Origin of the sequence: Paractinoplanes ferrugineus (assembly GCF_016862195.1) — a bacterium.
Lineage (GTDB): Bacteria > Actinomycetota > Actinomycetes > Mycobacteriales > Micromonosporaceae > Actinoplanes > Actinoplanes ferrugineus.
In genome coordinates this window covers 1-115,343 of sequence record NZ_BOMM01000008.1, presented here as the reverse complement: position 1 = coordinate 115,343, position 115,343 = coordinate 1, and the positions used below count along the sequence as shown (strand labels likewise).

At 70.7% G+C, this 115,343-nt stretch carries 96 protein-coding genes and 1 pseudogene (1 of these 97 running past the window's edge); 28 read left to right on the top strand and 69 right to left on the bottom strand.

Translation table 11 applies throughout. The features are described 5' to 3' along the window. Positions 1-172, bottom strand: partial view of a sensor histidine kinase gene (locus Afe05nite_RS05635; protein ID WP_203815889.1) — the 5' end (the start) only. 974 nt of this gene lie to the left of the window's left edge; only the first 172 of its 1,146 coding nucleotides appear in the window; its start codon is at positions 170-172; the stop codon falls past the left edge of the window. Between the two features lie 120 nt (positions 173-292). Here Afe05nite_RS05635 and Afe05nite_RS05630 point away from each other — a divergent pair, with 120 nt between their 5' ends. Together Afe05nite_RS05630 and Afe05nite_RS05625 are read left to right on the top strand one after the other, a co-directional pair. Then, positions 293-1,027 (top strand): ABC transporter ATP-binding protein, encoded by a 735-nt coding sequence (locus Afe05nite_RS05630; RefSeq protein WP_203815888.1) that lies wholly within the window; start codon positions 293-295, stop codon positions 1,025-1,027. Further along, the gene (locus Afe05nite_RS05625; RefSeq protein WP_203815887.1) at positions 1,021-3,351 is read left to right on the top strand and encodes an ABC transporter permease; all 2,331 of its coding nucleotides are present in this window, start codon (positions 1,021-1,023) and stop codon (positions 3,349-3,351) included. Before Afe05nite_RS05630 ends, Afe05nite_RS05625 begins: the two co-directional genes overlap by 7 nt. 13 nt (positions 3,352-3,364) lie before the next feature. Here the strand turns inward: Afe05nite_RS05625 and Afe05nite_RS05620 are convergent, their stop codons facing one another. Next, positions 3,365-4,015 carry an HAD family hydrolase gene (locus Afe05nite_RS05620; protein ID WP_203815886.1) on the bottom strand — a complete coding sequence of 217 codons (651 nt, stop codon included), beginning with the start codon at positions 4,013-4,015 and terminating at the stop codon, positions 3,365-3,367. A gap of 189 nt (positions 4,016-4,204) precedes the next feature. Between Afe05nite_RS05620 and Afe05nite_RS05615 the strand changes: the two genes are divergently transcribed. Then, positions 4,205-4,555 (top strand): hypothetical protein, encoded by a 351-nt coding sequence (locus Afe05nite_RS05615; protein ID WP_203815885.1) that lies wholly within the window; start codon positions 4,205-4,207, stop codon positions 4,553-4,555. A 22-nt stretch (positions 4,556-4,577) separates the two neighbouring features. Further along, a complete protein-coding gene (locus Afe05nite_RS05610) occupies positions 4,578-5,732 on the top strand; it encodes a DUF2568 domain-containing protein (protein ID WP_203815884.1) in 1,155 nt (384 codons plus the stop codon). Positions 5,733-6,089: 357 nt separating this feature from the next. Here Afe05nite_RS05610 and sigB read toward each other — a convergent pair whose 3' ends face one another. Beyond that, positions 6,090-7,067 carry an RNA polymerase sigma factor SigB gene (sigB, locus tag Afe05nite_RS05605; protein ID WP_275407445.1) on the bottom strand — a complete coding sequence of 326 codons (978 nt, stop codon included), beginning with the start codon at positions 7,065-7,067 and terminating at the stop codon, positions 6,090-6,092. 246 nt (positions 7,068-7,313) lie between these two features. On the opposite strand from sigB, the gene Afe05nite_RS05600 reads away from it, so the two are divergent. Next, positions 7,314-8,102: a sporulation protein gene (locus tag Afe05nite_RS05600; RefSeq protein ID WP_203815883.1), complete on the top strand. Its 789-nt coding sequence runs from the start codon at positions 7,314-7,316 to the stop codon at positions 8,100-8,102. Here Afe05nite_RS05600 and dtd read toward each other — a convergent pair. The 3 genes from dtd to Afe05nite_RS05585 form a co-directional block, all read right to left on the bottom strand. Continuing rightward, positions 8,099-8,521: a D-aminoacyl-tRNA deacylase gene (gene dtd, locus Afe05nite_RS05595; RefSeq protein WP_203815882.1), complete on the bottom strand. Its 423-nt coding sequence runs from the start codon at positions 8,519-8,521 to the stop codon at positions 8,099-8,101. The two genes, Afe05nite_RS05600 and dtd, sit on opposite strands and share 4 nt — an antisense overlap. 164 nt (positions 8,522-8,685) lie before the next feature. Beyond that, the gene (locus Afe05nite_RS05590) at positions 8,686-11,226 is read right to left on the bottom strand and encodes a bifunctional acetate--CoA ligase family protein/GNAT family N-acetyltransferase (RefSeq protein WP_203815881.1); all 2,541 of its coding nucleotides are present in this window, start codon (positions 11,224-11,226) and stop codon (positions 8,686-8,688) included. Positions 11,227-11,303: 77 nt separating this feature from the next. Beyond that, positions 11,304-12,488: an acetoin utilization protein AcuC gene (locus Afe05nite_RS05585; protein ID WP_203815880.1), complete on the bottom strand. Its 1,185-nt coding sequence runs from the start codon at positions 12,486-12,488 to the stop codon at positions 11,304-11,306. Between the two features lie 84 nt (positions 12,489-12,572). Here Afe05nite_RS05585 and Afe05nite_RS05580 point away from each other — a divergent pair, with 84 nt between their 5' ends. Then, entirely contained in the window at positions 12,573-13,259 is a 687-nt protein-coding gene (locus tag Afe05nite_RS05580) for an iron-dependent transcriptional repressor DtxR (RefSeq protein ID WP_203815879.1), read from the top strand. Between the two features lie 56 nt (positions 13,260-13,315). Here Afe05nite_RS05580 and Afe05nite_RS05575 read toward each other — a convergent pair whose 3' ends face one another. Next, complete coding sequence (locus Afe05nite_RS05575) at positions 13,316-13,870, bottom strand: hypothetical protein (RefSeq protein ID WP_203815878.1); 555 nt, start codon at positions 13,868-13,870, stop codon at positions 13,316-13,318. Positions 13,871-14,000: 130 nt separating this feature from the next. Between Afe05nite_RS05575 and Afe05nite_RS05570 the strand changes: the two genes are divergently transcribed. Both Afe05nite_RS05570 and Afe05nite_RS05565 read left to right on the top strand, forming a co-directional pair. Beyond that, on the top strand, positions 14,001-14,456 hold the full coding sequence (locus Afe05nite_RS05570; protein WP_203815877.1) for a hypothetical protein: 456 nt from the start codon (positions 14,001-14,003) through the stop codon (positions 14,454-14,456). After that, complete coding sequence (locus tag Afe05nite_RS05565; protein ID WP_203815876.1) at positions 14,453-15,355, top strand: alpha/beta fold hydrolase; 903 nt, start codon at positions 14,453-14,455, stop codon at positions 15,353-15,355. The genes Afe05nite_RS05570 and Afe05nite_RS05565 overlap by 4 nt, the downstream gene beginning before the upstream one ends. Positions 15,356-15,555: 200 nt before the next feature. Here the strand turns inward: Afe05nite_RS05565 and Afe05nite_RS05560 are convergent, their stop codons facing one another. After that, positions 15,556-16,746, bottom strand: a complete 1,191-nt coding sequence (locus Afe05nite_RS05560) for an MFS transporter (RefSeq protein ID WP_203815875.1) — start codon at positions 16,744-16,746, stop codon at positions 15,556-15,558. A 410-nt stretch (positions 16,747-17,156) separates the two neighbouring features. Between Afe05nite_RS05560 and Afe05nite_RS05555 the strand changes: the two genes are divergently transcribed. Further along, positions 17,157-19,931: a galactose oxidase family protein gene (locus Afe05nite_RS05555; protein ID WP_239117578.1), complete on the top strand. Its 2,775-nt coding sequence runs from the start codon at positions 17,157-17,159 to the stop codon at positions 19,929-19,931. A 24-nt stretch (positions 19,932-19,955) separates the two neighbouring features. On the opposite strand, the gene Afe05nite_RS05550 is transcribed toward Afe05nite_RS05555, so the two are convergent. After that, complete coding sequence (locus Afe05nite_RS05550; RefSeq protein WP_203815873.1) at positions 19,956-21,815, bottom strand: 5'-methylthioadenosine/S-adenosylhomocysteine nucleosidase family protein; 1,860 nt, start codon at positions 21,813-21,815, stop codon at positions 19,956-19,958. A 376-nt stretch (positions 21,816-22,191) separates the two neighbouring features. On the opposite strand from Afe05nite_RS05550, the pseudogene Afe05nite_RS05545 reads away from it, so the two are divergent. Continuing rightward, positions 22,192-22,831 (top strand): annotated as a pseudogene (locus Afe05nite_RS05545) (class I SAM-dependent methyltransferase). Positions 22,832-22,933: 102 nt separating this feature from the next. On the opposite strand, the gene Afe05nite_RS05540 reads toward Afe05nite_RS05545, so the two are convergent. From Afe05nite_RS05540 to Afe05nite_RS05530, 3 genes are all read right to left on the bottom strand, one after another. Beyond that, entirely contained in the window at positions 22,934-25,813 is a 2,880-nt protein-coding gene (locus Afe05nite_RS05540; RefSeq protein ID WP_203815872.1) for a vitamin B12-dependent ribonucleotide reductase, read from the bottom strand. A gap of 30 nt (positions 25,814-25,843) precedes the next feature. Beyond that, positions 25,844-26,299, bottom strand: coding sequence for a transcriptional regulator NrdR (nrdR, locus tag Afe05nite_RS05535; protein WP_203815871.1), 456 nt, complete (start codon positions 26,297-26,299; stop codon positions 25,844-25,846). A gap of 276 nt (positions 26,300-26,575) precedes the next feature. Then, a complete protein-coding gene (locus tag Afe05nite_RS05530) occupies positions 26,576-26,896 on the bottom strand; it encodes a LysM peptidoglycan-binding domain-containing protein (protein WP_239117577.1) in 321 nt (106 codons plus the stop codon). A gap of 262 nt (positions 26,897-27,158) precedes the next feature. On the opposite strand from Afe05nite_RS05530, the gene lexA reads away from it, so the two are divergent. Next, entirely contained in the window at positions 27,159-27,920 is a 762-nt protein-coding gene (gene lexA, locus Afe05nite_RS05525) for a transcriptional repressor LexA (protein WP_203815870.1), read from the top strand. Between the two features lie 675 nt (positions 27,921-28,595). On the opposite strand, the gene Afe05nite_RS05520 is transcribed toward lexA, so the two are convergent. Both Afe05nite_RS05520 and hflX read right to left on the bottom strand, forming a co-directional pair. Further along, positions 28,596-30,728, bottom strand: a complete 2,133-nt coding sequence (locus Afe05nite_RS05520) for a hypothetical protein (RefSeq protein ID WP_239117576.1) — start codon at positions 30,726-30,728, stop codon at positions 28,596-28,598. 116 nt (positions 30,729-30,844) lie between these two features. Beyond that, on the bottom strand, positions 30,845-32,260 hold the full coding sequence (gene hflX / locus Afe05nite_RS05515; RefSeq protein WP_203815868.1) for a GTPase HflX: 1,416 nt from the start codon (positions 32,258-32,260) through the stop codon (positions 30,845-30,847). Positions 32,261-32,433: 173 nt separating this feature from the next. On the opposite strand from hflX, the gene Afe05nite_RS05510 reads away from it, so the two are divergent. Beyond that, positions 32,434-33,894 (top strand): NAD-dependent malic enzyme, encoded by a 1,461-nt coding sequence (locus Afe05nite_RS05510; protein WP_203815867.1) that lies wholly within the window; start codon positions 32,434-32,436, stop codon positions 33,892-33,894. Between the two features lie 139 nt (positions 33,895-34,033). On the opposite strand, the gene Afe05nite_RS44465 is transcribed toward Afe05nite_RS05510, so the two are convergent. Genes Afe05nite_RS44465 through miaA form a run of 4 tightly spaced genes read right to left on the bottom strand, consistent with a single transcriptional unit; the run spans position 34,034 to position 36,525 of the window. Continuing rightward, positions 34,034-34,150, bottom strand: coding sequence for a hypothetical protein (locus Afe05nite_RS44465; RefSeq protein ID WP_275407444.1), 117 nt, complete (start codon positions 34,148-34,150; stop codon positions 34,034-34,036). Next, positions 34,147-34,758 (bottom strand): glycerophosphodiester phosphodiesterase, encoded by a 612-nt coding sequence (locus tag Afe05nite_RS05500; protein ID WP_203815866.1) that lies wholly within the window; start codon positions 34,756-34,758, stop codon positions 34,147-34,149. Before Afe05nite_RS05500 ends, Afe05nite_RS44465 begins: the two co-directional genes overlap by 4 nt. Next, the gene (dapF, locus tag Afe05nite_RS05495) at positions 34,758-35,591 is read right to left on the bottom strand and encodes a diaminopimelate epimerase (protein ID WP_203816029.1); all 834 of its coding nucleotides are present in this window, start codon (positions 35,589-35,591) and stop codon (positions 34,758-34,760) included. The genes Afe05nite_RS05500 and dapF overlap by 1 nt, the downstream gene beginning before the upstream one ends. Before the next feature lie 46 nt (positions 35,592-35,637). Beyond that, positions 35,638-36,525, bottom strand: a complete 888-nt coding sequence (miaA, locus tag Afe05nite_RS05490) for a tRNA (adenosine(37)-N6)-dimethylallyltransferase MiaA (RefSeq protein ID WP_239117575.1) — start codon at positions 36,523-36,525, stop codon at positions 35,638-35,640. Between the two features lie 205 nt (positions 36,526-36,730). Here miaA and Afe05nite_RS05485 point away from each other — a divergent pair, with 205 nt between their 5' ends. Further along, positions 36,731-37,939, top strand: coding sequence for a DUF349 domain-containing protein (locus Afe05nite_RS05485; RefSeq protein WP_203815864.1), 1,209 nt, complete (start codon positions 36,731-36,733; stop codon positions 37,937-37,939). Between the two features lie 31 nt (positions 37,940-37,970). Here Afe05nite_RS05485 and Afe05nite_RS05480 read toward each other — a convergent pair whose 3' ends face one another. Next, on the bottom strand, positions 37,971-38,912 hold the full coding sequence (locus tag Afe05nite_RS05480) for a threonine ammonia-lyase (RefSeq protein WP_203815863.1): 942 nt from the start codon (positions 38,910-38,912) through the stop codon (positions 37,971-37,973). 71 nt (positions 38,913-38,983) lie between these two features. Here Afe05nite_RS05480 and Afe05nite_RS05475 point away from each other — a divergent pair, with 71 nt between their 5' ends. Further along, positions 38,984-39,862 carry a LysR family transcriptional regulator gene (locus Afe05nite_RS05475; RefSeq protein ID WP_203815862.1) on the top strand — a complete coding sequence of 293 codons (879 nt, stop codon included), beginning with the start codon at positions 38,984-38,986 and terminating at the stop codon, positions 39,860-39,862. Here the strand turns inward: Afe05nite_RS05475 and Afe05nite_RS05470 are convergent. The 3 genes from Afe05nite_RS05470 to Afe05nite_RS05460 form a co-directional block, all read right to left on the bottom strand. After that, entirely contained in the window at positions 39,852-41,285 is a 1,434-nt protein-coding gene (locus Afe05nite_RS05470) for a GGDEF domain-containing protein (protein WP_203815861.1), read from the bottom strand. The genes Afe05nite_RS05475 and Afe05nite_RS05470 overlap by 11 nt on opposite strands. A 67-nt stretch (positions 41,286-41,352) precedes the next feature. Further along, positions 41,353-42,840, bottom strand: a complete 1,488-nt coding sequence (gene miaB, locus Afe05nite_RS05465) for a tRNA (N6-isopentenyl adenosine(37)-C2)-methylthiotransferase MiaB (protein ID WP_203815860.1) — start codon at positions 42,838-42,840, stop codon at positions 41,353-41,355. A 21-nt stretch (positions 42,841-42,861) separates the two neighbouring features. After that, positions 42,862-43,296, bottom strand: a complete 435-nt coding sequence (locus Afe05nite_RS05460) for a hypothetical protein (RefSeq protein ID WP_239117574.1) — start codon at positions 43,294-43,296, stop codon at positions 42,862-42,864. Positions 43,297-43,436: 140 nt separating this feature from the next. Between Afe05nite_RS05460 and Afe05nite_RS05455 the strand changes: the two genes are divergently transcribed. The 4 genes from Afe05nite_RS05455 to Afe05nite_RS05440 all read left to right on the top strand — a co-directional run bounded on the left by Afe05nite_RS05455 (position 43,437) and on the right by Afe05nite_RS05440 (position 46,779). Further along, positions 43,437-44,180, top strand: coding sequence for an amino acid ABC transporter ATP-binding protein (locus tag Afe05nite_RS05455; RefSeq protein WP_203815858.1), 744 nt, complete (start codon positions 43,437-43,439; stop codon positions 44,178-44,180). Between the two features lie 55 nt (positions 44,181-44,235). Then, entirely contained in the window at positions 44,236-45,102 is an 867-nt protein-coding gene (locus Afe05nite_RS05450; RefSeq protein ID WP_203815857.1) for a glutamate ABC transporter substrate-binding protein, read from the top strand. A 59-nt stretch (positions 45,103-45,161) separates the two neighbouring features. Further along, on the top strand, positions 45,162-45,836 hold the full coding sequence (locus Afe05nite_RS05445) for an amino acid ABC transporter permease (protein WP_203815856.1): 675 nt from the start codon (positions 45,162-45,164) through the stop codon (positions 45,834-45,836). Between the two features lie 73 nt (positions 45,837-45,909). Next, a complete protein-coding gene (locus Afe05nite_RS05440; RefSeq protein WP_203815855.1) occupies positions 45,910-46,779 on the top strand; it encodes an amino acid ABC transporter permease in 870 nt (289 codons plus the stop codon). Between the two features lie 16 nt (positions 46,780-46,795). Here Afe05nite_RS05440 and rny read toward each other — a convergent pair whose 3' ends face one another. From rny to Afe05nite_RS05400, 8 genes are all read right to left on the bottom strand, one after another. Then, positions 46,796-48,520, bottom strand: a complete 1,725-nt coding sequence (gene rny / locus Afe05nite_RS05435) for a ribonuclease Y (protein WP_203815854.1) — start codon at positions 48,518-48,520, stop codon at positions 46,796-46,798. A 380-nt stretch (positions 48,521-48,900) separates the two neighbouring features. After that, the gene (locus Afe05nite_RS05430) at positions 48,901-50,565 is read right to left on the bottom strand and encodes a hypothetical protein (protein WP_203815853.1); all 1,665 of its coding nucleotides are present in this window, start codon (positions 50,563-50,565) and stop codon (positions 48,901-48,903) included. A gap of 104 nt (positions 50,566-50,669) precedes the next feature. Continuing rightward, positions 50,670-51,443 carry an LPXTG cell wall anchor domain-containing protein gene (locus Afe05nite_RS43610; protein ID WP_239117573.1) on the bottom strand — a complete coding sequence of 258 codons (774 nt, stop codon included), beginning with the start codon at positions 51,441-51,443 and terminating at the stop codon, positions 50,670-50,672. Between the two features lie 206 nt (positions 51,444-51,649). Further along, the gene (locus Afe05nite_RS05420) at positions 51,650-52,459 is read right to left on the bottom strand and encodes a regulatory protein RecX (RefSeq protein ID WP_239117572.1); all 810 of its coding nucleotides are present in this window, start codon (positions 52,457-52,459) and stop codon (positions 51,650-51,652) included. 8 nt (positions 52,460-52,467) lie between these two features. Then, positions 52,468-53,514 (bottom strand): recombinase RecA, encoded by a 1,047-nt coding sequence (gene recA, locus Afe05nite_RS05415; protein ID WP_203815852.1) that lies wholly within the window; start codon positions 53,512-53,514, stop codon positions 52,468-52,470. Between the two features lie 192 nt (positions 53,515-53,706). Further along, the gene (locus Afe05nite_RS05410) at positions 53,707-53,907 is read right to left on the bottom strand and encodes a DUF3046 domain-containing protein (RefSeq protein ID WP_203815851.1); all 201 of its coding nucleotides are present in this window, start codon (positions 53,905-53,907) and stop codon (positions 53,707-53,709) included. A 13-nt stretch (positions 53,908-53,920) separates the two neighbouring features. Further along, the gene (locus tag Afe05nite_RS05405; RefSeq protein ID WP_203815850.1) at positions 53,921-54,583 is read right to left on the bottom strand and encodes a UdgX family uracil-DNA binding protein; all 663 of its coding nucleotides are present in this window, start codon (positions 54,581-54,583) and stop codon (positions 53,921-53,923) included. A 43-nt stretch (positions 54,584-54,626) separates the two neighbouring features. After that, positions 54,627-55,973 (bottom strand): aminotransferase class I/II-fold pyridoxal phosphate-dependent enzyme, encoded by a 1,347-nt coding sequence (locus Afe05nite_RS05400; protein ID WP_203815849.1) that lies wholly within the window; start codon positions 55,971-55,973, stop codon positions 54,627-54,629. Between the two features lie 100 nt (positions 55,974-56,073). Here Afe05nite_RS05400 and Afe05nite_RS05395 point away from each other — a divergent pair, with 100 nt between their 5' ends. After that, positions 56,074-57,255: a bifunctional pyridoxamine 5'-phosphate oxidase family protein/GNAT family N-acetyltransferase gene (locus Afe05nite_RS05395; RefSeq protein WP_203816026.1), complete on the top strand. Its 1,182-nt coding sequence runs from the start codon at positions 56,074-56,076 to the stop codon at positions 57,253-57,255. Positions 57,256-57,354: 99 nt separating this feature from the next. On the opposite strand, the gene Afe05nite_RS05390 is transcribed toward Afe05nite_RS05395, so the two are convergent. From Afe05nite_RS05390 to Afe05nite_RS05365, 6 genes are all read right to left on the bottom strand, one after another. Further along, positions 57,355-58,389, bottom strand: a complete 1,035-nt coding sequence (locus Afe05nite_RS05390) for a sporulation protein (RefSeq protein WP_203815848.1) — start codon at positions 58,387-58,389, stop codon at positions 57,355-57,357. 37 nt (positions 58,390-58,426) lie between these two features. Next, positions 58,427-59,455, bottom strand: a complete 1,029-nt coding sequence (locus tag Afe05nite_RS05385) for a hemolysin family protein (RefSeq protein ID WP_203815847.1) — start codon at positions 59,453-59,455, stop codon at positions 58,427-58,429. Beyond that, positions 59,452-60,741 (bottom strand): hemolysin family protein, encoded by a 1,290-nt coding sequence (locus Afe05nite_RS05380; RefSeq protein ID WP_203815846.1) that lies wholly within the window; start codon positions 60,739-60,741, stop codon positions 59,452-59,454. The genes Afe05nite_RS05385 and Afe05nite_RS05380 overlap by 4 nt, the downstream gene beginning before the upstream one ends. 103 nt (positions 60,742-60,844) lie before the next feature. After that, complete coding sequence (locus Afe05nite_RS05375) at positions 60,845-62,482, bottom strand: protein kinase domain-containing protein (protein WP_203815845.1); 1,638 nt, start codon at positions 62,480-62,482, stop codon at positions 60,845-60,847. 63 nt (positions 62,483-62,545) lie between these two features. Continuing rightward, positions 62,546-63,532: a sortase domain-containing protein gene (locus Afe05nite_RS05370; protein ID WP_203815844.1), complete on the bottom strand. Its 987-nt coding sequence runs from the start codon at positions 63,530-63,532 to the stop codon at positions 62,546-62,548. A 12-nt stretch (positions 63,533-63,544) separates the two neighbouring features. Then, positions 63,545-64,390 carry a DUF4397 domain-containing protein gene (locus Afe05nite_RS05365; protein ID WP_203815843.1) on the bottom strand — a complete coding sequence of 282 codons (846 nt, stop codon included), beginning with the start codon at positions 64,388-64,390 and terminating at the stop codon, positions 63,545-63,547. A 172-nt stretch (positions 64,391-64,562) separates the two neighbouring features. Here Afe05nite_RS05365 and Afe05nite_RS05360 point away from each other — a divergent pair, with 172 nt between their 5' ends. After that, positions 64,563-69,143 carry an ATP-dependent helicase gene (locus Afe05nite_RS05360; protein ID WP_239117571.1) on the top strand — a complete coding sequence of 1,527 codons (4,581 nt, stop codon included), beginning with the start codon at positions 64,563-64,565 and terminating at the stop codon, positions 69,141-69,143. On the opposite strand, the gene Afe05nite_RS05355 is transcribed toward Afe05nite_RS05360, so the two are convergent. Together Afe05nite_RS05355 and Afe05nite_RS05350 are read right to left on the bottom strand one after the other, a co-directional pair. Continuing rightward, positions 69,126-69,989 (bottom strand): hypothetical protein, encoded by an 864-nt coding sequence (locus Afe05nite_RS05355; RefSeq protein ID WP_203815842.1) that lies wholly within the window; start codon positions 69,987-69,989, stop codon positions 69,126-69,128. The genes Afe05nite_RS05360 and Afe05nite_RS05355 overlap by 18 nt on opposite strands. Before the next feature lie 24 nt (positions 69,990-70,013). Next, complete coding sequence (locus tag Afe05nite_RS05350; protein WP_203815841.1) at positions 70,014-70,922, bottom strand: LLM class F420-dependent oxidoreductase; 909 nt, start codon at positions 70,920-70,922, stop codon at positions 70,014-70,016. A gap of 62 nt (positions 70,923-70,984) precedes the next feature. Here Afe05nite_RS05350 and Afe05nite_RS05345 point away from each other — a divergent pair, with 62 nt between their 5' ends. After that, positions 70,985-71,770, top strand: coding sequence for an SAM hydrolase/SAM-dependent halogenase family protein (locus tag Afe05nite_RS05345; protein WP_203815840.1), 786 nt, complete (start codon positions 70,985-70,987; stop codon positions 71,768-71,770). A gap of 4 nt (positions 71,771-71,774) precedes the next feature. Continuing rightward, complete coding sequence (locus Afe05nite_RS05340) at positions 71,775-72,575, top strand: DNA-formamidopyrimidine glycosylase family protein (protein ID WP_203815839.1); 801 nt, start codon at positions 71,775-71,777, stop codon at positions 72,573-72,575. On the opposite strand, the gene pspM is transcribed toward Afe05nite_RS05340, so the two are convergent. The 9 genes from pspM to Afe05nite_RS05295 all read right to left on the bottom strand — a co-directional run bounded on the left by pspM (position 72,526) and on the right by Afe05nite_RS05295 (position 83,351). Beyond that, positions 72,526-73,356, bottom strand: a complete 831-nt coding sequence (pspM, locus tag Afe05nite_RS05335) for a phage shock envelope stress response protein PspM (RefSeq protein ID WP_203815838.1) — start codon at positions 73,354-73,356, stop codon at positions 72,526-72,528. The two genes, Afe05nite_RS05340 and pspM, sit on opposite strands and share 50 nt — an antisense overlap. 29 nt (positions 73,357-73,385) lie before the next feature. After that, positions 73,386-74,240, bottom strand: a complete 855-nt coding sequence (locus tag Afe05nite_RS05330) for a PspA/IM30 family protein (protein ID WP_203815837.1) — start codon at positions 74,238-74,240, stop codon at positions 73,386-73,388. 246 nt (positions 74,241-74,486) lie between these two features. Further along, positions 74,487-74,858, bottom strand: coding sequence for a helix-turn-helix domain-containing protein (locus Afe05nite_RS05325; RefSeq protein ID WP_203815836.1), 372 nt, complete (start codon positions 74,856-74,858; stop codon positions 74,487-74,489). A gap of 156 nt (positions 74,859-75,014) precedes the next feature. Then, the gene (locus Afe05nite_RS05320; RefSeq protein ID WP_203815835.1) at positions 75,015-75,506 is read right to left on the bottom strand and encodes a CinA family protein; all 492 of its coding nucleotides are present in this window, start codon (positions 75,504-75,506) and stop codon (positions 75,015-75,017) included. A gap of 9 nt (positions 75,507-75,515) precedes the next feature. Continuing rightward, positions 75,516-76,088 (bottom strand): CDP-diacylglycerol--glycerol-3-phosphate 3-phosphatidyltransferase, encoded by a 573-nt coding sequence (pgsA, locus tag Afe05nite_RS05315; protein WP_203815834.1) that lies wholly within the window; start codon positions 76,086-76,088, stop codon positions 75,516-75,518. Further along, on the bottom strand, positions 76,081-77,565 hold the full coding sequence (gene rimO, locus Afe05nite_RS05310) for a 30S ribosomal protein S12 methylthiotransferase RimO (RefSeq protein ID WP_203815833.1): 1,485 nt from the start codon (positions 77,563-77,565) through the stop codon (positions 76,081-76,083). The genes pgsA and rimO overlap by 8 nt, the downstream gene beginning before the upstream one ends. Before the next feature lie 73 nt (positions 77,566-77,638). Next, positions 77,639-77,947, bottom strand: coding sequence for a hypothetical protein (locus Afe05nite_RS05305; protein ID WP_203815832.1), 309 nt, complete (start codon positions 77,945-77,947; stop codon positions 77,639-77,641). Beyond that, positions 77,947-82,266 (bottom strand): polymorphic toxin-type HINT domain-containing protein, encoded by a 4,320-nt coding sequence (locus Afe05nite_RS05300; RefSeq protein WP_203815831.1) that lies wholly within the window; start codon positions 82,264-82,266, stop codon positions 77,947-77,949. Before Afe05nite_RS05300 ends, Afe05nite_RS05305 begins: the two co-directional genes overlap by 1 nt. A gap of 11 nt (positions 82,267-82,277) precedes the next feature. Continuing rightward, positions 82,278-83,351, bottom strand: coding sequence for an ALF repeat-containing protein (locus tag Afe05nite_RS05295; RefSeq protein ID WP_203815830.1), 1,074 nt, complete (start codon positions 83,349-83,351; stop codon positions 82,278-82,280). A gap of 285 nt (positions 83,352-83,636) precedes the next feature. Between Afe05nite_RS05295 and Afe05nite_RS05290 the strand changes: the two genes are divergently transcribed. Further along, positions 83,637-85,529: a VCBS repeat-containing protein gene (locus Afe05nite_RS05290; RefSeq protein WP_203815829.1), complete on the top strand. Its 1,893-nt coding sequence runs from the start codon at positions 83,637-83,639 to the stop codon at positions 85,527-85,529. On the opposite strand, the gene Afe05nite_RS05285 is transcribed toward Afe05nite_RS05290, so the two are convergent. Further along, complete coding sequence (locus Afe05nite_RS05285; RefSeq protein ID WP_203815828.1) at positions 85,530-88,046, bottom strand: FtsK/SpoIIIE family DNA translocase; 2,517 nt, start codon at positions 88,044-88,046, stop codon at positions 85,530-85,532. It abuts the gene before it with no gap. 86 nt (positions 88,047-88,132) lie between these two features. Between Afe05nite_RS05285 and Afe05nite_RS05280 the strand changes: the two genes are divergently transcribed. Continuing rightward, positions 88,133-88,555, top strand: a complete 423-nt coding sequence (locus Afe05nite_RS05280) for a YbjN domain-containing protein (protein WP_307835626.1) — start codon at positions 88,133-88,135, stop codon at positions 88,553-88,555. Here the strand turns inward: Afe05nite_RS05280 and Afe05nite_RS05275 are convergent. The 6 genes from Afe05nite_RS05275 to Afe05nite_RS05250 all read right to left on the bottom strand — a co-directional run bounded on the left by Afe05nite_RS05275 (position 88,452) and on the right by Afe05nite_RS05250 (position 94,919). Beyond that, on the bottom strand, positions 88,452-88,865 hold the full coding sequence (locus Afe05nite_RS05275; RefSeq protein ID WP_239117597.1) for a DUF2784 domain-containing protein: 414 nt from the start codon (positions 88,863-88,865) through the stop codon (positions 88,452-88,454). The genes Afe05nite_RS05280 and Afe05nite_RS05275 overlap by 104 nt on opposite strands. A gap of 61 nt (positions 88,866-88,926) precedes the next feature. After that, the gene (locus Afe05nite_RS05270; protein WP_203815826.1) at positions 88,927-90,450 is read right to left on the bottom strand and encodes a S1 family peptidase; all 1,524 of its coding nucleotides are present in this window, start codon (positions 90,448-90,450) and stop codon (positions 88,927-88,929) included. A gap of 95 nt (positions 90,451-90,545) precedes the next feature. After that, positions 90,546-92,234 carry a ribonuclease J gene (locus Afe05nite_RS05265; RefSeq protein ID WP_203815825.1) on the bottom strand — a complete coding sequence of 563 codons (1,689 nt, stop codon included), beginning with the start codon at positions 92,232-92,234 and terminating at the stop codon, positions 90,546-90,548. Between the two features lie 14 nt (positions 92,235-92,248). Next, positions 92,249-93,142 (bottom strand): 4-hydroxy-tetrahydrodipicolinate synthase, encoded by an 894-nt coding sequence (gene dapA / locus Afe05nite_RS05260; RefSeq protein WP_203815824.1) that lies wholly within the window; start codon positions 93,140-93,142, stop codon positions 92,249-92,251. Positions 93,143-93,168: 26 nt separating this feature from the next. Beyond that, the gene (locus Afe05nite_RS05255) at positions 93,169-93,696 is read right to left on the bottom strand and encodes a DUF2752 domain-containing protein (protein WP_203815823.1); all 528 of its coding nucleotides are present in this window, start codon (positions 93,694-93,696) and stop codon (positions 93,169-93,171) included. Positions 93,697-93,701: 5 nt separating this feature from the next. Beyond that, on the bottom strand, positions 93,702-94,919 hold the full coding sequence (locus Afe05nite_RS05250) for a winged helix-turn-helix domain-containing protein (protein WP_203815822.1): 1,218 nt from the start codon (positions 94,917-94,919) through the stop codon (positions 93,702-93,704). Positions 94,920-95,067: 148 nt separating this feature from the next. Here Afe05nite_RS05250 and Afe05nite_RS05245 point away from each other — a divergent pair, with 148 nt between their 5' ends. Both Afe05nite_RS05245 and Afe05nite_RS05240 read left to right on the top strand, forming a co-directional pair. After that, positions 95,068-95,631: a GNAT family N-acetyltransferase gene (locus tag Afe05nite_RS05245; protein WP_203815821.1), complete on the top strand. Its 564-nt coding sequence runs from the start codon at positions 95,068-95,070 to the stop codon at positions 95,629-95,631. A 4-nt stretch (positions 95,632-95,635) separates the two neighbouring features. After that, on the top strand, positions 95,636-96,019 hold the full coding sequence (locus Afe05nite_RS05240) for a thiol-disulfide oxidoreductase DCC family protein (RefSeq protein ID WP_203815820.1): 384 nt from the start codon (positions 95,636-95,638) through the stop codon (positions 96,017-96,019). Positions 96,020-96,841: 822 nt separating this feature from the next. On the opposite strand, the gene Afe05nite_RS05235 is transcribed toward Afe05nite_RS05240, so the two are convergent. From Afe05nite_RS05235 to Afe05nite_RS05200, 8 genes are all read right to left on the bottom strand, one after another. Further along, positions 96,842-97,705: an MFS transporter permease gene (locus Afe05nite_RS05235; protein WP_239117569.1), complete on the bottom strand. Its 864-nt coding sequence runs from the start codon at positions 97,703-97,705 to the stop codon at positions 96,842-96,844. Then, positions 97,702-98,139, bottom strand: a complete 438-nt coding sequence (locus tag Afe05nite_RS05230) for a hypothetical protein (RefSeq protein ID WP_203815818.1) — start codon at positions 98,137-98,139, stop codon at positions 97,702-97,704. The genes Afe05nite_RS05235 and Afe05nite_RS05230 overlap by 4 nt, the downstream gene beginning before the upstream one ends. A gap of 59 nt (positions 98,140-98,198) precedes the next feature. Next, positions 98,199-98,948 carry a 4-hydroxy-tetrahydrodipicolinate reductase gene (gene dapB, locus Afe05nite_RS05225; RefSeq protein WP_203815817.1) on the bottom strand — a complete coding sequence of 250 codons (750 nt, stop codon included), beginning with the start codon at positions 98,946-98,948 and terminating at the stop codon, positions 98,199-98,201. Next, entirely contained in the window at positions 98,945-99,823 is an 879-nt protein-coding gene (locus tag Afe05nite_RS05220) for a phosphatase PAP2 family protein (RefSeq protein ID WP_239117595.1), read from the bottom strand. The genes dapB and Afe05nite_RS05220 overlap by 4 nt, the downstream gene beginning before the upstream one ends. 101 nt (positions 99,824-99,924) lie before the next feature. Next, the gene (locus tag Afe05nite_RS05215; protein WP_203815815.1) at positions 99,925-101,199 is read right to left on the bottom strand and encodes a M16 family metallopeptidase; all 1,275 of its coding nucleotides are present in this window, start codon (positions 101,197-101,199) and stop codon (positions 99,925-99,927) included. A gap of 63 nt (positions 101,200-101,262) precedes the next feature. Next, positions 101,263-103,623: a polyribonucleotide nucleotidyltransferase gene (locus Afe05nite_RS05210; protein WP_203815814.1), complete on the bottom strand. Its 2,361-nt coding sequence runs from the start codon at positions 103,621-103,623 to the stop codon at positions 101,263-101,265. Between the two features lie 199 nt (positions 103,624-103,822). Next, complete coding sequence (gene rpsO / locus Afe05nite_RS05205) at positions 103,823-104,092, bottom strand: 30S ribosomal protein S15 (protein ID WP_203724260.1); 270 nt, start codon at positions 104,090-104,092, stop codon at positions 103,823-103,825. A 113-nt stretch (positions 104,093-104,205) separates the two neighbouring features. Continuing rightward, positions 104,206-105,138, bottom strand: coding sequence for a bifunctional riboflavin kinase/FAD synthetase (locus Afe05nite_RS05200; protein WP_203815813.1), 933 nt, complete (start codon positions 105,136-105,138; stop codon positions 104,206-104,208). A gap of 78 nt (positions 105,139-105,216) precedes the next feature. On the opposite strand from Afe05nite_RS05200, the gene Afe05nite_RS05195 reads away from it, so the two are divergent. Next, positions 105,217-107,118 (top strand): sensor histidine kinase, encoded by a 1,902-nt coding sequence (locus Afe05nite_RS05195; protein ID WP_203815812.1) that lies wholly within the window; start codon positions 105,217-105,219, stop codon positions 107,116-107,118. After that, entirely contained in the window at positions 107,115-107,501 is a 387-nt protein-coding gene (locus Afe05nite_RS05190) for a response regulator (RefSeq protein WP_203815811.1), read from the top strand. Before Afe05nite_RS05195 ends, Afe05nite_RS05190 begins: the two co-directional genes overlap by 4 nt. A gap of 33 nt (positions 107,502-107,534) precedes the next feature. On the opposite strand, the gene truB is transcribed toward Afe05nite_RS05190, so the two are convergent. The 7 genes from truB to infB form a co-directional block, all read right to left on the bottom strand. Next, a complete protein-coding gene (truB, locus tag Afe05nite_RS05185) occupies positions 107,535-108,416 on the bottom strand; it encodes a tRNA pseudouridine(55) synthase TruB (protein WP_203815810.1) in 882 nt (293 codons plus the stop codon). Between the two features lie 18 nt (positions 108,417-108,434). Next, positions 108,435-109,757, bottom strand: a complete 1,323-nt coding sequence (locus tag Afe05nite_RS05180) for an MATE family efflux transporter (protein ID WP_203815809.1) — start codon at positions 109,755-109,757, stop codon at positions 108,435-108,437. Between the two features lie 463 nt (positions 109,758-110,220). Continuing rightward, complete coding sequence (locus Afe05nite_RS05175; protein WP_239117568.1) at positions 110,221-111,255, bottom strand: DHH family phosphoesterase; 1,035 nt, start codon at positions 111,253-111,255, stop codon at positions 110,221-110,223. Then, the gene (gene rbfA / locus Afe05nite_RS05170; protein WP_203815808.1) at positions 111,252-111,728 is read right to left on the bottom strand and encodes a 30S ribosome-binding factor RbfA; all 477 of its coding nucleotides are present in this window, start codon (positions 111,726-111,728) and stop codon (positions 111,252-111,254) included. The genes Afe05nite_RS05175 and rbfA overlap by 4 nt, the downstream gene beginning before the upstream one ends. A gap of 91 nt (positions 111,729-111,819) precedes the next feature. Further along, positions 111,820-112,116, bottom strand: coding sequence for a DUF503 domain-containing protein (locus Afe05nite_RS05165; RefSeq protein ID WP_203815807.1), 297 nt, complete (start codon positions 112,114-112,116; stop codon positions 111,820-111,822). Between the two features lie 21 nt (positions 112,117-112,137). Further along, entirely contained in the window at positions 112,138-113,160 is a 1,023-nt protein-coding gene (locus tag Afe05nite_RS05160; RefSeq protein ID WP_203815806.1) for a TRM11 family SAM-dependent methyltransferase, read from the bottom strand. A gap of 69 nt (positions 113,161-113,229) precedes the next feature. Continuing rightward, positions 113,230-115,343 (bottom strand): translation initiation factor IF-2 (infB, locus tag Afe05nite_RS05155; protein WP_203815805.1); only part of this gene is annotated, 2,114 nt, incomplete at its 5' end.

The window sequence follows — 115,343 nt, the reverse complement described above, 5'->3', positions numbered from 1 at the left end:
AGAGCACCGACACCGAGGGCGGCTCGTGCCAGCCGGGATGCGTCGGCACCGGACCCTCGATAGCGGCGAGGAATCCGAGCAGCGCGGCCCCCACGGCCAGCGCCGCGTCCAACGCGATCAACTGGCCACGGCTGAGCCCCCGGAGGAGCGGGGAAGGCACGGCTGCGGTCATGCCCGAGACAGTAATGACGGATGACGAGGAGCGCGTCAGACCACGGTCTGAAGTTCGGTCTCTCAACTCTGGACCACGGTCTGACTACACCGGCCCGTCCGAGCGGAATCGTCAACAGCCATGACGACACCGATGGTCTCGCTGAACGAACTGCGCATGGAGTTCCGCGCCGGTCCCGACCCGGTGACCGCCCTCGACGGCGTCACCGTCGACCTTCCCGCGGGCACGTTCACCGCCGTGATGGGGCCCTCCGGTTCGGGCAAGTCCACATTGCTGCATTGCGCCGCCGGCCTGGAACGGCCGACTTCCGGCGAGGTGGTGCTCGACGGCGTGCGGCTGGGCGAGCACGACGAGACCGAACTGACCGTGCTGCGTCGTGAGCGCGTGGGCTTCGTCTTCCAGGCGTTCAACCTGATCTCATCGCTCACCGCCGCGCAGAATGTCGCTCTTCCCGCTCGCTTGGCGGGCCGCCGGGTCGACGAGGCCGAGCTGACCGCCGCGCTGGCCCGGGTCGGCCTGACCGAGCGTGCCCGGCACCGTCCGGCCCAGCTCTCGGGCGGTCAGCAGCAGCGGGTTGCGATCGCCCGCGCCCTGCTCACCCGGCCGGCTGTGCTCTTCGCCGACGAGCCGACCGGTGCTCTTGACGGGCGGACCTCACGCCAGGTCCTCGCCCTGCTCCGTGAGTTGGTCGACGAGCGCGGCCAGACGGTCGTGATGGTCACCCATGATCCGGTCACTGCCGCGGTCGCCGATCACGTGTTGCTGTTGGCCGACGGCCGTCTCATCGACCGGCTCGAGGCCGACTCGGCCGAGTCGATCGCCGCCCGCATGGCGGCGGTGGAGGCGACATGCTGACGCGAGACCGGCTGGGTGCCTTCGTCGCGGTCCTTTTCGGTACGGCGGTGCTCGCACTCACGCTGACCCTGCTCGCCTCGGCGAAACCGCGAGTCCCCGACCGGTTCGCGGCAGTGACGGTGGCCGTCCGAAGTCCGGGCGTGGTAACCCCGGTCGATCCGTTTCCGGAATCCCGTCCGTGGTCTTCAGCCGCGGCGGCCCAGATCGTCGCCTGGCTCACCGCCCTCTCCGGGGTGACCGCCGCGGTTGCCGACAGGTCGTTCTACGCACAGCCGACACTCGACGGCAGACCCGCTGAGACCGTCCAGCAAGCGCACGGCTGGGCGAGTGCCGCACTCGCGTCCGATTCGCTCATAGCCGGCCGGCCGCCACGGTCCGGCCACGAGATCGCGATCCCCGGCGACTGGGGTGTCCCGGTCGGCGGCACAATCACTGTCCTCACCTCGGTCGGCCCAGCACAGTGGACCGTCAGCGGCTTGCTCACCGCGGATCGTCTTTACGTCTCCGACGCTGTGGCCGCCGTGCTGGGGCCGGGGGTCCGCCTTGTCGGCTTGACCGGACACCCCGACCCGGACCAGGTCCGACGGGTTGTCCCCGGGGCCACCGTGTTGCACGGTGCCGGTCTCGGCGACCTGGAGGCGCGCACCGACGCCCGCATCCGGTGGATCGGCATGCAGGTGTTGTCGGCCATGGCCGCGCTGTCGGCGTTCGCCTGCGTGTTCGTGATCGCATCGACGTCCGCCCTCACCGTTCATCAGCGACGCCGGGAGTTCGGTCTGCTGCGGGCCACCGGCGCCACGCCGCGACAGGTTCGCCTGCTAGTCATCCGCGAGGCGACAGTCGTCGGCACCGTCGCCGGAACAGCCGGCACGGCCCTCGGCGTGGTCCTCGCACCGGCGATCGGCCGGGTGCTGATCGACGCCGGCTTCGAGCCGGAATCGTTCGCGGTCGGCCTACATTTCTGGCCGTCGTTGGCGGGTCTGCTGGCCGGCCCGGTCATCGCCGTCGCCGGTTCGTCGATCGCCGCGCGCCGCGCATCCCGAATCGGGCCGCTCGAGGCGCTCCGGCAGGCCGCCGTCGAGGACCGCCCGATGAGCGGGACACGTTGGACAGTCGGCTTGTTCCTCGCCGCGTCCGGGTTGACGGCAGGTGTTGCCACGCTGGCCACAGACAGTCTCAGCGACCTGGCATCGCTCGCGCTTCTGGGTGTGATGGCACTGATCGTCGCCGCGACCGTGCTGGCACCAGCGGCGGTCCCGCTCATGGTGTGGGTGATCCTGCGGCCGGCCCGCGGCCCGCTCGGCACCGTCATGCGGGAGAGCGCGCTGACCGGCGCCCGCCGCACTGCCTCGACGGCCGCGCCCGTGCTCCTGACCGTCGCGTTCGCGGTCTTCATCGCGGGCAATGTGCAGACGTCAACGGCGGCCTACGCGAATCATCGTGTGGACCAGGCCGCAGCCGGTACGGTCCTGGTGCCCGACGGCACGCCGGGGCTGACCGACGCCGTCGCCGGGACAGCGCCGCTACCGACGAGTCTCTACCTGAGCCGCACCGTGGTCGCAGCAGTCGGCCTCGACCCGGCTGCCGTCGAGGCCAGGGCGCTCAACGCCCCGGACGCGATGGTCCTCAACGAGTCGCGAGCGGCGCAGATGAAGGTCGCACGCGGCGATTCGATAGAGGTGACGTTCGCCGACGGGACCGAGCACCGGTTGAGAATCGTCGAGATCGCCGCGAACAGCACGGCGCCGGCGGAGATCCTGTTGAGCCGCGCGGTGGTTCGCGAGCACGATCCGTCGGCATTGGCCGCAGCCCTGCCGCTGCGCTCCGGCGGATGGCCGACCGCGACCACGGCCAGGAAGACAGGCGCGCGAGTGGTCGACGTCGCCACCTATGCGCGACAAGCCGACGCCGAGGAAGACCGGCTGGTCTGGATCTTCACCCTGCTGCTGATCGGGGTGTCCGTTGGCTACGGCGCCTTGGCGGTGGCCAGCACACTTTTCATGGCCACCTCCCGCCGCGCCCCCGACTATCGCCTGCTGCGGCTGGCCGGGGCCACACCACGCCAGGTCCTGCTGGCGGTTGCCGGGGAGTCGGCACTGGTCGTCACGATCGGCGCGGCCCTCGGCGGTGGCGCCGCTATGGTCGCGCTGTGGGGCTCCACGGCCGGATTGCGTTCGCAGACCGGCAGCGAGGTAGCACTGGCGGTGCCCTGGCCGACAGCACTCCTCGCGATCGGGACCTGCTTGATCCTGGCACTGGCGGGCAGCGTCCTCCCCGCCCGTTCCGGTCTGCACCGGGTGGGACTGCCTCGGGAGGCGTCGTGACGTTCTGGGCGGCTCAGGCGTCGAGGAAGTCACGCAGCCGACGGTCGGCCAGCGAGCCCAGCACCACGTTCGCGCCGGGCAGGGCGAGGCCGACGGTCATCGGGTTGGGGACCGCGACGCAGAAGACATCGGCTGCGTTGGCCGCCGCCACACCGTTGGGGGAATCCTCCACCGCCAGCGCCTCGGCGGGTTGCGCCCCCAGCTCGCTCAGCGCCAGTTCGTACAGGTCAGGGGCCGGCTTGCTGTGGTTGACCCGGTCGCGGGTGGCCAGCACCTCGAAGCGATCGCGCAGCTCGAGCGCCTCCAGGAAACGGGTCACCCAGGCGAGACCGGAACTGGAGGCCAGACCGATTCGAAGCCCGAGATCGCGGGCCTCGTCCAGCCAGGGGACGATGCCGTCTCGTGGCTCGGCGGCCGCCATCAGTTCGTCGAAGCGGGCCCGGCGGGTGGCCCTGACCGACGGCCGGTCCACGGGCTCGCCGGTCAGATTCTCGAGGTGGGCGTACGGGTCGAAACCGGAGTCGGTGGTGCCGATCGCCTGCGCCCACAGCGATTGGTCGAGGGTCGCACCGCGGGCGGCATACACCTCCTGCCACGAGACGAACTCGGGTGTCTCCGTGTCGAGGATCGTTCCGTCCAGGTCAAAAATGATCGCCTTGCGCACTGTGGCATCATGCCGCCGCCGGCCGGTGGGAGACACCCGATGGGGGTTACGGCACAAAGATGAGCGACACGAATCACTGTACGGATCAACCGGCGAATGCCAGGGTCGTCCGAGAATGGGTAACCGCCTCGAGGGCCCGGAAGGCCGGGCTCCGCCGGCCGACGGCCGGATGTTCGGAGGGAGACCAGGATGAGCGACTCGGACGAAAGCATCGAGCGGGAGATCGCCGGGAGCGCCTATGGGCCCGGGATCTTCGACGAGCCGAGCACCTACCGGCCGGAGAAGGGCGACGACGAGGACGGCCTGTCGAGCACGCTCGCCGCCGGCACCGATGTCGACCAGCTCCAGGACGGCGGCCCGCACCCTGAGCACGGGATCATGACCACTACCGGTGGCACGGCCGGCCCTAACAGCTTCCGCACGCGTCCACGGTCGGGTCCGGGCGTGGCCAACACGACCACCGGCGACGCGACCACGGGCGCGATGGAGACTCCGGTCGACGGCTACACGAGCGACGCCAGCAGCAACGCGGTCGACTGACAAAAGGGCACAGGTCGGCTACGTGGAACTTGGGGAGCCGTTCGCTGCGGGACGTGAGGCGGACGTCTACGCGCTCGACGTGAGTCGGGTGCTGCGGCGCTATCGCACCGGGACTGACGTGCAGCGGGAAGCCGAAGTCATGGCCTACGTCGGCGGACTCGGCTACCCGGTGCCGGAGGTTTTCGAGGCCGGCGGCACCGACATGGTCATGGAGCGGCTCGACGGTCCGACGCTTGCCCAGGCGGCGCATTCCGGCGAGCTGTCCATCCCGGACGCCACCGCGATCCTGGCCGACCTGCTGCGCCGACTGCACGAGCTGCCACCACGCGGCAACAGCCGGGGCGGAGGCGGCACTAGCGGAGGCGGCACTAGCGGAGGCGGCACCAGCAGCGGCGGCGGAGGCGGCACCAGCGGCGGCGGCAACAACAGCGAGGGCGGCAGCGGCGAGGGCGGGAACAGCGGGAGCGGGAACGGCGAGACGATCGTTCACCTCGACTTGCATCCGGAGAATGTGCTGCTCAGCCGGCGCGGGCCGGTGGTCATCGACTGGTGCAACGCGGGAGACGGGCCGGGCGATCTCGACACGGCGCTCAGTGCGCTCATTCTGGCTCAGGTGGCCACCGGGGCGATCGAACATCCGCTGAACGCGGGAGCCGGGGCGATGATGGAGCTCTTTCTGCAGTTGGCGCCCGGGGATCCGCTGCGGTTGCTGGACGAGGCGGCGGCATTTCGGCGGCGGCAGCTCACCATGTTGCCGGACGAGATCGCTAAGGTCGGCACGGCGGTCGGTCGGTTACGCGCAACCGGCCGAACGGAAGGAGGCGCTGTGCGGTGGTTCAACCTCACGCTTCGGTTCGGGCTGGAACTCTGTGCGTTTGCCGCGCTCGCCTACGGCGGGTGGCACGTGCCGGGGGCCGTCTGGGTGCGGATTCTGGCGGCCGTGGCGCTGCCCGTCGTCGCGGCGGTCGTGTGGGGCCGGTGGGTCGCGCCCAAGGCTTCTCATCCGATCCCGGATCCGCTGCGGCTGGTACCGGAGTGGGTGGTGTTCGGTGGGGCTACGGCTGCGCTGCTCGCCACCGGGCACTTAGTCCTCGCGGCGATGCTCGCTGTGCTCGCGGCCGGAAACCGGTGGGCCCTGCACGCCTCCCGAACCGGCACGGACGGCGAGCCCGCCTGAACTAGGGAACGGACGGCGAGCCCGCCTGAACTAAAGAACGAACGGCGAGCCCGCCTGAACTAAAGAACGAACGGCGAGCCGGCCCGAACCAGGGAATCGAACGGCGAGCCCGCCTGAACGACGGAACGGACCGCGAGACAGCCTGATCACGGAACAGACAGGGTCACTGGAAACGCGCCACGGCACCGGCGAGCCCAAAAAGCGCCGGCCAGCCGACGAGAAGAAGCGGCCGACGAGAAGAAGCGGCCGGCGAAACGAAGCGCCGGCGACAAGGGAGCGCTGATAAGAACCCGTGAACAGGCTGAACGCCCGGCGAAAGGGGAGGATTCGCCAGGCGTTCAGGTTGGTCTTCCGGCGTCAGCCGGCGTAGGCCTCCAGTCGGGAGGCACGCTCGGGGTCACGGAGCTTCAGCATCGTGACCTTCTCGATCTGGCGGATGCGTTCGCGGCTCAGGCCGAACTCGCGGCCCACCTCGTCCAGGGTGCGCTGGCGGCCGTCGTCCAGGCCGAAGCGCAGGCGGATCACGGCGGACTCCCGCTCGGAGAGAGTGGCGAGGACGATTTCCACCTCGTTGCGGAGTTCGCCCTGGCCGACTGCTGAGGCCGGGTTGTCGGCGGCAGCGGCCACGAAGTCGCCGAGGGCGCTCTCGCCGTCCTCGCCCACCGCCTGGTCGAGGCTCACCGGCTCGCGGTCGTAGGAGATCAGTTCGATCACCTGGAACTCGGGCACGTCCATGGCCTTGGCGATCTCGCTGATGCCAGGCTCGCGGCCGAGCGTGGCGGCGAGGTCACGGCGGGCCCGGACCATGCGGTTGACCTGCTCGACCATGTGCACCGGGATGCGGATGGTGCGGGCCTGGTCGGCCATTGCCCGGGTGATCGCCTGGCGGATCCACCAGGTGGCGTACGTGGAGAATTTGTAGCCCTTGGTGTAGTCGAATTTCTCGACCGCCCGGATCAGTCCGAGGTTGCCCTCTTGGATGAGGTCGAGGAACGCCATGCCGCGGCCGGTGTAGCGCTTCGCGATGCTGACCACCAGGCGAAGGTTGGCCTCGAGCAGGTGGTTCTTGGCGGCCTTGCCCTCGGCGGAGATGATCCGCAGAAGCGGTTCGAGGTCGTCGCCGGCCCCGGGCAGCTTCTCTTCCGCGTAGAGCCCGGCCTCGATGCGCTTGGAGAGTTCAACCTCCTCGACGGCGGTCAGCAGTCGGGTGCGACCGATGCCGTTGAGGTAGGCACGGACCAGGTCCGCGGAGACACCACGCTCGTCCGTCGCGTCCAGGTCGGTCAAGATCTCGACACCGTCCGCCATGCTGTTCTCGTCCGACGTCTTCATCATCTGCAGGACCACCTTTCAGTCCCCTCCCCGCTGATAACCGTCTCGTGCGTCCCAGTCGCTTTCGCGCCGGTGTGATCGATAGCTTGGCCTGGGACGCGTTAAACGGAGGTGAGGCAAGCGTCCAGGTGGCATGAATCAGGGAGAACCCTGAGGTCGGCAAGCCGACAAGTGGGCGTAATGCCGGTTCTGGGGTGTTGTGGCGCATCGATAATGTTTGTGAAACGCCCCTGAGGAGGAAACGGTTCGATGGTCTTCAAGCGAATGATGCAGGCGCTCGGTGTGGGCGGCCCTTCGGTGGAGACGGTGTTGACCAACCCCAACTGCCGTCCCGGCGGGTTCCTCGAAGGTCAGGTGCATGTCCAGGGCGGCGACCACGCCGTCGATGTGGAATACCTCGCGGTCGGCCTGATCACCCGGGTGGAGGTCGAGAGCGGTGACAGTGAGTACAACACCGATCAGGAGTTCCACCGTCAGCGGCTGACCGGCTCGTTCCGGCTGGAGGCGGGCGCCCGGCATGACGTCCCGTTCCGCTTCGACGTGCCTTGGGAAACCCCGATCACCGAGGTGTACGGGCAGCATCTGCACGGCATGACGATGGGGTTGACGACCGAGCTCGAGGTGTCGCGGGCGGTCGACAAGTCGGACCTGGACGCCGTCGCGGTGCACCCGCTACCGGCTCAGGAGCGCATCCTCGAGGCTCTGCTGCGGCTGGGTTTCCGGTTCAGCCGGGCGGACGTCGAGCGCGGCCGGGTCTACGGGGTGGACCAGCAGCTGCCGTTCTACCAGGAGATCGAGTTCCACCCGCCGTCCGCGTACGCGAGTGGGATCAACCAGTTGGAGCTGACCTTCATCGCGACGCCGCAGCACCTCCAGGTCGTACTGGAGGTCGACAAGCGGGGCGGCTTCCTGACCGAGGGTCACGACGCGTTCGGCCGGTTCGACGTCGATTACGCGACCGTGGACCGCGTCGACTGGGCCGGCCAGCTCGACAACTGGTTGCGTCAGTCGGCGCAGCGCCGCGGGCTGTTCTTCTAGAGCTCCAGCAGCAGCGTGCGCGGGCCGACGTTCACGCTTTCGACAAACATGTGCGCCCGGAAGCGCCCGGTCTCGACCGTGGCGCCCCGGGCGCGCAGCGCTTCGACATAGGCCATGACCAGCGGTTCGGCGACCTCGGCCGGGGCGGCGGCGCTCCAGGTGGGGCGGCGGCCCTTGCGCGCGTCGCCGTAGAGGGTGAACTGGCTCACCACCAGGATCGCGGCGCCGAGGTCGGCGGCCGACTTCTCGTCGTCGAGGATGCGTACCTCGTGGGTCTTGCGGGCCAGTTCGGCCGCTTTCGCCGGGGTGTCGTCGTGGGTCACGCCGAGCAGCACCAGCAGCCCGTCCTCGATCTTGCCGATCACCTCGTCGTCGACGGTCACTCGGGCCCGGCTGACGGTCTGCACCAATGCACGCACGAACAGACTTTCGCACGCCCGAACCCAAACCGGAACTCACCAAGATCATCGCCTAGGGGTGGCCGGGCAGGCGGCGGCGGCCGGACGGCGGCGGGCAGGCGGCGGGCAGGCGGCGGCGGACAGGCGGCGGGCAGGCGGCGGGCAGGCGGCGGGCGGCGGGCGGGTCAGGGGATGCGAAGGCGGCGGGGGCCGGTGTCGGGACGGCGGGAAGGCGTGCCGATCTCGGTGGCGGCGTGCAGGACCGAAATGCCGTCGGGGCGGGCCAGCACCGGGTTGAGCATCAGCGACCTCAGGCGGGGATGGTCGTCGGCCAGCCGGCCCACGCGCAGGAGCAGGTCGATCAGGGCGCCGCGGTCCACCGGGGCGGAACCGCGGTAACCGTGCAGAAGTGGCGCCGCCCTCGGCTCGTCGACCAGGGCTTCGGCGGCCCGGTCGGTCAGTGGGGCGGCCCGCCAGGCCAGGTCGCCCAGCAGTTCGCTGGCCACGCCACCCAGCCCGAAGCCGACGACGGGGCCGAAAGCCGGGTCTTCGACGACCTCGACGGTGCAGGCCACGCCGGGCGCCACCATCGTCTGCACGAGCACATCCGGGCCGAAGTTGCGGGACAGGTCTTCGTAGGCGGCGGCGACATCGTCCTCGTCGGCCAGCGCCAGGCGTACGGCGCCCAGGTCGATCCGGTGGCGCAGGGCACCGCCGGCGGCCTTCAGGGCCACGGGATAGCCGAGCTCGGCGGCGGCGGTGAGCGCGGCCGGCAGTGCGGTGCACAGGGTCGACGGCACGACGGCGATGCCGTAGGCGGCGAGCAGCGACGCGGGCGGCCCGTCGACCGAGGCGGCGGACGGGTCGACGTCGGACAACAGCGGTACGACGCCGGGCGGGCGGCGCAGCCAGTCGGCGTACGTGGCGACCCGCCCCAGGGCCCGCACCGCTTCCTCGACGGACGGATAGGACGGGACCCGCGACGGCAGGTTGCCGAGCAGGAACGTGGCCACGGTCGGCTTCTCCCCCGCCAGCGCCACGCTGGCCAGGGCCGCCGCGAAGTCGGCGTCCTCGTCCGGCAGCTGGCCCGGCAGCGGCGGCGCGAACACGGCGACCAGGGCGTCGACCGAGTCGTCGACGGCCGCGTCGGCCAGGGCGTCGGCGAAGTCGTGAGCACCCGCCTGCGGGCTGATGTCGTGCGGATAGCCGGCCGCCACGACGAGTCCGTTGGCCCGGCAGGCGGACACCGCCAGCTGGGACAGCGCCGAGGAGTTGCCGACGACGGCGACGCGCCGGCCGCCCGGCAGCGGCTGGTGGGCGAGCAGCAGCCCGACGTCGAACATCTCCTGCACGGTGTCGACGCGGATGACGCCGGAACGGGCGAACAGGGCGGTGACCGCGTGGGCGTCCGGGCCCGGCAGGTCGCCGTCGAGTCCGGCGGGGCGGGTGGCCGAGGCGACGGCGACGACGGGCTTCACCCGGGACATCCGCCGGGCGAGACGGGCGAACTTGCGCGGGTTGCCGAAGGACTCCAGGTAGAGCAGGACCACGTCGGTGCCGGGATCGTCGTACCAATATTGCAGCAGGTCGTTGCCGGAGACGTCGGCCCGGTTGCCGGCCGACACGAAGCTCGACAGGCCGAGCCCACGCCGGTCGGCCTCGGCCAGCAGCGCGACCCCCAGCGCGCCGCTCTGGCTGAAGAACCCGACCCGGCCGGCGCCCGGCAGTCGAGGCGCGAGCGTCGCGTTGAGGCGTACCAAAGTATTGGCGATGCCCATGCTGTTGGGCCCCACCACGCGCAACCCGGCAGCATGAGCGCTCTCGACCAGACGCCGCTGAGCGGCGGCGCCCTTCGCGCCGATCTCGGCGAACCCCGCCGAAACCACCACCACCCCGCCGGCCCCGCTGGCCGCGGCGTCGGCGATGGCGTCGGGCACGCTGCGCGGCGGCACCGCGATCAGCGCGAGATCGACGACCTGCCCGGCGGCGGCCGCCGATTTGTACGCGGGCAGGCCGGCCACCCGTTTCGCGCGCGGGTTGACCGCGATGATCTCCCCGTCGTAACCGCCGTCGCGCAGATGGCCGAGCATCGCCGCGCCGATGCCCTGCCCGCTCGCGCTGGCACCGTAGACCGCAACCGCGCGGGGCGCGAGGAGCCGGGCGATCGACTTCGCCTCGGTGCTGCGCTCGCGGAATTCCTGCACCTCACGGGACTTCTCGGTGGGCGCGATCGGGAATTCGAGATGCACCACGCCGTCGGCGTAGCGGCGCTGCACCAGATAGCCGAAGTCGCTGAAGACGCGCAGCATGCCGCCGTTCTCGGGCAGTACCTCGGCGACGAACCGGGTGATGCCGTTCTCCTGGGCCGCCGAGGCGAGGTGTTCGAGCAGCACCGAACCGATCCCGCGACCCTGGTGGGCGTCCTCGACGACGAACGCGACCTCGGCCTCGGGCGAGTCGGCGCCGAGGCGTTCGTAACGCCCGACGGCGGTGATGTCGCGCCCGCTGACGATGACGAACGCTTCCCGGTCGTGGTGATCGACGTTGACGAACCGGGCGAGATCGCGCTCCGGGATGCGCGGATAGGGCGAGAAGTAGCGAAGGTAGCGGGTGCGGTCGCTCATCCGGGAGTGGAACTCCACGATCAGCGGCGCGTCCTCGGGGCGGATCTGCCGGAGGTGGACGGCGGTGCCGTCGGAGAGCAGAACGTCGGCGTCTTTCGGCACGTCGCGCTCCTCCTAGTCACGAGGGTGGGGCGGGCTGGTCGCGGGGTCGGGCGGGCTGGTCGCGAGGATCTGGCGGCCTAGTCGCGGGGGTCGTGCGGGTCGAGGCCGTGCAGCGGGAACACGGCCACGCGGGTGGCGAGGATGGCGCGGTCGACGGCGTCCGCGGCGGTGCCCGGCTCCCACGCCTTGACCACCGGTTCGGCGCCGTCGGTCATCACTTCCGGGACGACCGCGCGGGGGCGGCGCTGAGCGGCCAGGGCCCGCCAGCCGGCCGGTACGGGGGTGGCCGGGTCGAGCGGTTCCCCGGTGGCGATCGCGAGCAGGTGCGTCCACGCCCGGGGCACCACCTCGACCAGGGCGTAGCCCCCGCCGCCGAGCAGCACCCAACGGCCGTCGCAGAGCTCGTCGGCGAGGTCGCGCATGGCGAGATAGGCGGCCCGCTGGCCGTCGACCGACAACCGCAGATCGGCGAGCGGGTCGAGGCGGTGCGCGTCGGCGCCGCACTGGCTGATGATGATCTCGGGACCGAACGCCCGGAGCACCGACGGGACGATCGCGTGGAAGGCGCGCAGCCAGGCCGCGTCGTCGGTGCCGGGCGGCAGGGCCACGTTGACGGCGCTGCCGGCCGCGTCGGGGCCGCCGGTCTCGTCGGCGAAGCCGGTGCCGGGGAACAGCGCGAGCGGCGTCTCGTGCAGGCTTACCGTGAGCACCCGCGGGTCGTTCCAGAAGGCGGCCTGGACGCCGTCGCCGTGGTGCACGTCGACGTCCACATAGGCCACCCGCCGGGCACCCTGGTCGAGGAGCCGGGCGATGGCCACCGCCGGGTCGTTGTAGACGCAGAACCCGGCCGCTCGGGACGCCATCGCGTGGTGCAGACCGCCGGAGACGTTCACCGCCCGCCGCGTCGTACCGTGCCAGACGGCCTCGGCCGCCGCGATGCTGGCGCCGCAGATCCGTGCCGATGCCTCGTGCATCCCGTCGAAGACGGGATTGTCCTCCGTGTTCAGACCCCAGCCCCGGAAGAACGGATCGGTCGGGGCGAGCCGGACGGCGTCGAGATAATCGGCCCGGTGGACCCGCAGCAGATCCGCCTCGGCGGCCGGTTCGGGGGTTACCATCTGCACGCCCGGCCTGTCCAGGATGCCGAGTTCGCGGGCCAATGCGATGGTCAGTTCCACCCGCACCGGATTGAGCGGGTGATCACCCATGTCGTAGTCGAGCAGGGCTTGGTCCCACACCACGGCGGTCGTCCGGTCAGCCATGCCGTCATGCTGCCACGGCACGGCTGGGCGCAAAGCCGCCGAACCCTTGTAACGAGGTAATATCCCTGCTGGGAGGGCCGCACCTTGAATGATCTTGTCGACACTACCGAGATGTATCTCAGGACCATCCTCGAACTCGAGGAGGAGGGCGTCCCGCCGCTGCGGGCTCGCATCGCCGAGCGCCTGCACCAGAGCGGTCCGACGGTCAGTCAGACCGTTGCACGGATGGAACGTGACGGGCTCCTCACGGTTGAGGGCGACCGTCACCTCGTGCTGACCCCGGCCGGCCGGGTGGCCGCCGTCGGAGTCATGCGTAAGCACCGGTTGGCCGAGCTTCTTCTGGTGAACGTCATCGGACTGCCTTACGAGGAGGCCCACGAGGAGGCCTGCCGCTGGGAGCACGTGATGAGCGACTCGGTCGAGCGGAAGGTCTACGAGCTGCTCAACCGGCCGACCCGCTCGCCGTACGGTAATCCGATTCCCGGCCTCGACAAGCTGGGAGCGCCGGATGAGGAGGAGAGCATCCTCGCCGGCGCGGGCGAGCGCAACCTCGCGTTCCCGGGCCTGTCCGGCAGCGTGGTGGTGAGCCGCATCTGCGAGAGCGTGCAGACCAATGCCGACGTGCTGCGCCAGTTGCACGCGGCCGGCATCGACCCGGGCACGACGGTCACGGTGGCGCAGGAGCGCGACGCGGTGACCATCGACCGCTCGGGCGACAAGATCCGCCTGCCGCGCGAGGTCGCCTCACGGGTCTTCGTCGCGGCCCACTGACTCACGGCCCACTGACTCACGGCCCACTGAAGTCACGGCGTACTGAAGTCACGGCGTCAGCCGGCGGTGGTGTCCATCGCCTTGGCGAGCTCGAGCAGTTTGGTGTTCATGGCCGGCACGTCGGCGGCCGCGGCGGTCTTGGCGAAGGTGAAGCGCAGCGTCTGCAGCTGCTTCGCCTCGCTGAGCCAGCCGATCTCGACGACCGGTCCGTGCGCCCCGGCGGCGGCGGTGTTGAGCCGGTAACCGGCCTTGCCGAGCCCTTTGATCGCGGTGGCCTTGGCCGGCTTGAGATCCGAGTCGAACAGCTTCGCGTCGGCCTGCGTGCTCTCCACCACGCTCAGCGTCAGGTCGGGGTAGTCGGCGGCGACGGTCTGCACCACGCAGGTCGAGGTGTCGTCGACCTGGCCGGACGCGGCGACCTCGAACTTCACGCCGATCTTGGCCGCGATGAACGGGTAGTCCCAGAGGATGCAGGCGCCACCGGCGGAGGCGGCGGGCTGGTCGGCGGCGTCGACCGGGGGCAGCGCCGCATCCGCGGACGATCTGTCCTTCTGATCGCAGCCGGCCACGGCAAGCAAGAGGAGAGCGACGGCGGCGGCACGCGAACGCACGGAGGATCCTCCCGACGGGTCGGGAAGAACCGTACTTTGCCCGGCGATGCCACGAAAGGCCGCTTCCGGCATCATTCGGACACTCACCGTTACTTGACATCAAGTGTCAAGTAGACCCAGGATCAGTACCGTGGATCTCGTCGGGCAAATCGTGCGCCTGCTCGACGTCCGCCTGCTCGACCCGCTCGAGGTGTTGCTCGAGGGCGACGACTCGGTGGACGCCCTGCGGCGCCTCGTCGCGCTGCGAGCTCGCCGCTGGGCCGACACGCTGCGTGACGGCACCGACCACGAGGCCACGCTCGCCGCCGCCCGCCTGATCGCCACGCTCTACCCGGGCGACCGCGCCTTCGACCCGCCCCCCGAATGGTGGGCCACCCCGCTCGGCCAGGTCATCGCCGTGCGGGCCGGGCATCCGTGGTCCGAGTCGGTCACCTACGCCACCGCCGGCGCCATGCTCGGCATCACCCGCCAGGGCGTGCACGACCTGGTGCGGCGCGGCCGCCTGCCGCGCCACCCCGACGGCGGCGTGCCGTCGTCGGCCATCCGCGACCGCCTGCGGGCCCGCGACACCCGAGGAGAACCATGATCAACGATCGACTGATAGACGCCGGGGAACTGCCGATCGCGATCCGCGACTTCGGCGGCGACCAGCCCCCGCTGCTGCTCCTGCACGGCGCCGGCGGCAACCTCGCCCAGCTCACCGTGCTGGCCCGGGCCCTGCGCCCGCACCACCGGGTGATCACCATGGACCTGCGCGGGCACGGCCGTTCCGGCGACGGCCAGTGGACGTGGGACGCGGGCCTGGCCGACCTGGCCGCGGTCTGCGCGCACCTCGACCTGGAGCGGCCCGCGGTGGTGGGCCACTCGTTCGGCGGCATGCTGGCGGCACTGTGGGGTCAGCGACACCCGGAGACCCCGGGCGTGGTCAGCCTCGACGGCAACCCGCCGCCCACGCGGCCGGCCCAGCTGCCCGGCCTCGACCCGGAGAAGGCGCAGGCCGAACTGGCCCGGCTGCACGCGGTCTTCGACCAGATGGAGGCGATGGCCGGTCAGGTCATCCCGCCCGACCAACTGCCCGGCATCCTCGAGAACCAGCGGCAGACGGCCCGCGACCTGGGCGCCAACGAGAAGGTCTGGATCGAGGGCGTCCGCCGCAACCTGAAGCAGGAGCACGGCGAGACCTCGATGCGCCCCTCCGCGGCCGCCACGACCCAGATGCGCGAGCTCATGAACGAGCTGGACCTGGGTCCGGTCTACGCCTCGACGACCTGCCCCGAACTGCTCGTGCTGGCCACCCGCGACCTGCCCCAACAGGAGCCGTTCGCCGACCTCTACGCGGCCCACCGGCGTTACGTCGTCGAGCAGGCGAAGGCCGCCGCCCACCCGCGGTACCTCCAGCTCGCCGGCGCCTCGCACGCCATGGTCGCCGAACAACCCGACGTGCTCGCCGGCCTGATCACCGACTTCCTGACGGCCCACCGCTGAAACCACCGAACCTCAACCGCAACCACCGATTCGAGTACGCGCTACCCAGGTCCCGCCGAGCAGTCCCAGCCGAGTGCGACACCGGGCCGTGCGCCCGCTGCGGCCCGGACCCGGGCACTGCGCCCACCCGCGAGCGCAGGCGGGCTTGCGGTAGCAGCAGCGGCTTGCGGTGGCCGAGTCGGCGCGCCGGGTGGGGCGGGTCAGCGGGGCTCGTCGTCGATTACCGGGGCGGGTAGCGGGCGGGCGGCGCCGGAGGCGAACAGGCCGATCGCCAGGGCGGCCAGGACGCACAGGATCGCGTTGAGGACGCCGAAATGCTGGGCCAGGACGCCGATCAGCGGTGGGCCGGCCAGGAAGGCGCCGTAGCCGATCGAGCCGGCCACCGAGACCCGGATCGCGGCTCGGGCCGGGTCGTCCGCGGCCGCGCTCATCCCGATCGGGAAGCCGAGCGACGAACCGGCGCCCCACAGCAGGCCGCCGAGCAGGGCGACCGGCACCCCGATGCCGGAGATGACGAGGAGCACGCCGACGAGGCCGGCGACGACCGTGGTCCGCAGCACCGCCACCCGGCCCCAGCGTTCGATGGCGTAGCCGCCGAAGAGGCGGGACAGCGTCATCGCGATGACGAACGAGCCGTACCCTATGGCGGCGACCGTCTCGCCGGTGCCGTAACCGTCGACGAGGCTGATCGCGAGCCAGTCGTTCGCGGTGCCCTCGGCGAACCCGAATCCGAGCATGATCAGACCGATCAGGACGGTACGGGGTTCGCGCCACGCCTGGGCGACGCTGACCCCGTCGGAACGGCTCGGGTCGTGGACCTCGTGCGGCCGGAAACGCCGTACCGTCGGAAAGGTGACCGCGGCCGCGAGGAACGCGGTGAGATAGAGCTGCGACCAGATCGGCAGGCCGCCGGCCGCCGCCAGGGCGCTCAGGCCGGCGCCGAGCACCGTGCCCAGGCTGAAGCCGGCATGGAAGCGCGGCATGATCGTGCGGCCGAGGCGGCGCTCGACGTCGGCCCCCTCGACGTTCATGGCGACGTCCCAGGAGCTGTTGCCGGCCCCGACGAGCACCAGGCCGACGGCGGCGATCGCGACGTCGCCGGTCAGGGTGCCGGTGCCCAGGCCGATCAGGCCGACCACCATCGAACTGCTGCTGATCATGATGGTGCGCGCCGGGCCGAGGCGCTGCACCAGCGGGCCGGCCAGCGGGATGGTGAGGATCGCGGCGGCCGAGATGCAGAGCAACAACAACCCGAAGCCGGCGGCGGAGAGATGCAGTTCGTCGCGGACGGTGGGGGCGCGGCCCAGCCAGCCGGCGAAAGCGAGTCCGTTTGTCGCGAAGGTGGCGGCCACCGCGACTTTGGCCCGGTCGAGGTCGGTGGTGGTCGTCACCGGCTCAACTTACTCGTTAAAGCTCAGACTTTTGAAACCCACAGCAAATCCGGAGATCGGTCAACTAGGCGACTAGCAGGCAGAACGCGGGTTTCCGGCAGCCAGGTGTCGCCCTTTCGCCCATTTGCGTGGTGATTAGTGCGAATAGCTGAAGCACTATAGCGCCGCTTTCCTGGGCTGTCATTTGGCCGCTCGTGGGATTTGTTGGCACGCCGAGTCGATATCGCCGGAGGCCCCCGCCGCGATCTCCTTTCCGCGAGGAAAGACTGCCTGGGGGGAAAATGGGATCGTGGTCCCGCGCCGCGGCTACCGCGGTGTTGTGTGTGGCTGCCGGCACCGCAGTGGCGCTGCACGCACAGACGCCGAGCGCGTCGAGCGCCGTCGGGTCGGATGAGCACTCCAAACATGTGATGCCACGGGCCGTGCCGGTGGCCGTGACCACCGCCGCACCGCTGCCGCGCACCGGCTGGACGGTCGCCGCCGACACCGCCACGTCCGGGTTCGAGGCCGCCAAGGCACTCGACGACAACACGGCCACGGCGTGGAAGAGCACCGACACCGCGATGCCGCACACCATCACGATCGACACCAAGAACCGGGTGGCACTCAGCGGCCTCACCTACCTGCCGGCGACCGGCACGAACGGCCGGATCGGGCAGTACCGGGTGCAGGTCAGCGACAACGGGACGACCTGGAGCGCGAACATCGCCACCGGCACGTTCGCCGACACCGCCACCGCCAAGACCGTCACGATCAACACGGTGATCACCCGGTACGTCCGGCTCACCGCGGTCACCGAGGCCGGCAACCGGGTCAAGTGGGCGACCGCGGCCGAGATCAACCTGCTCGGCGGCACCGACCCGGCGCTACCGCGCACCGGCTGGACGGTCGCCGCCGACAGCCAGGAGACGGCCGGCGAGGACGCCAAGGCGGCCAACGCGATCGACGGCAACACCGGCACCATCTGGCACACCCAGTGGCAGGGCGGCGAGCCGGCCCTGCCGCACACGTTCACGATCGACATGCACTCGGTGAACCTGGTCTCCGGACTGTCCTACCTGACCCGCCAGGACGGGTCGCTCAACGGCGACATCGGTCAATATCGCATCGAGACCAGCATGGACGGCACGGCCTGGTCGCCGCGGGTCACGACCGGGGCGTTCACCGACGTCGCCACGGCGCAGACCACCACGTTCGGTTCGGAGCTGGCCCGGTACGTACGCCTCACCGCACTCACCGAAGCCGGCCGCCGCGGTCCCTGGACCTCGGCCGCCGAGATCAACCTGCTCGGCCGGCCCGACCCGCGCCTGACCCGCACCGGCTGGACCGCGACCGCCGACTCGCAGGAAACCGTCGGGGAGGACGGCCGGGCGGCCAACGCGCTCGACGGCGACCCCGACACCCTCTGGCACACGGTGTGGAGCGACGCGAACGCGCCGGGCCTGCCGCACACCTACACGATCGACATGAAGTCGAACCAACTCGTCGGCGGTCTGTCCTACCTGCCCCGGCAGGACTCCTCGCTCAACGGCCTGATCGGGCAGTACCGGATCCAGACGTCGACCGACAACGCGACGTGGACCGACCGGGTCACCGCCCAGTCGTTCGCCACCACCTCCACCGCCATGCAGACCGTCGTCTTCCCCTCGACCACCGCGCGCTATCTGCGGATCACCGTGACGAGCAGCAGCAGCGGACCGTGGTCGACCGCCGCCGAGTTCTACGTGCTCGGCCCCAGCGGCTCGGTCGTCGCCGGCCGCGGCACGTGGAGCGCCCCGGTCGGCTTCCCGCTGATCCCGGTCGCGGCCGCGGTGCTGCCCAACGGCAAGGTGCTCACCTGGTCGGCGTCCTGGAACGACGACTACGTCGGCGGCACCGGGCGCACCCTGACCGCCACGTACGACCCGGCCACCGGCGTGGTCACCCAGCGCGAGGTCACCGAGACCGGGCACGACATGTTCTGCCCCGGCATCTCCGTGCTGCCGGACGGCCGGATCATGGTCACCGGCGGCAACGACGCGGCGGTCACCAGCATCTACAACCCGGGCACCGACGCCTGGACGAACGGGCCGGACATGACCACGCCGCGCGGCTACCAGTCGAGCGTCACCCTCGGCGACGGGCGGGTCTTCACCATCGGCGGCTCGTGGAGCGGCGGCACCGGCGGCTACAACGCCAACCGCAAGAACGGCGAGGTGTGGTCGGCCACCGCCGGCTGGACGTCACTGCCCGGCGCCGACGTGGTGCCGATGCTGACCGCCGACCCGAGCGGCAACGGCGATTACCGCAAGGACAACCACGCCTGGCTCATCGCGTGGAGCGGTAACAAGGTGCTGCAGGCCGGCCCGAGCAAGCAGATGAACTGGTACACGATCAGCGGGCAGGGTTCGGTCGCCGGAGCCGGCACGCGCGGTGACGACGGCGACGCCATGAACGGCAACGCGGTCATGTACGACACCGGCAAGATCCTGACCGTCGGCGGGGCGCCCAGCTACGACGACTCGAACGCCACCGCCAACGCGTACGTGCTGACCATCAACGGCACCACCGTGACCACCAAGAAGGTCGGCTCGATGGCGAACACCCGGGCCTTCCAGAACAGTGTGGTGCTGCCGGACGGCAAGGTTCTGGTGGTCGGTGGCGAGAACTTCGCGGTGCCGTTCTCCGACAACACGGCTGTCATGAACGCCGAACTCTGGGACCCGGCCACCGAGACGTTCACGACCATGGCCACGCAGGCGGTGCCACGTACGTACCACAGCATCGCTCTTCTCCTGCCCGACGCCCGCGTGCTCAGCGCCGGCGGCGGTCTGTGCGGAGCCACCTGCGACACCAACCACTTCGACGGGCAGATCTTCACCCCGCCCTACCTGCTGACCGCGGAGGGGACGGCGGCCACCCGGCCGACGATCACCACTGCTCCCACCACGGCCGCCAACGGGGCGACGATCAATGTGAAGACCGGGTCGGCGGTCACCGCCTTCTCGATCGTGCGGATGGGCACGGCCACCCACTCCGTCGACACCGACCAGCGACGGTTGTCACTGGTCCCGACGGCGGCCAACGGTGGCTACAACCTGACGATCCCGGCCGACAAGGGCATCGCGGTGCCGGGCTACTGGATGCTGTTCGCCCTGGATGCCAAGGGTGTACCGAGCGTCGCGAAGATCATCAAGATCGGCTGAGAGCTCGGCGGGGCGTCGACCGGGTCAGCCGGTCGGCGCCTCGTCCAGCAGGCCGAGTTCGGCCGCACGGAGGACGAACGAGGCGGCGTTGCGCGCTGCCGTCAGGTGGAAGTCATCGGTCTTCCCGAAGCCCCAGTCACAGATCGCCTTGACGACGATCCAGTCGACCTTCGCGTGCGCCGCCGCGGCGTACACCCCGGCGCCCTCCATCTCGCCACCGACCGCCTCGGGTTGCTGAGCCACCAGTTCGTCGCGCAGTGACCGCGAGTTGACAAGCGTGCTCGCCGAGAGCATCGGACCGAAGTGCACGGTGGGCGGCCGGGTCCAGCTGTGCTGCACGGCCCGGAACCGGCTGAGCAGGGCTACCGACGGAGTCACGTAGTCGCCTCGCACACGGACGGTTCGCGGCCCGGTCGGCGCGGGTGTGTCCCGGATCAACGCGGGGGTCTCGGCGCCGGAACGCGGGACCGGAGTGTCTGCCGGCTCGGTCTCCTTCCGGTGCTCGATCGCCCGTAACTGGGTGCAGACCAGGATGTCGCCGAGTTCCTGGCTCTCCGGTTTGAGCCCGTAACAGATGCCGACAAGCAGGAAGAAGTCCAGGTCGAGCTTGCCGACCAGGGCGGCAGCGGAAATGGCCGCCGCGCCGGGACCGACCGCGCCCGGCTCCACCTGGACGAGCATCAGCTGGGTGGCACTCACGGTTCCGAGCTGCCAGACGACCTCGCTGTCGTGCACCGTCATCTCCGGCGAGCTGCCGGTCACCGCCGCGGCCGCGGCCAGAACCGCGTCCCGTTCCTCGGTGGTGGCCACCATGATGAGGGCGCGGGTGCGGTCGTTGAGCGCCTTCGCCCGGCGCGCCGCGGCCGACAGCACGGCATACCGCGCCCGGGTGTACTGCCGCAGGGCAGCGACGGCGACGAAGACGCCGACCAGCGACATCACGCTCACCAGCCAGCCGATGACCCAGGCGGGCCGGCTGGTGAGGGCGAGACCGGACGGGTCGGTGAGCAGCAGCCGTTGGGCGAGCCACCGGACGGCCGCCCCGTAGGTGACCGGATGGCCGGCGCACGTGGCCCCGCACTCGGCGCTCTCCCACCGCGGCACCATCGCCGCCAGCACGGCGACGACCAGCACCTCACCGGCGAGATACCAGAACAGGAAACCGCCACGATCGAAGACCCGCGACGGTGGACGGCGGGCGGCGAAGTCCGAGGTGCGCACCGTGTACGCCCGACCGGGGCCGGCGAAGCGGGAACGGTCGGACCAGGCACTCACCGCCTCCCGCGCCCGCTCCGTGGTCGTGCCGCTTCGTAACCAGACGAGTTGTTCGGTCACCGCGGCCTTGGTCACTCGCACGCCGAGATCGGCCGCCACCTCCTCGACATCGGTGGTGAGGAGGAGCTCCAATCGGTGCTGCACCCGCCGGAGCAGATGCTGCGGCGAGCCGGCGTCGACGTGATGGCAAAGCACGATGGTCCAGTGGATCCCGGGCAACAGCTGTGCGGCGATCTCGTCCTCCCGCGCCGCCGCCCGGCCGGCGCCACGGAGCAGACCCACCATGCCGCGTACGAGACCGGAGCCGAGCATGACCGCCACGTAGCCGAGCACCGCCAGCGCGAGCAGCAGCCCGGGCCAGGCGAAGGCGGCGAATCCGGCGGCAACGAGCGCCGCGGCGACGCCCGCCAGCCCGAGCAGCACTGTGGTCGGAACGGCCAGGACCGCGACATCCCAGTGCCGCACCAGCAGGCGGAGAAAGGCCGTTCGGGGGCCGCCGGTCGCCGGCTTTCTCGGCCGGTCACCGGGTGGCTGCAGAAGAGCGAGCGAATCCGGACCACGCCAGACGAGGGTGCCGTCGGCGGCGGAGACGTACAGCAGCAGGCTCAACGGTCCTCGACCGCGAGTGATGCCCAGGGGCCCGCGCGGCCGGATCGTCGCAACGGCTTCGGCCGCGTATTCAGCCTGCCGGATCGACACGGCGGCCGCTCGACACTCGGCCCACGTGGGCTGCGAGCCGGACGTGGCCGTACGCCCGCCGCGGCTACCGCCCGTCACGGATCAGCAACCCGGCACAGGACACCGCTTCCTCCTTGCCGGAGACGCGTTGGTGAGGCCGGCTGACGAGTCGCTCGACGGCCTTCCGGCTCATCCCAGAACGGAAGCTTGAGTTTATCGCGGCCCTGATCGCGACGAGCGTCTCGCGTAGGTCCATGCCGGCTCGGCCCGAGAGACGTGAACCGATGCCCTCGCTCTTGCTCACCGGGTGGTCGGCCAGGTTGGGTCGGTGGATGGCGCTACCTGGCGTGCCGCGATCGGCCGGCACTTCGAGCCCGCTCCGGGGCGCGACTGCTCGACCTCGGATGCGGCACCGGCAGCTGGGCGCGGGCCTTTCGCACCTGGTGGCCGGGCGTCGAGGTGCTGGCGGTCGAGACGTCGGCAGCGATGCGGGAGCGGGCGATGTTCCAGCCGGTCTTGGCCGGCGCGGCCGACGACATCCCGCTCCCGGACACAAGCCTCGACGGGGTCTGGCTCTCCACCGTGATCCACCACGTCCCCGACCTGGAGCCGCCGCCCGCGAGATCCGGCGGGTGCTGAGGCCGGGCGCACCGGTGCTGATCCGCTCCGCGTTCGCCGGCCGGCGCGAAGCGATCAACCTGTTCCGCTTCTTCCCGGAAGCCGTCGCCGTGCTGGACCGCTACCCGAGCATCCCCGGCGTCAAGGCGGCGTTCGCCGCGGCCGGCTTCACGCCGACCGGCTGCGAACCGGTCCCGCAGGTGACCGCTCCGTCAGTGGCCGATGCCGCCGCCGCTCTGCGACGCGAGGCGCGTACGCCCCTGCAGTTGATAAGCGATGAAGCCCATGCGGCGGGCGTAGTCCGTCTGCGGGAAGCCGCACGAACCTAGTCCGGACCGGGGATCGACGCCCTCGACCTGCTGGTGCTGCGGCAAGGAAAAGTCCCCCGGACGGCAACGTCCGGGGGACTTTCCTAACTGGTCACCGGCTGACTAGCTGCAGCCCGAGGTCGAGCCGCAGCCCTCGCACACGTAGCAGCTGCCGGCGCGGCGCATCTTGGTGCCGCAGGTGAAGCACAGCGGCGCGTCAGCGGCGTGGCCCATCTTGACCTCCAGCAGTTCGGTCGACGAGCCGATGCTCACCGGCACCTGCTTGTCGACGTCGACCGGGGTGGACGCCGCGCCCACCGGGGCGGAGACCGGGGCCGAGGCGGCCATGCCGGCCAAGTCGGCCAGTTCCGCCGAGGCGGCCGCGGCGTCGGCGGCCGCTTCCGCCTGCACCTGGGCGGCCCGCTCCTTCGCCGTGAAGATGCCCAGCTCGGCACGGGTCTCGTAGGGCAGGAAGTCGAGCGCCAGGCGACGGAAGATGTAGTCCATCACCGACGCGGCCATCCGCACGTCCGGGTCGTCGGTCATACCGGCCGGCTCGAAGCGCATGTTGGTGAACTTGCTGATGTAGGTCTCCAGCGGCACGCCGTACTGCAGGCCGATCGAGATCGCCACCGAGAACGCGTCCATGACGCCGGCCAGGGTGGAACCCTGCTTCGACATCTTCAGGAAGACCTCGCCGAGGCCGTCGTCGGGGTAGGACGACGCGGTGAGGTAGCCCTCGGCGCCACCGACCGAGAACGACACCGTCTCCGACGGGCGCTTCTTCGGCAGGCGCTTGCGGACCGGGCGGTACTCGACGACCTTCTCCACGACCTTCTCGGCCTCGGCCACGGGGGCCGGCGCCGCGGGCTTCTTCTTGCCGGCCGCGGACAGCGGCTGGCCGACCTTGCAGTTGTCGCGGTAGATCGCGAGCGCCTTCAGGCCGAGCTTCCATCCCTGGTAGTGGATGTTCTCGATCTCCTCGACGGTCGCCGTCTCCGGCATGTTGACCGTCTTGGAGATGGCACCCGAGATGAACGGCTGCACGGCCGCCATCATCCGCACGTGACCCATCGGGGCGATCGCGCGCTCGCCCATGGCGCAGTCGAACACCGCGTAGTGCTCCGGCTTGAGACCAGGGGCGTCGACGACGTTGCCGTGGTCGGCGATGTGCTCGACGATCGCCTCGACCTGCTCCTCGGGGTAGCCGAGGCTGCGCAGCGCCCGCGGGACCGTCTGGTTGACGATCTGCATGGAACCGCCGCCGACCAGCTTCTTGAACTTCACGAGGGCCAGGTCGGGCTCGATGCCGGTGGTGTCGCAGTCCATCATCAGGCCGATGGTGCCGGTCGGGGCGAGCACCGACGCCTGGGCGTTGCGCCAGCCGTTCTTCGCGCCGATCGACAGACCCGCCTGCCACTGCTTGGTGGCCTCGCGGACCAGTTCGATGGCGACCGAGTTGGTGGTCTTGATCTCGTCGTTCGCGGCGGAGTGCTTGCGCATGACCCGCTTGTGCGCGTCGGCGTTGCGGGCGTAACCCTCGTAGGGGCCGACCACACCGGCGATCTCGGCCGAGCGACGGTAGGCGGTGCCGGTCATCAGCGAGGTGATGGCGGCGGCGACCCCGCGGCCACCCTCCGAGTCGTACGGCAGGCCGGACGCCATCAGCAGGGCGCCGATGTTGGCGTAGCCGATGCCGAGCTGGCGGTAGGCACGGGTGGTGGCGCCGATCCGCTCGGTCGGGAAGTCGGCGAACGAGATCGAGATCTCCATCGCGGTGATGATGAACTCGACGCTCTTGACGAACTTCTCCACCTCGAAGCCACCGTCGGCCTTGAGGAACTTCATCAGGTTGAGCGAGGCCAGGTTGCAGGACGAGTCGTCCAGCGACATGTACTCCGAGCAGGGGTTGGACGCGGTGATCCGGCCCGTCTCGGGGTTGGTGTGCCAGTCGTTGATCGTGTCGTCGTACTGCATGCCCGGGTCGGCGCACTCCCACGCGGCCTTGGCGATGTCGCGGAACAGCTTCTTGGCGTCGACGCGCTCGATCTCCGAGCCGTCCAGCCGGCTGCGGAGGGCGAAGTCGGTGCCGTCCTCGTACGCCCGCATGAACTCGTCGGAGACGCGTACCGAGTTGTTGGCGTTCTGGTATTGCACCGAGACGATGTCGGATCCGCCGAGGTCCATGTCGAAGCCGGCGTCCCGCAGGGCGCGGATCTTGTCTTCCTCGCGCGCCTTGGTGGTGACGAACTCCTCGATGTCGGGGTGGTCGACGTCGAGGATGACCATCTTGGCGGCGCGGCGGGTGGCGCCGCCCGACTTGATGGTGCCCGCGCTGGCGTCGGCGCCGCGCATGAAGCTCACCGGTCCGCTGGCGGTCCCCCCGGACGACAGCAGTTCCTTCGACGAGCGGATGCGGGACAGGTTGACCCCGGAGCCGGAGCCGCCCTTGAAGATCAGCCCCTCCTCCTTGTACCAGTCCAGGATGGAGTCCATCGAGTCGTCGACCGACAGGATGAAGCAGGCGCTGACCTGCTGCGGCGACTTGGTGCCGACGTTGAACCAGACCGGCGAGTTGAAGCTGAACACCTGGTGCAGCAGCATCCAGGTCAACTCGTGGTCGAACAGCTCGGCGTCGGCCTGGGTGGCGAAGTAGCCGTACTTCTCGCCGGCCGCCCGGTAGGTCGAGACGACCCGATCGATGAGCTGCTTGAGCGACCACTCCCGCTCCGGGGTGCCGACCGCACCGCGGAAGTACTTGGTCGTCACGATGTTCGCCGCGTTCACGCTCCAGGACGCGGGGAACTCGACGTTCTTCTGCTCGAAGTTGATCGAGCCGTCCCGCCAGTTCGTCATGACGACGTCGCGGCGCTGCCACTCGACCTCGTCGTACGGGTGGACACCGTCGGTCGTCCACACCCGCTCGATCCGCAGCCCCCCGGTCGGCGCGCTGCCGTTCGCACGGCTGCGCTGCTTCCCTGCTGTGATGCCGTCCCCGGCCATACTGCTCCCCCTCGTCGAAACTGCTCGTCTTTACGCCTGCTGCTTGGCTTCGCGCAGCGCGTCGATCTCCTTCTGGAACTCGTCGAGCGAGTCGAAGGACTTATAGACGCTGGCGAACCGGAGATAAGCCACCTGGTCGAGATCGCGCAGCGGGACGAGGATCGCGAGACCCACCTCATGGCTGGGGATCTCTGCCGCACCCTTGGCCCGGATCGTCTCCTCGACCTTCTGCGCGAGCAGGGCGATCGAGTCCTCGTCGACGGGCCGGCCCTGGCAGGCCTTGCGGACCCCGCTCATGATCTTCGTCCGGCTGAAGGGCTCCGTGACGCCGCTGCGCTTGACAACGGCGAGGACCGCCTCCTCGACCGTGGTGAACCGCTTGCCGCACTCGGGGCACGAGCGCCGGCGACGGATCAGAGCACCGTCCTCGGCCTCACGCGAGTCGACCACGCGCGAATCGGCATGGCGACAGTACGGGCAGCGCACCGCGATCTCCTTCCGGAACCCTCTCCCATGGTCCTCCGGGCACGCCGAAAAGCGACGTCGCGAAGGTAACAACCAGCGCGCCGCCGTCAACAGCCTGTGGAGAGAACGGGGAGGGAAACCCCAACCTGTGGATGACTTACACCCTTGTAACTACTAGATGTTGGGGTAGACGCTAGGCCCATGCGGACGCGGAAGCAAGCCAAGAACGTGCCGACGCGCCGTATTTTCCGCCTCGTCACGTGCGGTGTACCGGCGACTACATACGGCGGCTCTTCGTCACGATCGGGGCAAGATCAAAACCTGCCCGGGCACCAGATCGTAGCCGTCCAGATGGTTCAGCCGACGCAGTTCGGCGACGGCCACCTGACCGTCACCCCCGGGCCGCGCGCGACTCGCGATGTCCCACAACGTGTCGCCGGTGCGCACGGTCAACGTGGGGGACGCGCCGGCCGGCTCCACGGACGCCCGCGAGGCGGTGGTGAACAACACGGCGCTGGCGAGCGAGGCCACCAGCGCGAGGAGGACCAGCACCACGGCCCGTCCACGGCGAGTCAGTCGCAGCGGCGGATCAACCCGCCGAACGTCGTGCGCCACCATGTCGATCCCCTCAAGATCGCCGTTAGGACACTCGTTCGATCGAACGCCCGTACGACGGTCTATCAGAACACGCGTACGGAAGTCGAGCACTTCTGAGCGACACGCCGACAGAAAGTCGTACAGATGTTTGAATATGTCGCACCCCGCGCTTAGGGTTTCCCGTCAAGAGGGGTCAACCGGGCATCCGCCATCCCCACGGTGTTTGTCCGGTTCCGCGAGCGCACCACGTGCCGAGAGGCACTGGCCGACAGGAAGGGCGGACGTGTCGACCGACGACCGGACCAGCCGGCAACAACAGATCACCCAGCGCCGCACACCGGCGAGGTCCCGCGCCGAAGGCGCACCCAAGCTGCGCGCCGTCACCCCCGTGGTCAGCCACTTCCCCGACCTGGTGACCGCCGACCTCACCGCCCGCCAGCGGCGCATCCTCGAGTTCATCCGCGGCTGGGTGGAGCGTTACGGCTACCCGCCGAGCGTCCGCGAGATCGGCGAGGCGGTCGGCCTGGTCTCCCCGTCCAGCGTCGCCTACCAGCTGAAAGCGTTGGAGCAGAAGGGTTTCCTGCGCCGCGACCCCAACCGCCCCCGAGCCGTCGACGTGCGCGCCCCCAGCGACATGGTCGACGACGTGGCACTGCGCAACGCCCGCCCCCAGCCGGCCTACGTCCCGCTGGTCGGCCGCATCGCCGCGGGCGGCCCGATCCTGGCCGAGCAGGCGGTCGAGGAGTTCTTCCCGCTGCCGCGCGAACTGGTCGGCGAGGGCGACGTCTTCATGCTCGAGGTCAAGGGCGACTCGATGATCGACGCCGCCATCTGCAACGGCGACTGGGTAGTGGTCCGCCAACAGCCCAACGCCGACGCCGGCGACATAGTGGCCGCCATGATCGACGGCGAGGCCACCGTCAAGAGCTACCGCCAGCGCGACGGCCACGTCTGGCTCATGCCCGCCAACCCGGCCTTCGACCCCATCCCCGGCGACAACGCCACGATCATGGGCCGAGTGGTCGCCGTCCTGCGCCGCGTGTAAAAACCCCGAACTATATAAATACGGGCGACACCAGTCCCCCACCCAGCGCCCAGCCAGCCGGTGCCCCAGGCCGTCGCGACCACCGGCCCGGCCGTTGGCCAAGCACACCCCGAGAGGCCGGTCCCCCCAGGACCGGCCTCTTCGCTCATCCCTGACCCACGCCGCCACCACAGCCCGAGCCGGGCCTCCCTCGATCACCCAGCCGAGATCACCGCCGCCCTCGTTGCGCCACCGCCCTCGCTGTGCCGCCGCCACCCCGCTGTGCCACCGCGCTGCCCTCGCTGCGTCGCTGCCCTCGCCGCCGCTGCCGCTGTGCTGCCCTCGCTGCGCCGCCACTGCCCCGCCGCCGTGCCGCCGCCACTGCTCCTCGCTGCGCCGCCGCCGATGCTGGCGTCGCTACCGCTGCCACTGCCGCCCTCGCTGCGCGGCCGCAGCCGCTATGCCGCCGCCACTGGGCCGCCTCCGCCGTGCCGCCCCCGGATGTGCTGCCGCGCGCGCTGCCGCGGCCGCCCGCACTGCCGCATGGACGCAGGCCACCCTCGGGCGCGGCCATCCGCAGTGGAACCGCCTGGCCGCATCCGATCGCGGTGGGACCGCCTGCCGGAGCACAGCCGCGCGGGCTGCACCGAGACGCTGCTCAGTCGGCGCAGCGCGAAATGCCGCACGGGCTGGTGGTCAGCGGCGGTAGCCGGGGTTGTCGAAGCGTTCCTCGGGGCGGAAACCGCGGTCGTCGCCGCCTCGCTGGGGTGGGCGGCCCTGGCCGGTGCCGGGTTGGCCGTAGACACCGCGACCCTGGCCCTGGCGGGGATTGCCGCCCTGCGGCGGGCGCGGGCCCTGGCCGCCCTGGCCGCCGCCTTGGCCCTGGGGGCCGGCTGGGCGCTGGGGGCGCTGGCCCTGCGGACCGCGTGGTGGCTGTCCATGTTGCTGGCTGCCGCCGCCGGCACCGCCACTGCCACCAGTGCCACCGCCGCCGTAGACCGGGCCGCTGCGGCCGCCGGGCTGCTGTTGCGGTCCGCGCGGAGGTTGGCCCTGCTGGCCGCGTGCGGGCTGACCCTGTGGGTTACGCGGGGGCTGACCCTGTGGGCCACGCGGGGGCTGACCCTGCTGGCCGCGCGCGGGCTGGCCCTGCGGGTTGCGAGCAGGCTGACCCTGCGCGGGCTGACCCTGGGGGCCGCGCGGGGGCTGACCCTGGGGGCCGCGCGGGGGCTGACTCTGCGGATTGCGAGCGGGCTGACCCTGCGGGGGCTGACCCTGCGGACCACGCGGCGGTTGACCCTGCGGACCACGCGGGGGCTGACCCTGCGGACCACGCGGGGGCTGACCCTGCGGACCACGCGGGGGCTGACCCTGCTGGCCCCGCGCCGGTTGGCCCTGCGGGTTGCGAGCGGGCTGACCCTGCGGACCACGCGCGGGTTGGCCCTGCGGGCGCGGAGGCTGGCCCTGTGGACCGCGCCCCGGTTGGCCCTGCGGCGGGCGGCCGCCGCCGGGAGCCGCGGCGGGAGCGGCACCGGCGGAGACGGAGGCAGCAGCACCAGCGCCGCCGGCTCCGTAGACGGGGCCGCTGCGCTGGGCGTTGTTGTTGCCGTAAACGCCGGCGCCGCTGCTGGGGGCGGCTGGGCCGGAGCGGGCGCCGCCGTAGACGCCGCGCTGCTGGGCGCCGCCGACGCCGATCAGTTCGGTCTCGGGATCGGCATCGGAGTCGGTCTTCTCCGGCGGGTCGTCGTCGGACCAGGCGGGGGACGACTTGGTGCGCTTGCGGTGCTTGGTGATGCCGAAGATGCCGGCGCCGACCAGGATGAGGCCGAGGATGCCGACGGCGCCCACCGCCCACGTGATCTGGTCGAGGGTGATGTCCGCGTACCAGGCCGTGCCGGTGCCGCCGCCGGAGCCGCCGGACGCCTTCTTCAGCTCGGTCACCGTGGTGGCCGGCGTGTATTTCAGGATGCTGGTGGCCGCGTCGTCGGCGCCGTTCATGTCGGAGACCGTGTAGAACAGTGTGCCGTCGGGGCTGTAGGTGATCGCCTCGCCGAGGGTCTCGTCGGGCAGTGCGGTGGTGCGCGGCTTGCTCTTCGTGATCGTGCCCAGCACGTCGCCGTTGGTGACGTCCCACTCGAGCGCGTCGGTGTAGGTGCGTAGCACGACCTTCTTGCCGCCGAGCGCGACGGCGCCGCCGTCGATGGTTTTGTTGCCGATGCGCGCGTACGGGTTTCCGGACGTCTCGGTCGCGTTGACGGTGAGCTCGCCCACCTTTTTCAGCGGGATCCCGGTGTCGTTGTCCGCCTTGAGGGCCGCCGTCGGCTGGTAGATGACGGCTGCCCGGCCGATCTCCTTGGTGATGATCAGCGGAATGTTGTCCCCGGTGAGCAGCAGCGCCTCGGCGTCGTGGTGGTCGTTGTCGGGATAGGACACCCGATGGATGACCGGCTTCTTCGACCCGTCGACCGGCATGGTCCAGAGCGCCAGGCTGGGACGGGTGCTGGACTTGTCGTAGTTGTTGTCGCCGATGTCGGCGATCCACAGCGTCCTGCCGTCCGGCGAGAGGATCAGGTCTTCGGGGTCGAACGGGCCCTTGCCGCTGTATGCCACCTCATCGACGACCTTGCACTTGGTGTCGAGGAAGAAGACCTTTTTGTGGGCGTCGTTCGTCGTGCTGTCGTTGACGACGACGAATCCGCTCTTGGTAGCGACGATCCCGGACATCTCGTCCAGCTTCTTGTCGGTCACCTTGCAGACGGCCTTGCCCGCGGTCGCTTTGACGCTGACCGTGGGGTTCGGATCGTCCGCGAACGCGCTGGACGGACCAGCCATCACCAGCCCTATGGCCGCAATAGCCGGAAACACGAGACGCCGCATCCGATCAGTGTCGCATGCGGCGTCTCGAACCGGTGTTACGCGTGGATCAAGCCTGGTCAGGGCCCACACTCTCAGTGTCGATACGATTCCAGCTCGGCGGCGAGGTGCTCGCCGACCCGCACCTGCAGCTCGGTGCCATCATCCGTGTAGCGGGTGTTGAGCACCTGACCGGTCCGATGAATCCGGGCGACCAGGTCCCCTCGGTCGTACGGAAGGAGGACACGCAGGTCGACCGCCGGGCGTGGCAACCGGGCCGCGATCGCCGTCTGCAGCTCGGCGATGCCGGCCCCGCTGCGCGCCGACACGAAGACCGCCTCCGGCCAGAGACGCTTGAGCCGCAGAATGGTTTCCTCGTCGGCGGCGTCCATCTTGTTGATGACCAGAAGCTCGGGGATGCGGTCGGCGCCCACGTCGCCGAGCACCTCGCGCACGGCGCTCACCTGACCCTCGGGGTCGGGGTGCGCACCGTCCACCACGTGCACGACCAGGTCGGCCTCCGCCACCTCCTCGAGCGTCGAGCGGAACGCCTCGACGATCTGGTGCGGCAGGTGCCGGACGAAGCCCACCGTGTCGGACAGCGTGAAGACTCGGCCGTCCTCGGCCTCGGTGCGCCGGGTGGTCGGGTCGAGGGTGGCGAACAGTGCGTTCTCCACCAACACGCCGGCCTGGGTCAGCCGGTTGAGCAGACTCGACTTGCCGGCGTTGGTGTAACCGGCGATGGCCACGGCGGGGACGCCGCTCGCCTGCCGCCGGGAACGCTTGGTCTGCCGTACGGTCCGCATGGCCTTGATCTCGCGCCGCAGGCGAGAGATGCGCTGGTTGATGCGCCGCCGGTCGGTCTCGAGCTTGGTCTCACCGGGACCGCGCAGACCCACGCCGCCACCGGCGCCGCCGCCACGACCGGAACCACCGCTCTGCCGCGACAGCGTCTCACCCCAGCCGCGCAGGCGCGGCAGAAGGTATTGCAGCTGAGCCAGCTCGACCTGGGCCTTGCCCTCTTTGCTCTTCGCGTGCTGGGCGAAGATGTCGAGGATCAGCGCGGTGCGGTCGACGACCTTGACCTTGACCTGTTGCTCGAGGTTGCGCAGTTGGGACGGGGACAGCTCGCCGTCGCAGATGACCGTGTCGGCACCGGTGGCCAGCACCACGTCGCGCAGCTCGTCGACCTTGCCCCGGCCGATGAAGGTGGCCGCGTCGGGCCGCCCACGCCGCTGGATGAGGCCCTCGAGCACTTGCGAACCGGCCGTCTCGGCCAGCGCGGCCAGCTCGGTCAGGGAGTTGTCGGCATCGGTCACCGAGCCTTCGGTCCAGACGCCGACAAGCACCACCCGCTCGAGGCGGAGCTGCCTGTACTCGACCTCGGTGATGTCGGTGAGCTCGGTCGACAGGCCGGCGACCCGGCGCAGTGAATGCCGCTCCTCCAGCTCGAGGTCGCCCGTCGTGGGATCGATCTCGTCGAGGACGGGTGCCTGATAGATGTCTCGCAAAAAAATGACCTCCTCAGACCGATCGTGGCACGTCCTGGGAGCGGGCGCATCTACATAAGCGGGCCAAGAGTTGACGTTCCGTGTATGACTCACCAGTAACCACCGGATTGGAAACCGCTGCTCCGGAAGCGCAAGAATGCGGTGAAGCACTTGCCGACGCCGGAGGACACACCGTGGTGACCACCCGCCTGCCCAGCGCAGGATTCTCGATCACGATCCGCATCGCCGTTACCGCTGACGCCTCGTCCATCGGCCGCCTCACCACCTGTGTCGGCGAGGCCGGCGCGATCGTGACGGCCCTCGACGTGGTCGATTCCAACCCTACCCAGGTGCTCGTCGACCTGACCTGTGACACCGCCGACTCGGGGCACGCCGACCAGGTCGTCAAGCAGCTCGAGGAACAGGACGGGGTGGATGTCCGGAAGGTGTCGGACCGCACCTTCCTGCTCCACCTGGGCGGCAAGATCGAGGTGAGTTCGAAGGTCGCCCTGCGCAACCGTGACGAGCTGTCCCGGGCGTACACCCCCGGGGTGGCCCGGGTCTGCATGGCCATCGCGGAGAACCCGGCCGACGCGCGTCGCCTGACGATCAAGCGCAACACCGTGGCCGTGGTCAGCGACGGCTCGGCGGTTCTCGGGCTCGGCAACATCGGGCCGGCCGCGGCCATGCCGGTGATGGAGGGCAAGGCCGCGCTGTTCAAGCGGTTCGGCGGCGTCGACGCGTGGCCGGTGGTGCTCGACACCCAGGACACCGACGAGATCGTGCGCATCGTCAAGGCGATCGCGCCGGCCTACGGCGGCATCAACCTGGAGGACATCGCCGCCCCGCGGTGCTTCGAGATCGAGGCCCGGCTGCGGGAGCAGCTCGACATCCCGGTCTTCCACGACGACCAGCACGGCACCGCGATCTGCGTGCTGGCCGCGCTGACCAACGCGCTGCGGGTGGTCGGCAAGCGGCTGCAGGACGTGCGGGTGGTGGTCTCCGGCGCCGGCGCGGCCGGCACGGCGATCATGAAACTGCTGCTGCGGCAGGGCGTCGGCGACATCATCGCGTACGACCGGAAGGGCGCTCTGCACCGCGGCATGCCCGACCTGACCCCGAACTGGCAGTGGCTGGCCGAGCACACCAACAAGGCGAACTTCGTGGGCGACCTGCCCGGCGCGATCGAGGGCGCCGACGTCTTCATCGGGGTGAGCGCGCCCAACCTGCTGACCGGCGCCGACATCGCCAAGATGGCCGACCGGTCGATCGTGTTCGCGCTGGCCAACCCCGATCCCGAGGTCGACCCCCGGGAGGCTCGTCAGCACGCCGCGGTGGTCGCGACCGGCCGCTCGGACCAGCCCAACCAGATCAACAACGTGCTTGCCTTCCCCGGCGTCTTCCGCGGCATGCTCGACGTGAGCGCCGAGGAGTTCACCGAGGAGATGGCGCTGGCCGCGGCCCGCGCGATCGCCGACGTGGTGGGCGAGGACAAGATCAACCCGACGGTCATCGTCCCCAGCGTCTTCGACCCGAAGGTCACCCCGGCGGTGGCCGCCGCGATCCGCGCGGTCGTCCGCGGGGGCCACGCCCCGCACAACCCGGCCGCGGTCCCCGAGGCCGAACTCGACGCGGCCCCGGAAGAAACCTTCTGACAGTACGGGCGACGACGAGTCGCCTGGTTCCGGGACGGCCTGAGCGGTGGGTCAAGGCCGTCCCCGGCCCCCGGCCCGGTCCCGATGGCCGACCCGGCCCGATGGCCGGCCCGGCCCGCCGGCGGTCCCGGTGGCCGGGTCACCGCCCGTCCAGCCACCCGATGAACTCGCCGAGCCGGTCCGTGATCAGGCCGGTCACGCCGGTCCGCGCCGGGGCGGTCCACTGCGCGGTCTCGTTGGCCGTCCACGGCGTCACCTCGATGCCGTGGGCGAGCAGTCGGTCGACCGTCGCCGGGCGGCCAGCACGTCGTCGACCGACGGGTTGCAGCAGGAGACGCCGAGCTCGAGGGCCAGCGGGACGGTGTTGTCGGCGACGCCCTCGCGCAGCAGGCCACGGCGCATCTGCGGGGCGGCGGCACGGACCATCGCGACCACGTCGGGGTTGACGGCCTGGATGGTCGTGCGGTCGAACAGGTCGTGCCCGGCGATCAGCTCGACTATCACTTCGACCTGGTCGACGGTGACCGGTGACTTGAACTCGAGGAGGATCTCGGCGGCCGCCGGGGCCAGCAGGTCGAGGGTCGTCGCGAGGCGGGGCACCCGGACGCCCTCGTAGGCCGGGGAGAACCACGAACCCGCGTCAAGTGACAAAACCATCGAAGCCGGTCTGTCCCCGACATAGCCGGAGGCGGTCGTCGTGCGGTCCAGGGTGCGGTCGTGGATGACCACCGGTACGCCGTCGGCGGTGGTCCGCACGTCGAACTCGACATGGGTGGCGCCCGCGCGGACGGCGGCGGCGAAGGCGGGCAGCGTGTTCTCCGGCGCCACGGCCGAATAGCCGCGCTGCCCGATGCGGTGGCGCATCAGCCGAGCGTTTCGCCGTTCGCCACCAGCACCGCCGGGCCGGCCAGCCACCAGCGGTCGTCGGCGTCGTGGGTGACCAGTAACCGGCCACCGGGCACGTCGACCGCGACGGTGCCGGTGGACCGGCCCGCGTCGCGCAGCGCCACGGCGCCGACCGCCAGCGCGCCCGAGCCGCAGGACAGGGTCTCCCCCGAGCCGCGCTCGTAGACGCGCATCGCCAGGTGCAGGTCGAAGCCCTCGATCGGCTCGGCGGCGACGGCGAACTCGACGTTGACCCCGGAGCGGAACAGGGCCGGGTCGAAGCCGGGGGCCACGGTCAGGTCGAGCGACGGCAGTTCGACGCCGTCGTGCAGGACGCAGACCAGGTGCGGGTTGCCGCAGTCGACGGCTATCCCGGGGAAGGTCAGCGGGCCGGTGGTGGCGGTGCTGGCCGCGTACACCCGCGGGGTCGGCATGTTCACCCGGATGGAGTCGCCCTCGAGCACCGCGACCACGACGCCGGCTCGCGTCGCCACCGGCAGGCCCGCCGGGCCGGGCGTGGCGAGCCCGCTCGACACCAGGAAGCGGGTGAAGACACGCACGCCGTTGCCACACATCTCGGCGATCGAGCCGTCGGCGTTGCGATAGTCCATGAACCACTCGGCGTCGGCCGCGACCGCCGCGCCGTCCGGGTCCTTGGCGGTGCGCACGACGCGCAGCACGCCGTCGGCACCGATGCCGAACCGCCTGTCGCAGAGCGCCGCGACCTGCGCGGGGGTCAGTGTGAGAGCGCCGTCCGGGTCACTGACGAGCACGAAGTCGTTGCCGGTTCCGTGGCCCTTCGTGAACTTGATCTGGGTTTCTCCGCCGGAGGTCGGCTCAGGGAATCGCACGCTGCAATCATCTCGCAAGCGCCAGCGCGTCCGCCACGAGGTTGTCCCCGGCCCCGTCGAGCCAGTGGATCGCCTTGTCGCGCTTGAACCAGGAACGTTGCCGGCGCACGAACCGCCGCGTGCCCTGCACCGTGCTCGCCTTCGCCAGCTCGGTCGAGAGCTCGCCGTCGAGTTCGGCGAGCGCCTGCTGGTAGCCCAGCGCGCGGGACGAGGTGCGGCCGTCGCGCAGGCCGAGCGGGATCAACGCGCGTACCTCGTCGAGCAGGCCGCCGGCCCACATGAGATCGACCCGGCGCGCGATCCGTTCGTCGAGGGCGGCGGCCTGGCGGTCGACCCCGATCTGCAGCGCGTCGTAGTGCGGGGTGGGCTGCGGCAGGGTGGCGGTGAACGGTCTGCCGGTCAGCTCGATGACCTCGAGCGCCCGGACGATCCGCCGGCCGTTGGAGGGCAGGATGTTCTCGGCCGCGGCCGGATCGCGCTGCCGGAGGCGCTCGTGCAGCGGGGCCGGGCCGCCGGCCGCCAGCTCGGCCTCCAGCCGGGCGCGGATCGCCGGGTCGGTGCCCGGGAACTCGAACTCCTCCAGGACCGCGCGCAGGTACAGTCCCGACCCGCCGACCAGCAGCGGAACCCGATCACGAGCCAGGATGTCGTCGATCGCCGCCCGGGCCAGCCGTTGATATTCGGCGACCGCCGCCGGCACCGTCACGTCCCAGATGTCTAGCAGATGGTGCGGAACGCCGGCCCGCTCGGCGACCGTCAGCTTCGCGGTGCCCACGTCCATCCCCCGATAGAGCTGCATGGAGTCGGCGTTCACCACCTCACCACCCAGTTCATGGGCGAGAGCGATGCTCAGGGCGGATTTTCCCGCGGCGGTCGGTCCCACGACAGTGATCACCCGCGGAACCACTCTTGACGGCACAAAGCAACCGTAGGACAAGGTTTGGCCACGGTCATCGGCGGGCGCTTCCCCACAACCGGGTTGGACCTGTGACAATGCGCGAGAAAGAATGCCGATGAGAAGCTATCGGCCTTCGACTGCGCTATGGCGGTGGTTGCCCCCGATGGTCCGGGGGTGGGCGCCGGGAGACTGAGGACGGGTTATGAGCGACTGGACGGCCTTCGGGCGCGTGGATGCCGACGGCACCGTGTACGTGAAGACCGCGGAGGGCGACCGAGTGGTCGGCTCCTGGCAGGCGGGCACCCCCGAGGAGGGCCTGGCTCACTTCGCCCGGCGCTTCGCCGACCTCGTCACCGAGGTCGACCTCATCGAGGCCCGCCTCAAGTCCGGCGCGGCCGACGCGTCGCACTCGCTGACCACCGTGAAGCGGCTGCGCACCGAGCTGCCCGAAGCGCACGTGGTCGGCGACATCGACGGGCTCGCCTCCCGTCTCGACAAGCTCGCCGGCCTCGCCGACGAGAAGGCCGGGGAGGCCCGTGCCGCCCGCGAGGTGGCCCGTGGCGAGGCCCTGGCCCGCAAGACCGCCCTCGTCGAAGAGGCCGAGAAGATCGCCGCCGACGCCACCGGCTGGAAGACGGCCGGCGACCGGCTCAAGGAGATCCTCGACGAGTGGAAGACGATCCGCGGCGTCGACAAGAAGACCGACGGCGAGCTGTGGAAGCGCTTCGCCGCCGCCCGGGACGGCTTCACCCGCCGCCGGGGCGCCCACTTCGCCACCCTCGACGGCCAGCGCAAGCAGGCCCAGACGGCGAAGGAGGAGCTGGTCAAGGAGGCCGAGAGCCTGGCCGAGTCGGGCGAGTGGTCGAGCACCGCCAACCGGCTCAAGGAGCTCATGACCGAGTGGAAGGCCGCGCCCCGCGCCGCCAAGGAGGCCGAGCAGCGCCTCTGGGAGCGGTTCCGGGCGGCGCAGGACGCCTTCTTCACCCGGCGTAGCGAGGTCTTCTCCGCACGTGACGCGGAGTACAAGGGCAACCTCGACAAGAAGCAGGCCATCCTCACCGAGCTCGAGGCGGTCGACGTCGACGCCGACCCGCGCGCCGCGCAGAACAAGCTGCGGGACGCCCAGGCCGCATGGCACGACGCGGGCCGGGTGCCGCGCGAGGCGTCGGTGTCGCTCGACCGTCGCTGGCGGGCCGCCGAGGAGCGCATCCGGGTGGCGATGGACTCGGCGTGGCGCAAGACCACCCCGCAGGACAACCCGCTGCTGCGGCAGATGCGCGAGCAGGTCGCCGAGGCGGAGGAGAAGCTGGCCCGCGCGCAGGCGGCCGGCGACAACCGCCGCATCAAGGAGGCCGAGCAGGCGCTTGCTTCCAAGAAGCAGTTCCTCGCTCTCGCCGAGCAGGCCAACTAGGCGCTCACTCCGCTCACTCCGCTCACTCCGCTTAATCCGACAAAGACGCCAATTCGGCCGGTGACGCGTTGCCACCGGTGCAGACAACCGCGATCGTCCGGCCGGCGAAGCGCTCCGGGTCCGCCAGCACGGCGGCCAGCGGCGCGGCGCCGGCCCCTTCGGCGAGGGTGTGCGCGTCCCGGGCCAGCACCCGCCGGCCCACGGTGATCTGGTCGTCGGTGACCAGCACGAAGTCCGCGAGATCACGCATGTGGTGCTGCGGCAGGGCGAAACCCCGGCCGGTCGCCAACCCGTCGACGCGTGTCCGGTTCGGCCGTACCACCGGCGACTGGTCACGCCAGGAGTCGTGGGCGGCGGGCGACGAAGCCGACTGCACGGCGATGATCTGACACCTCGGGGCCAACTCCTTGGCCACGACTGTGGCGGCGGCCGCGCCCGTACCGCTGCCGACCGGCACGACTATCGCGTCCAGGTCGGGGCGGGCTTCCAAGATCTCCTGATAGAGGGTGCCGACCCCGGCCAGCAGCTCGAGGGTGTCTCCGGGGCTCACCAGGCGAGCGCCGGTCTCGGCGGCGAGCCGCACCGCGTGCTGTTCGGCGGCGGCCAGACCGGCACCGGTCAGCACCACCGTCGCGCCCAGCGCCTCGACCGCGGCCGCCTTCGCCGGATTGGCGGCCGCCGGCATCACGACCGTGCAGGGTGCGCCGAAGACCTGACTCGCGTACGCCAGGGACAGCGCGTGGTTGCCGGTCGAATAGGTCACCGTGCCACGAGCGCGGTCCGGCCGGGCGGCGAGCAGGGTCAGGCCGCCACGCACCTTGAACGCCCCGACCGGCTGCGTGTTCTCGTGCTTGACCAGCACCGTCGCGCCGGTCGTGCGGTCGAGCAGCGGGTAGGACCACATCGGGGTGGGCGGCAGGTGACGGCGGACGACCTCGCGGGCCGCGCGGACGTCGGCGTAGGTGAGCTCCATGGGTAGATCGTCGACCGGTACCGACCCATAGGTCCAATGCCCATCTTCGTGGAAACCGATAGATTTGGTTGATGCTTGACGTCACCCGGCTTCGAGTGCTGGTGGCGGTCGCCCGGCACGGCTCGGTCACCGCCGCCGCCCAGGCCCTGCACTACGCGCAGCCGTCGGTCAGTCATCACCTCGCCCGGCTCGAGGCCGAGACCGGCAGCCGACTGGTGCAGCGGGCCGGTCGAGGCATCCGGCTCACCGAGGCCGGCCGGGTGCTCGCCGACCGGGCCGAGGAGATCCTGGGCCGGCTCGCCGCGGCCGAGGACGAGCTGGCCGAACACACCGGGCTACGGGCGGGGCGAGTGCGGCTGGCCGCGTTCCCGTCGGCGCTGGGCACGTTCGTGCCCGCCGCGGCGGCCGGCTTCCTCACCGCGTACCCGTCGATTGATCTGCGGTTCGCCGAGGCCGAGCCGCCGGCGGCGATGCGAGCGCTGCGCAGCGGTGCGGTCGAGGTGGCCCTGCTGTTCGCCCATCCGGGCGGGCCGCAACCCGATCTGGCCGGGGTGCGGCACGAGATGCTGACGGACGAGCCGATGCACCTGGTCACGCCGCCCGACTGGCCCGGCGGAAGCCTGCGCGACCACCGTGACCGGCCCTGGATCGGCGGTTGCGAGCGCTGCCGGGACGAACTGGTGCGGGCCTGCGCGGCCGAGGGCTTCACGCCCGACATCCGGTTCACGACCGACGACTACGTGGCGGTGCAGAGCCTGGTCGCGGCCGGTCTCGGGGTGACCACGCTGCCCGCGCTCGCCCTGGCCGCCCACCGCGACGACCGGGTCCGCACCGTGCGGCTCCCCGGGCCGGGCCGCCGCATCCTGGCCGCCGTGCACGGCGAGCCGCCCGATCCACCGGCCACCGCGGCGCTGCTGGAGCACCTGCGCCGGGCCGCCGCTACGCCGTGACCAGGCTGAGCGCGCCGATCGCCTTCGACTTCTTGGCGTCGTACATGGCCAGGTCGGCCCGGGTGAGCACGTCGTCGGTGTCGTCGCCGGGCCGGGCATAGGTGACGCCGACGCTGACCCCGATGCGCACCCGTTCGCCGGCCGCGGCCAACTCGCGAGCGGCCAGGCCGTCGATCCGCTCGGCGACCGCCTCGACCGCGCCGGGTCCCCGGCAGATGATCACGAACTCGTCCCCGCCGAACCGGCTCACCAGGTCACCGTCACGCATTCCGGCCCGCAGGTGCTCGGCCACCGCGACCAGCAGATCGTCCCCGGCGGCGTGACCGAGGCGGTCGTTCACCGGTTTGAAGCCGTCGAGGTCGCAGAAGAGCACGGCCAGCCCGTCCGGGCCGTTCCGCAGCTCCTGGTCGATCCGGGCGACGCAGGCCGCCCGGTTGGGCAACCCGGTGAGCGGGTCCGAGGTGGCCAGCCGGTGCAGCGCCCGCTCGGCCTCGCGGCGGGCCGCCGACAACCGCGCGATCCGCATCATGACCAGCGGAACCAGGCCGGCCGAGGAGAGCGCGATGAGCACCCCGTCGGTGGGCAGGCCGAGAATCGCCCGGCCGCCGCCGATCAGCGGGCCCAGCGCCAGCATGAAGCCGAGGAAGGTCAGCCGGCCGTTGCTCAGGTCGTCCACCGGGCGCGGGCCCCGCTCGGCCAGCTCGGACACCGCCGGGTGCAGGGCCGCGCAGCCGAGCGTCGCATAGGCGCCCAGGTAGACCATGTTCGTCCAGTCGGCGCGCACACCGTTGGCGTCGAACGCGAACGTGCCGGTCACGGTGCCCATCAGGGCGAGGAAGTTGCCCGCGGTGAGCAGCCACACCGGCGCCATCCGCCGGTCGGCGACGGCCGAGACCCGCACCAGCGCCCCCAGCGCACCGGCCATCAGGAACACGTTGACGAACGTGCCGGCCTGCCGCGTGACCGAGAGGTCGTGGGCGGTCATCGCGGGCAGCATCACCGCGTCCCACAGCAGCCCGGACAGCGCCACCGCGGTGATCACCGAGTCGATGATGCCGCCGGTGTCGCCGCGGCCGCGCTGCCGCACCACGACCAGTGCCGAGGCGAGCGTGAGGCCACCACCGGTGAGCAGGAAGAGATCGGCGACGGTGCCGTCCCCGCTGACCCGGCCGCCCCAGGTGACCATCCAGATCCACACGAAGTTGCCGAGGTTGTAGGAGATCGCCGAGGCCAGCAGCACCCACCACGCCAGCCGGGCGCCCTTCGGCGCCCGGCGCAGCGACACGATCACCGCCGGCACGACGCTGATCGTCAAGATCAAGAACGGAATACCGCGGATGTCGTACGGGATGAGCAGGTACGTCGCCACCACGACGCCCGCGACGGCGGCGTAGAGGCGGAAGATCAGCACAGGACCGCTCATCGGCCGCCGACCGCCGAAGGTGAGCACTTCCGCCTATCGGCGGCTCATTGCTTGCCGGCAGGCAATTTCAGAGCGCGCAGCCACCGCTCGTGGCCGGCAGCGGAGCCGGCACCCCGACCGTGGGCAGGCCCAGCGAGACACCCTTGAGCTTGGGGGTGCGGCCGGCCTCGAACGCGTCGCCGGCCCGGGTGCGCCGGTGCGACAGCGGCTCGCCGTCGGCGTTGAGGTGGTGCGGGGCGGCGTAGGTGAGCACGGTCTCGACGATGTCGCCGGGACGGGGCGCGAGATCGCCGGTCGCGAAGTGGACCAGCCGGCCGTCCCGGGCCCGGCCACTCATCCGGCCCGTACGCTCGTCTTTGCGACCCTCACCGACCGCGACCAGCACCTCGACCTTCTTGCCCACGAGTTTCTTGTTCTCGGCCCAGGTGATCTCCTCGAGGAGGGCGATCAGCCGGTTGTAGCGGTCCTGCACGACCGCCTTGGGCACCTGCTCCGGCATCGTCGCGGCGGGCGTGCCCGGCCGCTTGGAATATTGAAAGGTGAAGGCGCTGGAGAAGCGGGCCCGGCGGACCACCTCGAGGGTCTGCTCGAAGTCCTCCTCGGTCTCGCCGGGGAAGCCGACGATGATGTCGGTGGTGATCGCGGCGTCCGGCATCGCGGCCCGGACCTTCTCGATGATCCCCAGGTACTTCTCCTGGCGGTAGCTGCGCCGCATGGCCTTGAGGACTCGGTCGGAGCCGGACTGCAACGGCATGTGCAGCGAGTGGCAGACGTTCGGCGTCTCGGCCATCGCGGCGATCACGTCGTCGGTGAAGTCCTTCGGGTGCGGGCTGGTGAACCGCACCCGCTCCAGCCCCTCGATGTCGCCGGTGGCGCGCAGCAGCTTGCCGAACGCGAGCCGGTCACCGAACTCCGCGCCGTACGAATTGACGTTCTGCCCGAGCAGCGTGACCTCGAGAACGCCCTCCTTGGTCAATGCCTCGACCTCGGCCAGGATCTCGCCGGGGCGCCGGTCCTTCTCCTTGCCGCGCAGCGCCGGCACGATGCAGAACGTGCAGGTGTTGTTGCAGCCCACCGAGATCGACACCCAGCCGGCGTAGGTCGACTCACGCTTGGTCGGCAGGGTCGACGGGAACACCTCGAGCGACTCGAGGATCTCCACCTCGGCCGCCTCGTTGTGCCGGGCCCGCTCCAGCAGCGCCGGCAGCGAGCCGATGTTGTGGGTGCCGAAGACGACGTCGACCCAGGGCGCCTTCTTGACGATGTCGCCGCGGTCCTTCTGGGCCAGGCAGCCGCCCACGGCGATCTGCATGCCGGGGTGCTTGAGCTTGGTGGGGCGCAGGTGACCGAGGTTGCCGTAGAGGCGGTTGTCGGCATTTTCCCGGACCGCGCAGGTGTTGAAGACCACGACGTCGGCCGCCTCGGGATCGGCGGCACGCACGTAGCCCGCATCCTCCATCAGGCCGGAGATGCGCTCACTGTCGTGCACGTTCATCTGGCAGCCATAGGTGCGCACGTCATAGGTGCGCCGGGTGCCGAGGTCTTCGATAGTCATGGCAATTGACCAGGGTACTGCTTAGGCGGCGGCGGGCCGCTCCGGCGTACGGTCACAATCGCCGCCGGTGCAGGGGCGCAGCCCACGCCGCTCGGGGCCGTCGTCGGTCTCGATCTCGTCGACGTGCACCGGCCGCAGCGTGCCGTCCGGCTCGGCCAGCACGTACCTCGTCGGGTCGAGAGTGTCGTCGGCAAGCAGGACCGCGGTCTCCAGCCGGACCGCGACGGCGCTCGCGGCGGTGGCCTCGTCGACCCCGGCCGGAGCCAGGTAGACGTCGGCGAGTGTCGGGAAGTCGCCACCCACCCGGTAGACGTCGCACATGATCGCGCCGTCCGTGCCCAGCGGACCCACGTTGCGTTCCAGCGCACCGGCGATCGCGCCGTGCACTCGTTCCGCATCAATTCGATTTCCGATCGCCCAGTTCCACAGGCCGGGTGTCGGGTCCCCGTCAGCCATACCGAACATGCTGGACAATCTCCGGGCCTTCCATCAGTTAAGTTACCGCTCCGTGACCATTCTCGGTGTGAACCGATACAACGGTCCAATTAGAGTGTGCCCATCCGGGTGATCCGCGACGAACGGACGGTGGTTCGACAGTGTCCGACGAGGCTCTCATCGTCCTCGAGAACGTCAACAAATGGTTCGGCCCACTGCACGTGCTCGACGACGTGAACATGTCCGTCGCCCGTGGCGAGGTGGTCGTCGTGATCGGACCGTCCGGGTCTGGCAAGTCCACGCTCTGCCGCGCCATCAATCGACTTGAGCCGATCAGTTCGGGCACCATCACGTTCGACGGCAAACCGCTGCCGGAGGAGGGCAAATCCCTCGCCCGCCTGCGCAGCGAGGTCGGCATGGTGTTCCAGTCGTTCAATCTCTTCGCGCACAAGACCATCCTGCAGAATGTCATGCTCGGACCGGTCAAGGTGCGTAAGGAGAAGCCCGTCGAAGTCCGCGAGCGGGCCATGGCGCTGCTCGACCGGGTCGGCATCGGCAACCAGGCGGAGAAGTTCCCGGCCCAGCTCTCCGGTGGCCAGCAGCAGCGGGTGGCGATCGCGCGAGCCCTCGCGATGCAGCCCAAGGCGATGCTCTTCGACGAGCCGACGAGCGCCCTCGACCCCGAGATGGTGGGCGAGGTGCTCGACGTCATGACGTCGCTGGCCCGGGAGGGGATGACCATGGTGGTGGTCACCCACGAGATGGGCTTCGCCCGGCACGCGGCCAACCGGGTGGTCTTCATGGCCGATGGTCAACTCGTCGAGGAAGCACCGCCGACCGAGTTCTTCGCCAATCCGAAAAGCGATCGCGCCAAGGACTTCCTGTCGAAAATCCTTACGCATTGACAACGCAAAGCACTCTTCGTCCATAGCGGTAGTAACGATTTCGAGGAGCGTAATCATGCGCATCACCCGATTGGCAGCGGTTTTCGGTGCAATGACCATGGCACTGACCGTGGCGGCCTGCGGCGGGGACGACTCCGGTTCCAGTGGCGGCAGCGGCAGCGGCGCCTCCGGCATCGTGGGCAAGGCTGAGAAGGACAAGAAGCTGACCATCGGCGTCAAGGCCGACCAGCCCGGCCTCGGCCTGCAGACCGGCAGCACCTACACCGGCTTCGACATCGAGATCGGCAAGCTGATCGCGAAGGGTCTCGGCGTCGAGGAGAGCGGCATCACCTGGAAGACGACGGTCTCGGCCAACCGCGAGCCGTACATCCAGCAGGGCCAGGTCGACATCGTGGTGGCCACCTACACGATCAACGACGAGCGCAAGCAGAAGGTCAACTTCGGCGGGCCGTACTACATCGCCGGTCAGGACCTGCTCGTGCCGACCGCCTCGACGATCACCGGCCCCGACGCGCTCGCCGGCAAGAAGGTCTGCTCGGTCAGCGGTTCCACGCCGGCCAAGCGCATCCAGACCGACTACAAGTCGGCCCAGCTGCAGCAGTTCGACTCGTACTCGAAGTGCGTGACGGCGCTCGCCGGCGGTCAGGTCGACGCGGTCACCACCGACGACATCATCCTGGCCGGTTACGCCGCCCAGGAGCAGTACGCGGGCAAGTTCAAGGTCGTCGGCAAGCCGTTCAGCACCGAGCCGTACGGCATCGGTCTGAAGAAGGACGACACCGCGGGCTGCAACAAGATCAACGACATCCTGAAGGCCGCCGCGGCCGACGGGTCCTACAAGAAGGCCTGGGACGACACCCTCGGCAAGAGCGGCAAGGCCGCTGCCGACCTGGACGTCTCGAAGCTGACCAACTGCTCCTGAACTGAAGATCTCGACGGCGGGGCCGGTCCTCCGGCCCCGCTTTCTTTGAAGGGCGGCGCATGGACGTCTTCTCCGATGCGGACAACCTCGACGTCTATGTGACCGGGTTCCTCTGGATTCTCAAGCTCACGCTCGTCGGCACGCTCGGCGCCGTCGTGATCGGCACCTTGCTGGCGGCTTTCCGCGTCTCCCCCATCCCGGTGCTACGCGGCTTCGGCGCGGCGTGGGTGAACATCTTCCGGAACACGCCGCTGACGCTGATCGTCTTCTTCTGCTACTTCGGCCTCTACTCCACGCTCGGCGTCGTCTTCTCCGACGACCTCGAGCTGAACAACTTCTGGCTCGGCGTCGTCGGCCTCGCGGTCTACACCGCCGCGTTCGTCTGCGAGGCGATCCGCTCCGGCATCAACACCGTGCCGCCCGGGCAGGCCGAGGCGGCCCGAGCGATCGGCATGACGTTCCGGCAGACGCTCACGATGATCGTGTTGCCCCAGGCCGGCCGGGCCGTGATCGCGCCCCTCGGCAGCATCCTCATCGCGCTCTGCAAGAACGCCACGATCATCGGCACGATCGGCCTCATGGAGTCCTCCAACGCCATGAAAGAGCTGATCAACTCGAACGGCCAGGCGGTCTTCCAGATCTTCTTCGTCTTCGCCGGCACCTTCGCCGTGGTTCTGATCCCGACCGGCTACGGCTTCGGCTGGCTGGCCAACAAGATGGCGGTGAAGCGGTGAGCGAGCGCAGCGAGCGAACAATTCGGCTCAGCGCCGGGTCTCGTGTCCGGCCGGAGCGAAGCGGAGCCTCGTCATGAGCACCGACGCGGTTCTTTACGACCACCCCGGCCCGCGCGCCCGCGCCCGCAACCGGATCTTCACGGTCGTCTTCGGCATCGCGCTCGTCGCGTTGCTGTACTGGATCTACCACCGCTTCGACGTCAAGGGCCAGTGGGCGGGCACCCTGTGGAAGCCGTTCACGCAGAGCAGCACCTGGACCGACTACATCCTGCCCGGCTTGAAGGGCACCCTGCAGGCCGCCGCGATCGCCATGGTCCTGTCGCTGGCCTTCGGCATCCTTTTCGCCGTCGGCCGGCTCTCCGACCACCGGTGGGTGCGCATCCCGGCGGGCATCGTCGTCGAGTTCTTCCGGGCCGTACCTCTGCTGTTGATGATGTTCTTCATCTTCTTCGGCATCCCGTTCGTCACCGAGCAGCCGATGTCCCCGCTCTGGGCCGTCGTCATCGCGCTGACGCTTTACAACGGGTCGGTCCTGGCCGAAGCCTTCCGCGCGGGCGTGCGGTCGGTGCCGCCGGGGCAGAGCGAGGCGGCGTACGCGATCGGCATGCGCAAGGGCCAGGTGATGGGGCAGATCCTCATCCCGCAGGCCGCCCGCGCCATGCTGCCGGTGATCGTCAGCCAGCTCGTGGTGCTGGTCAAGGACACCGCGCTCGGCTACATCATCAGCTACAACGAGCTGCTCCAGATGGGCGTCAACAACGTCGCCGCCAACTTCGGCAACGTCATCCAGGCCGCGATGGTGGCCGCCGCCATCTACATCGCGGTCAACGCGACGCTCACCGCCGTGGCCGGTTGGCTCAGCAAGCGCACCCGGCGCAGCGGCAAGGCCCCGCGGACCACCCGGGTCCTGGCCGGCGCCACCGATCAGACCACCGGGGCCTGATTACTCTCAGTGTCCTTTACCGGGCCAGTTCGGTGACTCGTGACTCGCGAACCACGGTCACCCGGATCTGGCCCGGGTAGGTCAACTCTTCCTCGATCTGCTTCGCGACATCCCGGGCCAGCACGGCCGCGCCGATGTCGTCGATGTCCTCCGGGCGTACCATCACCCGGATCTCCCGGCCGGCCTGCATCGCGAAGACCTTCTCCACCCCGACCTTGCCGGCGGCGATCTCCTCGATCCGCTCCAGACGCTTGACGTACGCCTCGAGGCTCTCCCGCCGGGCCCCCGGGCGACCGCCCGAGCAGGCATCCGCGGCCTGGGTGAGAACCGCCTCGATGGTCTGCGGCGGCACCTCGTTGTGGTGCGCCTCGATCGCGTGCACGACGTCCTCGGACTCGCCGTACTTGCGGGCCAGGTCGGCGCCGATAAGCGCGTGGCTGCCCTCCACCTCGTGGGTCAGCGCCTTGCCGATGTCGTGCAGGAAGGCGGCCCGCTTCATCGACGGGACGTCCAGGCCCAGCTCAGCCGCCATGATCCCGGCGATGTGCGCGGTCTCCACCAGGTGCTTCAACACGTTCTGCCCGTAGCTGGTGCGGTAGCGCAACCGGCCCAGCAACTTCGCCAGCTCCGGGTGGATGTCGGTGATGCCGACGTCGACGAGCGCCTCCTCGGCGGCCCGGTCGCAGAGCCGGTCCACCTCGTTCTTCGCGCTGTCGAAGACCTCCTCGATGCGGTGCGGGTGGATGCGGCCGTCGAGCACCAGCTTCTCCAGCGTCAGTCGGCCGACCTCCCGGCGCACCGGGTCGAAGCACGACAACAACACCGCCTCGGGGGTGTCATCGATGATCAGGTTGACGCCGGTGACCGACTCGAAGGCCCGGATGTTGCGGCCCTCCCGACCGATGATCCGGCCCTTCATCTCATCGCTCGGCAGGTGCAGGACGCTGACCACACTCTCCGCGGTCTGCTCGCTGGCGATCCGCTGAATGGCGTCGACGACGATGCGGCGGGCCCGGCTGTCGGCCGTGTTCTTGGCGTCGCTCTCGATGTCCCGCACCATGATCGCGGCTTCCCGCTTGGCCTGGGCCTCGATGTCCGACACCAGCTCGGTGCGCGCGGCCTCGGCGGTCAGGCTGGCGATCCGCTCCAGCTCGCGCCGCTTCTGCTCCTCCTGCTGCTTGACCTCGGCTTCGCGGGCGACGAGAGCGCTTTCCCGCTTGGCCAGGTCGGCGTCCTGACCGACCAGCCGGCGCTCCCGCTCGACCAGGCGCTCCACCTCGTCGGCATGCAGGCGCTCCCGCTCGTCGATCCGGGCGGCCCGGCGCTCCACCTCGGCGGCCTGCTCCTTCGCGGTGGCGTTGAGCAGGGCCACCTCACGCTCACCGGACCGGCGGGCGGCCGTGCGGACCTGCTCGGCGTCGGCCTCGGCCTGGCGGTGGGCGCGCTCCAGGATCGTGTCGGCCTCGCTGTGCGCGTCCTCCAGAACCCGGCGGGCCTCGGCCCGCGCCGAGGTGGCTTCGGCCTTGGCGGCGGCGACCTCGGCTCGTACGGAAGCGGCTTTGGCATTTGCGTCGGCGACCTTGGCCTCGGCCGCCCCGACCGCCTGATCCTCGCGTTGCTGGGCGTCGGCCCGGTCGCTCTGCATCTGGCGCAGGGCCCGCGCACCGAACACAAGTCCGGCGACCACCAACGCGCCGAGGACGACGATTGCCACCACGAGCACCCAGTACGGGGCGGTCATCTCGCCGCGTCTCCCTTCGCCGCCTCGCGCGTCGTGCGCGCGCAGGCTGTCTGCGGGATGCCCGACCAAGGCTCACGCACGCCGACATCACCTGTTGCAGGTTGCGCCGGGCTGCGACGTGCACCTCGAGGGCACGCCGAGCTGTTATGACGTCTTGTGGGTGCTGCCTGCTTCATATCTACATGACCCGTGAGGTCACAAGTGATGCCGTAATGTAATGCGTTCTATGTTGTGCGTGTTGCATGCGATGGTCGAACACACCTTGTGTAACGCGAGGCTAGGTCGCGAGTGCCACTTCGGTCAAGGATCCATGATTCGCCCCCGGATGGGACGTAGGGCACAGACCCGCTTACGCGCAGCTCACGATCGTGGTGGGCATTTCAGGCGTACCGGGACCAGAGATCGCGCATCGGCTCCCAGCGTTCGCCGATCCCATCTTTCCAGTACGCGAGGAGATAGGCAGCTATGGGCGTTTGCGCGTCGTCCCACCAGATCCCGGCCACCGTTCGCGTGGTGCCACTCTCCGTGAGCGAGTACGCGTACTCAACGTAGTTGCCGCGTGTCCGATTCGACGGGGTCGGCCGCTCCACCGACGGACCTGCACCGGGTGTGAGTGTTCTCGCATCCACGTTCTGGCCGAGAGTGCGCACCCGGGCCTTGTCCCGATCGGCAAGCGACTTGTATTCCACGAAAATCGCCGACATGCCCGCCATCGTGCAGCGAACCCGATGGGCCTCCCCATCATTGAGCGCCGGCCCACCCGGCCGCCCACTCCGGCTGCAACTCGACAAATAGGGCATCCAGCCTTGCGAGATCGTGGTCAGTCCGGTCCCGTCAAAATCAGGTTGGTTGATCGCCACCTGACTCTGCTCGAACACCCCGAGCGAACCCGCCGGCGCCGGCCCGCTCGCCGCCACAGTTGCCGGCGCGGCCACTTCCGGCGCCGTCGCCCGACCCGCGAACCAGCCGCCCGTTCCGAAAAGCAGCAGCCCGGCAACCAGACCCGCGGCCACGCCGACGATCAGGCGGCTGCGGTCCGGGGGCGGGCTCGGTTCGATGCGGCGCCCGGAAAACGACGACGGCGGCAGCCCGAACGGATCGACCGGTTCCGCGCTACTGGCGTCCCAATTGTCATTGTTCGCCGCACCGCGGAATGGTCCATAGCCATAGGAGCCGCCACTGGCCGGGATCCCGCTGGTTGGACCGCCACTCATCGGGCCGCCGCTGATCGGGATCCCGCTCGCGGGCGCGCCGCTCATCGGGGCGCCGCTCATCGGGGCGCCGCTGGTTGGGACGCCGCTGGCCGGGACGCCGTTGGTTGGGTAGGCGCTGCCGGATGCGGGACTGCCGTCGGGCAGGTAGGGAGCGCCTTCCTGGTGCGGAGCCGGTGCGCCGCCTTGGAACGGGCCGTAGCTATAGGAGCCGCCGCCGGTCGGGACGGAACCCGAGGGCTCCGAGTCGGCGCCGCCAGGGATCAGCGGCTCCGGTTGGGCCGTGCCGGCACTCGGGGTCTCCGGTCGGGTGCTCCCGGAACTCGGCGGCTGCGATCCATCGTTACCGGACAAATAGAAATCATCTACTGGATCGGCAGCGCCTCGCCGGGCGTCGTCTAGCGCGGCGTCGCCTAGCGGGGCGTCGCCGGGCCGATAGGAGTCGCTGGGCGCGTTGGTGTCGTCTGACGCGTAGGCGCCGCCGGGCAGATACGTGCCACTGGACGAATAGGGATCGCCGAGCGGATAAGCGTCGCCGGGCGGATAGGCACCGCCGGCCTGCGCCTCGGCTGACGGGTAGGTGCCCGCGGGTGGCTGCGCGGCAGTGGGCGCGGCGCCATGCGGAGCGGTCGAGGTCGGCAGGGTGGGGGCCGACGGGTGTTGCTCCGGGCCGGGCGGCGGGTGGGTGGAGGCCGCAGAAAGCTCGGGCAGGGTCGGGGAGGCGGCCGGATCGGCGGAAGCGGCCGCGTCGTGCGCGGCGGTCTGTTCGGTCGGCGCGGGATGTTCCTGGAACGGGCCGTAGCCCCGCACACGGTTCTGCGAGTCTTCGGTCACGAGGCAGCAGATTACCAGGCAGTGGCCAACGCCGATGTCCTGAGAAGACCGTCCGGCCGCGGTTGTGGCCGCGGCCGGACGGGTGACTTTCTACGGTCGGTGGGTCAGGACGCCGACTCCTTGCGGCGCCGGGTGAAGAACACCAGGCCGACACCGCCCGCGGCGATGGCCGCACCCACCCCGGCCAGGCCGATCGCGTTGCTGCCGGTCACCGGCAGGCCGCCGCCGTCGCCGTCGTCGGAGCCCCCGCCGCTGCCGGAAGTGTCGTTGTTGCCGTCAGAGGTGCCGCCGCCGTGGGACGAGCCACCGCCGCTGCCCTTACCACCATTGCCCTTGCTGTTGCCCTTGCTGTTGCCCTTGCTGCCGTTGCTCTTGCCACCGTTACTGGTGCCGCCGTTGCCCTTGCCGCCATTGCTGGAGCCGCCACCCGTACCGGAAGTCGGCTTGGTGGTGGGGGTGTCCCCCGGGCCGCCGTTGCCGGGTGGGGTGTCGCCGCCACCCCCGTTGCCGGGCGGGTTGGTGGTGCCGCCACCGTCACCGCCACCGCCGTCACCGCCACCGCCGGTTCCCGGGTCGGTCGGGGTGCCGCCGCCACCCGTGCCGGGATCGGTCGGGGTGTCGCCACCGCCCGTACCCGGATCGGTCGGGGTGCCGCCGCCACCGGTGCCGGGTTCCGTCGGGGTGTCGCCGTCCTCGGCGGCGGTGGCACCCGTGCCCTGTTCGGCGAGGATCACCACGCTGTGTGCGGTGTGCTGGGCGGCGGCCGCCCCGGCGGCCTGCGGCCCGGCGAGCGTGGCCACACCGATCGCTCCGACGAGCACACCGAGTTTCGCGACGGCGCGCAGTCCGCGCCGGCGTGCAAGCTGGTTGATGCGCATGTCTGTCCCCGTTTCGTCCATCAGCGGGGGCCGACACGACTCCGGTGTGGACAATCGCCCCCGCGATCAGGGAAGCAACCTAGCCGAAAGTCCGCAGGCCGCGCCATCCATGGTCAACAATATGGACATTCCTCACCGTGGCCGGCCATGAATGCCTATCGGGCCCGCACGCAGCACAGACCCCACCGGCGGGCCAGTCAGCACGGTCAGTCGGTCGGCTCGTCGGACATCGCGTCGGCGTCTATCCCGTCGGCGAACTCGGCCGCTTCGGCATCGCGGTCCGCCAATGCGTCCTTCACCGCCCGGATCGCCACCCCGGCCGGGTAACCCTTGCGGGCCAACATGCCGACCAGCCGGCGGAAGACCGCATCGGGTGCACCGGTCGCGGTGCGCAGCTTGCGGTCGACCAGGGCTCGGGCAGTCGCGGCCTCGTCCTCGTCGTCGAGCGCGTCGAGCGCCTCGCCGGCCACTTCGGCGGGCACGCCGCGCTGGCGCAGTTCGTTGGCGAGGGCACGACGGGCCAGGCCCCGGCCCTGGTGCCGGGTGGACACCCAGGCACGGGCGAACGCCGCGTCGTCGATGATGCCGACCTCGTCGTAGCGGTCGAGGACCTCGGCGATCACCTCGTCGGAGATCTCCTTGCGGGCCAGCACCTTGGCGAGCTCAGCCCGCGTACGCGGCCGGACCGCCAACTGGCGCAGACAGATCTCCCGCGCGCGCTCCGACTCGCTCAGCTCGGACCCGCGAGAGCCGGACGCGCTGGAACCGGACGCGCTGGAACCGGACGCGCTGGAACCGGACGCGCTGGAACCGGACCCGCCGAAGCGGGCGGCGGCGGAGTCGGATGTGGGGGGATTTCCGCCCGGCGAGCCTCGGCGGCGGCCGGGAACGTTGCCGCGTTCCGGCTCGTCGCCGAGTTGCTCGCCGGGCGGGTGCTCATCGGTGGACCGGCGAGCGGGCCGGGGCGGAAGGGCATCCCATCCGCGCCCGGACCGTGCGCCGCGTCGTCCGGCCATGCGGTTGCCTAGAAGTCGACCGGCGGCAGCTCAGGGCCGCCGGCGGCGTCGCCGGTGGTCTGGCCGACCCCGAGCTTCTCGAGGATCTTCTTCTCGATCTCGGCCGCGACGTCGGGGTTCTCCTTGAGGAACTCCCGCGCCTTCTCCTTGCCCTGGCCGAGCTGGTCACCGTCGTACGTGTACCAGGCGCCGGACTTGCGGATGATGTTCTGCTCGACGCCGACGTCGATCAGCGAGCCCTCGCGGGAGATGCCCTTGCCGTACATGATGTCGAACTCGGCCTGCTTGAACGGCGCGGCGACCTTGTTCTTGACCACCTTGACCCGGGTGCGGTTGCCGACGACGTCGGTGCCGTCCTTCAGGCTCTCGATGCGGCGCACGTCGAGGCGGACCGAGGAGTAGAACTTCAGCGCGCGGCCACCGGTCGTGGTCTCGGGCGAGCCGAACATGACGCCGATCTTCTCGCGCAGCTGGTTGATGAAGATCGCCGTAGTGCCGGAGTTGCTCAGGATGCCGGTGATCTTGCGGAGGGCCTGGCTCATCAGCCGGGCCTGCAGACCGACGTGGCTGTCGCCCATCTCGCCCTCGATCTCGGCGCGGGGCACGAGCGCCGCCACCGAGTCGATGACGATGATGTCGAGCGCACCGGAGCGGATCAGCATGTCGGCGATCTCGAGTGCCTGCTCACCCGTGTCGGGCTGGGAGACGAGCAGGGCGTCGGTGTCGACGCCGAGCGCCTTCGCGTATTCCGGGTCGAGGGCGTGCTCCGCGTCGATGAACGCCGCGATGCCGCCGTTGCGCTGTGCGTTGGCCACCGCGTGCAGGGCGACCGTCGTCTTACCGCTGGACTCGGGACCATAGATCTCGATGACCCGGCCGCGCGGCAGGCCGCCGACACCGAGCGCCACATCCAGCGCGATGGAACCGGTGGGGATGATGGCGGTCTCGACGACCGGCCGCTCCCCGAGCCGCATAACCGATCCCTTACCGAACTGCTTGTCAATCTGAGCCAGCGCCAGATCGAGAGCTTTATCTCGGTCAGGTCCTGCCACCATGTCCGCCACCCCTGTCGATTTCGCCGGCGCCTTCGCTGAGCCTCTGTTCACCACGCGCTACAAGGTATGCGGTGGGTATGACAAAAATCTGCCGCCCTGCTCGGAGCTGTGGATGACCAGGGCCGCTGTGGACAATAGCCGAACACCTGTTCTAGATCGAACGACACGCAGAACAAGCGTACGAAAACTCGCTCAGCGCAGCCGAGAAGGCACCCGCTCGGGGTACGCGGTTACGACGGCGCGCCAGATAGTAGCGGTATCAACACCGTCCGCAATCGCTTGCTCGATGGTCCGGTCACCCAGCCCCGAAAATGAATGATCGGTCGCGAGGCTCCGCGCATAGGTACCGCCGAATGCCTGATCGAGCCGCGCCCAGAAATCCGTCAACCGCACTGCGAAAGCGTACTCAGCGCACGGCCCCCGCGACGACCTTGAGGTCGTCCACCAGGCCCTGATAGGCGACGTCCCGATTGTCGGCGCGCAGCACCGCGGACGGGTGGATCGTGGCGAGGGCCTGCGCCTCGGCGACCGGGAAGTCCGCCGGGTGGTGGGCCGAGGCCGGCCACGGCATCAGGTGTCCGCGCTGCTGGGTTACCCGGAACGACGGACCCATCAACGCCTTACCCGCGGTCGCTCCGAGGATGACCACGATCTGTGGTTCGAGCAGCGCGAACTCCGCCACCACCCACGGTCGGCAGGCGGTGATGTGGGCCGGGCCGGGCGACTGGTGGATGCGTCGGGTGCCTCGCAGCTCGAACCGGAAATGCTTGACCGCGTTGGTGATGTAGAGGTCGGCGGGGTCGAGGCCGGCGTCGTCGACCGCCTCGCGCAGGAGCCGGCCGGCCGGGCCCACGAACGGCAGGCCCTTCTGGTCTTCCACGTCGCCCGGCTGCTCGCCGACGAAGACCACCTTGGCGTGCGGCGCACCCCGGCCGAAGACGGTCTGCGTCGCGTCGGCATGGAGCTCGCACCCCTCGCAGCCGGCGGCGGCCGACTTGAGCTCCTCGATGCTCCGGGCGTGCGGCGGCACCCACTGCTGGGCGCCGACCGGCGCCTCGGTCCTTGGCATCTCACGGTTCTACCCCAATCGGGCGGCCTGATGCACGGCGGAGTCACCGAGCGGGTGACGGCAGGCCGGCCGGACCGGCGGCCGCCGCCACCGCCTCGGCCAGCGGGGGGATGTCGGCGTCGTCGAGCGGACTGATCGTGATGCGGATGCCGGGCGGACTGTCGATCCGGAAAAGGGAACCGGGCGCCACCGCGTAACCGGCGTCGCGGAGCAGGCCGATCGTGCGGGTCTCGTCCGGAACGCGTACCCAAGCATTGATGCCTGTCGACCCCTCGGCGGTCAACCCGCGCGCCGAGAGTGCGTCGCAGAGGGCGCGGCGCCGCCGTGCGTAGCCGGCGGCGGCGCCCGCGACCTTGACCGTCACGTCGTCGTCGAGCCAGAGCCGCAGGAGCAGTCGCTGAAGGATGGTGGAGACCCAGCCGGTGCCGAGGCGCATGCGGCCCATCACCCGGGCGATCGTGGTCTGGTCGCCGGCCATGACGGCGATGCGCAGGTCGGGACCGAACGGTTTGGATGCCGAGCGGATGAACGCCCACGACTCGGTGACCGGGCCCAAGCAGTGCAGCGGCGCGCCGGCCAGCTCGGCGGCATGATCATCCTCGATGAGCAGGACTCGCGCGTGCGCGGACAGAACCGTGCGAAGCGCACCCGCCCGAGATTCGGAGAGGGCGGCACCGGTCGGGTTCTGCGCGCGCACCGTCACCACCACGGCTCGCGCGCCGGCGCGAAGAGCGGCGGCCAGCGACTCCGCCTCGGGACCCTCCTGGTCGATCGTGACCGGGATCGGGCGCAGGTCGAGCGCGGCCAGCAGGTCGATCAGGTTGGCCCAGCCCGGATCCTCCACCGCGACCGCGTCGCCCGGCCGTAGATGAACGGTGAGCAGGCGCTCGATCGCGTCGAGCGTGCCCGAGGCGGCGGTGATCGCGGCGTCCTCGACCGGCACACCGTCGGCGGCGAGGCGGGGGCGAGCCATGTCGATCAACTCGGGCATGGCGACGGCTGCCGCATAACCCTGCGGTGCGCCGCTCAGGTCGGCGACCGCGTGCAGCGCCCCGTCGATGCGCGGCAGCCAGCGGATGTCGGGTTCACCGGAGGAGAGGTCGAGCACCCCCTCGGGCACCGGCAGGCGCAGGCTCGATCGCGGCCCGGCGATCGACGGCCGGGACCGCACCCGGGTGCCACGCCGGCCGTCGGCCTCGAGCACGCCGCGATGTCGCAGCTCCTGATAGGCCTTGGCCACGGTGGCCGGGCTGACGTGCAGGTCACCGGCGAGCACCCGGATCGGCGGCAGGGCGGCACCCCAGACGAAGTCGCCCCGCAGGACGCCCGACTCGATGCTGGCGGAAATCGCGGCGGCGCTGTCGCCGCTGACCTGATACTGTGCTGACACAAGACAGATTCTGTACTAGTACAGGTAACGACGCAAGCGTCGCAGGAGGTCTCCAGTGCTCCAGACGGATCTCACCACCGCCACCCGCTATCGCGATCGGATGAGTTACGACGCCGAGCTGACCCACGCCATCCTCGACGAGGCATATGACTGTTCGGTCGCGTTCGTGGTCGACGGCGAGCCTCGGGTGCTGCCCACTCTGCACGTCCGCGTCGGTGACACGCTCTATCTGCACGGGTCGAGCGGCGGCCGGATGGGCCTGTCGACCCGCGGCGAGGGGGCGCGGGTCTGTGTGAGCGTCACGCTCCTCGACGGCATTGTCTACGCGCGATCACAAGCCCACCACAGCGCCAACTACCGTTCCGTGGTCGTGCACGGCGTCGCTCGGCCGGTCACCGACGAGCGGGAGAAACTGGCCGCCATGGGCGCCCTCACCGAGAAGGTCGGAGCGGGCCGGGCCGCGGAGACGCGTCCGCCCACCCGCAAGGAGCTTGCCGAGACCGCCGTGCTGGCCCTGTCGCTCGACGAGGCCGCGGCCAAGTCCAGGAGTCACGGCGTGGTGGACGATCCGGACGACGTCTCGCTGCCGGCGTGGGCCGGCGTCCTGCCGGTGACGAGGGCCTATGGTCCACCGCGCACCGAGGCCGGGGTGGCTGCCGCGCCGCCGGCCTATCTGCCCGGGGGCGGCTCGCCCTGGGTCAAGCCGGTGGTGCTCGAGGGGCGGCACGTGCGGCTCGAGCCGCTGACTCCGGGCCACGCCGCCGGCCTGCTCGAGGCCGTCGCCGATCCGGAGGTCTGGCGTTACCTGCCGACCGTCCAGCCGCGCACCGTGGCGGAGATGACACAGCACATAGCCGAGCTGCACCAACGTCAGTGGACCGGCTTCCAGATGCCGTGGGCCCAGGTCGACCCGCGCACGGGCACGGTGCTCGGGGTGACGACCTACCACGACATCGACCCGGTCAACCGGTCGGTCGGCATCGGGCACACCATGGTCGGCCGCCCGTGGTGGCGCACCGGGGTCAACACCGAGGCCAAGCTGTTGCTGCTGGCGCACGCGTTCGAGGCGCTCGGCGCGGAGAAGGTCTTCTGGTACACCGACATCCGCAACGAGCGCTCGCAGAACGCGATCGCCCGGCTGGGCGCCACCCGCGACGGCCTTCTCCGGCACCAGCGCCTTCGACCTGACGGCACCTGGCGCGACACGGTGGTGTTCGCGATGACGTCCGGCGAGTGGCCCGCGGCCGCGGAGCGCTTACGCGCTCGGTTGGCCGAGGGCTGAGCACGGGGCAGTCGGCCGGGAAGCGATAACGCGGGCCGAGGGACAAGCGGCCGCCGGCCACCCGTGGCGGCGGGCGGGCGGGCGGCGGCCGGTCCGGGGCTACTCCTCGAAGTCGCCGCCGTCGTCCTCGAAGACCTCCTCGACGACCTCGCCGAGGATCATGCCGCCCACGACGCCGCCGGCCACGCCGGCGACCATCCCGCCCATGCCCGGACCCTGGCGGCGGTAGTGACCGTGGTGACCGCCGTGCGCCGGATAGCCGTGCCCGGCGTGTCCGCCGAAGCCGCCGCCGTGCCCACCGAAACCGGCCGGGGCGCCGTAGCCGCCCGGGGCGCCGTGGCCGCCGAAACCGGACGCGCCGCGCAAGCCCTGGTAGCGGCCCGCGGCCTCGCCGACCCAGGACTCGACGACCGCGTTCCAGTCGGCGGTGTCGGCCTCGACGTGGGCGACGCGGAAGCGGCCGTAGGCGTCGTGGCCTGAGCTCAGGAAGCCGCCGCGCTTGTCGAACTCGAGGATGACCTCGACACCGTCCGGGTCGGCGACGAAGGTGACCTCGACCTCGTTGATGCCGCCCGCCAGGTGCGGCGGCGGGTAGAACTCGATCTCCTGGTAGAAGGGCAGCTGCTGACGCAGACCATAGATGCCGCCGTGCTCCAGGTCGGCCTTCTTGAAGCGGAAACCCTGGCCGGCGAAAGCGTCCAGGATGCGCTCCTGGGCGGGCAGCGGGTGCACCGCCACCTCGTCCAGGTCGCCCTTGTCCACCGCCTTCGCCACGGCGAGCTCGGTGCGCAGGCCCATCGTCATGCCGTGCAGGCGCTGCCCGTAGAAGTGGGTGATCGGGGTCTCCCACGGCACCGGGAACGAGAACGGGAGGTCCCGCTGCTCACCCGTGCGCAGTTGGAACGGACCGGAGACGGGCTGGCGGTAGAACTCGACGACGTTGTCGCCGTGCTCGTGGTCGACCCGGGTCACCAGGCCGAGCACGATCTGCTCGATGGTGACGTCGTGGTCGCCGCCGGTCACCCGGACCTGACCGTCGAGCGCCAGGCCGGGACGTACGTTGGGGTTGGCCAGCACGGTGTCGACGGACGGCCCGCCGGCACCGAAGGCGCGCATCATCTTCTTGAAAACCACCGGGTCATTCCTCCTTGAACAAACGGGGTGGCGAAAACTAGCGGGGAACCGCTACCGAGACCGGGTCGGTCTCGTCGTCGAACGGGCCGAGCACCTGTTCGAGCAGGTCCTCGAGGGCGACGAACCCGCCGCCGGCGACCAGCGCGACCTGGGCGCGGCCCGCTCGCATGGCGGTGACGGCGTCGACCACCCGGTCGTCCGCGCCGAGGGTGAACGGCTCGTCCATCAGGTCGGCAGCGGTGACGTCGCGGCCCGCGGTGGTCGCCCGGACCACGTCGCGGACATGCACGAAACCCACCACCGCGCCGTCCGCGCCGGTCACCGCGAGACGGGACCGGCCGCTGCCCATCGAGGCCAGCTCCACATCGGCCGCCGACGCCGTGGCCGGCACGGTGACCAGCTGATCGGCGGCGAAGGCGACCTCGCGGACCCGTAGCGAGCCGAGGCCGAGCACGCTGCTGAGCAGTTCGCTCTGTTCCGCCCCGATCAGGCCCTCGGCGCGCGAACGGTCGAGCAGGATCTGCATCTCGGCGGGGCCGTGCGACACCGGGAGCTGGTCCTGCGCGCGCACGCCGAACGGTTTGAGCACGGCGTTGGCCAGCGCGTTCAGCAGGCGCAGCAGCGGGCCGACGAGCCGCGCGAAGAGCCGGAACGGCAGCGCCAGCAGCACCGCCGAATGCTCCGGGTCGGTGATCGCCCACGACTTCGGCATCATCTCGCCGATCACCAGGTGCAGGAACGTGACCACGGCCAGGGCGATTACGAAGGCGATCACATGCGAGGCCAACTCCGGCAGGCCGACGCCGTGGAACAGCGGCGTCAGCCAGTGCGCGAGCGCCGGCTCGGCCAGAGCGCCTAAGCCCAGCGAGCACAGTGTGATGCCCAACTGGGCGCCGGCCAGCATGAGCGGCAACGACCGGCTGCCGGCCAGCGCCGCGGCGGCGGCCCGGCCACCGGTGGCGGCGGCCTGTTCGAGACGGTGGCGTTTGCTGGCCACCAGGGCGAACTCGGCGGCGACGAAGAACGCGTTGCCGACGAGCAGCAACACGGCGAGCACGGCGGTCATCTCGACAACCTCACTGTCTGCGGCACGTGGCGGTCGACGCTCTCCACCCGTACCGAAAGATCGTCGTCAAGAATGAGCGAGTCGCCGGCCTTGGCCATTCTGCCGAGACGGGCCATGACCAGCCCGGAGACCGTGTCGTAGTCGTCGGAGAGCGGCAGCTCGACGCCGGTGGCGTCGCTGATCTCGTCGAGCCGCCAGCGAGCCGGCACCAGCCACGAGCCGTCGTCCTGACGGACCGGAGCGGGCTCCGGCAGATCGTCCTCGTCGCGGATCGGGCCGACCAGTTCCTCGGCGATGTCCTCGAAGGTCACGATGCCGGCGAAGCCGCCGAACTCGTCGACCACGCAGGCCATCTGGCGGCGGCCCGAGCGCAGCCGCTCCAGCACGGCCGGCAGGCGCAGCGAGGACGGCACCATCAGCGGTTCGCTGAGCAGGTCGGCGACCAGCACGGAGGAACGCCGCGCGGGCGGCACCGAGATCACGTCGGAGATCGAGATGACGCCGAGGATCTCGTCCGAGGTGGCGCCCCGGACCGGGAAGCGGGAGTGCCCGGTGTCCATCAGCGCGACCACGTCGGCCGCGGTCGCCGTCGCGGCGAGCAGGTCGACGCGGATCCGCGGCACCATCACCGAGGCGGCGGTCAGACCACGGAAGTCGAGGCCGCGATCGAGAAGAGCGGACAACTCGGGGGAGAGGACGCCGTCCTTGCGGGACGCCTCGATGATCTGCTCGAGGTCTTCGGAGGTGGCGCCTTCCGGTAGCTCGTCGACGGGTTCGATGCCGAGCCGGCGCAGCAGACGTGCGGCGGCGGCGTCGAAGAGCCGGATGACCGGGCCGAAGACCCGCAGATAGAGCAGTGTGGAGCGGCTCAGCGATTTCGCCACCGCCTCCGGGCGCGCGATGGCCAGGTTCTTGGGCGCGAGCTCGCCGAACACCATCTGCACGACGGTGGCCACGACCAGGGCGAACGCGACGGAGATCGGCATGCTCACCGAGGCGGGCACGCCGGCCACGCCGAACAGCGCGGCCAGTCCGTCGCCCAGGAACGGCTCGGCGACGTAACCGACGAGAAGCGCGGTGACGGTGATGCCGAGCTGGGCGCCCGACAGCACGAAGGAGAGTCGTTCGGTGACCCGCAGGGCACGCGCCGCGGCGGGGTCACCCTCCGCGGCCTGGCGGCGGAGGCGGCCGCGATCCGCGGCGACATATCCGAACTCCTGAGCCACGAAATAGCCGGTCACGGCCGTGACGAGGAGGACCAGCAGAAGACCGACAAGGATCAACATGGCTGGGTGGAAAAGGAGGCACAGAGCCGGGCCGAGCCCGGCTGGGTACTGCCGATCATGGGGCAAGACGGTAACAACACCGGCTGAACGATTCCTGTGAGAGCTAGCTTCGCTTCTCCGCGTAGAACGTGCTCACCACCATGTTGATCTTTGCCAGGTCACCGGTCCAGTCGATCTCCTGGGTGGCCCAGCTCAACGCGTAACCACGACCGTTGCTCGTGAACCAGCGGGTGCGCGCGTGCAGCTTGGCACCGTCGTCGTCCTGGAAGCCGTACTCCCAGTCGGCCGCCTTGGCCAGCAGCGGCCGGGACTCGATGGAGATTTCCGCGTACCCGGGCAGCGCACCGGCCTTGACCAGCCGACTCGCCTCGGCACGGCAGGCGGTCACCGGGTCGGCCGACGGGTTGCGGCCGGTGTCCAGGCTCAGCACCCGGTGCCCGCCCGGCTCGCTGAAGCAGTACAGACTGCCTGATTTCCGGTACCTCCAACCGTCCGGCACGGCCAGGTGGAAGCCGGATCCGTCGGAGAAGTACGACCAGCCCGACAGCAGGTTCCAGCCGCTCACCCCGCGGGCCGCACCCTTCTGCGGCATCCGGACAGCGGGGGCGGACGGGTCCGCCGAGGTCCCCGCGGAACAGAGGGCCGGCGAGAACCCGGCGACGGCGAAGGCCGGCGGCGGCGAGCCGGACGGCGTCGGGCCCGGGGTATCGGAGCGCTGAACGAGGTAGCCGGCCACGATCGCACCCCCGCCCAGCAGTGCCGCGAGGGCCAGCCCGGTCGCCATCAGAATCGACCGCCGCTCGGCCGGCCGGAACGCGGGGCGTCGCGACGGCGCCTCCGGCGAAACCGGCGGCGCAGCGGCGGGGGACGTCCTCGGCACCCCGCGGGGCTTGCGCGGGGACGGCACTCCCCCGGCCCCGGGAGCGGCCGCGATGACCATCCGGAGCCGCCGCTCCAGCTCGCTGGCGGTGAGCCGCGTCGCCGGATCGTGCCGCAGCAGCCCGAGCAGCACCGGTCCGAGCAACCCGGCGTGTTCCGGCGGGTCGGGCGGCTCGGTGGCCAGCGCCATCAACGTCGCCATCGCGGTCGACCGCTGATAGGGCGACCGGCCCTCGACTGCCGAATAGAGCGTGGCCCCGAGCGACCACAGATCCGACTCGACAGTGGAAGCGCCGTCCCGGGCCCGTTCCGGGGACACGTACTGCGGTGATCCGACGATGTTCCCGTCGCCGGTGACGGCGCCGTCGTCCACGAACGTGGCCAGGCCGAAGTCGGTGAGCACGACCCGGCCGTCGGTGCCGATCAGCACGTTGTGCGGTTTGACGTCACGATGCAGCACACCGGCTCGATGGGCGGCGCTCAGCGCGTCGAGGACGGCCAGCCCGATCCGGGCGGTGGCCACCGGCGAATACGGCCCGTCGTCGTGGATCACCTGGTGCAGGGAGCGGGACGGGACGTACTCCATCACGATCCAGGGCAGGTCGTCGTCGTGCACGACGTCGTAGACCCGGACCACATGGGGATGGTTGAGCCGCCCCGCGCTGCGGGCCTCACGCAGCGTCCGGTGCCGCAGGCGCGCCTGCTCCTCCTCCGACATCCAGTCCGGCGGAACGAATTCCTTGACCGCGACGTCACGATCGAGCATCTCGTCGCGGGCCAGCCAGACACGACCCATGCCGCCCGCGCCGACCGGCTCGAGCAGACGGTATCGACCGGCGATGAGCATCGGTCCGACCGCCATCACGCCCCCACCCGTCGTCTCAGTTCCAGGATAAGCGGGCTTTCTGCACCGGCGGAACGCCGATCACCCGGCCACCGCGTAGACCACGAGGTTGTCTTTGTAGGACCGGAGCTGGCGATCGAATACCCCGCCGCACGTGATCAAACGCAACTGCCGATCGGGCGTCGGTCCATAAACCTCGTCGGTGGGGAACGCCTTCTTCGGGTACCACGCGGTGCGAATCACTACGAAACGCAGCACTGTTCCGCCGCGTACCACCTCGATCCGATCGCCCGCGGTGATCTCCCGCAGCCGATAGAAGATCGCCGGACCCGCCTTCGAGTCGACGTGCCCCGCGATGACCGCCGGTCCGACGTCGCCCGGCGCCGTGCCGTCGGAATACCAACCCGCCTGGTCGAAACGCTTCGGCGCCTGCAGCGCACCGTTCACCACATGCAGCGTCTCGAGGGCCGAGTCGATCCCGATCGCCGCCACCCGCACCCGCGTCGGCTCGCCGCGCGCGAGCACGGCGGCGGTCCCGAACGGATCTCCTGGCGGCCGGCCCGCGTTGCCCGCGCCCTGGACCGCCACCGGGCCGGTGACGCTCACCGAGGGCGCCCATCGACCCATTTCCGGATCGGCCGACTCGGCCCGGCCGGCCAGCGCGAGGTAGGTGGTGCCGACCACGAACGCGGCCATGGCGGCGGTCGCGGCGGGCAACGCGGCACGGCGTCCGAGACGCCGCAAACTTCCTTTCTTCCGTACGGGATTTTCCGGTTCCGCGCCGGGCTCGGCGGTTCCGTGCGGAGGTGCCCCCGGATCGTCACCGGGCATCGGCGGACGTATCGGCGGGGCTTCGATGATCGTGGGCGGCGCCGGACGTTCGAACAGCAGCGCCGGGCGTTCGAACAGCAGCGCCGGCCTTTCGAACAGCAGCTCCGGCCGGGGCGGCGGCGACCAGGTCACCCGGCGCCGCGGGACCGACAGGGCACCGGGCACCACCGCCACCCCCCGAGCGGGATGTTCCGGTGGCTCGACGATCGTCTCGTCGTCGCCTTCGTCGACCGTCACCGCGTACCCCGATCAGCCGACCCGGAGCCGGCGCCGCAGCACCATGACCAGCGCTCCGCCGAAGATCGCGGCGAAACCGGCGAGCAGCAGCGCCATCGGCAGGCGGGAGCCGGCCTGACTGCCGCCGTCCCCGGTGGCGACGCCGCCGAGCGGGACCGCGCCCTGCCGTTCCGCGTCGACGTGCAGCTCCGGTTTGAGGCCGCCACCCTTGTCGTCGAGCACGATGAGCGAATAGACGCTGCCGGCGCCCAGCGTGCACGGCAGCACGCTCGTCCGGCCGCCCCCGGTCGGCACCACCTGCACGTTCCACTTACCGGGGTTGACCTCGCGGTAATCCGTGGTGGTGGCGAACGAGACGTTGTCGGCGATGGCGGTGCCGTTCTTGCCGGCCACGTCGAGCACCGGCGCCTTGACCGACGCCTGGATGATCCGGACCTTGGACTTGCCCGAGTCGGGGAGCTTCAGGTCGTCGCGCAGCACACGAAGCCCCAGGTCGGCGTAACGACCGACGCCGGCCACCGTGTAGGCGCTCCCGCCGGCCACGTCGACGTCGGTGGTGAGCACCGGTTTCGCGGTGGCCGGCGCGCCCGCGTTGCGCATCGCGACCTGGTAGTTGCCGACCGGCAGCCGAAGGTAGGCGGACATCGCGCCGTAGGCGACGCCCTTGAAGGTCTGTGGCTTGACCGCGCCGGTGCTGGAGCGCAGGTAGACGTCGACGGCCGGGGTGTCGGGTGAGAGGTGCGCAAGCCGGACATAACCGTCGCCGGCCGCCCTCGCCGGGGTCGCGAACAGCGTGACCAGGGCGAATGCGGCGGCAGCGCTGCCGAGGCGCCGTAGGTGCGGTGCGGGGATGAACACGGTGCCTCCTGTCGGTGGAGCCTAGCGGCGTTTCGTCGGGTAACGCGTTTTGTATATGCCTTCGTCACGGGCCGGCACCATGGTCCGGTGTGTCGGATCGACTGACCACCCGTCCGATAGACCGTCGTCGTTCCGCCCGGTTCTTGTCATACCCCCGAGCAAAGATAGGACCATGCGAGACGTCCAGGCGCAGGGCGGTGTGCCGAGCGGTGCGGCGGGCAGCGGGCCGACCAGTCAGTTCGGCCAGGCCACCCGGGAGTGGTTCGCCGCGTCCTTCGCGGCGCCCACCGCCGCCCAGGCGGGTGCGTGGCAGGCGATCGGCGCGGGCCGAAACGCGCTGGTCGTGGCGCCGACCGGGTCCGGCAAGACGCTCGCCGCGTTCCTCTGGTCACTCGACCGGCTGGCCCACGAGCCGCTCCCGGAAGATCCGAAGCAGCGCTGCCGGGTTCTCTACGTGAGCCCGCTCAAGGCGCTCGCCGTCGACGTCGAGCGCAACCTGCGCGCCCCGCTCACCGGCATCCGGCAGGCGTCGGGCCGGCTCGGCATCCCGCCGCCCGACATCACGGTCGGCATGCGCACCGGCGACACCCCGGCCGACGAGCGGCGCCTGTTCGCCCGCACCCCGCCCGACATCCTGATCACCACGCCCGAGTCGCTCTACCTGCTGCTCACCTCGGCCGCGCGCGATTCGCTGCGCGGCGTCGAGACGGTGATCGTCGACGAGGTGCACGCGGTCGCGGCCACCAAGCGCGGCGCCCACCTGGCGCTGTCGCTGGAGCGACTCGACGCGTTGCTCGGCAAGCCCGCCCAGCGCATCGGGCTGTCCGCGACGGTTCGCCCGATCGACGACACGGCCCGCTTCCTGGGCGGCGCCCACGACGTCGCGATCGTCCAGCCGCCGAGCGCCAAGACCATCGAGGTCGTGGTCGAGGTCCCGGTGGAAGACATGACCCGCCTCGACGAGGTGCCCGACACGGGGCTCGACGATCCCGACGGCAACCGGCGCACCCCGTCGATCTGGCCGGCGGTCGAGGAGCGGGTGCTCGACCTCATTCAGGAGCACCGGTCGACGATCGTCTTCACCAACTCCCGGCGGGGTGCCGAGCGGTTGTGCGCGCGGATCAACGAGCTCGCTCTCGAACGGGCCGGCGATCCGCCGCCCGCGCCGACCCACCCGCCCGCTCAGGTCATGGCCCAGGCCGGGCAGGCCGACGGCGCTCCGCCGGTGGTCGCCCGCGCCCACCACGGCAGCGTCTCGCGGGAGGAGCGCAAGCAGATCGAGGAGGCGCTCAAGTCCGGCCTCCTGCCCGCCGTCGTCGCCACCTCCAGCCTGGAGCTCGGCATCGACATGGGCGCCGTCGACCTGGTGGTGCAGATCGAGGCGCCGCCGTCGGTGGCGGCCGGCCTCCAGCGCGTCGGCCGGGCCGGCCACCAGGTCGGCGCGATCTCGCTCGGCGTGGTCTTCCCCAAGCACCGCGGCGACCTGGTCTCCTGTGCGGTCGTGGCCGACCGGATGCGCACCGGCGCCATCGAGGAGCTGCACTACCCGCGCAACCCGCTGGACGTGCTGGCCCAGCAGATCGTGGCGATGGTGTCGCTCGACGCCTGGCAGGTCGACGACCTGGCCGCGCTGGTGCGGCGGGCCGCGCCGTTCGCCGAGCTGCCCGACTCGGCCCTGCACGCGGTGCTCGACATGCTGGCCGGCCGTTACCCGTCGACCGCCTTCGCCGAGCTGCGCCCCCGCCTCGTGTGGGACCGCGCGACCGATCAGCTCACCGGCCGGCCCGGCGCCCAGCGGCTCGCCGTCACCAGCGGCGGCACCATCCCCGACCGGGGCATGTTCGGCGTCTTCCTGGCCGGCGCCGAGCGCGCGGCCCGGGTCGGCGAGCTCGACGAGGAGATGGTCTACGAGTCCCGCGTCGGCGACGTGTTCCTGCTCGGTTCGACCTCGTGGCGGATCGAGGACATCACGCCCGACCGGGTGCTGGTCTCCCCCGCGCCGGGCGCGCCCGCCCGCATGCCGTTCTGGAAGGGCGACTCGCTCGGCCGTCCGATCGAGCTGGGCCGGGCGATCGGCGCCCAGTTGCGGGCGTTGACCCGGGCCGGCGACACCGCCGCGGACAAGCTGCGGGCGGCCGGGCTCGACGAGTGGGCCGCCAACAACCTGCTGGCCTATCTGAGCGAGCAGCGCGAGGCCACCCGGCATCTGCCCGACGACCGCACCATCCTGGTCGAGCGTTTCCGCGACGAGCTCGGCGACTGGCGCATGACGGTGCACTGTGTCCTCGGCGCGCGGGTCAACGCGCCCTGGGCCCTGGCCATCGCCCGCCGGCTGGCCGAGCGGTACGGCGTCGACGGCCAGGTCATGCCATCCGACGACGGGATCGTGGTACGCCTGCCCGACACCGCCGAGGAGCCGCCCGGTGCCGACCTGGTCGCGTTCGACCCCGAGGAGATCGTCCAGCTCGTCGAGGAGTCGGTCGGCACGTCGGCGCTGTTCGCGGCCCGGTTCCGCGAGTGCGCGGCCCGTTCGCTGCTGCTGCCCCGCCGGGACCCGCGCCGCCGCCAACCCCTCTGGCAGCAACGTCAACGCGCCGCCCAGCTGCTCGACGTGGCCCGCGAGTTCGCCGATTTCCCGGTCACCCTCGAGGCCGCCCGCGAGTGCCTGCAGGACGTCTTCGACGTGCCCGGCCTGACCGGGCTGATGCGCGAGGTGGCCGGCCGCAAAGTGCGCCTGGTCGAGGTGGAGACACCCCGGCCGTCGCCGTTCGCCCGGTCACTGCTGTTCGGTTACGTGGGCGCGTTCCTCTACGAGGGCGACGCCCCGCTGGCCGAGCGCCGGGCCGCCGCGCTCGCGCTCGACTCGACCCTGCTGGGTGAACTGCTCGGCCGGGTCGACCTGCGGGAGCTGCTCGATCCCACGGTCGTCGCGGAGACCGAGGCCCAGCTTCAATGGCTCACCGAGCGGCGGCAGCCGCGCGACGCGGAGGACACCGCCGAGCTGCTCCGGCTGCTGGGCGACCTGTCCCCGGCCGAGCTGGCGATCCGTGGCGCCGAGGAGGCCTGGGCGGTCTCGCTGGAGACCACCCGCCGGGCGATCCGCGTCCGGATCGCCGGCGAGGAGCGGTGGATCGGCATCGACGACGCCGGCCGCTATCGGGACGCGCTCGGTGTGGCCCTGCCGGTGGGCCTGCCCGAGGCCTACCTCCAACCGGTCGCCGATCCACTCGGCGACCTGGTCGCCCGCTATGCCCGCACGCACGGCCCGTTCGCCGCCGCGACCTGCGCGGCCCGGTTCGGCCTCGGCGTCTTCGTGGTCGAGCAGGCCCTCAAGCGGCTCAGCGCGGCCGGGCGGGTCGGTTCCGGCGAGTTCTCGCCCGGCGGGGCCGGCACCGAGTGGTGCGACTCCGAGGTGCTGCGCATGCTGCGGCGCCGCTCGCTGGCCGCGCTCCGCCGCGAGATCGAGCCGGTGCCGCCGCGGGTGCTGGCCACGTTCCTGCCCCGCTGGCACCAGATCGGCGGCAACGCCCGCGGCCTCGACGCCCTGGCCGCCTCACTCGAACAGCTCCAGGGCATCGCGGTGCCGGCCTCGGCCTGGGAGCGCCTCGTGCTGCCGGCCCGGGTCGCCGACTACGCCGCGCCGCAGCTCGACGAGCTGTGCGCCGGCGGCGACGTGCTGTGGGCCGGGTCCGGCTCGATCGGCGGCAGCGACGGCTGGGTCACCCTGGCCTGGGCCGACAGCGCCCCGCTGCTGCTGCCCCCGCCCGACGACGAGCTGGCCCTGACGCCGTTGCACCAGCGCATCATCGAGACGCTCAGCGACGGGCAGGCGCTGTTCTTCCGTTCGCTGTCCGACCGTCTGGGGGCCACCAACGACACCGAGCTGGCCGCCGCGGTCTGGGACCTGGTGTGGGCCGGTCACCTGACCAACGACACCCTGGCCCCGCTGCGCGCGCTGCTCGGCGGCAGCGGCGCCCACCGGGCCAAGGCCGCCCCGGCCCGCGCCCGTTACCGCCGGCCCGGCCGCCCCTCCCTCCCGGCCCGCGGCGGCCCGCCCAACATGGCCGGCCGCTGGTCCCGGCTGCCCGACCGCGACCTCGACCCGACCCGCCGCGCCGCCGCGCTCGCCGACCTGCTGCTCGAACGGCACGGCGTCGTCACCCGGGGTGCCGTCATGGCCGAGGGCGTGACCGGCGGTTTCGCCGGGGTCTACCCGGTGCTCGGCGCCCTGGAGGAACGGGGCGCGGCCCGCCGGGGCTACTTCGTGGAGGGCCTGGGCGCGGCCCAGTTCGCGGTCCCGGGCGCCGTCGACCGGCTGCGCGCGCTGGCCGACCCCGACGAGGCCCCACGCCGCACCACCGCGACCGCCGTGGTCCTGGCGTCCACCGACCCGGCCAACCCCTACGGCGCCGCGCTGGGCTGGCCCGACCGCGTCGTCGACACCGGCGACGGCGAAACCACCAAGGCCGGCCACCGCCCCGGCCGCAAAGCGGGTGCCCTGGTCGTGCTGGTCGGTGGCGACCTGGTGCTCTACGTCGAACGCGGCGGCCGCACCCTGCTCTCGTTCACCGACGATCCGGAAAACCTGATCGCGGCGGGCCAGGCGCTCGCCGACGCGGTGCGCTCGGGCGCCCTCGGCGTGATGTCGGTCGAGCGAGCCGACGGCGAGGCCGTCCACGGCACTGCCCTGAGCGAGGCGCTGACCACGGCCGGTTTCCGCCCCACCCCGCGAGGCCTACGCCTGCGCGCCTGAGGAGGGCGGGGCGTCCGGGCGGTGCAGGCCCGCGGTCAGCTCCCGATAGGCGTCGAGCACCAGGTTGGTCTGCTCGGCCAGCTCGGCACCGGCGTCGGCGGGCCGGGCGGCGGCCGCGTCGGGGTGCAGCGACTCCTCGGCGGCTCGGATCGCGCGGCGCATCTCCTGTTCCCGGATGAACGCCCGGCCCGCCTCCTCCGCCCGGCGCAGGCTCGCCTCCCGGGCGGCCAGGTCGATCTCGATGTCGGAGAGGGCCTGCTTGGTGGCGCGCAGCTGGGTCTGCAACTCCAGGGCGGTGCGGTCGTCGGGCGACGCGGCGGCGAAGTCGGGGCGGCTCAGCTCGGTCAACACCGCGGTCAGCTCCTGGCGGCGGGCCAGCACCCCGGAGATCTCCCACAACGCCGTCGACAACATCGCCGACGCCGCCGCCTCGTCGACGAGCCCGCCGAGGGCCGGCCACGTGCGGCTGACCCGCTCGGCGGTGTCGACGAAACGGTCGAACCTGGTCCGTTCCGGGATTCCGGTCAGCCTGTGCACCGCGGGTCCACGGCCGGTCGGCTCGCGCGGGACGCGATGCCGCAGGTACTGGGCGAGGGCGAACAACACCACCGCGACGACCGCGCCGGCCAGCGCCGCCAGCTCGGCCGGTAGGAACACGGCCAGCACCGCGGCGAGCACCAGCGGCGGAATGACCACCATCGCGGTGTCGAGGGAGGCCCGCTTGACCGAGCCGCCGGACTCCACGACGCCGTCCCATCCGTGCCGCACGGCCCGGGCGCCCGGGAACCGTGCGGCCTCCCACGAAACCAGCGTGAACTTGGCGGTTCGCGCGATGTAGATGGTCACGCTCAGAAGGATAAGGGCGCCGGGTCAGCCGAGGTCGGCGGCCAGCTCCACGTGAGCCGGGTCGGAAAGGTCGAGGACCTGCAGGAAGAGCCGGGTCGCGCCCTCCGCCGCGTACCTCTCGATCGTCTCCTTGGCCTCGCTGAGCGTGCCCACGACGCCGCCGTTCTCCCTGATCTCCTCGACCTCGCGGCCGATGGCCGCGGCCCGGCGCCGCACCTCGGCGTCGTCCCGTCCGACGCAGAGCACCGCGGCGGCGGAGAAGACCGGCAGCTCGGTACGGCCGATGGCGGCGCTCGCGTCCCGCACCCGCTGGAAGGCCGGCGCGATGTCCTCGACCTTGGAGAACGGGACGTTGAACTCGTCGGCGAAGCGGGCGGCGAGGGCCGGCGTGCGCTTCTTGCCGTGCCCGCCGATGATCACCGGAGGACGGGGCGACTGCACCGGCTTGGGCAGTGCGGGCGAGTCGACGAGCTGGTAGTGCTTGCCGGCGAAGCTGTACGGGGAGTCGGCCGCCCACAGACCGGTGATGATCTCCAGCTGCTCCTCGAGCCGGTCGAAGCGCTCGCCGACCGCCGGGAACGGGATGCCGTAGGCGCTGTGTTCCTGCTCGAACCAGCCGCCACCCAGGCCGAACTCGACCCGGCCGCCGCTCATCTCGTCGACCTGCGCCACCGCGATGGCCAGCGGTCCGGGCAGCCGGAACGTAGCGGACGTGACGAGCGTGCCGAGCCGGATGCGGGACGTCTGCACGGCGAGCGCGCCGAGCGTCACCCAGGCGTCGCTCGGTCCGGGCTCGCCGGAGCGGCCCATCGCCAGGTAGTGGTCGGAGCGGAAGAACCCGTCGAAACCGGCCGACTCGGCGGTCTGCGCGACCCGGAGCAGATCGGTGTGGGTGGCCCCCTGCTGGGGCTCGGTGAAGATCACTAGACGCATGGTCCCAACCTGCCATGGGTTGGTCCCACACTAAGAGTGTTGGGGCAGTAACGTTTGCCACCATGGCCGGATATGGATGGATCAGCCTCACCACCGATTACGGGACGTTCGACGGTTTCGTCGCGGCATGCCACGGCACGATCGCGCGCCTCGCCCCCGCCGTACGAGTCATCGACGTGACCCACCACGTGCCGCCGGCCGACGTGACCCGCGGGGCCGCCGTGCTCGCCCAGACGGCGCCGTTCCTGCCGCGCTCGGTGCACGTCGTGGTGGTCGACCCCGGAGTCGGCACGTCCCGCCGCGGCGTCGTCCTCGGCACCCCCAACGGCCTGCTGGTCGGGCCCGACAACGGGGCGCTGATCTGGGCCGCGGAGGCGCTCGGCGGCATCGGGACGGCGTACGAGCTGGCCAACAAGGAGTGGATGCTGGGCGACGTGTCCCGTACGTTCCACGGCCGCGACGTGTTCTCCCCGGCCGCCGCCCACCTGGCGGTCGGCGCCGCCCCGGCCGACGCCGGCCCGCCGATCGACCCGGCCGCCCTGGTGCGCCTGCCCGCCCCGCTCGTGACCATCGGCGACGGTTGGATCGAGTCCGAGGTCATCACCGTCGACCGCTTCGGCAACGTGCAGCTCGCCGCCGGTGGCGAGGTGCTGGCCGGACTCGGCACCGACCTGCTCGTGGGCACCGTGCGGGCGCGACGGGGCAGCACGTTCGCCGAGGTCGACCGGGGCGACCTGCTGGTCTACGAGGACTCGGCCGGCCACGTGGCGATCGCCGTGAACCATGGCCGCGCCGTCGTCGTTCTGTCGGTCCGGCCGGGCGATCTCGTCAAGATCGCGCAAAGATAGCTGTATGCCTGAGGGCGACACCGTCTGGAACACCGCCAGAGTCATCGAGAAAGCGCTTGTCGGCGACGTCCTGACCGGCTCCGACTTCCGGGTTCCCCGGCTGGCCACCGCCGACCTCGCCGGTTGGACGGTGGCCGAGTCGGCGAGCCGCGGCAAGCATCTGCTGCTGCGGTTCACCCGTGCGGGGGAGAAACCGCTCACCCTGCATTCGCACCTGCGGATGGAAGGCGCCTGGCGGGCGTACGCGCCGGGGGAACGCTGGACCGGCCGGCCCGCCCACCTGATCCGGGTGGTGCTGCGCTCGGCCCGCTCGGTGGCGGTCGGCTATCACCTGCACGAGGTCGAGCTGCTGCCGACGGCCGAGGAGGACCGACTTGTCGGGCACCTCGGGCCGGATCTGCTCGGCGACGACTGGGACCCGGCCGAGGCGGTGCGCCGGATCCAGGAGAACCCGGCGGCCAGCATCGCCGAGGCCCTGCTGGACCAGCGCAACCTGGCCGGGGTCGGCAACCTCTACAAGGCCGAGACGATGTTCCTGCGTGGACTGTGGCCGTGGACCCCGGTCTCCGAAGTGGCCGATCTCCGCAAGGTGGTCGAGTTGGCCCAGAAACTGGTCGCGTCGAACCGCGGTCGCTGGACCCAGACCACGACCGGCTCCCTGAGGCGCGGGGAAACCAGCTATGTCTACGGCCGGCGGGCCAAGCCGTGCCGCCGCTGTGCCACCGCGATCAGCAAGGCCGAGCAGGACGAGCGTGTCACCTATTGGTGCCCGCGCTGCCAGCCACGTCCTCAGGTCGCTCCATAGCGGCAGTGCGCTCCGGCCGGACCGAGGCCGCCGGGGGCCGTTTCAGCTCGGTCAACGCCTCGGCCAAGCCGCGCAACCGGTCGGTCGCGTCGATCAGGCTGGAGAGGGCCGGGTGGGCGCCCTCGGTGAGCGGGTGGCCGTCCTCGGCGACATAGCTGGCGGCCGCGGCGACCAGCCGCTCGAACGCGTCGACGCCGGTGGTGAACTGGTCGGCAAGACTCGCGTGGGACTGCTCGATGGCGGCGCGGCCCTCGACCGGCGTGATCGGGATGGCCCGCTCGATGCTTGCCACCCGCTGGCCGAGGTCACGCAGCCAGTGCTCGGCCGTGGCCGCCTCGAGCAGAGCGCCCTCGCCGGGGCCGGTCAGCCGGCCGGCCAGGCCGGTGAGCGTGGCCGAAGCGCGATCGAGGCGGTCCCACGCCAGGGCGACCGCCGAGCCGCGCAGGACGTAACGGTTCTTCTGCCGGCGCATCTCGTTCATCACCGAGCGCCCGGCCGGGAACCGCTCGATGGCGGCGGCCAGTCGCTGGCCGGTCAGGGCCGGGTCGGGTGCGGGCGGCGGCGGGGTGGCCGCCAGGGCACGATGATCGCTCCAACGCCACCAGGCCAGCGCGACCGAGGAACCGGCCGCACCCGCCCAGACGGCGTCGACGATGCCTATCCCCGAATAAGGAACGAGGACGGCGGCGGCCGCGGTCAGGCCCCCACCCATGACGCTCCACCGCCGCGCTGAGCCGCGCAGCCGCCGGAGCCGGCGGAAATACCTGGTCCGCTCGTCCACCGTCGCCCTCCCCGTCCGTTACAAGAAGATCAGCCCGCCGCGGAGGTGTCGCCGCGCTTCTGGTTCATGCTGGCGCGGATCTCGTCGAGCCGGGCCACGCTCGCCGGATCGGCGGACGGTGCCTGCTCGACGGCCGGCTGAGCCGGTGAGGCGCCCAGTTTCTCGCCCGCCATGCTGGCCCGGATCTGGTCGAGCCGGGACGAACCGGCCAGGTCGAGGCTCGACTTCTGCACCTCGAGCATGCGGCCCTCGACCGAGTTGGAAGCCAACTCGGCACGGCCCATCGCGCTGGCGTAGCGCTGCTCGATCTTGTCGCGGACCTCGTCGAGCGAGGGCGTGTTGCCCGGCGCGGCGAGGGACGACATCGACTCGAGCGACTTGGCCACCGTCTCCTGCATCTTGGCCTGCTCGAGCTGGCTCAGCAGGCGGGAACGCTCGGCGATGCGCTGCTGGAGCACCATCGCGTTGTTCTCCACCGCCTTGCGGGCCTGACCGGCCGCGCCGAGAGCCTGGTCGTGGAGGGTCTTGAGATCCTCCATCGACTGCTCGCCGGAGACCAGCTGGGTGGCCAGCGTCTGGGCGGTCGACTCGTATTTCTGGGCCTCGGACTCGTTGCCGTCGGCCCGGGCCTTGTCGGCCAGGACGAGGGCCTGACGGGCCATGCCCTGCAGCTTCTCGACCTCGGACATCTGCCGGGACAGCTTCATCTCCAGCTGCCGCTGGTTTCCGATGACCGCAGCGGCCTGTTGGACGAGCGCCTGATGCTGGCGCTGGGCGTCCTCGATGGCCTGCTGGATCTGCACCTTCGGATCGGCGTATTCATCGATCTTCGCGCCGAAGAGCGCCATCATGTAACGCCAGCCCTTGACGAACGGGTTCGCCATCTCGCGGTATCCCCTCAATGTCGCTCAGTCTTCGGCGCCACCTGGATGGCGCGTGCATCCATCGTGTCAGCTCGGCGCCACCGGCGTCACGTGACCTCGGGGGGATCTCAGGGTCTCCCCCACGCCACGAGGCTACGCCGCGCGGCGCCTCAGGGTCGATCCCGGAAGGCCTTTGACGCCCCGAAAGGCTTTGAGAAAGGGCCGGACCGCCCCGAAGGCGATCCGGCCCTGAATTCTCTGCGGCCCTTATGCGGCATACACCACTTCGCGAGGCTTTCGCGTCGCGCGCAGTGTGGCCTTCAGTGGCGAATCCTGGCGGACCGAGACCGACACGTCTCCGTCGCGCTTCTTCTCTTCCATCGGCACCAACACGCCCTCCATCTCCTCGGCGAGCGAGAGCGTGTCGCTGACCTCACCCAGGAGCTCGGACAGACGGGCGCCGAGCGCCTCACAGATCGCGGCGAGAAGTTCGCTGGACGCTTCCTTCTGGCCGCGCTCGATCTCGGACAGGTACCCCAGGCTGACATTCGCGGCGGTGGACACCTCGCGCAGCGTGCGGTGCTGTCCCTGCCGGCGCGCCCGAAGTGCGTCGCCGATAACCCGGCGTAGCAGGACCATGGCACCTCCTCCTGCGGCGGGCCGCCGGCACACGCCGGAGGCTTCCCGCAACCGTACCCGTTGCCGGCGACGCCGACATCCCGCCCCGCCGAATTCCGGGACGCCCGGCGGCGGGGTATCGGTGCAACAGCCGAGATCACTGGGACATTCCCCAGCTCAGGCCGCCGACGACACCTCTTGCAGTTTCTCTGAGAGCAGACTCAGAACAGCCGTCACACTTTTGGTTCGGATGACCGCGCGATTACCTTCGAGTTTCAGTTCCCGTACCTCCGCGCCGGCCGGGCCGGCCACGGCCACATAGACGAGGCCGACCGGCTTGCCGTCCTGCGGCTCCGGTCCGGCCACCCCGGTCGTGGCGAGACCCCAGTCGGCCACGCAGCGTGTGCGTGCCCCGGCCGCCAGCGCCAGGGCGACATCCGGGTCGACCGGGCCCCGCTCGGCCAGGAGATCGGCCGGCACACCGGCCAGTCTTGCCTTCAATTCGGTGGCGTAGACCACGAATCCGCCCCGGAAGACCGCGCTCACCCCAGGGATCTCGACAAGGGTCGCGGCCACCAGCCCGCCGGTGAGCGACTCGGCAGTGGCCACCGTCTCGTGCCGTTCGACCAGGCGGGCGACCGCGGCGGCGGCGGCGACGCTGGTGTCCACAACCCGATCCTAGTGACGACGGCGCAGGCGCACTGCTTGTACTACATAGTCGGCTCCGGTCACCACGGTGACGATCAGGGCGGCGCCCATCAACCACGGCCCGACGACGTCGAACGGCTTCGGGACCGGCCACAGATACCAGGCGATGGCGGCGATCTGGAGCACCGTCTTGAGTTTCCCGCCGCGGCTCGCGGGGATGATTCCGTACCGGATGACCCACAGGCGCAGCAGCGTCACACCCCACTCACGAACCAGGATCGCGATGGTGACCCACCACGGCAGCCGGTCGTAGACGGAGAAGATGACGAGCGCGCTCCCGGTGAGCGCCTTGTCCGCGATCGGGTCGGCGATCTTGCCGAACGACGTGACCATCGACCAGCGCCGGGCGATCCAGCCGTCGACGAAGTCGGTCGCCGAGGCGAGACAGAAGACCAGGCAGGCGGCGATGCGCGGGCCGGTGCCGGACATCGACGAGGCGGCCACGATCACCACGAAGACCGGGACGAGGAAGATCCGCAGGACGGTGAGGATGTTCGCCGCGTTGTACGGCGACACCACCACCGGAGCGGGCTCGTCAGCCACGCTGTGACACCGGGGCCGCGTCGATCATCTCGACCGGTTCCGCGATCAGATCGACCCCCTCGGTGCCGGTGACCCGGGCCCGCACCAGGTCGCCCGGACGCAGGCCGGCGGACTCCCCGACGAGCGAGGTCGAGCCGTCCACCTCCGGGGCTTGGTGCTCGGCGCGGCCCTCGACCTCACCGCCGGCCACCGAATCGACGAGCACCTCGACGTACGACCCGAGCCGCTCCTCGGCGCGCTGCGTGCACAGCTCGTCGGCCAGGGAGACGACCTTGTCGTACCGTCGCTTGATCACGTCTTCCCGCACCTTGCCGGGCAGCCCGGCCGCCTCGGTGCCGTCCTCGTCGCTGTAGTCGAAGACGCCGATCGCGTCGAGCCGGGCCGCGCTGAGGAAGCGGATCAGCTCGTCGATGTCCTGCCGGGTCTCGCCGGGGAAGCCGACGATGAAGTTGCTGCGGGCGCCGGCCGTCGGCGCGAGCGCCCGAGCCGAGTCGAGCAGCTCCAGGAAGCGGTCGGTCGAGCCGAAACGGCGCATCCGGCGCAGCACCGGCTCGCTCGAATGCTGGAAGGACAGGTCGTAGTAGGCGGCGACGCCGGGCGTGGTGGCGATCACCTCGACCAGGCCGGGCCGGGTCTCGGCGGGCTGGAGGTAACTGGCCCGCACCCGGACGATGCCGTCGACCGCGGCCAGCTGCGGCAGCAGCTTCTCGAGCGCCCGCGGGTCGCCCAGGTCCTTGCCGTAGGACGTGCTGTTCTCGCTCACCAGCACCAGTTCGCGAACCCCGGTCCGGGCCAGCCACTCGGCCTCGGCCAGCAGCTCCTGCGGGTCACGCGAGACGAACGCGCCGCGGAATGCCGGGATCGCGCAGAACGAGCAGCGCCGGTCGCAGCCGCTGGCCAGCTTGAGCGAGGCGACCGGACCGGACTCGAGTCGGTGACGCAGCACCGGGCGCAGGTGGGCCGGGGTGTGCTCGTCGACCGTCGCCCGTTCCGGCGAGCCGTGTCCGGGGATGCCGATCTTCACGCCCTGGCGCTGCACGGGGGTGATCGGGAGCAGCTCACGGCGGTCGCGCGGGGTGTGCGCGTCGAACCGCTCGCCGGCCAGGACACCGTCGAGCCGGGCCGCGATGTCGGCGTAGTCGTCGAAGCCGAGCACCGCCTGCGCCTCGGGCAGGCTGTCGGCCAGCTCCTTGCCGTAGCGCTCGGCCATGCAACCGGCCGCGACCACCTTGGCCCCGGTGTCGGCAGCGGCCAGCAGGGTCTCGATCGAGTCCTGTTTCGCCTTCTCCACGAAGCCACAGGTGTTCACCAGAACCACGTCGGCACCGGAGGCATCGGTGCTCACCTGCCAGCCGCCCGCGTCGAGGCGCGCGGCCAGTTCCTCGGAGTCGACCTCGTTACGGGCGCAGCCGAGGGTGAGCAGAGCGACTTTGCGGGGGGAAGGGGTTACCGACACTCGGCCAAGGTTACCGGTCATCCGTGGGGTCGAGTCCTTCTGTACTACCTGTTGATGCCTACGCCGGCCTTTCGGCCGGCGTAGGCGTTGTCCGTCAGGCCATCGCGCGGAGCATGACCACCAGTTCACCGAGGTGATTCCGGCTGTTGTCGGTGTCCCACCCGTGCTCGGCGGCCTCCGGACCGGCAAGCGTCTCGACCGCCCGCAGGACCCAGCGCGCCACCTCACCGCGCGTCGGCTGCTCGATCCGCCCGAAGTTGAGGCCGATCGTGCTCGCGTACGTCTCGAACGTCTCCACCTGGGCCGGGTCGAGGTCCTTCATCACCCGCTCGGTGATGATCGACCAGCCCCGGCCGTTGGTGTACCAGTCCTCGTCGCGGTCATCGGTCACGATCGCTGACATCAGTCGTAGTCCTCACCAAGAATGATCAACTTGTTGAGCGGCTTCATCTTCGGATCCGCCGCCCACTTGTCGAGAGCCTCGAACACCGCGTCGATCTGTTTGCTCGTCGCGCCGGTCAGGTCCAGGACGGTGAAGTCGAAGCCGCTCTTCAAGTAGATGTGCTTCATGATCGACTTGAGCATGTCAGCTTCGTTGTATTTCGCGTTCGTCCAGCCGTTCGGCCCGCCGACCGCATCGTAGACACGGCCCTTCTCGTCGATGAAGTCCGGACCGTTGGTCTCGACGAAGCCCCGCAGTTGCCCGCCGTTCCAGTCGCGCTGGGCCATGAGTCGCAGCGCCGTGCCCGGCTCGTCACCCTTGAGCTCGGTGATGTCGCAGAACAGACCGCCGGCTTTGTTGTGGACCAGGATCGCCTCGGCGCCGGCGAACACGTAGTACGTGTGCACCGCCTCGACCGTCAGGTCGTACATCGCCTGGTCGCCCGGGAAGGTACGCACGTCGGCGACCTCGGCGAGGGAGCCGCTGCCGGTGCGCAGCAGGTGGCCGGGCCGCAGGTCGGCGGCATCGGTCCAGAGGCGGCTGGTCTCCTCCCAGAACAGGTGGTGCGCCGTGGTGTGGATGGTGGCGCCGTCGGTCAGCACCACGTCCGCGAGGTCGGTGTCCTGATTGCGGTACACCGAGGTGACCGGCTGGTCCGAGCTCTCCCCGGTGAGCGGGTCGGTGGCGCGCACCAGGTCGCCGATCTGGATCTCGGCGATCGGCCGGGTGGTGCCGTCGGCGAGCAGCACCGGGGTCTCGGCCGTGAAGCTGTTGCCGCCACCGCAGCCGGAGACCAGCTCCTTGAGCTTCGGCAGCGCCGGCATCTCGCCGATGCCGCGCAGCGCGTTCTCGACCTCGTCCAGGCCGTGGATGTCGACGGCCTTGAGGAACTTGTCGATCTCGTCCGGCGTGAAGTCGAACTTGAGCTTCGTGTCGACCTTCAGATCGAGCAGCTTGGCCACGTTTATCGTGCCGAGCTTCTTGACCGCGGTCTCGATCGTCTCCCGCCCGAACAGCAGGGTCGCGGCGGTGACGTCGTCGCGGAGCAGCTTGCCGAGGTTGCTGAACTTGCCGGCCTTCATCGCCTTGCCGGCCGCCCCGATGCCGGGGATGGCCAGCGACCCCACGTCGACCAGAGTCATGCCGAGGGCCTTCTGCCAGTTCTTGCCCCACTCGTCCCAGTGCACGAGGTCGGGGATGATGTTCTCCGGGTGGGCGAACATCTGCTTGACCCCGGTGATCAGGGCGTCGCAGGTCTTGTCCGAGTTGGGGAAGATGCTGACGTCCGGAACCGAATAGGCGTCGCCGGCCGCCGCGTTCGGGCCGATCGCGCAGTTGCCGATCAGCCACATGCTGTTGACGTTGTCGAGGAACGTCTCCATCGCGCCCTTGGCGATGTCACCGCCCCACGGCAGCTTGCTGAGCGCCTTGTCGCTCTGCGTCTTGAGCCAGCGCTGCCACTCCGTCTCGCGCGCCTGCTGCTCGGCGTTGTAGGCCTCCCACATCGCCTCCTGCAGGTTCTTCGGCAGCCGGCCGATCTCCTTGGCGACGTTGTGGATGGCGTTGGCCATGTTGATGGCGCTGGTGCCCATCAACTCGGTCGTGTCCGCGTACTTGCCGGCGTTGGTCGCGGCGTTCTGCGCCTGCGTGGAGTAGGCCTTCGCCGAGTTGTAGGCCTGCCGCGCGGTGCCGGCGTCGTAGTTGGCCTGCGACGCCATCTGGTCCGCGGCGGCCGCGTAGTAGGCCGCCTTCTGGTCCCACTGCGCGGCTTCCTGGGCGGCCGCCGCGGCGGCCTGGGCTTCCTTGCGCGCCCCGTCGGCGGCGGCGATCGCGGCCTTGCTGGCCTTGACCGCGCGCTCGGCCGCGGCAGCCGCCTTCTGCGCGGCCACGAAGGCCGGCTTGACCTGCGCCTCGGCCTTGGTGGCCTGCTCCTCGGCGTGCACCGCGGCGGCGGCCGCGTCGGCGGCGTGCCGCTCGGCGGCGGCGCTCTGCTCGGCACCGATGGACAGCGCGTCGGTCGCGATGAAGAACGCCATCGCGGCGTCGTTGTCGGTGTCCGCGTAGACCGAGGAGACGTCGATGGCGGTGGCCGCCGGCTCGGCGATCGCGATCGCCGAGACCCGCGCGTTCAGCGCCGCGCGTCCCGCGACCGCCGCCTGGAACGTGGCGATGCCCGACTGTCGGACCGACTCGTCGGCGGAGCGGCTGGTCAGCTCGGCGTCCGCCTTCGCGGCGACCGCGTGGTTCATCGCCTTGCGGGCCGTGTTGACCGCCGCGAGAGCCAGCTCGTTGGCCTTCTTCGCGTCCGCGATGGCGATGTTCGCCGCGTCGGCGGCGGCCACCGCGGCCTGGTGCGCCGCCCGTGCCTCGTCGGCGGCGGCCCGCGCCTCGGCTCCGGCCGCCGCGGCGGCAGCGGCCGCCCGTCGCGATGCCTCGCCGGCCGCCTCCACCGCGGCCGCGGCGTCATCGGCGTAACCCTGCGCCGAGTCGGCCGCCGACCGGGCGGCGGTGGCCTCGGAACCGAGCCGCTCCGCGTCCCGCCGGATCTGGGCCTCCTCCTCCGGACCGGGGCAGCCGGCCGGGGCGGGTGCGTCGGGGTGCTTGCAGTTGACCTCCACCGCCAGCTTGCGCGCCTCGGCCGCCTGCGCCTCGAGTTCCTTGGACTTGGCGTTGCGATAGGAGACCTGGGCGCGCTTCAGGATGTCCTGGGCGACCGCGGCCTTCTTGGCGAACCGGTCGTTGGCCGCGACCGCGTCCGCGTAGAGCGGTTGCGAGGCTTCGTACTTAGCCTTGGCGACGTCCTGCTGGGCGATCGCCCGGAGGGCGGCGTCGCGGGCCCGAAGCTGCTGCTCGACGGCTACCGCGGCGGCCGAGCGCGCCTCGTCGCGGTAGTTGCGGGCGTTGTAGTAGTGGTCCTCGGCGTCCTGCGCGTGGTCCTTGGCCTCGTCCGCCTTCTGCTCGGCGCGCAGCCGCTGCTTGTGCGCGTCGGCCTCGGCGGCCTGCGCGGCGACGGCCAGCTTCTCCGCCTGCACCGCCAGCCGCTCGGCGGCGGCCTGCTCCTTCTCGGCGGCCTGGCGGTACTTCACCGCGTTGTTCGCCTCGACGGTGGCGTTGCGGTCGGCATCCAGCGTCTTGGCCGCCGCCTCGGTGGCCTCGGCCGCGTGGCACGCGGTCTCGGCGGCCTGCATGGCGGCGGTGGCAGCCCCGGACTGGGCCTGCATGACCTCGGCCCAGTCGACCCCGTTGGACAGTCCGGTCGAGACCAGCGTCCGCGCGGCGGTGTCGGCGACCCCGGCGTGGGCGGTCACCTGGGCGGCACGGCGGGCGGTGGTGGCCGACTCGGCGCACGCGTCGGAGCGCAGCCGGGTCAGGTCGGCGGTGTGCGTCTGGCCGCCCGACCGGCGGATCGGCAGGTCCGCCGCGTAGACCGCGTCGGCCTGCTTGGCGTATCGGTTGACCAGGCCCATCGAGTTGGCCGTGACGGTCAGCTCGGAGGTCGCCGAGACGCTCGAGGTGATGATCTGCTTCTGCGCGTCGGCCGCCGTGGTGGCCTTCTGCGCCAGGTCGGCGAGGTCCGAGACAGCCTTCGCGCGGACCGCGAGGGCCTGTTCGATCGCCTGCTGGGCGGCCGTGTCCCGGGCGCCGGCCTCCTTGTAGCCGGTGTTGTAGAACTCGGCGATGACCGCCGGGTCCTCGCTCTCCAGGGCCTGCACCGCGCCCGCGTGCACCTCGTAGCCGCCCTGGGTGGCGATCTGCTCGACCCGCGCCTTGATCGTCTTGGCCTGCTCGGCCGCGGTGATCACCTGCTGCGCGTCGGCCGCCTCGGCGGCGGCATGCCCGATCGTGACGAAGTCGGCGATCTTGTTGTCGTTCTTGCTGGCCAGGGCCGCGGCCGCGCGCTCGCGCACGATCGGTCCGCCGCTCCCGGCCCACTCCTGCACCAGGGCCTTGTTCTCGGCCGCGACGACCTTCTTGCGGGTGTCGGCGGCCTTGCGGTAGATCGGCAGGCCGTTGTCGAGGAAGTCCCGGATCTTCACCGGGTCGTTGCCGGCGAGCACGGCCTGAGCGGCGGCGCGCACCTCGGCGTCCTCGTCGTAGTCGGCGAGATCCTGCACGAGCATCCGGTCGAGCTCGTCCTCGTCGATGCCGGTGAAGGGGGCGATCTCGGTGACCCCGGCGGTCGCCGCCGGGGCCTTCGTCGGCGCGGCCTTGGCCTCAGCCGGCGCGACAAACGACGCTAAAAGGGCAGCAAGAACTATGGCGAAGACTTTTGTAAGCACGAAAGTCGTCCTCAGACCGTCGGGATCGCGGTGGCGCTGTCCCGCGCCGACTGCTCCAGCCCGGTCCACACCCGCGCCTGTTCCTGCGCCCAGGCCAGCTCGTCGTTCCACGAGGTCTGGGTGCCCGCGGCCTGGCCGGCGATGGTCGGCCAGTCCTGCCGGGTGGTCGCACCGACCGCGAAGTCGTGCACGGCGGCCCACGCCTGGGCCTGCGACGCGGCGAGGTTCTGGTTGGCCGTCCAGGTCTCCTGGGTCGCCGCGGCCACCCCGGCGGCGGTGTTCCAGGCCAGCTTGGCCTCCTCGGCCGCTTTCGCCTTGGCCGCCTCCGACGCCTGCTCGTAGGCCTGCTGGGCGGCCTGCGCCGAGACCACCAACTGGTCGAGGCGGTGCCGGTAGGTCGCCTCCTGCTCGGTCAGGTTGATCCGGAACGCCTGCACGTCGCACGCGGCCGCGCTCGACCAGGAGTACTTGAAGAACTCGGCGATGTCGTCATTGGTGCCGCGCTGGAGGGCCCGGACGGCGGCCGCCTTCACCCACGCGCCGGACGCGTGCTCGGACAGGTCGGTGACGTACTGCCGATCCAGGGCGTCCTGCTCGGCGGCGTGCGCGACGGGCGAGTGCTTGGCGTCGAGCGCCTGCGCCTCGGCCAGGCCGGTGCGCACGTAACGGTCCTTCTCGTCGAGCGTTCCGTACTGCGCACGCTTGGCGGTCATGTTCACGTACGGCGAGGTGGCCGGGGTGGACGTCAGGATCGCCCGGGAGATGATCAGGTCGTTGCGGGACGCGTTGGTGCTGGCCCGCGCGCGGGCCAGCTCGTAACCGCCGCCGGTGCTCAGGAACAGCGTCACCGCGTTCGGCACGTCACTGGTCAGGGCGTTCCACGCGGCTGTCCGCACCTCCCAGCGCGGGTCCTTGTCGGCGAGCCGGCGCACCAGCGTCCGGTACCGATCCTCGGCCGGATCGGTGGCGGCGGTGACGACGAACGACACACCGGTCGATGCGGGCGCGGCCACCGCGGCGGTGCCGGCGGACAGGGTCAACGCGACCGCGGGAATGACCAGAAGGGCAGCAGAAAGCCGAGACATACTCTCCCCCGAGAGACGGCGACGTGCCTGGCACGGCGCACATTTAGAGCAGCTGATTCGATGACCGTGAATGGTGGTCGCACATTCATACCAGGAAGTCGGCGGCCATGGTGCCCCGCTCGACGGGGTGCAGCACGACGGCGAAACGTGCTCTACATTGAGGATTGTTCAGGGCGGTGGAGACCGAGCCGCTGACGTGCGGCACCGTGCCACGTGAGGTCGGCCCTGAATAACCCTCATTGACTGCCGTCGCTTCGACAGAAGCAATTCTCACGGGGAGAAACTGTGTCGAAAAACATGCGGGCCGCCGCGCATCTGTTGATTGCCGGTGTCACCGCCACCGCTGTCTGGTCGACGGCCCTGGCCGCACCGGCCGCCGCCGCCGAACCGGCCACCACGGCCGCCGCGTCCATCGTGGCCGACCCGACGAACCTCGCCACCGACGAGGACAAGGTCAAGGCCGCCGCCGCGCTCGGCCTCAACCCGGGCATCGACATGCTGGTGCTCGACGACCAGGCGTTCGTGCTGTCGCTGTGGCGCCAGGCCAAGCCGGACACCTTCGTCCAGGGCGCCGCGTTGCGCGCGTACGACGACTCCGACCCGCAGGCCGCCTACCAGTTCATCACCGCCGGGGTCTTCGCCGCCGCCGCCGACGACGCGCAGGCCGAGATCGCCGCCGAGCGGGCCAAGGCGCTGCGCCGCTCGGTCGCCGTGATCGTCGGGCTCGACCCGGCCGAGACCGCCCTGATCGAGCTGACCGACCTCAACTTCATCATCGAGGTGTGGGAGCGCGCCGAGGCCGGCAGCTTCGTCAAGGCCGCCGCCGAGCAGGCGATCAAGGGCACCCGGACCGAGTGGACGGCGTTCCTGACCACCGGCGCCGCGGCCGCCGAGGACCTCGACGTCAAGAAGAAGCTCGAGGACGCCACCGCCGAGGAGGCCGCCGAGCTCAAGGCCGAGCAGCTCGCCGCGGCCAAGCGGTCGCTGCTGCAGCTCCTGCTGCTGCCGGTGACCGAGGAACTGGTGAACGCCCCCAACCGGCAGTACGTCCTGCACGTGCTCAACAACGCCAAGGGCACCGAGGTGAAGCTGGCCGCCCAGGCCGCGGTGAACGCCACCGACCTCGAGACGGCGCTGTCCGACTTCATCTTCACCGGCGGCGCGACCGCCAACGGCAAGGACGAGGCCGCCGCCGCGGCCAAGGAGCTGGCCGGCTACAAGGCGCAGGTCACCGCGATCCGCGACGCGGCCGTGCTCGACTCCTGGCTGCCCGACCTGGTCGCCGCGGCCGATCAGGCGCTCACCACCGGCACCCTGTTGTCACTGCAGACGTTCCTGCTCAAGGGCCAGGACGAGGCCCGCGCCAAGGACAAGAAGTCATGGGCGGGACCGGCCCTGTCCGGCACCCGGATCGGCGTCCTGCACACCGACGGCACCGCGTACGTCAAGGACGGCTCCGTCTCCGCGACCGGCGGCTGGGCCAAGGAATACCCGGGCGTCAAGCAGCTCGTCCTGGCCGGTGACCGGATCGGCGTGCTGACCGCCGACGGCACCGCGTACGTCAAGGACGGCAGCCTCAGCGCCCCCTGGGCCAAGGAGTACACCGGCGTCAAGCAGCTGGCCCTGGCCGGCGACCGGATCGGCGTCCTGACCACTTCGGGCAACGCCCTGGTCAAGGAGGGCGCGCTCAACGCCGCCTGGTCGACGCAGCACACCGGCATCAAGCAGATCGCCCTGACCACCACCCGGGTCGGCGTCCTGACCACCGGCGGCGTCGCCTATGTCAAGGAGGGCGCGCTCAACACCGCCTGGGCGAACGAGAAGAGCGGCGTCACCCAGCTCGCACTGTCCGGCAACCGGATCGGCGCGCTGGCCACCGACGGCATCGCCTGGGTCAAGGAAGGCACGCTCAGCGCGAGCTGGGTCAACGAGCGCGCCGGCGGCAAGCAGCTGGTGCTCGCGGGCGACCGGATCGGGGTGCTGGCCAATGACGGCGTCGCCTGGGTCAAGGACGGCGCGCTCAACGCGGCCTGGGCCAACGAACAGACCAATGTGGTCAAGCTGGCCCTGGACGCGAACCGGATCGGCGTCCTGCGTGGCGACGGCACGGTCTACGTCAAGGACGGCGTGCTGAGTGCCGGCTGGTACACCCAGATGAACGTGGGCCCGCTCAGCTGATCAGGGATCGACGCGAAGGTCGGCCAGCGTGGCTTCCAGCTCGTCCGGCTTGATCAGCACCTCACGGGCCTTACTGCCCTCGGTCGGCCCGACGACCCCACGGTTTTCCATGAGGTCCATCAGCCGGCCGGCCTTCGCGAACCCGACACGCAGTTTGCGCTGCAGCATCGACGTCGACCCGAACTGGCTCGTCACCACCAGTTCGATCGCCTGCACCAGCAGATCGAGGTCGTCGCCGATCTCCTCGTCGATCTGCTTCTTCTTGCTCGGCGGCGCGTCGGTGACACCCGGACGGAACTCCGGTTCGCGCTGTTCCTTGCAGAACTCGACGACCGCCGCGATCTCCGTCTCGTCGACCCAGGCACCCTGGATGCGCGTCGGCTTGGAGGCACCCATCGGCAGGAAGAGACCGTCACCGCGGCCCAGCAGTTTCTCGGCGCCGGGCTGATCGAGGATGACCCGCGAGTCGGCCAGCGACGACGTCGCGAACGCCAGGCGGGACGGCACATTGGCCTTGATCAGACCGGTGACCACGTCGACCGACGGACGCTGGGTGGCCAGCACCAGGTGGATGCCGGCGGCGCGGGCGAGCTGGGTGATGCGGACGACGGAGTCTTCCACGTCACGCGGCGCCACCATCATCAGGTCGGCGAGCTCATCGACGATGACCAGCAGATAAGGGTACGGCTTCATCTCCCGCTCGCTGCCCGGCGGCGCCGTGATCTCGCCGCTGCGCACCTTGCGGTTGAAGTCGTCGACGTGCCGGACCCCGTTGGCGGCGAGGTCGTCGTAGCGCATGTCCATCTCGCTGACGACCCACTCGAGCGCGTCGGCGGCCTTCTTCGGGTTGGTGACGATCGGCGTGACGAGGTGCGGGATCCCCTCGTACGCGGTCATCTCCACCCGCTTCGGGTCGACCAGCAGAAGGCGTACCTCATCGGGTGTCGCCCTGGTCAGCAACGACACCAGGATCGAGTTGAGGCAGGAGCTCTTGCCGGCGCCGGTGGCGCCCGCGATCAGGATGTGCGGCATCTTGGCCAGGTTGGCCACGACGAAGCCGCCCTCGATGTCCTTGCCGAGCGCGACCACCATCGGGTGGTGGTCACTGGTGGCGGCCCGCGAGCGAAGCACGTCGCCGAGCGAGACGTTCTCCGGGTCGGTGTTGGGGATCTCCACGCCGACCGCGCTCTTGCCCGGAATCGGGCTGAGGATGCGCACGTCGGGCGACTTCACCGCGTACGCGATGTTGCGGGAAAGCTGGGTGATGCGCTCGACCTTGACGCCCGGTCCGACCTCGACCTCGTAGCGCGTCACGGTCGGGCCGCGGGTGAAGCCGGTGACCACGGCATCGACGTTGAACTGCTCGAACACCCCGGTGAGGGCGGCCATGATCTCGTCGTTGGCGCGGCTGCGGGCCTTCGCCGGGGTGCCCTCGGCGAGCAGCGACGGCGGCGGCAGCCGGTAGTCGCCGGCCACCGCGGAGATCTCCAGCTGCTCGGCCCGGGTGGGTGGGGCCGGCGTGTGCTCGGGCGGGGCGGGCGGCTTCTTGCGGCTGGCCGGCACCTTCGGCAGCGGCACGACATCGTGCAGGATGTCGTCGTCCTCGGCGGGCTCCTCGGGGGCCAGGCCGATGTCGGCGAGCGAGCCCGGCCGGCGGCGCGTCGAGCGGCGGGGCTTCGGTTCCTCGTCCTCGGCCTCCAGCTCGAGGTCGTCGGCGTCCAGCTCGGGCAGCGGCGCGCTCTCGGTCGGCCGCCCGGCCAGCACGTCGACAAGCAGCATCAGCCGTTCCGGGATCCGGTTGATCGGCGTCGCCGTGATCACCAGAACACCGAAGACGAAGAGCAGGACCAGCAGGGGTACGGCCACCCAGGCGGTAACCGCGCTCTGGAGCACCCCGCCGACCGCATAGCCGAGCAGGCCACCGGCCCGGTCCAGGGCAAGGTCGTCGGCCGGCTGCTGACCGATGTGCAACAGCGCCGCGGTGGCCACGATGAGCGCGCCCCAGCCGACCAGGCTGCGGCCACGGTGTTCGGGGTCGCCCGGCTGGCGCATCAGCCGCACCGCGCCGTAGAGCAGCAGCAGCGGCAGGAAGACCGCGAGTCCACCGAAGAACAGGCGCACCGCGTCGGCGAGCCATTTGCCGACGGGACCCGCGCTGCCGCCCCAGACCGCGACCGCGATCAGGATGGCGAGGCCGAGCATGAGCAGCCCGGCACCGTCGCGGCGGTGCTCGGGGTCGATCTCCTTGGCGGTGGCCGCCTGTTTGCCGACGCCGCGGGCGACCCAGCCGACGCTGTGCGCCACGCCCATCCAGAGGGCGCCGACGCCGCGGCCGACCCCGGTGGCGACGGCCGAGCCCATCGACGGGCGGGCGCGACTGGCCGACGGGCGGCGGGCGGGGGCTTTCTTGCGGGCCGGTTGCCGAGCCGGCTGCCGGGCCGGTTGGCGGGCACGCGTGCTCGCGGAGCCGCGCGGTGTGCTGCGGCCCCGGCTCGCCGGAGGAGTTCGGCCCGCCATGCGTTACACCGTAGCGTCGATACGCACAGCGAACGTGAAGGCGCGCAGGCCCTCTTTCCCGGCGACGGCGGCCTAGGCTAGGGCGCGTGCAGGCTTTGACCCACGAAATGATCAAGTCGGTGCTGGACAAGCACGGTTACACCTACATGGTCGATGCCGACGGCGATGTGGTCGGCAACTTCCAGGGCAACCTCATCTATTTCTTCCAGATCGGCGACCACGGCGAGATGCTCCAGGTGCGCGCCATGGTGCAGCACGTCTTCGGGATGGAGGAGGTGACCAGGCTCTACGAGTTCTGCAACTCCTGGAACCACGACCGGCTCTGGCCCAAGGCCTACGTCCACATCCAGGACGACGGTGTGGTCAACGTCATCGGCGAGGTGCTGGCCGACTGGGAGCACGGCGTCAGCGACGAACAGCTCGATCAGGTGATGATCTGCGGGATCGCGACGGGCTGTCAGCTCTCCGACGCCGTCGCGCTGCTACGGCAGCACCCACCCATGAGCTGAGCACCACCAGCGCGGCCACGGCCTGCGCCGCCCGCTCGTGCCCGACCGGATAGAAGACGCCGGCCACGTGGTTGTCGAGGAAGCCGCCGGTGTGCGCGGGCCAGCCGGCGTGCGCTCGGCCCCGGTCCTCGACCCAGGTGAGCGGGCAGGGCAGGCTCGCCGCCACCACCAGCACGAGCCAGCCGGCCGCCGCGATCTGCAGCCACAGCAGCCACGGCCGGCGCCACGCGGCGAAGCCGCCGAGAATGCCCAGGGCCAGAAACGCGAAATGCGCGGCCACGGCGACACCGACGACGGCTTCCCAGAACATCACCCGTTCACGGTACGACGGCTGTCACCCCCGGCAGGAGGGGTGGCAGCCGTCGTGGCCGTCAGGGGGCGCTGAACCCCAGGGTGTACGCACCGGCGCCGGCCGACGCCACCACCACGTACCGGTAGGTGCCGGAGCGCACGTTCGCGCTCAGGGTCTTGTCGCCGTTGCCGGTGGCCTCGGCGACCGTGCGGAAGCCGCGGTCGGTGAGGCGCTGCAGGGCCAGGTCGAAGTCGGCCCCGGCCGGGGCGTCGAGGCAGGCGGTCTGCCGGCCGGCGTTGGCCCGGAAGGCCCCGCCGTTCGGCTGGGCCTGCGCGGCACCGGCCTGGATGTCGCCGGTCCGGGCGACCTGCTGGTCGGTGCAGTCACCGGCCGACTCGGCCGAGTCGGTGGCCTCGCCGCCGCCCGCACCGCTGCCCTCCTGGGTGACCAGGGTCAGGTTGTCGGTCGCCAGGATCTCGTTGACCGGCTGGAAGAACGTCTCGCCGCCGACCGTGCAGTCGCCGGAACCGCCGGAGGTGACGCCCTGGGCCTGGTCGCCGGAGAGCCACGGGCCGCCCGAGTCGCCGCCCTCGGCGCAGACGTTGGTCCGGGTGAGGCCGGTGACCTGGCCCTCCGGGTAGACCACCGTCTGGTTCTTGGCGAGGATCGAGCCGCAGCGGGTGCCGGTCGTCGAACCGGAGCGGCAGATCGCCGCGCCGACCGGGGCCTCGGTGCTGCCGGCCACCGGCAGTTCGTTGCCCTCGAAGTCGTTGACCACGGCGCGCGGCGTGAAGCCCGCGCCGACCTTGACGAAGCCCATGTCGGCGTTGCCCGGGAAGACCGACGCCGCCACCGTGCCCTGGGCCGTGCCCTGGGCGTTGGCGAACGTCTTGTCACCGACCGCGCCGCAGTGGCCGGCGGTCACGAAACCGCCCTCCACCGAGAAACCGACCGAGCACCGCGCGGTGCCGCCGTCGACCGCGATGAAGTACGCGTCGGCGCCCCGGATGTCGGCAAGCGTCTTCGGCCTGGCCGAGCTGGTCTTCACGGTGACGGCGTCGCTCTTGACGCCGGCGTTGGTCGCCCATTGCCTGGCCGCGTCCGCCGCACCCGGAGTGGCCACCACGACGACCTTGTTCGTCGCCACGTCCACGTACCAACCGGTGATGCGCTTGCCCGCGTCGGCCGCGTCGAGCTTCTCCTTGGCCGAAACCAGCGCCTGCTCGCTGCGCTTGACCAGCACCGGGACCGCACCGGCCTGCTTCACCGCCGCCACCGAACCGGAGTCGGTGACCGCGATCTTCAGCGTGGTGCCGTCGGTCGCCAGCCACGCCCCGCCGAAATCGGCGCCGGTCTGGGCCCGGAGTTTGGCCGAAACCCCACTCGCCCAGGCCGATCGTTTGAGGCGGGCTGCCGCCTGGTCGCTGTCCACGCCGAGGTCCCGGGCCATGGCCGCAAGGATCTGCGGGGCCACGTCGGACTTCGCGGACGCGGCCTTGCCGGCAGACGGTGCGGTGCCGGCCATGGAGGGCAGGGTGAAAGCCACTGCCGCTCCGGCCGCCGCCACGACCGCCGCCGCCACGGCGATCCTGCTGCGCTGCATCTGAGGTACTCCCCTCGCCACGGGTGCCGTGGGGGCGGCACCGTGACCTGAGATACGGACCTCGGATGTGGATGGTTGAAAAAGATTGCTGTGAATCAGACTTCTACGACAGTCGGCACGATCATCGGCCGGCGCCGGTACGCGTCGTTCACCCAGCGGCCGACCGTCCGGCGCACCACCTGCTGAAGCTGGTGGGGGTCGGTGATGCCGTCCTCGGCCGACCGGTGCAACGCGGCGGTGAGCAGCGGGATCACCGGACTGAACGCTTCCGGGTCCTCGCTGAAGCCCTTGGCCGAGATGCTCGGCTCGCCGACCACCTTGCCGGTGACCGAGTCGATCACCACGGTGGCCGAGATGAAGCCGCCGTCGCCGAGAATGCGCCGCTCGGTGAGCAACGACTCGCTGACGTCGCCGACCGCGAGGCCGTCGACGTAGACGTACCTGTTCGACACCCGGCCCACGTGTCGGGCATGCCCCTCGACCAGGTCGACGACATCACCGTCCTCGCAGAGCACCACCCGGTCGGCGGCCACCCCCGACTCGATGCCGAGCTGGGCGTGCGCACGCAGGTGCCGCCACTCGCCGTGCACCGGCATGAGGTTGCTCGGGCGTACCACGTTGAGCAGGAACAGCAGCTCGCCGGCCGGGGCATGGCCGGAGACATGCACCTTTGCCGTCTCCTTGTGGATCACGGTGGCTCCGGCCCGGGAGAGCCGGTTGATCACCCGGTAGACCGAGGTCTCGTTGCCCGGCACCAGCGAGCTGGCAAGCACGACCGTGTCACCGGTCTCGATGGTGATGTGCCGGTGGTCGCCGGTGGCCATCCGGCCGAGCGCGCTCATCGGCTCGCCCTGCGATCCGGTCGACATGAAGACGATCTCGTCGGCCGGCATGTTGGTGGCCTCGTCCAGGCTGACCAGCAGGCCGTCGGGCACGTTCAGCAGGCCGAGGTCGCGGGCGATGCCCATGTTGCGGACCATCGAGCGGCCGATCAGGGCGACCTTGCGGTCGTACTCCCAGGCAGCGTCGAAGACCTGCTGCACGCGGTGCACGTGGGAGGCGAAGCTGGCCACGATGATCCGGCCGCGGGCCTTGCCGAAGATCCGGCTGAGCACCGGGCCGATGTCGCGCTCCGGGGCCACGAACCCGGGCACCTCGGCGTTCGTCGAGTCGGAGAGCAGCAGGTCGACACCCTCGGCCCCGAGCCGGGCGAACCCGGCCAGGTCGGTGATGCGGCCGTCCAGCGGCACCTGGTCCATCTTGAAGTCGCCGGTGTGCAGCACCAGACCGGCCGGGGTGCGCACGGCCACCGCCAGCGCGTCCGGGATCGAGTGGTTGACCGCGAAGAACTCGCACTCGAACGGGCCGAGCCGCTCGACGCCGCCCTCCCGCACGGTCAACGTGTAGGGGTCCAGGCGCCGCTCGGCCAGCTTGGCCTCGACCAGCGCGAGCGTGAACTCGCTGCCCACCAGCGGGATGTCCGCCTTGTGGGCGAGAAGGTAGGGCACGGCCCCGATGTGGTCCTCGTGGCCGTGGGTGAGCACGATCGCCTGGATGTCGTCGAGGCGATCGAGGATCGGATTGAAGTCGGGCAGGATCAGATCGACACCCGGCTGCTCGACGTCGGGGAAAAGCACCCCGCAGTCGATGATCAGCAACTTTCCGTCGAATTCCAGCACGGTCATGTTGCGGCCGATGGCGCCCAGCCCACCGAGCGGGATGACGCGCAGGGCGCCGTCCGGCAGCGGTGGTGGCTGATCCAGCTCCACGTGAGCTTGACTCATTCGCGTCTTTCTTTTCAGAGGACGATGCCGGCTGCGGCCGCGTCCTCGCGCAACTGGTTCAGTTCGTCGTCGCCCGCCTCCACCAGCGGTGACCGGACCGGACCGGCGGGCAGTCCCTTCGCCCGCAGACCCGCCTTGACCAGCATGGTGCCGGGCGCCCGGAAGATGCCGGTGAACAGCGGCAATGCCTGCCGGTGCAGTTCCAGCGCGGCGACGACGTCGCCCCGCTCGTATGCCCCGATCATCTCCTTGGCGATCGGCCCGGTGAAGTGGGTCGAGGTGCCGACCAGCCCGACTCCGCCGACCGAGAGCAGCGGCAGGGTGGCCGCGTCGTCGCCGGAGTAATAGGCCAGGTCGGTGCGGCTGGTCACCCACGAAGAGGCGATCAGGTCACCCTTGGCGTCCTTGACCGCCACGATCCGGTCGTGGTCGGCGATCCGGCACATGGTCTCGGTGGCGACCGCCGTGCCGGCCCGGTGCGGGATGTCGTAGACCATGATCGGCAAGCCCACCGAGTCGGCCACGGTCAGGAAATGCCTGGCCACGCCGGCCTGCGGGGGCTTGTTGTAGTAAGGCGTCACCACCAGGAGCCCGTGTGCGCCCGCCTTCTCCGCGGCGTGCGCGAGCTCCACCGTGTGGGCGGTGTTGTTGGTGCCCACCCCGGCCACCACCCGGGCCCGGTCGCCGACCGCCTCGACGACCGCGCGGAGCAGGGTGTCTTTCTCCGCGTCGGTGGTCGTTGGCGACTCACCGGTGGTGCCACTGATCACGAGCGCGTCGTTGCGCTGCTCATCGACCAGATAGGTGGCCAGTTTCGCCGCGCCTTCGGCGTCGAGGGAGCCGTCCTGGGCGAACGGGGTGACCATGGCGGTCAACAGCCGTCCGAAGGGTCGCGGGTCGTGCGTCATACCCCACAACCTATCGGACGCACCGCTCAGACGTAGAAAGCGGTGAACGGGGCCCAGGGCAGGTTACGCAGGACGCTCCAGACGCCCCACACCGCCACGAACGCGATCATCACGCCCGGGCTGATGGTGAGCTGCGGCAGTTTCCAGTTGAACAGCCGCTTGCCGGCCCACGCGACGTACATGTAGAGCAGGAACGGCACCGCGAACGTGAAGAGCAGGTGGTGCCGGGCGGCGGCCGGGATGTCGCCGTGCAGCAGGTACCACGCCGCTCGGGTGCCGCCGCACCCCGGGCAGACGAACCCGGTGGTGTATTTCAGCAGGCAGGTGGGGGCGTCACCGGCCCCGGCGTCGGCCGGATGGGTGGCCAGCGTGTAGCCCACCGCACCGCCCATGCACACCAGCATGGCCACCGGCGCGGCCCAGATCGGCGACCTGGTCCAGACCCGCTGGACGAAACGGGTGACCGGGTCGGGGCGGGGTGGCGGATACCACCCCGGGGGCAGAGCCGGGCCCTGCACCGCCGGCAGGTCCGGGCCTCCGAGTGCCGCGTTCATGCCGGTCACGCTACACCCGCGAGGGCAGCCGCCAGCGGGCCAGCGAAGTCGCCCCGCTCCGGGCTCTCCACCGCCGTCAGCCCCAGCCAGCCGGCCAGCCGGTGCAGCTCGGCGGCGAGCGCCCCGGCGGTCTCGGCGGGGTCGGCGCCCGGCTCGAGCCACGCCGCCGGGATGCGCAGCACGCCGGCCTTGCGATCGGCCTTGAGGTCGACCCGGGCGGCGAATCGATCACCCAGCAGGAACGGCAGAACGTAGTAGCCGTAGAGCCGCTGCGCCGCCGGCACGTAGATCTCGATGCGGTAGTTGAGGTCGAACAGCCGCTCGGTGCGCTCCCGCTCCCAGATCAGCGGGTCGAACGGGCTGACCAGGGTGGCCGCCCGCACCCACCGGGGAAGCTTCGCCTCGGCATGCAGATAGGCCGGTGGTTTCCAGCCGCGCACCGACACCGGGCTGAGCACCTTGTCCTCCACCAGCTCGGCCACCGCCTGCTTGAAGCCCTCGACCGGCAGCCGGAAATAGTCACGCAACTCCCGCTCGGCGGCCACCCCCAGCGCCCGGGCGGACAACTCGACCAGCGCCCGGATCGCGTCGGTATAGGCCGGGGTCGGCGCGTTGAGCACCGCCGCCGGCAGCACCCGCTCGGGCAGGTCGTAGCGCCGGGCGAACGACGTGGTGCGCTCGGCCGCGGTCACCTGCCCGGAGAAGAACAGCCACTCCATGGCCTGCTTGACCACCGACCAGTTCCACCCCCAGTTGTCCTTGTTGCGAGGGGTGTCCTGCTCGAGCTCGGCGGCCGTGATCGGCCCCCGCTGCCGCACCGCGTCGAGCACGTCGGCGACCAGGTCGGGCTGCTCGCGCACGATGCGCGTCATGCTGCCCCAGGCGAAATCGGCGGCCTGGGCCATCCGCCATCGGAACAGCGGCTGCAGATCGGTCGTGATCAGCGACGCCTCATGCCCCCAGAACTCGAACAGCTCCCGGGGCTTGCGATAGGCCGCCCGCTCGAGCAGGTCGACCGGATAGGGACCGAGCCGGCTGTAGAGCGGCATGAAATGGGCGCGCTGCAGCACATTCACCGAGTCCATCTGGATCAGATGGAGCCGCCGCAGCACGCGACGAAGGTGGCGCATGTCGGTCGCGCCGCCCGGTGGCGGGTCGGTGAAGCCCTGAGCCGCCAGCGCGATGCGCCGGGCCTGAGCGACGGAAAGCTGTTCGGGTGCCATCGAGGAGCACGTTAGAGCAGAGGTACGACAATTCTCGGGCAAGCCGCTCCCGTGGACGGCCCAGGAAAGCGTTTACTCGGATTTCGGCACACACCTGAGGCACAACTGGCTGAGTCGCGGTCCGCGTGGCCTCTGTAGGCTCCCGTTCATGGCACTCGGTTTCGTCCGCCCCGCGCGCCCGGAAGACTCCGGCGCCATCGCCCGCATCCAGCTCTCCACGTGGCGAACGGCTTACCGGCGGATGTTCCCCGCGCACATCCTGGCCAACCTCGACGAGGCCTACCTGGCGCGAGGCTGGGGCGAGGCGATCGAATCCCCGCCGTCGGAACGCCACCGCGTCCTGATCGCCGTCGAGCAGAGCGAATCGGCCAACGAGATTGTCGGCTTCACCGCCATCGGCCCCGCCGACGAGCAGGCCCTGGCCCCCGAGGAGCCGGCCCTCCCCGACGGCTACGCGGCCATCACCGACATCCTGGTCGAGCCCCGCTGGGGCCGCCGCGGCCACGGCAGCCGCCTGCTGTCCGCCGCCGTCGACCTGTGGCGCGAGGACGCCTTCACCCACGCGGTCGCCTGGACCTACGAACAGGACGAGGCGATGCGGAAGTTCCTGACCACCGCCGGCTGGGAACCCGACGGCGCCGGCCGCGCCCTGGACGTCGACGACATGCTCGTCCCCCAGCTCCGCCTGCACGTCTCCCTGAGCGCAGAATAAAAACGTGACCGCCACTTTCGTCTACGACGGCGACTGCGCCTTCTGCACCACGTGCGCCGACTTCATCGAACGCCGGATCCCCACCCACGCCCGGGTGCTCCCCTGGCAGTTCGCCGACCTCGACGCACTGGGCCTCACCCAGCGGGATTGCGAGGAGGCCGTCCAGTGGATCGACGACTCCCCCACCAAGGCCGCCGGCCCCGACGCCATAGCCCTGCTCCTGCGCGACGCCGGCCGGGCCTGGCACCTCGCCGGCAGCGCCTTGCAACTCGCCCCGATCCGGCTGGCCGCCTGGCCCGCCTACCGCTGGATCGCCAACCACCGCCACATGCTCCCCGGCGGCACGGCGGCTTGCTCCCTCCCCCAGGCCCAGCGAGACCTCCTTTAGGGGTACGGGCGTCCTACCACCCCCTGCTGAACAGTCCCTCCAGCCGCAACTCACCCTTGCTGCACCACCCCGGCGCACCGATCAGCTGCGGGTAGCGCCCCCGGCCGGCATGGCTCGCGAGGTCGCCCAGCCGGCCCGACGGCCAAGAGCACGCACCGCCGGTTCCTGCGCGCCCAGCCCGGCCCGCCGACGGGCTGACGGACGCCGGGCTGACAGACGGCCCGTTGGGCCGGCGGGCGACGGCCCGTTGGGCCAGCGGGCGGACCGAGCGACGGCCGAAGGACGAGTCGGCGGCGGGCGAGTGGTCCACGTGCCGTGTCTTGTAGCCGAGCGCCGGGGGCGTGTGGCAGGCGCACCGCCCACTGTCCCGCGTGCTCGCTGCGCCGCGTCGGCTGTCCGCTCCCGCACTCCGGGGCCGCATCACCACCGTCCTGCGCTCGCTGCCCGTCCCAGGTTCGCGATCTCGGCTTCGGCATCACGCCCTGCTAGGCGATTTCTCCCGCTATATAGGGATGGATCGCCATCGCGCGGGTCGCAGTCTGCTTAAGAGACGGCCTCCGGTCCACAACGTTCTTGGAAAAGGGGCCTCAGCAGCGTGCCAGGCCCGTTTTCAGGAAGTTGTGCGGATCTTGGTCGAGCCGTGAGTGCGGAAATGGCTAGAAAGGGATAAACCGGCGGGCCGCGCATGACGATGGTCCACCAATTGCGACGAGTGATCAGGAAGTGAGACACGCGACCTGGGCAAGCACGCGTGACGGCGGCGCGCTCCGAGCTTCGTCGAGCCGGGCCGGGCCGAGCCGGCGAGGAAGGACGAAGGGCGGGTCAGGACGCGGGTTCGGGGGCGGGGTGGGGTTCGGAGTCCGGGGAGCGGCCCAACGCTCGGCGCACCCACACGATAGGGCGGAGGCGTTCCAGGGACAGGAAGCTGGTCATCGCCACCAGGTGCGGGGCGAAGGAGATCGTGATGGTGGCGAACGTCATCACGTGGAAGGAGTAGAAGAACGCTACGGCCATCCAGCGGTAGCGCTGCGGGACCGCGAAGATCAAGGGGCTGAGCAGCTCGAACGCGATGATGCCGAACTGGGCGACGATCAGCAGGCCGGGCACGACGGCGATCTGGTCGGCGAGCCAGGTTCCGCGGCGGACGATCGCCTGGGCCAGCACGGCGCTCAGCGGCCAGTCGAGGCCGCCGAAGCGGAGCTTTGCCCAGGCGGCCAGGAAGTAGGTGCAGACGACGGCGATCTGGGTGACGCGCAGGGCCCAGCCGCCCGCTGACGTCAGGCTCTTGTCGCCGTGGCGGGCGCGGGCGATCGTCGGGAGGACGGCGAGGGCGACGAGCAGGCCGATGCGGTCGTGGTCGACCTTGCCGTAGCTCATCGCGATGATCATCCACTCGAAGTAGAGCGCGAAGACCAGCCAGCCCAGGATGCGCGGCGCTCGACCGGTGGCGGCGGCGACGGCCAGCCCGAGCAGCGACCAGAAGACGACGTGCACGAGCAGGGCGGTGGGGGTGGGCAGGTGCAGCAGGCGGCCGACCCGCAGCGGCTGGTAGAGCGAGCCCGGCGTGTTGGCGTGCGAACGCACCCACGGGGTGAAGATCACCAGGTCGAGGGCGACGAAGGCGTAGACGAGCGTACGGAACGCGGCGACCCGGCCCAGCGGGACGGGCGAGAAGAGCCACTTCATGGCCGGGTCCATCGGGCGATGACCTCGTCGCGGTAGGTGCCGGTGGGCCGTGCGTGTCTGATGCCGACCCACCGGACGACGAGACGCACCGATTGCAGGGGGGCCGCTCCCGGCGAGTGCTCGGCGTAGGCGGCGGCGACCTCGGACAGGCGGGACGGCGTCGCGACGTACGCCGCCTCCTGGCCTTCGATCTCGGCTCGCCGGATGCCGGAGTTGCCCTCGGTGATCGGCACCGTCCGGCCGGTGATGTCGGTGCCTTCGACGCGGGAGTCCTTGGCGTCGCCGTTCGGGTCGGGGCCGGTCGCGTACATCCGGAACGGGCCGAACGGGAAGTCGTCGTCCGCCCCGAACAGGGTGCCGACGAGCAGCAGCACCCCACAGAGCGAAGTGGCCACGACCCGGATCCACCGGCCGCGCACGGTCATGTCGTCCATCGCACGACAACCTAGCTCAGCCACGCTCGGTGCCCTCGGCGGCGTCCCGGCCGGGCGGCTCAGTCGAGCAGTGAGTCGATGCCGATGGTGAGGCCGGGCCGGGAGCGGACGTTGCGGACCGCGAGCAGGACACCCGGCATGAACGACACGCGGTCGAGCGAGTCGTGGCGGATCGTCAGGATCTCGCCGTCGGTGCCGAAGAGCACCTCCTGGTGTGCCAGCAGGCCCGCCGAGCGGACCGCGTGCACCCGCACCCCGTCGATGTCGGCGCCGCGCGCCCCGGCGACCTCTTCCTTGGTGGCGTCGGGCATCGGGCCCAGGCCGGCTTCGGCCCGGGCGGCCGCGATCACCTGGGCGGTCCGGGTGGCGGTGCCGCTGGGGGCGTCGAGTTTGCGGGGGTGGTGCTGTTCGATGATCTCGGCGGACTCGAAGTAGCGCGCGGCCTTGGCGGCGAACTGCATCATCAGCACGGCGGCGATCCCGAAGTTGGGCGCGATCAGCACACCGACCCCGGGCTTCTCGGCGAGCCAGGAGCGCACCTGGTCGAGCCGGTCGGCGGTGAACCCGGTGGTGCCGACGACGGCGCTGATGCCGTGCTCGATCGCCCAGCGCAGGTTGTCCATGACCACGTCGGGGGTGGTGAAGTCGACCACCACCTCGGCGTGGGCGTCTTCCATGTTGAACAGCACGTCGCCCTGGTCGACCATCGCGGCCAGCTCCATGTCGGCGGCGCCGTCGACCGCCTTGCACACTTCGAGGCCCATGCGGCCCCGGGCACCGAGCACTCCCACACGGATCGGTTCAGTCACGAGGACAACCTACCGGTGCGGCGGGCCCACCGGCGCTCGGCCCACCCGACGCCGGCGAAGACGGCGGCCACGTAGATCCAGCCCACCAGCACATCCGCCACATAGTGCTCACCGGTGTAGACCAGGGTGAACGTCATCGCCAGCGGGTAGGCCAGCAACAGCGGCCACCAGCGCTTGCGGACCATCGGCAGGAAGAAGGCAACGGCCATCATCGCGTACGCGGTGTGCAGTGACGGCATCGCGGCGACCGGGTTGGACTGGTCGGCCTGCAGCGCGTTGAGGGTGTTGCCGGCGCTGTGCAGCCCGATGGCCTCGAAGCCGTTGGACGAGATCCGGTAGACCTGCTCCTTGAGCGCACCGTGTTGCCAGGCGTACCACGGCGGGGCGGCCGGGTAGAGGAAGTAGGTGACCAGCCCGGCCAGGCTGAGCGTGATCCACCGGCGCATGAAGCGGTAGGACATTTCCCGGTTGCGTAGCCACAGCACGACGGCGACGGTCGGCACGGTCAGGAAGTGCGAGATGTAGACCAGGGTGACGACGATTTCCCACCACTGGACGCGACCCGGCTGGTACAGGTGTTGTTGCAGCCAGATCGTCGGAACGTGACCGCCGAAGAGCGCCTCGTCAAAGTGGATCATGAAGTAGACGTGCGGGTCGAACAGCTTGTCGGCGGCGCCACGGGACAGGTTGTAGAAGACCAGCAGCAGCACCACCGGCAGCCAGTCACGCAGGAACAGCAGGTGGGTGCGCCACGGCTGGTAGTTGCGCCACGCGATGGTGGCCAGCCACAGCCACCCGAAGGCGGTGAGCGGGTCGCTCGTCGGCACCCCGACGAACGCCACGAACAGGGCGAAGGCCACCGCCCAGACGGCCATGCCGATGATCCGGCGCTTACGCCGATCGGGGTCGGCGGTCGTCTCGGGCGGTGTCTCCAGCGTCGTCACGGGGTCCAAGGTTAACGGTCCCGGGACAGGGCCTACGCGTACGGGAACTGGGTCTCGTCGAACGGACCGACGACGGCCAACGTCATCGGCTGGGCGAGGAGGTCCGCGGCGATCGCGTCGACCTCGTCCTTGGTGACCGCGTCGACCCGGCCGAGCAGCTCGTCGACGCTCATCCACTCGCCGTAGAGCAGCTCCGACTTGGCCAGCCGGCTCATCCGCGAGCCCGAGTCCTCGAGGCCCAGCACGTACGATCCCTTGACCATGCCCTTGCCTCGGATGATCTCCTCGTCGGTGAGACCGTCGGCGGCGACCCGGGCGAGCTCGGTCCGGGCCAGGTCGAGAACCTCCTCGACCTTGCCGGGCGCGCAGCCGGCGTAGACGCCGAACAGCCCGGCGTCGGCGTACTGCGAGGAGTACGAGTAGACCGAGTACGCCAGTCCGCGCTTCTCCCGGATCTCCTGGAAGAGACGGCTGGACATGCCCCCGCCGAGCACGTTGTTGAGCACGCCCAGGGCGAACCGCCGGTCGTCGCGCCGGCCGATCGCGGGGCCGCCCAGCACCACGTGGGCCTGCTCGGTGTCCCGGTTGCGGACGATCGTGTGCGGCTTCTGGTGGCGTACCCGCTTGTTGCCGGTTCGCGGGGCGGCCGGGTCGGCGGCCGTACCGTCCAACGCCGTACCCGCGATGGCCTTGCGCACCAGCCGGACCACCGTCGCGTGGTCGAGGTTGCCCGCCGCCGCGACCACGATCTGCGGTGGCGTGTAACGCCGCCGGTAGAAGCTGTTGATCTGGGTGCGGCTCATCGGGGTGACCGATTCCTCGGTTCCCGAGATGAGCCGGCCGAGCGGATGATCGCCGAAGATCGCCTCGGTGAAGACGTCGTGCACCTCGTCACCGGGCTCGTCCTCGTGCATGGCAATCTCTTCGAGGATCACCGCCCGCTCGGTCTCGACGTCGGCCGGGTCGAGGATCGAGTCGGCCACCGCGTCGCACAGCACGTCGACGGCGAGCGGCAGATCGACGTCGAGCACCCGCGCGTAGTAGCAGGTGTACTCCTTCGTGGTGAAGGCGTTGGTCTCGCCGCCGACGGCCTCGATCTCGGCCGAGATCTGCAGCGCCGTGCGCTTGGGGGTGCCCTTGAAGAGCAGGTGCTCGAGGAAGTGCGAGGCACCCGACATGGCCGGCGTCTCGTCCCGCGAACCGATTCCGACCCACACGCCGAGCGAGGCGGAGCGGGACCCCGGGATCGCCTCGGTCACGATGCGCAGGCCGGACGGCAGGACGGTACGGCGTACGCCGTCCTGCATGGTCTTGGTAGTAACGCGGGCCGGCCTTCCGGCCGGCCCGCGGTAACTCGTTGTCACGTGTGCTTACTCGCGGGGCGCGCTGCTGCGGTCGCCGCCACCGCTGGGCCGCGAACGGCGCCGGCGGGGTTCGCCGTCCCGGTCACCGCCACCGCCACCGCTGCCGCCGCTGCGCGGGGCACGGTCGTCACGCGGCGGGCGCGACTCACGCGGAGCCTGACCCTCGGCCGGAGCCGGGGCCTCCTCGCCCTCCGGGCGAACCTTGTCGAGGTAGATCTTGCCGCGGGCGTCGATGTCCGCGATGGACACCTCGACCTTGTCGCCGACGTTGAGGAAGTCCTCGACCTTCTCGACCCGCTTGCCGTCGCCCACCTTGGAGATGTGCAGCAGGCCGTCACGGCCGGGCAGCAGCGAGATGAACGCGCCGAACGCGGCCGTCTTGACCACGGTGCCGAGGAACTTGTCGCCGGCCTTCGGCATGGTCGGGTTGGCGATGGCGTTGATCCGCTCCACCGCCGCCTCGGCCGCCGGGCCGTTGGTCGCGCCGACGTAGATCGTGCCGTCGTCCTCGATCGAGATGTCGGCGCCGGTCTCGTCCTGGATCGCGTTGATCGTCTGACCCTTGGGGCCGATGACCATGCCGATCTTGTCGACCGGGATCTTGACGGAGGTGACGCGCGGGGCGTACTCCGACATCTCGGCCGGGGCGTTGATCGCCGCTTCCATGACCCCGAGGATCGTGGCGCGGGCCTCGTGCGCCTGCTGCAGAGCGCCGGCCAGCACGTCCGACGGGATGCCGTCGAGCTTGGTGTCCAGCTGCAGGGCGGTGACGAACTCGCTGGTGCCGGCGACCTTGAAGTCCATGTCGCCGAACGCGTCCTCGGCACCCAGGATGTCGGTCAGCGCGACGTACTGCGTCTTGCCGTCGACCTCGTCCGAGATGAGGCCCATCGCGATGCCGGCGACCGGCGCCTTCAGCGGCACACCGGCGCTCAGCAGGGCGAGCGTCGAGGCGCAGACCGAGCCCATCGACGTCGAGCCGTTCGAGCTCAGCGCCTCGGAGACCTGGCGGATCGCGTACGGGAACTCCTCGCGCGACGGCAGCACCGGGACGAGCGCCCGCTCGGCGAGCGCGCCGTGGCCGATCTCGCGCCGCTTCGGCGAACCGACCCGGCCGGTCTCACCGGTCGAGTACGGCGGGAAGTTGTAGTTGTGCATGTAGCGCTTGGACTTCTCCGGCGCCAGGGTGTCCAGCGACTGCTCGAGGCGGAGCATGTTCAGCGTGGTGACGCCCAGGATCTGGGTCTCGCCGCGCTCGAACAGCGCCGAGCCGTGCACCCGCGGCAGCACGCCGACCATGGCGGACAGCGGGCGGATGTCGCGCGGGCCGCGGCCGTCGATGCGGATCTGCTCGCGCAGCACCCGGTTGCGGACCTCGGACTTGGTCAGCGACCGGAACGCGGCGCTGATCTCCTTCTCGCGACCCTCGAACTGGGCGTCGAGCGTCTCGTGCGCCTTGGCCTTGATCCGGTCCAGCGCTTCCTCGCGCTCGGCCTTGCCGGAGATGGTCAGCGCCTCGGCGGTCTCCCCGCGCAGGCTGTCGGCCACGGCGGCGAAGACGTCGTCCTGGTAGTCCAGGAAGACCGGGTAGTCGGCGACCGGCTTGGCGGCGATCTCGGCCAGCTCGCTCTGCGCGCGGCAGAGCTCGCGGATGGCCGGCTTGGCGGCCTCGAGCCCGCTGGCGACGACCTCCTCGGTCGGCGCGACGGCGCCGGCCTGGATCAGCTTGATCGCGTGCGGGGTGGCCTCGGCCTCGACCATCATGATCGCGACATCACCGTCAGCGAGGACGCGACCGGCGACCACCATGTCGAAGGTGGCCCGCTCGAGCTCCTCGAGGGTCGGGAACGCGACCCACTGGCCCTCGACGTGCGCGACGCGGGTCGAGCCGACCGGGCCGCTGAACGGCAGGCCGGAGAGCTTGGTCGACATCGAGGCGCCGTTCATGGCGACGACGTCGTAGGGGTGCTGCGGGTCGAGCGCGAGGACGGTCTCGACGACCTGGACCTCGTTGCGCAGGCCCTTGGTGAACGAGGGGCGCAGCGGCCGGTCGATCAGGCGGCAGGTGAGGATCGCGTCCTCGCTGGGGCGGCCCTCGCGGCGGAAGAACGAGCCGGGGATGCGGCCGGCCGCGTACATCCGCTCCTCGACGTCGACCGTCAGCGGGAAGAAGTCGAAGTGCTCCTTGGGAGCCTTGCTCGCGGTGGTCGCGGAGAGGACCACGGTCTCGCCCAGCTGGACGATCACCGAGCCGGCGGCCTGCTTGGCCAGGCGGCCGGTGGAGAAGGTCACCTCGCGGGTGCCGAAAGCACCGTTGTCGATGATCGCGGTACGCGATTCGGTGCCGAGAGCATTTTGCTCTGTCATTTTGTTGCGGTACTCCTTCGTCGAGGACCCGGCGGTCTTCACAGCGCGGTCTTCAGGCTGGCCGGTCTTCGATCGAAGTGCCCAGGATGATTCGCCTGGGAACCACTACCGAGGACCGGTGTCTGTCTTGGCCTGCGAACCGCGCGGGTCCGTGGGTTGTTGCGCGGGGGAGCGACCGGTGGCCACTCCCCCGTCGGAGCTATCGGCGCAGGCCGAGACGCTCGATGAGCGTCCGGTAGCGCGCGATGTCCTTCTTCTGCACGTAGTTGAGCAGGCGGCGGCGACGGCCGACCAGCAGCAGCAGGCCACGCCGGCTGTGGTGGTCGTGCTTGTGCACCTTGAGGTGCTCGGTCAGGTCAGCGATCCGCTTGGTCAGCATCGCGACCTGCACCTCGGGCGAGCCAGTGTCGCCGTCCTGAGCCTTGTACTCGTCGATGATCTTGTTTTTGGTCTCTTGATCGAGCGCCATGTTCTCCGAAATTCTGTGTTGCCGGTGATCACGATTTCCGCACCCGCGGCGTCGGGCAGGCACGCGGAATCGTTCGCTGGATAGCCAGCGGTCATCACAACCCTACCAGGGGGTCAGTTGAGCAGATCCCGGGTCTCTTCGACGTCCCGGCGGATCTGCGCGACCAGGGGCTCGATGCCGTCGTATACCCGCTGTTCCCGCAGGTGGCCGACGAAGTCGAGGCTGACCCGCTCGCCGTAGAGATCGTCGGCGAAGTCGAGGACGTAGGCCTCGACCCGGCGCTCACGGCCGGAGAAGGTGGGATTGGTGCCGATCGACACGCTCGCCATGTGCCGCCCCGCGTGCTCGCCGCCCCGGATCAGCCAGGCCGCGTAGACCCCGTCGGCCGGCACCGACGCGTAGCGGTGCGTCATGAGGTTGGCGGTCGGGAAGCCGATCTCGCGTCCGCGCTGGTCCCCGCGGACGACCACGCCACCCAGGCGGTGCGGCCGGCCGAGGGCGGCGGCGGCGGCGCGCACGTCCCCGGCGTCGACACAACTACGGATGTACGTCGAGGAGAAGACCACGCCGTCCGACGAGACGAGGGCCGCCTCCTCCACGGTGAAGCCGAACGAGCGCCCGAGCCGCTCCAGCAGCTCGATGTCGCCGGCCGCCCGGTGCCCGAACCGGAAGTTGTCGCCGACCACCACGACCGCCGCGTGCAACGCCTCGACCAGCACGTCGTGCACGAACGCCTCGGGCGACAGCTGGGAGAACGCCGGGGTGAACGGCACCACGCAGAGCGCGTCGACGCCGAGCGACTCCACCAGCTCGGCCTTGCGCACCGGCTCGGTGAGCACCGCCGGGTGCGAGCCCGGCCGCACCACCTCGGCCGGGTGCGGGTCGAAGGTCATCACCACCGACTGGAGACCGAGGTCACCGGCCCGTTTCACGGTGTGCCCGATGATCGCCTGGTGGCCGCGATGCACGCCGTCGAAGACGCCGATCGTGACCACCGACCGCCCCCAACCGCCGGGCACCGCCTCGTAGCCCCGCCACCGCTGCATGCCGCCTCCGCTCGACTGATCGCCGGGCACAGCGTATCGGTCGTTCCAACCGACCGAAACGCTACGATTAGCACCGATATGCACCTTGGTTGGAGTGAGACTGTCCTGCTCGCGGCGGAGTTCACCTTCGCCGTGCTGTTCCTGCGCGCCCTCAGCGGCTATCTCTGGCGCCGCGACTCCCTGCAAGGCAACGTGACTCTGGTCTTCCTGCCGTGCACGCTCGTCTTCTGCGTCGACATCGCCCGCCGCCTCACCGGCGGCCTGCCCATGGCGGTCGGTCTCGCGGCCACCACCGTGCTGCTCGCCCAGCCCTATCTGACCATCCGGCTGGCGGCCCGGTTGCGCCACGTGCCGCGCTGGCTCGACCGGCTGGTGCTGTGCGGGTACGTCGCCCTGGCCGTACCCATCCTGCTGGCCCCGCGCCCGCTCAGCCCGAACTATCTCGTCGCCCTGATGGTCGGTTTCGGCCTCAGTGAGGTGCTGGCCGCTGCCCTGATGCACGGCAAGGCCCGCAAGCGGACCGGCGCCAACCGGGCCCGCCTGACCATCGCGTCGGCCGCCACCGTCGCGTTCGCCGGCATGATCGTCTTCATCGGGCTCGGCGCCCTGCCCAGCGGCGGCACCGCCCTGGTCGCCGTCAGCCGGATCTTCGCCCTGTTCAGCGGCATCGGTTACCTGATCGCCTTCCTGCCGCCGCGCTGGCTGCGCCGCTCGTTCGCGGCCACCGCCGGCCTGCACGTCACCGAGCAGTTGCTGCGCGCCCCGGTCGAGTCACCGGCCCAGGTGTGGCAGACCTACGCCCAGATCATGCGCGAGGAGACCGGCGCCGAGGCGGTGGCGGTGCTCATGCCCCGGCCCGACGGACAACTGGCGCAGATCGCCTACGCCGGCGAGCGGGCCCCCGAACTGGCCGAGGTCAACGCCGAGGACCTGACCGCCCTGGTCCGCGCCGGCCGGCCCCGACGGCTGCGCGACGGCGCGCCCGCCCTGGTCACGCACTACGGCGACCACTTGCGGGACGACTTCGTGACGGTCCTCGCCATGCCGGTCCCGCCCGATGTCGACGGCGCGGTCCTGCTGTTCAACCGGCATCTCACCCTGTTCCGCGACGACGACCTGCGGCTGCTCGCGGCACTCGGCGGCCAGGCCGGCATCCTCGCCGACCGGCAGGCCGTCACCGACGCCCAGCGCCGCCTCGCCGCCGAGCTGAGCGCCTCGGTCGAGGCCCTGACCGCGGCGAACAACGCCAAGAGCGCGTTCCTCGCCAACATGAGCCACGAACTGCGCACCCCGCTCAACGCGATCATCGGCTTCAGCGACCTGATGCGTGTCGAGGAACCGGAGGGCGATCGGCGCAACGTACCGGCCGAGTGGGTGGACCATATCCACACCAGCGGCCGGCACCTGCTCGGCCTGATCAACGACATCCTCGACCTCGCCAAGATCGAGGCCGGTCACCTGGAGCTACGCCTCGCCCCACTGCGCGTCGACACCGCCGTGACCGAGCTGCTCACCGGCCTGTCCCCGCTGTTCACCACCAAGAGCATCACGGTCAACCGCGAACTGTCCGAGGTCTCCGCGCTGGCCGACCGGGTCCGCTTCCGGCAGATCATCGAGAACCTGCTCTCGAACGCCATCAAATTCACCAACCCCGGCGGCTCGGTCACGGTGGTTGCCAGACAGGTCGGCGAGCAGGTGTACGTGGCGGTCGGCGACACCGGGGTCGGCATCGCCGCCGAGGACCAGCACCGGGTGTTCGAGGAGTTCCAGCAGGTCGGCGACCCGGACCGGCAACGGGCCGGCACCGGCCTCGGCCTGGCCCTGACCAAACGCCTGGTCGAGGCGCACGACGGCGCGATCACCCTGGAGTCGGAGGTGGGCGTGGGCAGCGTCTTCACCGTCCGCCTGCCCGCCGAGACCGTCCTGCCCGCCCCGCATCCCGCATCCCGCGCGCCCCTGGCCGGAAGGAACCACCAATGAGCACCATCCTCCTGGTTGAGGACGAGGAACTGAACCGGACCCTGGTCAAGGCGGTCCTGTCCCGGGCCGCGGACGAAGCTGTGCGCACCGCGTCGGTGCTCGACGCCACCACCCTGGCGGCGGCCCGCGACCGGCTGCGCACCGACCAGGTCGACCTGATCCTGCTCGACATGAACCTGCCCGACGGCAACGGCCTCAACCTGGCCCGCGAACTGGCCGCCGGGCTGCTCCCGGCGGGCAAGCGCCCGGCCGTGGTGGCGGTGACGGCAAGTGTGCTGCCCCAGGAGCGGGCGGCCGCGATCGAGGCCGGCTGCGACGATTTCCTGGACAAGCCCTACGCCGCCGCCGACCTGGTGGCCACGGTGGCCCGCCACCTCGGCTGACGGCGGCCCGCCACCTCGGCGAGGCCGGCCGCGTCAGGCCGGGGCCAGCACGATCTCCGCCCGGGCCCGGCCGTCGCGCTCCGAGACGATCGCCAGCACCTCGCCGGCCGGGTCGAACACCGCGTACGGCCCGTCGATGCCGACCGGGGGCAGCGGACCGCCGTGGCTGAGCACCTTGGCCTCGTCGGCGCTCGCCGTGCGCCGCGGGAACGCCTGCCGGGCCGCGTCCGCCATCGACAGGCCGATCACGTCGGGCGCCTTGCCCTCCAGCTCGGCCAGGGTGGCGGCCTCGGCGAGGGTCATCCGGCCCACCGCGGTGCGGCGCAGCGCGGTCAGGTGGCCGCCCACGCCCAGGGTCGTGCCCAGGTCACGGGCGATGGCTCGGATGTACGTGCCGGACGAGCAGTCCACCTCGATGTCGACGTCGAGCACGTCCTCGGTTCGCCGGATGTCGAGCACGTCGAGGCGCGAGATCGTCACCCGACGGGCCGGGATCTCGACCGCTTCCCCGTCCCGTACGCGCTTGTAGGCTCTCTCGCCGTTGATCTTGATCGCACTCACGGCGCTCGGCACCTGGTCGATCTCGCCCCGTTGCGCGGCCAGGCCGGCGTGGATGTCGGCGTCGGTCACCCCGGCCGTCGAGACGGTGGCCGTGACCTCGCCCTCGGCGTCGTCGGTGATCGTCGTCCGGCCGAGCCGGATCGTCGCCGCATAGCTCTTGCCCGACCCGATCACATAGGTGAGCAGCCGGGTCGCCCGGTTGACCCCGATGATCAGCACCCCGGTGGCCATCGGGTCGAGAGTCCCGCCGTGCCCCACCCGCCGGGTCTTGGCCAGCCGCCGGATCCGCGCCACCACGTCGTGCGACGTCATGCCGGCCGGCTTGTCCACCACGATCAGCCCATCCACATTCACCCGCACACTCTAGGAGAGTCAGCGGGTGGCGCCGAGCACCGCCCAGCCGCCGGAGCGCCAGCGCCACACCGTGGTGACGAACCGGATGAGGATGAACAGACCAAGCCCGGCCCACACGCCGCCGAGACCGAGGTCGAGCCAGTAGGCCAGCCAGATCGCCGGGAGGAAGCCGAGCAACGCCGCCGCGAGCGTGAGATTGCGCAGGTAACGGATGTCCCCGGCACCGATGAGCACCCCGTCGAGGGCATAGACCACCCCGGCGAACGGCATCAGCCCGACGAACCACGGCCAGACCACCGCGGCCTGCTCGTGCACCGTCGGATCGGGCGTGAACCAGCCCGGCACCACGCCCGCCCCGGCCGCCGCGAGCACCGCGAAGCCGACTCCCGCGATCCCCCCGGCGATCGTCACCCGGCGGGCGACATCTCGAGCCCCGGCCGCGTCGCCGCCGCCCAGGGCCGCGCCGACGAGCGACTGCGCCGCGATCGCGACCGCGTCCAGGGCCAGCGCGCTGAAGAACCACAGCTGCAGGGCGATCTGGTGGGCCCCGACCGCGGCGACCCCGAACCGCGCCGCCACCGCCGTCGCGGAGAGGAAGCAGGCCTGGAAGGCGGCCCCGCGGACGAGCAGGTCACGGCCGAGGGTCAACTGCTCGAGGATGACCTGCGGGCGCGGCCGGAGCTCCCGGGTCGCCCGGATCAGCGCGACCAGGAAGCAGCCACCGGAGACGCTCTGCGCGACCACGTTGGCCACCGCCGAACCGTGCAGGCCCCACCCGACCGGGTAGACGAGCAGGGGGCAGAGGATCGCGGAGAGCACGTTGGCGCCGAGCACGAACAGCAGTGGGCGCCGGGTGTCCTGCACGCCGCGCATCCAGCCGTTCCCGGCGGCGGCGAGAAGCAGGCCGGGGATGCCGAACGAGGCGATCCGCAACCACCCGGCGGCGGCCTCGGCGGTGGCCGGGTCACCCGCGAGGGCCGAGGTGAGCGGTCCGGCGGCGACTTGGGCAAGCAGGATCAGGAGTACGCCGAGGGCGAGCGCGAGCCACGACGACTGGACGCCCTCCGCGACGGCGGCCGACCGGTCCCCGGCCCCGAATCGCCGGGCCGCGCGCCCCGTGGTCCCGTAGGCCATGAGGTTGCCGAACCAGACCGCGACCGACATGACGGTGCCGCTGACCGCGACGGCCGCGAGCGGAACCCGACCGAGATGGCCGACCACCGCGGTGTCGACGAGCACGTAGAGCGGCTCGGCGGCGAGCACCACGAGGGCGGGCAACGCGAGCTGGGCGATCCGCCTCGCCCCGACGGACGGTTCAGATTGCCGGGCAGACGGGCTCATGGACAACCATGATGCCCGCCCGCCTGTAATGAGTGCAATGCAGTTGAGTGCTTACCAATCACTGACGCGTGTCCAGCGAGGTCTGCAGGGCGCGACGGGCCTGCTCGCGGGCTTCGTCGGTGGGCTGGGGCTTTGGCTTGGCGGCCATGATCGTGGTTCCTCCACGGTGGGCGGGGCGCGGGCTCACGCACGCGCCCGAAGTCGGTCGAGCGGGGCGTCACATGGCCGGTCCGGGGTCGCCGGACGCTTGGCGCTAGGTGACGCGACCCCCGTCGGTAGACGCGGGCGGCTCGAGGTCTTGCGTCGGCCGGTGGTGTCACGGCTGCGCGAAACCAAATCACCGTTAAGGACCAAACTATCGTTCAGTTCCGCGGAGTGAGGCGCGGTTCCCGTTGTTTGAGACAACCAGCACACAAAGAAACCGCCCGCTCACTTCGGGTGAGCGGGCGGTTGGCACGGTTCTTCAGATCAGATTGGCCTCGAGGCGCGAACGCACCGTCGCGGCGACCTCCGCCGGCGACCCACGACCGGTGAACCCGGCCGCCAGCCGATGACCCCCGCCGCCCAGCGACACCGCCAGCCGGCTGACGTCGACCGCACCCTTGCTGCGCAGCGACACCGCCCAGTCGCCCCCCGGAGACTCCTTGATCACCACCGCCACGTCGGCCTCGGCCACGCTGCGGACCGGGTCGATGAGCGTGTCCAGGACGTACGGCCGCTGGTCGTGCCGGGCCAGGTCGTCCTGGGTGGCATAGGTCCAGACCATGCCCCGGCCCCCGGCCGCCGCCCGATCGAGGGTCGCCCGCTCGAGCACCTCACTCGTCAGCTTCATCGCGCCGAACGGCTTCGAGTCGAAGATGCGGCGGGAGATGTCCCCCGGGCTGATCCCGGTCGCGATCAGGCGCGCGGCCAGTTCATGGACCTCGGGCGTGGTCATGTCGAACTTGAACGAGCCGGTGTCGGTCGCCAGCGCGATGTAGAGGCACTCGGCGATCCGCGGGTCGAGTGGGAAGCCGAGCCGCGACAACAGCCCGTCGACCACCACCGAGGTGGCCGCCGCTCGCGGGTCGACCAGGTTGACCCGGCCGAACCGGGTGTTCGAGGCGTGATGGTCGAGCACCACCACGCACGGGGCCTCCAGCAGCCGCACCAGCTCGCCCAGGCGCGACTCGGCGGCCACGTCGAACGTCATCACCAGCTGCGGGGCCGGGAACGCCTCGGCCTCGGGCACGAGCAGCTCGGTGCCGGGCATGTCTTGGTATGGCGTGGGCAGCTCGAAGTCGCCCGGGAAGGTGGCCCGCAACCGGGTGATGCCCCGCGCGTGCAGCGCCAGGGCGAAGCCCAGCATGCTGCCCAGCGCATCGCCGTCCGGACTGACGTGGCAGATCAGCTGAACTTCGTCGCCGCCGGGACCGGGAGTGAGCCCGCGGACCGCCTCGACGGCCGCGGACCACTCCGTCTCGGTCACACCCCGGGACGCACCCGAGGTTGTGGTCACCCGAGCTCCTCGCGGGCGCCGACCCGTTGGGTCTGCTCGCCCTCGCCCTCGTCGTCCTCTTCGTCGGCCTTGTACGGGTCCGAGTCGCCGGCGTACTGCTTACCGGCCGCCAGTCGCTGGACCTCCTCGTCCCGCAGCCGGGCTTCGGCAAGCAGGTCGTCGATCTCCTTGGCGTGGTCGAGCACGTTGTCGAGCACGAACGCGAGACTCGGCGAGTGTCGCAGGCCGAGCGCGTGACCGACCCGGGTGCGGAGCATGCCCTTGGCGCTCTCCAGCGCCGCCTGGGTGCCGGCCTGTTCGGTCTGGTCGCCCAGAACCGTGTAGTAGACGGTGGCCTCACGCAGGTCGCCGGTGATCCGGGCGTCCGTGATCGTCACCATGCCGAGCCGGGGGTCCTTGATCTCACGCACCAGCGACGCCACCAGTTCCTTGACGCGCTCCGCGTGCCGACGCGTCTTGGCCGGGTCCGACATATCGCCCACCTCCGACTGTAAATCCCGCGGGTTCGTACTACTCCCGCCCAACTGCTGAAGCCTACCCACCACCTGTTACCGGTGAACGTCCCTAGTCGTCGTCCTCGCCGTACAGCCGGCGTTTGACCGACAGGAGCTCGAGCTCGGGCCGGCCGGCCATCTGGTTCTCACACGTGTCGATCACGGCACGGGCCTGGGCCGGCTCGGCGGCCACCGCGGCCACCCCGATCCGGGCCCGGCCGTAGAGATCATGGAAGCCCACCTCGGCCACGCTGACCTCAAATTTCTTGAGCATCGCGACGATCGGGCGGACGTAGGAGCGCTTCTGCTTGAGCGTGCGCGAGTCGCCGGGCAGGAGCAGGTCGAACACTGCGGTTTCAGTAAACATCGCGAGCAGGGTAGACCTTTTTCAGCCCGGCAGGCGGGCAATAATCACGTCCCGCTCGATGCCCTGATCGACCCGATGGTCCAGGGGCTGCTGGGCGACGAGCTCGAGCCCGTTGGCGATCAGGATGTCCTCGGCCAGCTCGCGCTTGGCGACCTTGGTGTTCCACGACAGCCCCAGTGCCCCACCCGCGCGCACCAGCGGCAGCCAGTGCGGCACCGCGCGTTCGAGCAGGTCGAGCGGGCTACGGGTGATGCCGCCCTGGTCGTCGTAACTGCCGTGGGCCACGCCGTAGGGCAGATCGGCCACCAGCACGTCGGCCACCCCGCCCCGCAACAGCCCGTCGAGCTGGGTGGTGTCGGCCTGCAGCACGGTGATCTTCTGGATCGCGCCGGCCTTGTGATCGTCCTTGCTGGCGGCCAGGGTCACCTCGAGCCGGCGGGCGGCACGCCGCCCTTGGCGCCGCACCGGGACGAGATCCGCGGTGTGCTTCAAGCGCTTCCTCTTGAGGTACGTCTGGAGGAAGAGCTTGTACGCCTCGACATCCTTGCCGTCGAGCTCGACACCGACGCCGTCGTAGCCGTACATCAATGCCTGGTTGAGGGTCGTGCCCCGGCCACAGAGCGGGTCGAGCACGGTGAGCCCGCCGTCGAGCATCCGCCCGGCCGACGCCGAGGCGAGCAGTGTGAGGTTGAGGACCAGCTTGGTGAACTGCTCGTTCGTCTTGCCCGCGTACTTCGGGATGGTGATCAGGTCGCTGTCGTAGCGGGCCAGCGGGGTCAACTCGACCGGTCGCAGCAGGTCTTCCACGACCTCGAAGAGGGCGTACGCCGCGGACAGGTTCGACAGATGGGCGACGTCCCGGGCAACGAGGTCCCCACCGAAACCGAGGTATTCCACGCCGCCTCTCGTCTCCACGCCGATGTCCGAGATCTCGGAGCTGAGCACAGGCTGGAAAGCAGCGAGTTCGGCGAGGGACAGACGCGCCGCCTGATCGGCATAGACGCGGTTGGCGGACGGGGCGAGCAGCAGAGCGTACCGGGGCATGCGTGTCATTTTGCCGGGAAGGCCCCCGGCTCCTGAGAGCCGGGGGCCTTCCCGAAGCGTTCCGAACCGTTACGCCCGGGGCTTCTCACGCATCTCGAAGGTCTCGATCACGTCGCCGATCTGCGGGCTGCCGAAACCGCTGAGCGTCAGACCACACTCGAAGCCCTCGCGGACCTCGGTGGCGTCGTCCTTGAAGCGGCGCAGCGAGCTGATCGTGACGTTCTCCGCCACCACGACACCGTCCCGCAGGATGCGGGCCTTGCCGTTGCGGCGCAGGAGACCACTGCGGACCATACAGCCGGCGATGAGTCCGATCTTGGACGAGCGGAAGACCTCGCGGATCTCCGCCGTGCCCAGCTCGACCTCTTCGTACTCCGGCTTGAGCAGGCCCTTGAGCGCGGCCTCGATCTCCTCGATGGCCTGGTAGATCACGCTGTAGTAGCGGATCTCCACGTTCGCCCGGTCGGCCATGTCCTTCACCTTGTTGGAGGCGCGGACGTTGAAGCCGATGATCGTCGCGGTCGAGTCCGACGACGCCGACGCGAGGTTGACGTCGCTCTCGGTGATCGCACCGACGCCGCGGTGGATGACCTTGAGCTGGATCTCGTCCGGAATCTCGATCTTGAACAGCGCGTCCTCGAGGGCCTCGACCGAACCGGACGAGTCGCCCTTGATGACCAGGGTGAGCGAGGTCTTCTCGCCCTCCTTGAGCTGCTCCATGAGCGTCTCGAGAGTCGCCCGGCTGCGCGAGTTGGCGAAGCTCGCCGCGCGGCGGCGGGCCTGCCGCTGCTCGGCGATCTGCCGCACCGTGCGGTCGTCCTCGGCCGCCAGGAACGTGTCACCGGCACCCGGCACCGAGGTCAGACCCAGGACCAGGACCGGACGAGCCGGCTCGGCCTCGGCCACGGTCTTGCCGTTCTCGTCGAGCATGGCGCGGACGCGGCCGTGCGCGCCGCCCGCCACGATCGAGTCGCCGGCTCGCAGCGTGCCCTTCTGCACCAGCACGGTCGCCAGTGCGCCACGACCCTTGTCGAGGTGCGACTCGACGACGACACCCTGGGCCGGCCCGTCGGTCGGAGCGGTCAGCTCCAGCGACGCGTCGGCGGTCAGGAGGACCGCCTCGAGCAGCTCGTCGATGCCCGTACCCGGCTTGGCGGCCACGTTGACGAACATGGTGTCGCCGCCGTACTCCTCGGCGAGCAGACCGTAGTCCGTCAACTGCTGACGCACCTTGTCCGGGTTGGCGTCGGGCTTGTCGACCTTGTTGACCGCGACCACGATCGGCACCTCGGCGGCCTTGGCGTGGTTCAACGCCTCGACCGTCTGGGGCATGACGCCGTCGTCCGCCGCGACCACCAGGATCACGATGTCGGTCACCTGGGCGCCACGAGCACGCATGGCGGTGAACGCCTCGTGACCCGGGGTGTCCAGGAAGGTGATCGCCCGCTCTTCGCCCTGGTGCGGGACGACGACCTGGTAGGCACCGATGTGCTGGGTGATGCCACCCGCCTCGCCGGCGACCACGTTGGTCTTGCGGATCGCGTCGAGCAGCTTCGTCTTACCGTGGTCGACGTGACCCATGACGGTCACCACCGGCGGCCGGGTGACCAGCCGGTCCTCGTCCACGGCGGCGTCGAGGTCGATGTTGAACTGCGCCAGCAGCGCGCGGTCCTCGTCCTCGGGGCTGACGATCTGCACGTCGAAGCCCAGGTGCTCGCCGAGCAGCAACAGGGTGTCGTCGGAGCACGACTGCGTCGCCGTCACCATCTCGCCCAGGTTGAACATCTCCTGGACCAGCGAGCCGGGGTTGGCGTTGATCTTGTCGGCGAAGTCGGAGAGCGACGCGCCACGGGACAGCCGGATCTCTTGACCCTGGCCCCGGGGAGCGCCCGAACTCATCTGCGGCGCCGACAGATTGTCGAACTCTTGACGCCGCTGCTTCTTCGACTTGCGGCCACGGGTCGGCCGGCCACCCGGACGCCCGAAGGCACCCGCGGCACCGCCGCCACGGCCACGACCGCCACCACCGGGACGACCCGGAGCACCGGCACCAGCCGGCGCGCCGCCACCACCGGGACCGCCGCGGTAGCCACCGCCACCGGCACCGCCGCCGCCACCGGGACGGAAACCGCCACCGGCACCGCCGCCGCCACCGGGACGGAAACCGCCACCGGCACCGCCGC

What these genes read in the sequence shown, in the direction of transcription:
- Afe05nite_RS05630 (WP_203815888.1), top strand. Translation starts at nt 293, where the DNA reads ATGACGACACCGATGGTCTCGCTGAACGAACTGCGCATGGAGTTCCGC.
- Afe05nite_RS05625 (WP_203815887.1), top strand. Translation starts at nt 1,021, where the DNA reads ATGCTGACGCGAGACCGGCTGGGTGCCTTCGTCGCGGTCCTTTTCGGT.
- Afe05nite_RS05615 (WP_203815885.1), top strand. Translation starts at nt 4,205, where the DNA reads ATGAGCGACTCGGACGAAAGCATCGAGCGGGAGATCGCCGGGAGCGCC.
- sigB (WP_275407445.1), bottom strand. Translation starts at nt 7,067, where the DNA reads ATGATGAAGACGTCGGACGAGAACAGCATGGCGGACGGTGTCGAGATC.
- Afe05nite_RS05600 (WP_203815883.1), top strand. Translation starts at nt 7,314, where the DNA reads ATGGTCTTCAAGCGAATGATGCAGGCGCTCGGTGTGGGCGGCCCTTCG.
- Afe05nite_RS05585 (WP_203815880.1), bottom strand. Translation starts at nt 12,488, where the DNA reads ATGGCTGACCGGACGACCGCCGTGGTGTGGGACCAAGCCCTGCTCGAC.
- Afe05nite_RS05565 (WP_203815876.1), top strand. Translation starts at nt 14,453, where the DNA reads ATGATCAACGATCGACTGATAGACGCCGGGGAACTGCCGATCGCGATC.
- Afe05nite_RS05555 (WP_239117578.1), top strand. Translation starts at nt 17,157, where the DNA reads ATGCCACGGGCCGTGCCGGTGGCCGTGACCACCGCCGCACCGCTGCCG.
- Afe05nite_RS05540 (WP_203815872.1), bottom strand. Translation starts at nt 25,813, where the DNA reads ATGGCCGGGGACGGCATCACAGCAGGGAAGCAGCGCAGCCGTGCGAAC.
- Afe05nite_RS05530 (WP_239117577.1), bottom strand. Translation starts at nt 26,896, where the DNA reads ATGGTGGCGCACGACGTTCGGCGGGTTGATCCGCCGCTGCGACTGACT.
- Afe05nite_RS05520 (WP_239117576.1), bottom strand. Translation starts at nt 30,728, where the DNA reads ATGGCTGGTCCGTCCAGCGCGTTCGCGGACGATCCGAACCCCACGGTC.
- Afe05nite_RS05500 (WP_203815866.1), bottom strand. Translation starts at nt 34,758, where the DNA reads ATGCGCCACCGCATCGGGCAGCGCGGCTATTCGGCCGTGGCGCCGGAG.
- Afe05nite_RS05485 (WP_203815864.1), top strand. Translation starts at nt 36,731, where the DNA reads ATGAGCGACTGGACGGCCTTCGGGCGCGTGGATGCCGACGGCACCGTG.
- Afe05nite_RS05480 (WP_203815863.1), bottom strand. Translation starts at nt 38,912, where the DNA reads ATGGAGCTCACCTACGCCGACGTCCGCGCGGCCCGCGAGGTCGTCCGC.
- Afe05nite_RS05475 (WP_203815862.1), top strand. Translation starts at nt 38,984, where the DNA reads ATGCTTGACGTCACCCGGCTTCGAGTGCTGGTGGCGGTCGCCCGGCAC.
- Afe05nite_RS05470 (WP_203815861.1), bottom strand. Translation starts at nt 41,285, where the DNA reads ATGAGCGGTCCTGTGCTGATCTTCCGCCTCTACGCCGCCGTCGCGGGC.
- miaB (WP_203815860.1), bottom strand. Translation starts at nt 42,840, where the DNA reads ATGACTATCGAAGACCTCGGCACCCGGCGCACCTATGACGTGCGCACC.
- Afe05nite_RS05460 (WP_239117574.1), bottom strand. Translation starts at nt 43,296, where the DNA reads ATGGCTGACGGGGACCCGACACCCGGCCTGTGGAACTGGGCGATCGGA.
- Afe05nite_RS05450 (WP_203815857.1), top strand. Translation starts at nt 44,236, where the DNA reads ATGCGCATCACCCGATTGGCAGCGGTTTTCGGTGCAATGACCATGGCA.
- Afe05nite_RS05445 (WP_203815856.1), top strand. Translation starts at nt 45,162, where the DNA reads ATGGACGTCTTCTCCGATGCGGACAACCTCGACGTCTATGTGACCGGG.
- Afe05nite_RS05440 (WP_203815855.1), top strand. Translation starts at nt 45,910, where the DNA reads ATGAGCACCGACGCGGTTCTTTACGACCACCCCGGCCCGCGCGCCCGC.
- rny (WP_203815854.1), bottom strand. Translation starts at nt 48,520, where the DNA reads ATGACCGCCCCGTACTGGGTGCTCGTGGTGGCAATCGTCGTCCTCGGC.
- Afe05nite_RS43610 (WP_239117573.1), bottom strand. Translation starts at nt 51,443, where the DNA reads ATGCGCATCAACCAGCTTGCACGCCGGCGCGGACTGCGCGCCGTCGCG.
- Afe05nite_RS05420 (WP_239117572.1), bottom strand. Translation starts at nt 52,459, where the DNA reads ATGGCCGGACGACGCGGCGCACGGTCCGGGCGCGGATGGGATGCCCTT.
- recA (WP_203815852.1), bottom strand. Translation starts at nt 53,514, where the DNA reads ATGGTGGCAGGACCTGACCGAGATAAAGCTCTCGATCTGGCGCTGGCT.
- Afe05nite_RS05405 (WP_203815850.1), bottom strand. Translation starts at nt 54,583, where the DNA reads ATGCCAAGGACCGAGGCGCCGGTCGGCGCCCAGCAGTGGGTGCCGCCG.
- Afe05nite_RS05395 (WP_203816026.1), top strand. Translation starts at nt 56,074, where the DNA reads ATGAGTTACGACGCCGAGCTGACCCACGCCATCCTCGACGAGGCATAT.
- Afe05nite_RS05385 (WP_203815847.1), bottom strand. Translation starts at nt 59,455, where the DNA reads ATGACCGCCGTGCTCGCCGTGTTGCTGCTCGTCGGCAACGCGTTCTTC.
- Afe05nite_RS05380 (WP_203815846.1), bottom strand. Translation starts at nt 60,741, where the DNA reads ATGTTGATCCTTGTCGGTCTTCTGCTGGTCCTCCTCGTCACGGCCGTG.
- Afe05nite_RS05375 (WP_203815845.1), bottom strand. Translation starts at nt 62,482, where the DNA reads ATGGCGGTCGGACCGATGCTCATCGCCGGTCGATACCGTCTGCTCGAG.
- Afe05nite_RS05360 (WP_239117571.1), top strand. Translation starts at nt 64,563, where the DNA reads ATGCGAGACGTCCAGGCGCAGGGCGGTGTGCCGAGCGGTGCGGCGGGC.
- Afe05nite_RS05350 (WP_203815841.1), bottom strand. Translation starts at nt 70,922, where the DNA reads ATGCGTCTAGTGATCTTCACCGAGCCCCAGCAGGGGGCCACCCACACC.
- Afe05nite_RS05345 (WP_203815840.1), top strand. Translation starts at nt 70,985, where the DNA reads ATGGCCGGATATGGATGGATCAGCCTCACCACCGATTACGGGACGTTC.
- Afe05nite_RS05340 (WP_203815839.1), top strand. Translation starts at nt 71,775, where the DNA reads ATGCCTGAGGGCGACACCGTCTGGAACACCGCCAGAGTCATCGAGAAA.
- Afe05nite_RS05330 (WP_203815837.1), bottom strand. Translation starts at nt 74,240, where the DNA reads ATGGCGAACCCGTTCGTCAAGGGCTGGCGTTACATGATGGCGCTCTTC.
- Afe05nite_RS05325 (WP_203815836.1), bottom strand. Translation starts at nt 74,858, where the DNA reads ATGGTCCTGCTACGCCGGGTTATCGGCGACGCACTTCGGGCGCGCCGG.
- rimO (WP_203815833.1), bottom strand. Translation starts at nt 77,565, where the DNA reads ATGACCGGTAACCTTGGCCGAGTGTCGGTAACCCCTTCCCCCCGCAAA.
- Afe05nite_RS05305 (WP_203815832.1), bottom strand. Translation starts at nt 77,947, where the DNA reads ATGTCAGCGATCGTGACCGATGACCGCGACGAGGACTGGTACACCAAC.
- Afe05nite_RS05295 (WP_203815830.1), bottom strand. Translation starts at nt 83,351, where the DNA reads ATGTCTCGGCTTTCTGCTGCCCTTCTGGTCATTCCCGCGGTCGCGTTG.
- Afe05nite_RS05285 (WP_203815828.1), bottom strand. Translation starts at nt 88,046, where the DNA reads ATGGCGGGCCGAACTCCTCCGGCGAGCCGGGGCCGCAGCACACCGCGC.
- Afe05nite_RS05275 (WP_239117597.1), bottom strand. Translation starts at nt 88,865, where the DNA reads ATGTTCTGGGAAGCCGTCGTCGGTGTCGCCGTGGCCGCGCATTTCGCG.
- Afe05nite_RS05270 (WP_203815826.1), bottom strand. Translation starts at nt 90,450, where the DNA reads ATGCAGCGCAGCAGGATCGCCGTGGCGGCGGCGGTCGTGGCGGCGGCC.
- Afe05nite_RS05265 (WP_203815825.1), bottom strand. Translation starts at nt 92,234, where the DNA reads ATGAGTCAAGCTCACGTGGAGCTGGATCAGCCACCACCGCTGCCGGAC.
- dapA (WP_203815824.1), bottom strand. Translation starts at nt 93,142, where the DNA reads ATGACGCACGACCCGCGACCCTTCGGACGGCTGTTGACCGCCATGGTC.
- Afe05nite_RS05255 (WP_203815823.1), bottom strand. Translation starts at nt 93,696, where the DNA reads ATGAACGCGGCACTCGGAGGCCCGGACCTGCCGGCGGTGCAGGGCCCG.
- Afe05nite_RS05250 (WP_203815822.1), bottom strand. Translation starts at nt 94,919, where the DNA reads ATGGCACCCGAACAGCTTTCCGTCGCTCAGGCCCGGCGCATCGCGCTG.
- Afe05nite_RS05245 (WP_203815821.1), top strand. Translation starts at nt 95,068, where the DNA reads ATGGCACTCGGTTTCGTCCGCCCCGCGCGCCCGGAAGACTCCGGCGCC.
- Afe05nite_RS05235 (WP_239117569.1), bottom strand. Translation starts at nt 97,705, where the DNA reads ATGAAGTGGCTCTTCTCGCCCGTCCCGCTGGGCCGGGTCGCCGCGTTC.
- Afe05nite_RS05230 (WP_203815818.1), bottom strand. Translation starts at nt 98,139, where the DNA reads ATGGACGACATGACCGTGCGCGGCCGGTGGATCCGGGTCGTGGCCACT.
- Afe05nite_RS05220 (WP_239117595.1), bottom strand. Translation starts at nt 99,823, where the DNA reads ATGGCCGTCTGGGCGGTGGCCTTCGCCCTGTTCGTGGCGTTCGTCGGG.
- Afe05nite_RS05215 (WP_203815815.1), bottom strand. Translation starts at nt 101,199, where the DNA reads ATGCAGGACGGCGTACGCCGTACCGTCCTGCCGTCCGGCCTGCGCATC.
- Afe05nite_RS05210 (WP_203815814.1), bottom strand. Translation starts at nt 103,623, where the DNA reads ATGACAGAGCAAAATGCTCTCGGCACCGAATCGCGTACCGCGATCATC.
- rpsO (WP_203724260.1), bottom strand. Translation starts at nt 104,092, where the DNA reads ATGGCGCTCGATCAAGAGACCAAAAACAAGATCATCGACGAGTACAAG.
- Afe05nite_RS05200 (WP_203815813.1), bottom strand. Translation starts at nt 105,138, where the DNA reads ATGCAGCGGTGGCGGGGCTACGAGGCGGTGCCCGGCGGTTGGGGGCGG.
- Afe05nite_RS05195 (WP_203815812.1), top strand. Translation starts at nt 105,217, where the DNA reads ATGCACCTTGGTTGGAGTGAGACTGTCCTGCTCGCGGCGGAGTTCACC.
- Afe05nite_RS05190 (WP_203815811.1), top strand. Translation starts at nt 107,115, where the DNA reads ATGAGCACCATCCTCCTGGTTGAGGACGAGGAACTGAACCGGACCCTG.
- Afe05nite_RS05180 (WP_203815809.1), bottom strand. Translation starts at nt 109,757, where the DNA reads ATGAGCCCGTCTGCCCGGCAATCTGAACCGTCCGTCGGGGCGAGGCGG.
- rbfA (WP_203815808.1), bottom strand. Translation starts at nt 111,728, where the DNA reads ATGTCGGACCCGGCCAAGACGCGTCGGCACGCGGAGCGCGTCAAGGAA.
- Afe05nite_RS05165 (WP_203815807.1), bottom strand. Translation starts at nt 112,116, where the DNA reads ATGTTTACTGAAACCGCAGTGTTCGACCTGCTCCTGCCCGGCGACTCG.
- Afe05nite_RS05160 (WP_203815806.1), bottom strand. Translation starts at nt 113,160, where the DNA reads ATGCCCCGGTACGCTCTGCTGCTCGCCCCGTCCGCCAACCGCGTCTAT.